The following is a 95,087-nucleotide window of genomic DNA, read 5'->3' on the forward strand; positions in this document are numbered from 1 at the left end:
CCCCACCCACGAGCTCCGCACACCCCCCCACCCCCCCCCCCCCCCCCCCCCCCCCCCCCCCCCCCCCCCCCCCCCCCCCCCCCCCCCCCCCCCCCCCGCCCAGCTCTCCAGCCAGGCGGGCAGCGAGCAGAAGCTGGAGGTCTTCGTCAACCTCGCGCGCCGGCTCCAGTCCCTCGTGCACCGGGAGATCTCGATCCTCGACGACCTCGAGAACGAGATCGAGGACCCCGACCTGCTCAAGGGCCTGTTCCACGTGGACCACCTGGCCACCCGCATCCGGCGCCACGCCGAGAACCTCGCCGTGCTCGGCGGCGCCGTCTCCCGGCGCCAGTGGAGCAACCCGGTCAGCATGACCGAGGTCCTGCGCTCCGCCATCGCCGAGGTCGAGCAGTACTCGCGGGTGAAGCTGGTGCCGCCGATCGACGGCGAACTGCGCGGCCACGCCGTCGCGGACGTCATCCATCTGCTCGCCGAACTCATCGAGAACGCCTCGGTGTTCTCCGCCCCCCACACCCAGGTGCTGCTGCGCGCCAACCTCGTCACCTCCGGGCTGGCCGTGGAGGTCGAGGACCGCGGGCTCGGCATGCCCGTCGGCGAGCAGAACCGGATGAATGCCCTGCTCGCCGACCCCGACCAGGTGAACGTCGCCAGCCTGCTGGCCGACGGCCGGATCGGCCTCTACGTCGTCTCCCAGCTCGCCCGGCGGCACGGCATCCATGTGCGGCTGCAGACCAACATCTACGGCGGTGTGCAGGCCGTACTCGTGGTCCCGCAGGCGTTGTTGGGCACGGAGCCCGGGGCGGGCGGCGTGGTCGCCGGCACGATCGCCGATGCCGCCACCGGGGCGGGCGTGCACCGGCCGCAGGATCCGGCGGACACCGGGGCGTCGCCGCAGGTACGGCTTCTGGGCCAGAGCGGTGGACAGGGTCAGGGGCAGGCCGGTGGGTTCGGCCGGCGGCAGGGGCACGGGCTGGGGCAGGAGCGGGGGCCCGCGCCGGCGCCCGCAGCTGTGCCTGCGCCTGTGCCGGGAGCGCGGTCCGGGGATGCCGGCCCCGCGCGCGGCGGTGCCGGGCCGGACGCCGAGCCCGCCGGTTCGAGGGCCGTGGCCGGGGCAGGCCCCGTAGCGGGTTCCCCGGGAGAGGGCGGCTCGCCGGGCGACCCGGCTCAGCTGACCGGCCGGCGGCGGCACGCCCAGCGCGGGAGCGGGCGGCGCGAGGCCGGGAGCGGGGACGTACGGCCCGGTGAGAGCGGTGACGGCCGGCGGAACGGAGGTGGCCTCGCGCCGCTTCCGGTGCGGGGCGCCCGGCAGGACCGACCCACCCCCGCCGAGGCCGTGCCCGGCATCGGCACCGGGGACCGGGCGGCGATCGAGGCGCACGCGGGCATCCTGCCCACCCCGCGCAGCGGCACCGTGCGCGGCACCATGAACAAGCCCAAACTGCCCCGGCGCCGCGCGCAGGAGCACATCGTCCCCCAGTTGCGCGGCGGCCCCGTACCCCGCCCGGAGGGCGACACCGTCCCGGGTCACGACCCGGGGCTGATGGCGGCCTTCCAGCGCGGGATCGGACTCGCCGAGGCGCAACAGCACATGGAGAGCCGGGAGCCCGCCCGTCCGGACGCCGACCAACTGGACTCCGCGCTCCTGGGCTCAGCCCACATGGAGTCCGCGCACATGGAGCCCGCCCACATGGAGCCCGCCCACATGGACTCGGCCCATACGGGCGCCAGCCATGCCGCCGCTCCCCTGATGGACCATCACCTCCAGCCCGCCGTACCAGAGTTCACCGAACCACCCCGTGTGCAGCCGGACCCCATGGGCTCAGACCATACGAGCTCGGACCACATGGGCCCCGACCACATGGACCCCACCCCCATATCGCAGGGGCGCACCCACGCGCCCGCATCCGACGGTGCCCGTGGCGCCGGCCGGCCCGACGGGAGCGCTCCGGCCGGCTGACGCCCGCACCGTACCCACCCCCCATCACCGACGACCATTCCCCCCAACCGCCAGCGCTCCCGAAGACCTTCGTACCCCAAGGAGTCGATCCACCATGGCGAGCGATGCGCCGACCGCCCACGCATCCGACCTCGACTGGCTGCTGAGCGGCCTCGTGCAGCGCGTACCGCACACCACCAGCGCGGTGCTCCTGTCCTGTGACGGGCTGGTGAAGTCCGTGCACGGCCTCGACAACGACAGTGCCGACCACATGGCGGCCCTGGCCTCCGGCCTGTACTCCCTCGGCCGCAGCGCGGGCGTCCGGTTCGGCGACGGCGGGGAGGTCCGCCAGGTCGTCGTCGAGCTGGACTCGACCCTGCTGTTCGTCACCACCGCCGGCTCCGGCACCTGTCTCGCCGTGCTCGCGGGCCGCGAGGTCGACGCCGCCGTGCTCGGCTACGAGATGGCGATGCTCGTCAAGAGCGTCCGCCCCTACCTGGTGACCGCCCCCCGGCAGCACGCCGTCGAACCCACGGCGACGAGGCCTTGAGCGTGGCCGCAGCCGGCGACGGGCCGTGGCTGGACGACGCGGCCGGACGGCTGGTGCGCCCGTTCACGGTCAGCAACGGACGCACCGAGCCCAGCATCGCCCTGGACCTGATGTCGCAGGTGATGGCCACCGGTGTCACCCCGCTCGGCTATCTCGGCCCCGAGCACGCCCAGGCGCTCGACCTGTGCCGGGCGCCCGTCTCGGTCGCCGAGGCCGCCGCGCATCTGAAACTGCCCGCGGTGGTCACCAAGGTGCTGCTCTCGGACCTCGTCGACTGCGGGGCGCTGACCACCAAGCCCCCCGCTTTCCACCACACACCCACTGACCGGTCTCTGCTGGAGGCAGTGCTCGATGGACTACGACGACAGCTCTGACCCGTTCCCGACCGCGCTGAAGATCCTGGTGGCGGGCGGGTTCGGGGTCGGCAAGACGACCTTCGTGGGCGCGGTCAGCGAGATCGCGCCGCTCAGCACGGAGGAGCTGCTCACCACGGTCAGCGTCGGCACGGACAGTCTCGACGGCGTCGAGAACAAGATGGAGACGACGGTCGCCATGGACTTCGGCCGGATCACCCTCGATCCGGACCATGTGCTGTACCTGTTCGGCACGCCGGGGCAGGAGCGGTTCTGGTTCATGTGGGACGAGCTGTCCGAGGGCGCGCTCGGCGCGGTGATCCTCGCCGACACCCGCCGGCTGCAGGACTGCTTCGCGGCCGTGGACTTCTTCGAGGAGCGCGGACTCGGCTTCATCGTCGCCATCAACGAGTTCGACGGCGGCTACCGCTACGACCCCGAGGAGGTGCGTGCCGCCATCGACCTGGACCCCGCGATCCCCGTCGTCAGGTGCGACGCCCGGATCTCCAGCTCCGGCGTGCAGACCCTCCTCACCCTCGTACGCCACCTCCTCGCCCACGCCCCCGCGACGGCGCCGAGCCATGGTGCCCACATGTGATCCCGCACTACCGTCCACGGAGTTCCCCCATGAGGTACGCCCACAGCGCCGGAGCCCGGCCATGACCTACGAGCCGCCCCGGCCGGTCCGGGGTCTGCTGCTCACCCCCGAGGACAAGGAGGCCCCGGCCCGCGTCCACCGACTGCGCCTGCTCGGCCTGGCGGACCGTCCCGACCCGGCGCTGGACGCCTTCGCGGACCATCTTGCCCGGCTCACCGGCGCGCCCTACGCCATGGTCAACTTCGTCGGCGAGGACCACCAGTTCTTCGCCGGCCTGTGCGTCCCCGCCGTCGCGCCGCCGGTCCGGGAGGACGGCAGCAGGCCGGAGTTCGGCCGGGTCCTGCCGCGCGAGCACGGGTTCTGCCCCCATGTGGTGGTCCGCCGTAAGGCGCTGGTGCTCGAGGACGTCCGCGACTATCCGCGGTTCGCCGGAAACCCCGTGGTGGACGAGTACGGCATCCGCTCCTATCTCGGCGCCCCGCTCATCGACAGCTCCGGCATGGCGCTCGGCACCGTGTGCGCGGCCGACACCGAGCCCCGCGTCTGGGGCCGGTCCGGCCTGGAGACCATCAAGGCGCTGGCCGCCGATCTCGTCGTACGCCTCGAACGGAGCGCCGAGGACGGGTTGCCCCTGTGACGGGCCGGGGCGGCCCTTTGGCCGCCGGTACCTGGGGCGTGAAGGAAAGCTGAGGCGGCGGTTAAGAAAAGCTCGATGGACCCGCGGCCCGCGCATACGGCAGATTGCAGGGTGATTCCACCCCTCTGACCCGGTGCGGGCGTCTTCGGCATGCCCGCGGGCCGGGATCTCACCCACAGGAGCCGCACGCGTGAAGGCGCTGGTCAAGGAGAAGGCGGAGCCGGGGCTCTGGCTGACGGACGTCCCGGAGCCCGAGATCGGCCCGGGTGACGTACTCATCAAGGTCATGCGGACCGGTATCTGCGGCACCGACCTGCACATCCGGGCCTGGGACGGCTGGGCGCAGCAGGCGATCAGGACCCCGCTCGTGCTCGGCCACGAGTTCGTCGGGCAGGTCGTCGAGACCGGCCGGGACGTGAGCGACATCCGCATCGGCGACCGGGTCAGCGGCGAGGGCCATCTGGTGTGCGGCAAGTGCCGCAACTGCCTGGCGGGCCGCCGCCATCTGTGCCGCGCCACCGTCGGCCTCGGTGTCGGCCGGGACGGTGCCTTCGCCGAGTATGTCGCCCTGCCCGCGAGCAATGTCTGGGTGCACCGGGTCCCCGTCGACCTCGACGTCGCCGCGATCTTCGACCCCTTCGGCAACGCCGTGCACACCGCGCTGTCGTTCCCGCTGGTCGGCGAGGACGTGCTGATCACGGGCGCCGGACCGATCGGCCTGATGGCCGCCGCCGTGGCCCGGCACGCGGGCGCCCGCAACGTCGTCATCACCGACGTCAGCGAGGAGCGCCTGGGGCTGGCCCGCAAGATCGGCGTGAGCCTCGCCCTGAACGTCGCGGAGACCTCCATCGCCGACGGACAGCGGGAGCTGGGTCTGCGCGAGGGCTTCGACATCGGCCTGGAGATGTCCGGCCGCCCCGAGGCCATGCGGGACATGATCGCCAACATGACGCACGGCGGCCGTATCGCCATGCTCGGCCTTCCGGCGCAGGAGTTCCCGGTCGACTGGGCCCGGATCGTCACCTCGATGATCACCATCAAGGGCATCTACGGCCGCGAGATGTTCGAGACCTGGTACGCGATGTCGGTGCTGCTGGAGGGCGGCCTGGACCTCGCCCCCGTGATCACCGGCCGTTACGGCTACCGCGACTTCGAGGCGGCCTTCGCCGACGCCGCGAGCGGCAAGGGCGGCAAGGTCATCCTCGACTGGACCGCGTAAGCGACGTCAATCCCCAGCCGCGCCAGCACTTTCAGGAGCTTCCCCATGTTCGACACCGTCCGCGACGACCTGCGCGCCACCCTCGACGAGATCCGCGCCGCCGGCCTGCACAAGCCCGAGCGGGTCATCGGCACCCCGCAGTCCGCGACCGTCAACGTCACCGCCGGCGGCCGCCCCGGCGAGGTCCTCAACTTCTGCGCCAACAACTACCTCGGCCTCGCCGACCACCCCGAGGTGATCGCCGCCGCCCACGAGGCGCTGGACCGCTGGGGCTACGGCATGGCCTCGGTCCGCTTCATCTGCGGCACCCAGGAGGTGCACAAGGAGCTGGAGGCCCGGCTCTCGGCGTTCCTCGGCCAGGAGGACACGATCCTGTACTCCTCCTGCTTCGACGCCAACGGCGGTGTCTTCGAGACCCTGCTCGGCGAGGAGGACGCGGTGATCTCCGACGCCCTCAACCACGCCTCCATCATCGACGGCATCCGCCTGTCCAAGGCCCGCCGCTTCCGCTACGCCAACCGCGACCTCGCCGACCTGGAGGCGAAGCTCAAGGAGGCGTCCGACGCGCGCCGCCGGCTGATCGTCACCGACGGCGTGTTCTCCATGGACGGCTATGTGGCCCCGCTCCGCGAGATCTGCGACCTCGCCGACCGCTACGACGCGATGGTCATGGTCGACGACTCGCACGCCGTCGGCTTTGTCGGCCCCACCGGCCGCGGCACCCCCGAGCTGCACGGCGTCATGGACCGCGTCGACGTCATCACCGGCACCCTCGGCAAGGCCCTCGGCGGCGCCTCCGGCGGCTATGTCGCCGCCCGCGCCGAGATCGTCGCCCTGCTGCGCCAGCGCTCCCGCCCGTACCTGTTCTCCAACACCCTGGCCCCGGTGATCGCCGCCGCCTCCCTGAAGGTCATCGACCTGCTGGAGTCCGCCGACGACCTGCGGGTCCGGCTGAACGAGAACACCGCCCTCTTCCGCCGCCGCATGACCGAGGAGGGCTTCGACATCCTCCCCGGCGAGCACGCCATCGCCCCCGTGATGATCGGCGACGCGGCGAAGGCGGGCCGCATGGCCGAGTTGCTGCTGGAGCGCGGTGTGTACGTGATCGGCTTCTCGTACCCGGTCGTCCCGCAGGGCCAGGCTCGCATCCGCGTCCAGCTGTCCGCCGCGCACTCCACGGACGACGTCAACCGCGCGGTGGACGCCTTCGTGGCCGCCCGCGCCGAACTGGAGGCCTGAGCAGGGCGGACGCCTTGCGATAATTGACGGCATGATCGAGGCACGGCGGCTCCACATCCTCCGTGCGGTGGCCGACCACCGCACGGTCACCGCGGCGGCCGCCGCGCTCTATCTCACCCCCTCGGCCGTCTCCCAGCAGCTCACGGCCCTGGAGCAGGAGACCGGTCACCGCCTGGTCGAGCGCAGCGCCAAGGGCGTACGGCTCACCCCGGCGGGCGAGATCCTGCTCAGCCACACCAACGCGGTCCTCGCCCAGCTGGAGCGGGCCGAGGCGGAGCTGGCCGCCTACGGCTCGGGTGAGGCGGGCACGGTCACCGTGGCCGCCTTCGCGACCGGCATCGCCCAGGTCGTGGCGCCGGCCGTGGCCCGGCTCGCGCACACCGCGCCCGGCATACGCATCCGTGTCCAGGACGCCGAGGGCGACGCGAGCCTGCCCATGGTCCTGGACCGGCAGGTCGACGTGGCGGTGGCCGTGGAGTACCGGGGCGCCCCGCCCGCCGACGACCCCCGGCTCACCCACGTCTCGCTCTACGCAGAGCCGTTCGACGCGGTCGTACCCGTCGGCCACCGCCTCGCGGACGCCGCCGAGGTGCCCCTCGCCGAGCTGGCCAAGGACCCCTGGATCGGCCCGTACCCCGGCAACCCCTGCCACGACGTGGTCGTCCTCGCCTGCGAGAGCGCCGGTTTCCAGCCACGCCTGGAGCACTCCTCCGACGACTTCCGCGCGGTCGTCGCCCTGGCCTCGGCCGACGCGGGCGTGGCCCTCGTACCGCGCTCCGCGCTGAACGGCATGGACCTCACCGGCGTCGTCGTACGCCCCGTCGACGGCGTGGCCCCGACCCGCCGCGTCTTCGCCGCCGTACGGCGCGGCGCCGAGGGGCATCCGCTGATCCGCCAGGTGCTGGACGCCCTGCGGGAGGCGGCCCGGGCGTAGGGAACCGGCATCGGCCGCACGCAGTCTGGGAGGTCATGCGTGTGACGATGAGCCTCCCGGCCCGTCCTTCTACACCCAGGCCGTGTTCGACGGCATGCGGGGATGGGCAGGCATCCTCTGGAGCTCGTCTCATATATGGCATAGCATCTCTGATATGAAACAGGACGATGTCGCAGCAGGCCCGGAGCCCGTCGACGCCCGGCTCGGCGCCCGCCTCGCCGAGCTGCGCGCCGACCACGGCTGGTCCCTGGGGGAGTTGGCCGAGCGCAGCGGGGTGAGCCGCTCGACCCTGTCACGCGCCGAACGCGCGGAGATCAGCCCCACCGCCGCCGTGCTGAATCGGCTCTGCCATGTCTACGGCCGCACGATGTCCCAGCTGCTCAGCGAGGTCGAGGCGGCACCCGCGCCGCTGGTCCGGGCCGCCGACCAGCCGATCTGGGAGGACCACGGCTCCGGATTCGTCCGGCGGTCCGTGTCCCCGCCGCACGCCGGGCTCCGCGGCGAACTGGTCGAGGGCCGGCTCGCACCGGGTGCCGACATCGCCTACGACCGCCCGCCCGTGACCGGTCTGGAACAGCATCTGTGGCTGCTCGACGGCGCCCTGGAGGTGTCCGACGGGGAGCAGGTCCACCACCTGGACCCCGGAGACTGCCTGCGGATGCGCGTCTTCGGCCCCACCCGGTTCCGGTGCGCCGGCCCCGTCGAGGCGCGGTACGCGCTGGCGGTGGTGCGGCCATGAGGGTGGAGCGCTGGAGCGCCGCACAACTATGCGAGCGGGCCGGGGAGTTGGCGGAACTGCTGACCGACACCGTGGCCGGTGGCGCCTCGGTCGGCTTCCTCGCGGCACTGACGCACGAGGAGGCCACCGCCTGGTGGCGGCGGCGGGCCGAAGCGACGGCGGCGGGCCGGCTCGCCGTCTGGGCGGCGCTCGACGGCACCGGCCGCCCGGCCGGAACCGTGAGCCTGGCCTACCCCGACAAGCCGAACAGCCGCCACCGCGCGGAACTGGTGAAGCTGATGGTGCACCGCAGCGTGCGCGGGCAGGGTCTCGGCCGCCGCCTCCTCGCCACTGCCGAGGACGCCGCCGCGGCCACGGGCATCACCCTGCTCCACCTCGACACCGAGACCGACAGCCCCGCCGAGCGCCTCTACCGCTCGGCCGGCTGGACCCGGGCCGGTGTCATCCCCGACTACGCGGAGAGCCCCGGCGGCGAACTGCGTCCGACGACCCTGTACTACAAGCGGCTGGAGCCGCCGGCCGGGTGACTGTCAGTGCCAGGAGCTACCGTGCGTTGCATGCCGGATGCCGAAGACGTACGCCGCATCGCCCTGTCCCTGCCGGACACCACGGAGAAGGTCGCGTGGAGCATGCCCACGTTCCGGGTGGCCGGGAAGATGTTCGCGACCCTGCCGGAGGACGAGACGTCCATCGCCGTGCGCTGCCCCAAGGAGGAGCGCGACGAACTGGTCCTGGCCGAGCCGGAGAAGTTCTGGATCGCCGACCACGAGGCCCAGTTCGCCTGGGTCAGAGCGAGACTCGCCGCGCTGGAGGACGAGGACGAGCTGCGCGACGTCCTCGCCGACTCCTGGCGGCAGGCCGCACCGCCCCGACTCCTCGACGAGCACCCCGAGTTGGGGCTGCCTTCCGGGGAGTGAAATCCCCCGTGCGCGGGCGCCGGGCGTGGCATCATCCCGCGCGGCGCAGCCGGGCGCGGCACCGCAGGGGACGGCGGGGAGGGAGCATCCGCGATGACAGGAACGGACTCACCGCCCTCGGCGCGGGCACGGTGGTCGGCGGCCTGCTCGCCCTGCGGCTGCGGCCCGCCGGATGCTCCGCGCCGGCGCGCTCTCCCTGTTCGCCTTCTTCGGCTTCCCGGCGGCCGTCGGCGCGGGCCTCGGTGTGCCGGCGATGGCGGCGGGGGCGGCCGTGGCGGGCGCCGGGATGTCGTTCTGGGGCGTGATGTGGGCGACCAGTGTGCAGACCCAGGTCCCCCCGGACGTCCTCAACCGCATCCACGCCTACGACGTGGCCGGCTCCCTCGCCATGATGCCGGTGGGCCAGGCCCTCGCCGGCCCGGCGGCCGATGCCCTCGGCGCCGGACACGTCCTGCTCATCTCCGCCGCGACCAGCCTGGCGGTGGCCATCGCGCTGCTCGCGGTCCCCGCGATACGCGACCTGGTCCGAGCGGACGCGCCGCGCGCTGAGCGCCCCGAAGGGTCGCGGGGAACTGCGCGATCAGCGCCTGCGCACCCGCAGTCGCGCACGGTGCTCAGCCGGTCCGGCGGGTGGGTGCCAGGAAGCGCCCGATCCGGTCGCGCAAGGACGCCGGGTCGAGCCCGTGCGCGGCCACATGCTCCTCGACCGTCCCGTAGCGGCGCAGCTCGCGGCGGCCCACGCCGAGGCCCAGCACCCGGTGCGGCACGTCCGTGAGCGCTTCGCTCACCGCAGTCGTCGAGGTGCCCGCGAGATACGGCTCGACCAGGACGACATCGGTGCCGGCCGACTCCGTGGCCCGGCGCAGGCCCGCCGCGTCGAAGGGCCGTACGGTCGTGGCGTACAGGACCGTCACGTCCAGGCCCTCCGTGGCGGCGAGGACCGAGTCCAGCACCGGGCCCACCGCGAGGACCACACCGCGACGGCCCTCGCGGACCGTGACGAAGTGCCGGCCGTCGATCCGCCGCCCCTGCCGGTTGGCCTGCACGGACAGCCGCACGTACACCTTGTCGTCGCCCGCGGCGACCGCGTGGTGCAGCAGTGTCTCGGCCTCGTCCGGATGCCCGGGCACGTGCACGGTCCAGCCGTCCAGCGTGTCGAGGAGCGCCACATCGCCCGGGGCCATGTGCGTGTAGCCGCCGGCCGGCCAGTCGAAGGAGGCGGCCGCGCTCACCAGCACCGCCCCGGTGTTCTGATGCCCGAGATCCAGCTTGACCTGCTCGAACGGCCGCTCCACAAGGAAGCTGGCGAAGGTGTGCACCACGGGCCGCAGCCCGGTGAGCGCCAGCCCTGCCGCCGCCCCGACCAGCAGCTGCTCGCGGATGCCGACGTTGATGACCCGGTCCGGATGTCGGGCCATGGCCTCGCGGAAGCCGTCCATGCCGATTTCGGCGAGGACCACCGCGACGCGCGGGTCCTCGTCCAGCAGCCGGGAGACGACGGGTGCGAAACGGTCACGCATGGTGTCCATCAGGGTCTGCCTTTCCAAGGGGTGGGAGTCAGGCGTTCTTCGGCTCGACGCGGGCCACGACCACGTGCGGCCGCCCGGGATGCGGCGCGGTGAACGCGGCGTACAGCGGCTCGTGATCGCGCCCGTCGACGGTCACCGCCGACCAGCCCGCCGCCTCGAACCGGGCGGCGATCCCGCCGGGCAGGGCGTGGCTGGCGGAGGAGTTGTCGACCACGATCGTGTGCAGCCGTTCCAGGCCGGCCGGCCCGGCGAAGGCGATCGCCTCGTGGTTGCTGCCCTCGTCCAGCTCCGCGTCCCCGATCAGCACCCAGACCGCCGGGTCGTGCAGCCCCTGCGCCCGCAGCCCCAGCGCGCTGCCCACCGCGATCGGCAGCCCGTGCCCGAGCGAGCCACTGCCGATCTCGGCGCCCGGCACCAGCACCCGGTCCGGGTGATGCCCGAGCGGGGAGTCGTACGCCCCGAACCCGGGCAGCCAGTCCACCGGCACGTAGCCCTTCGCGGCCAGCACCGCGTAGTACGCCATGGGTCCGTGCCCCTTGCTGAGCAGGAACCGGTCGCGGGCGGGATCGTCCCGCCGGTCCGGTGTCACCCGGAGCACCCGGTCGTAGAGCACCCACAGCACATCGAGGGTGGAGGTGGCCGCCGGTCCGTGCTTCTCGTCGCCGGTCATCAGACTCATCAGGCCGGGCAGGTCGTCGTAGCCGTACGCGTGGCTTTCGTCCGCTGTGATCGTCATGCCGACGATCGTGCAACCTCAACCAAACTTGAGGTCAACCGGGAAACCGGTGCGCGATCAGTGAGCCGAGTGCGGTATTGTTTCCCTGCGCGTTTCGACCGGGGAAACCCCAGGTCAAACGGCACCGGGACGTGGCGCAGCTTGGTAGCGCACTTGACTGGGGGTCAAGGGGTCGCAGGTTCAAATCCTGTCGTCCCGACCAGCTTTCCTGCCGGTCGGAGGCCGTTTCCTCAGGGATGGGGAGACGGCCTTTGTCGTGTCCGCCCGTCTCCGGCCGCCTTCTCGCCGTTCGCCTTCTCCTCGTCCGCGTGGGGGAGGGCGGGGCGGTGGTCGCCGGCGGCGATCCTGGCCGCCAGCGCGGCGAGCTGCCCGACGGCCCACGCGATCTCCCGCTGGTTCTGGTTGCGCTCGCTGACGACCGCCGCGAGCAGCAGCGCCGTCAGCGCGGCGGAACCGTTGAAGGCCTGCAGGGTGATCATCTTGGTGAGCAGGTCGTGCCCGGCGAACGGGCCCGATCTCTCGGCACCGGCGATGATGGCGAAGGTCGACACGGCCAGCGCGCAGGGCGCGGCCCCGGCCAGCTGGAAGCGGAAGGCCGCCCAGATCAGCAGCGGGAACCCGAGGAACAGCAGGGGCGTGTGACCGGTCACGAGGAATCCCACCACGCCCGTGGCCGCCACGAGCAGCAGCGCCTCCGCCCACCGGGACGTCTGTGCGTTCCTCGGCCGGTGTGCCGAGCGGAGGACGAGCAGGACCGGCGTGACCACCAGAACGCCCATCGCGTCGCCGGTCCACCAGACCGACCACGTCGGCCAGAAGTCGCCGGGGCGCAGCACCCCGGCGAGGGCCAGGGTCCCGCTGCCCGTCGTGGCGCTGACCAGCATCCCGGTGAACGCACCGAGGAAGATCAGCGCGAGCGCGTCCCGCAGACGGTCCAGCTCCGCACGGAAGCCCGTACGGCGGAGCAGCAGATAGGAGCAGACGGGCGCGAGGGTGTTCCCCGCCGCGATGGCGAGCACGGCCGGGAGCGACGGCCCGAGCGAGATGTTGACCAGGAAAGCGCCGAGTGCGATACCGGGCCAGACCCGTGGGCCGCGCAGGAGCAGGCTCGCCACCGCGATACCGCTCGGCGGCCACAGCGGGGTGACCTGGCCGCGCACCAGCTGCTGGAGCAGCCCCAGCCTGGCCGAGCCGTAGTACAGCGCGGCGATGACACATATCTCCAGGGCGGCCGGACCACTGGTCCGGAGCCCCGGATGCCGCGCGACAGCCATTGGGCGACCTCCGCTCCGACATCGCCCCGAACGCTCATCCGAACCCATCGTCCGTCGGATCCCCCGGATCCTCCACACGGGCCGACCGGCCCCGAGGCGGCGACGGGTGCGGTGACCCGCGAGGTCAGGCGGGCGGGGTGCGCAGGGCGAGGATGGCCATGTCGTCGTGACCGTCGCTGGGGTGGTGATCGGCCAGTGTCCGGACGAACTCCGGCAGGGGGAGGTCGGCATGAACCGAGGCGAGACCCGCCAGTTCGCTCAGACTCTCGTCGATGGAGTGGCCGGGATGCTCGATCAGCCCGTCGGTGTAGAAGACGACGGTGGCCTCCGGGGGCAGGAGGCGGGTGTGGTCCGGGCGGGGCTGCTCGGTGTCGACACCGAGGGGCAGTCCGGGCTCGGCGAGCAGACAGGTCACTCGGCGCTCACGGGTGACCACCAGCGGCGGAACGTGACCTGCGGTGCTCCAGTTCAGTCGCCAGCCGGATCCCTCCGGTTGGATGCGGGCCAGGGTGGTGGTCGTGACGGGGTTGTTCGTGATCATCTCCAGGGTCCGGTCGAGCTGGGCGAGGACCGCGCTGGGCGGACTGCTCTGCTCGAACACGAGAGCGCGCAGCATGTTCCGGGTGGCGGCCATGGCGGCCGCGGCCTGCAGATCGTGGCCGACCACGTCGCCGATCACGACCGCCACGACGTGGTCGGGCAGGGGGATGGCGTCGTACCAGTCCCCGCCGAGCTGACTGGGCTCGGCGGCGGGCCGGTAGATGGCGGCGGCGGCGAACGGCCGCAGGTCGGGCAGGGTCGGCAGCAGAAGCCGCTGGAACTGCTCGGCCCCGAGGCGAATCCGTTCGAACAGGCGGACGTTCTCGATTGCGATGCCTGCCGCACTGGCCAGGGCCACGACGACGCTCTCGTCGTGCATGTCGAAGGGCTGTCCGTCGGTTCGCTCGGAGAGGTAGAGGTCGCCGTAGATCTCGCCGCGCACGCTGATGGCGACGCCGAGGAGGGTGAGCATGTGCGGGTGGCCGGCCGGGAATCCGGCGGAGGAGGGATGGGCCTGGATGTCGTCGATCCGCAAGGGGTCGGGGTATCGGATCAGGTGCCCGAGGACGCCCAGACCACGAGGCAGTCCGGCCTCGGTCAGCGCCTCGCGTTGCCGCTCGGTCAGACCGGCCGAGATGAACTGCCCCAGGCGTTCTCCGGACTCGTCGAGCACGCCCAAGGCGCCGTAGCGGGCGCCGACCAGCTCCATCGCGGTCGTCACGATGCGATGCAGCACCGCGGGCAGCTCCACCTCACGGCTGATGGCCATCACCGCGTCCAGCAGGCCCTGCAGCCGGTCCATGGAGGACAGCAGGGCACGCAACTGCTCGTCGATCCGGCCCAGCTCGGACCGCAGACGCATGTGCAGGTCGGGGACATACGGCTCGCCGGTCCGTCTCCCTGCCTTCTCTCCCGCCATTCCGGCCTCCTGACACGACCCTGGTCCGTGCGGGACGGCGGCATCACCTTCGATTGTGGCATCGGCGCCCTGATCGCGGGGTGTGACGGCGGCCCGCACCGCAGGGGAAGGGCCTCGCCGGCGCTGCCGAGCGAGGCCCTTCACCGTGCCGGGCGGGTTCAGGCGTTCTGGACGTCCTGACGTGATACGGCGAGGTAGCCGACCAGCGCGAGAATGGCCACCGTCCAGGACAGCGTCACCGGGCCGAGTCCCCAGTCCAGGCCGCCGCGCTTGCCGGGCAGGGCCATCCAGTCGGCGATGGAGGCGCCGAGCGGGCGTGTGATGACGTACGCCGTCCAGAACGCGGTCACCGCGCCGAGCACGCGGGCGCGGTGGGCGAGGGCCGGGACGCAGATCGCCACGGCGAACAGTACGACCGAGCCCAGGTAGCCGAGGCCGATGGTCGCGGTGAGGTCGCCCGCCGCGGTGCCCAGCGCGAACGTCGCGAGGACGGCCGCCCAGTAGAAGGTCTCGCGGCGCCGGGTGCGGATGGAGTGGATGGACAGGGTGCGCTCGGACGCGTACCAGAGGGCGAAGACGGCGGCCAGGGCGATCATGAACAGCGGGGTGGACAGGGTGTACGGGACGCCGACGACGACGTGGAGCGCATCCGCGGCCATCGTGCCGAACACGCTGACCATGACGATCGCCGTCCAGTAGATCCAGGCCACGTACCGGCGGACGGCGAACTGGAGCACGAGCGAGGCGACGAACGCAAGGCCGCCGAGGCCGACCGCGGGGATGTTGCCCAGCGTGTGGGCCAGGAAGTCGGAGGCGGTCTCGCCCATGCCGGTGGTGAGGACCTTGATGATCCAGAAGTAGACGGTGACCTCCGGCACCTTGTTCGCGCTCTCACGTATGCGCGCGCGTACGTGCCCGCGGGGGCGGTCGTCCAGGACCTGCTCTGTGCTCATGGCCTGCACTTTCGCACGCCCAACTGACGTTGCCCCAGATGCCTTTGCCATTGTTTTGAGGCTTCTGGTGCTGCTGTTGCCACGCGCCGCCGCGAGCCTGAACGCAACCTGAACGCGTCGGGGAAGCCCCTGGCCGGCGGCCTGACCGCCTGATAGACAGGCAGGTCAGGCGGCCGTGGGCGTCACAAGGCCAGCCCCACGTGGGCGAGCGCCTGCTTCAGCAGCACCCCGTGCCCGCCCGGCATCTCGCTCTGCACCGCCGGGGAGACGGCCTCCTGCGGGCTGAACCAGACCAGGTCCAGCGCGTCCTGCCGGGGGCGGCAGTCGCCGCTGACCGGGACGATGTAGGCGAGGGACACCGCGTGCTGGCGTGGGTCGTGGTACGGCGTGATGCCCGCGGTCGGGAAGTACTCCGCGACCGTGAAGGGCTGCAGGGAGGCGGGGACCCGGGGCAGGGCCACCGGGCCCAGGTCCTTCTCCAGGTGGCGCAGCAGGGCGTCGCGGACCCGCTCGTGGTGCAGGACGCGGCCGGAGACCAGGGTCCGGCTGACCGTCCCGTCCGGGCCGATCCGCAGCAGCAGTCCGATGCTGGTCACTTCGCCGCTGTCGTCCACGCGCACGGGCACGGCCTCGACGTAGAGGATCGGCATCCGGGCCCTGGCCATTTCCAGCTCGTCCGTGGACAGCCAGCCGGGCGTCGTCTCGGTCATGTCAGACATTGCTTGATCATACTTTCCGGGTGGGGCGTCCGCTGGGATCGCGGGCCGGGTCGGATACGGGCGGTCCGTACAGGCGCAGGGCGTTGTCGCGGCCGGTCCAGGCCGCGATCCGCAGGGCGTCGGGCAGACTCAACTCGTCGGCGTCGACACGGGCTTGCAGCAGATCGGCGAGCCCCTGCCGGAAACACAGGGCGCCGAGGTGGTGGAATTCGGCCACCCCGTAGGCGTCGGAGCTGTACAGCAGTTTGCGGAACGGGGTGATCTCCAGGGCCTCCTCCAGGACCGCCCGGCAGCGGGCCGGGCCCGTGTGGTGCAGGGCGAGGCCCACGTCCAGGTACACCTGCTCGAACACCGCGGCCAGATAGGCGGCCTGGCGGTGGTACGGCCAGCAGTGCAGCAGCAGCACCGGGACCGTGCCGGACGTCAGCCGCAGCCAGTCGGTCAGCAGGGCCGGGTCGGCGTGGTGCAGCCGCAGGTCGGCGTCGCCGAAGCCGGTGTGCAGCTGCAGCGGCAGGCCGAGGTCGACGGCGGTCCACAGCAGATGCCGCACCAGGACCGGATCGGTGAGCCGGCCGCCGGTCTCGAGCCAGCGCCGGGCGGCCCCGGTCACCTCGGCGTCCGCCGGGCGCGCGGGGTCCAGGGCGAAGCCGGTGCGGTAGGCGGCCACCGACTTCACCGCCACCACGCCCGGCCGGCGTACGGCGTCCTCGGCGGCGGCACGGAAGCGGGCCGCGTACTCGCCCGGCTCGACGCCCCCCGCCGCCACCGCCTCCGCCACCTGCTCCAGGCGTACGACCTCGAACGCGGCGGCGCCGGACGCCTCCGCCAGCTCGGCCGGTGAGGTGAGCGGGTGCGGGGCGTAGCCGGTGTCCACGAGGAACACCCCGGCTCCCGCGGCGCGCAGGAAGCGGCGGTTGACCTCCTGCGGGCCCAGTTCCGCGCGGCGGGCCGCATAGTCGGCCGGCGGCGCGTGCCGGGGCAGGTCCAGCAGGGGCGCGCAGTGCCGGCGTACGGCCACGCCGGCCGGTGTGTCGAACGGCGAGACGCCGGGCCAGGCCGCGCCCTCGGTCAGCAGCGAGGCGAACTCCCCGGGCGCGAGGCCGGCCGTCACGGCGCCGTGGCAGTGGTGGTCCACCAGCTCCAGCTCGGCGAGGGCCTCGTGGACCGGTCCCTGCGTCGCCATGGTCAGTACACCCAGCGGTAGGCCGCCGCCACCCGGGCTTCGTCCAGGTCCTCGACGGCCGCCGCCTCCCCGAGCCGTACGGCGGTCACCGCGTCCGCGAGGACCGGGCCCAGCGCGGCCCGCAGCACCTGGTCGGCCCGGAACCGCTCGACGGCCTCCGGCAGCGACTGCGGCAGCCGCCGTACCCCGAGAGCCGCCGCCTCGTCCGGGCCGTAACGGGCCGGGTCGCCGGTGATCTCCTCCGGGAGGGCCAGGGACGAGTCGATCCCGTCCAGGCCGGCGGCGATGACACAGCCGAGGGCGAGATAGGGGTTGGCGGCCAGGTCGACCGGTTTCACCTCCAGGTTCGCCTCCTGCTCCCGGCGGCCCGCCGAGCCGGTGATCACCCGCAGCGCGGCCTCACGGGTCTCCCGGCCCCAGGCGGTGAACACGCCCGCCCACTGGGAGGGTCTGAGCCGCAGATAGCTGGCGGGACTCGGCGCGGTGACCGCCGTCAGCGCGGGCAGGCGGGCCAGGATCCCGGCCGCGAAGGACTCCGCCTCGGGCGTCATGCCGTGACGGCGCTCCCCGCCCGCGTGCAGGTTCACGCCCTCGCGCCAGCAGGAGACGTGGACATGGCCGCCGTTGCCGACGCCCTCGGAGGACACCGCGGGCGAGAACGACACCCTGAGGCCGTGCCGCTGCGCGACCGCCCGGATGGTCTGCCGGACCAGCACGCTGCGGTCGGCCGCCGCCACCGGGTCCAGCGCGCCCGACGAGACCTCGAACTGCCCGGCGGCGTACTCGGGATGCAGCTGGTCGACGGGCACGCCCTGGGCGTCGAACGCGGCCAGCAGATCGGCGGTGTAGTCGCTCAGCTCGACCTGCCGGATCGCGCCGTACGCCGGGCCGGACACCGCCGGCACGAACTCCCCGGGCGGTGCCGAGCCGAGCCCGACCGCCCACTCGACCTCGATCGCCGCCTTGAAGGCGAGGCCGTGCCGCTCGGCGGCGTCGGCGACGATCCGGCGCAGAAAGGTTCGGGCACAGCCGGGGTGCCGCTCTCCCTCCTGGGTGATCCGGTCCACCGGCGCCCACGCCCAGCCGGGCTGCCCGGCCAGCTCCACCAGCCGGTCCAGGTCCGGATACAGCCGCAGGTCACCGTCCGGGGAGCCGAGGACGTCGGTGGTGACGATCGAGTCGTCGGCCAGGAAGGTGTCGAACACCGGGGACATGCCGACACCCCAGGACACGGCCGATTCCAGCCGCGCCGTCGGGACCGTCTTCACCCGGCAGACGCCCGCGGTGTCCACATAGGCCAGCACGATCCCGCGTACGCCCCGCGCGGCGAGGTCGGCCGTGAGCCCCGCGACCCGGCGCAGATCCTCCGGGCGCCCGCCGGGCACGGGGTCGGCAAGCGTGGTCATACGTCCTCCTCGGCCATACGTGGTCCTCGGCCATACGTGGTCCTCGGCGTCGGTCCGTCCGTGCCGGCGCCGGTCCACCTGCCCGTGCCGGCGTCAGGGTTTCACGGCCACGGCGCCGAACTGCGGCACCGCGGCGGCGGATTCCGCCCCGGCGCGCCACTGCGAGCAGGGCACCAGACCCGGCTCGACCAGCTCCAGGCCGTCGAGGAAACCGGCGATCTCCTCGCGACTGCGGGCGGTGATCGGCGGGGTGGCGTTGGCGTTCCAGAACTCCATCGCGGCCCGGTTGCCCTCGCCGCCCACGTCGGCGTCGTACGTCGGGTGGGTGAGGACGAGGTGGCTGCCCGAGGGCAGCGCCGCCAGGAGCCGCCGCACGATGTCCCGCGCCTGGCCGGTGTCCAGGACGAAGTTCAGGATGCCCAGCATCATCAGCGCGACCGGCCGGGTCAGGTCCAGGGTCTCGGCGGCGCGCTGCAGGATGCCTTCCGGGTCGTGCACATCGGCGTCGATGTAGTCGGTGACGCCCTCGGGGGAGCTGGTGAGCAGCGAGCGGGCGTGCACGAGCACGATCGGGTCGTTGTCGACGTACACGATCCGGGACTCGGGGGCGATCCGCTGCGCGATCTCATGGGTGTTCTCGACGGTCGGCAGGCCGGTGCCGATGTCCAGGAACTGCCGCATCCCGCGCTCGGCGGTCACGAACCGCACCGCCCGGGCCAGGAACGCCCGGTCCGCGCGGGCCACCGCCCGGATCACCGGGAACATCCCGGCGACGTGCTCACCGACCCGCTGGTCGACCTCGTAGTTGTCCTTGCCGCCGATCCAGTAGTTCCACACCCGGGCGTTGTGCGCCACGGAGGTGTTCAGCCTCTCCGGTCCGGCCGTCGGGGAGTGGCCCTCGGTCACGTCGCCGCCCTTCTCCGGTTCTCGGTTCTCCGCCGTCATTGTGCCGCCCGGTGATCGCGCTGTCCCGGGAAACGCGCACCGTGGGCGGTTCGGGGCGGGTCCGGGACGTTTCGGCGCATCGGGGACCGGCTCCAGGACGTTTCGGCCCATGAGGAAGACTGGACCGGTACGCCGTCCCCGACCGGAAGCAGGACATGCCCGCCACGCCCACGCCCCTCCTGGACCACCCCGGCACGCCCGCCGGCCGCGCCGACATCCGGCTGATCGTCACCGACATGGACGGCACGCTGCTGGACGACGCCAAGCGGATCCCCGACGGGCTGTGGCCGATGCTCGCCGAGCTGCGCCGGCGCGGTGTGCTGTTCAGCCCGGCGAGCGGCCGCCAGTACGCCACGCTGGCCCGGCAGTTCGCATCGGTCGCCGAGGGGATGGTGTTCATCGCGGAGAACGGCACGTATGTGGTCCGCGACGGCGTGGAGCTGAGCTCCGACACGATGCGGAAGTCCGTCGCCGCCGGGGTGGCCCGTACGGTACGACGGCTGGTCGCGGACGGCGAGGACGTCGGGGCCGTGGTGTGCGGCAAGCGGTCGGCCTACGTCGAGCGGACCGACGAGGCGTTCCTGGCGGAGGTCCGCAAGTACTACGCCGTGCACCGGATCGTCGAGGACGTCACCGCCGTCGAGGACGACGTGATCAAGGTCGCGCTGTTCGACTTCGGATCCGCCGAGCACACCACCGCCCCGGCGCTCGCCGAGTTCGCCGCCGGCCACCAGGTCGTGGTCTCCGGCGAGCACTGGGTGGACGTCATGAACCGCACCGCGAACAAGGGCACCGCGCTGCGCGGCCTGCAGCGGGCGCTCGGCATCACACCGGCGCAGACCATGGTCTTCGGCGACTACCTCAACGACCTGGAGATGCTCGACGCCGCCGAGTGGTCCTTCGCCATGGCGGGCGCCCACCCCGAGGTCGTCCGCCGGGCCCGCCACCTCGCCCCGTCCAACAACGACAACGGCGTGCTGCGCACCATCGCCCACGTGCTCGGGATCACCGTGTAGCGGTGTGCGCGACCCGGGCGGTGCCGGTCAGCGGACGATGCCGACTCCGCCGTACAGGGAGACCGGGCCGGCGCCGTCCGGTGCTTGCGCGTGCCGCCAGCCGTCGACCGGGACGACACCCGGTTCCAGCAGGTCGAGTCCCTCGAAGAAGGCGGCCACCTCGTCCCGGGAACGCGCGACCAGGGTCACCCCGCCGGCGGCGTACGCGGCGATGCCCTTCCCGACGTTCTCCGGCTCGAAGTCGGCCGTCATCATCGACAGCACCAGGCAACTGCCCGGTGCCAGCTCCTCGACCAGCGTCGACACCACCTCGTGCGCGCCGTCCTCGTCGGCGACGAAGTGCAGCAGCGCGATCAGGGACAGGGCCACCGGACGGCCGAAGTCCAGGACGTGAGCGGCCTGTTCGAGGATGGCGCGCGGATCGCGGGCGTCGGCCTGCACATACTCCGTCACGCCCTCGGGCGTGCCGCGCAGCAGCGCGCCCGCGTGGGCCAGCACGATCGGGTCGTTGTCGACGTAGACCACGCGGGCGTCGGGCGCCACCGACTGGGCGATCTGGTGCAGGTTCGGCTCGGTCGGTATGCCGGTGCCGATGTCCAGGAACTGGCGGATGCCGGCCTCGGCGAGCGCGCGCGTGGCCCGCTGCATGAACGCGCGGTTGGCGCGCGCGGCCCGGGGTGCGCCGCCGCCGTCCACCGCAGCGATCTGCCGGCCGAGCCGCTCGTCGACGGGGTAGTTGTCCTTGCCGCCGAGGAACCAGTCGTACACCCGGGCCGGATGCGGCCGTGTGGCGTCGATGTGCTGTGCGGCCGCCGGCTCGGTCCCCGTCACGTGCTGCTCCTTCACGTCCGCCGAATGCACTTCGATCGAATGCACTCCCGATCGAATGCGAGCAGCAGTCTGACACGATCATGATGCGCGGCGCAGACAGTCTTCGGCCACCTCCTTGTCGAGTGCGGCCCGCACCAACGCGGCGGCCAGCACGGCCGGTTCGGTCTTCCCGGCGAACTCGGTGAGCTTGTCCGGATCCTTCGGCAGGCCGAGCCGCTGTGCCCCGGAGAGCGCCTTGTCGTCCAGATAGGGCGCCACTTCCGGCCATACGCGCTGGGCCTCGCGCAGGAAGATGTCGGCACCGGCCGGACCGACCCCCGGCTCCTCCTGGAGCAGCCGCTTGAGTTCCCCGGTGTCGCCGTGCGCCTCCGCGTGCAGCCGGCGCAGGTCGCCGGACCAGCGGTCCAGCAACAGCTCGGCGCCGTCGCCCAGTTGGGTGGCGGTGCGCTCGTCGTAGCGCCGGTAGCCGCCGCGGCCGAGCGCGTCCACTCGCTGCTGCCAGTCCGCGTCGGCCATGCGGCGCGGGCTGTCCAGGTGGTCCTCGTGCAGGGCCTGCGCGGCGGCCACCGCGACGGAGGCGCGGATCCGGGCGCTGAGCAGCAGGGCCAGCACCAGCAGCCGGTACAGCGGCTGCGGTGTGTCCTTCAGCTTGATGCCCGCTTCCTCGGCGTAGGTCCGCCCGTATTCCGACAGCAGTTCGTGCAGGACCCTCTCGTCGCGGTTCATGGCTACGGCTTGAGCGGATCGTGGCCCAGTGTCATCAGCTGGTGCCGGCGGCGGGTGTCCTCCGGCGCCCTTTCGGGCTCCGGCTCGTCCGCCATGTCCACCAGGTCTCCGACCGTGTCGACGACCTTGTGCATCACGCGGACGTCGTCGTCGGTGAGGTCGGTACGGCGCTTCTGGAGGATGGCGAGGACATGCTGTCCGGTCTCCGTGCCCGCCTCATCGGGCAGTGGCTCGGTCGCCTCGTCGGCGTCCCGGACCCGCAGCCAGGCCGCGAGCTCCGCCGAGGTCATGTTCACCACGCGGTGGAAGTCCTCCCACAGCGCTTCGATTTCGAGGGAGTCGGCCATGGGTCTCCCCTTCCGTCCGGAGGTGTCGGGCTAGCTGGAGGCGGGCTCGCGCGGATGGTTCTCGGCCTCGAACATCCAGCGCTGCTTCTCCAGGTCGGCGGTGACGGAGATCAGCAGGTCCTGGGTGACCGGGTCGGGCTCCGCCGTGGCGGCGATCCGCTCACGGAGCCGGCCGACGGCCGCTTCGAGCGCCGACACCATCAGCTCCACGACCTCGGTGTCGCGCAGCCGGCCGTCCTTGGTGCCGGGCAGTGCGACGGTCGCGGCGACGGTCTCGGGCCGGCCGTCCGGGGGCACGCCCAGTGCGGCGGCGCGCTCGGCGACCGTGTCGGAGTGGGCGCGGGCCGTCGCCACCACCTCGTCGAGCTGGAGGTGAATCGACCGGAACCGCGGGCCCACGATGTTCCAGTGCGCCTGCTTCCCGATCAGGGAGAGTCCGAGCAGGTCCACCAGGGTGTTCTGCAGGGCGGTCCCGGTGACGCCGAGCGCCTCCTCGGGCAGCGTGCTCTTCATCACCGCCATGGTGCGTCCGTCCCCTTTCGTCGCTTGCGTTCGGTCGTGTCCGAAACGGCGGGTGCCCAGCGCTCGGGTGAGCAAACAGGCCTGATCAGCGGGGCAGTGACCGGTCCAGGAAGCGGATCACCTCGGCGAAGACCGCCTTCTTGTCGGTCTCGTGGAACACCTCGTGCCGCGCCCCGGCGAAGACCCGCTCGGTCAGCCCGGAGCCGGCCAGCCGCTCCACGCCGATCCGGCTGCCGGGCAGCGGCACCAGCCGGTCGTCGTCCCCGTGCAGCCACAGCAGCGGCAGCGGGCCGATGTCACCGCCCCGGTCGACGGTCTCCAGGGTCCGCGCGAACGCCTCGAGCGTCGGCCGCTTCATGGGCCCGTGCCACACCAGCGGATCGGCCGCGTAGTCGGCGCCGACGGCCGGGTCCCGGGAGAGCGCGGCCGGGCTCACCGGGGTGTCCGGGATCTCCGGCAGGGCCAGCAGCCGCCCGGGCAGCTCCCAGGCGCCGATCACCGGCCCGGACAGGATCAGCGCGCTCAGTTCGGTGCCGTACCGCTGGGCGTAGCGGGCCGCGATCAGCCCGCCCATGGAGTGGCCGACCAGGACGAGCGGCAGGCCGGGGTGCGCGGCCCGGGCGAGGTCCGCCACCGCGTGCACATCGGTGACCACGTCCTCGAAGTCCTCGATCAGCACCCGCTCCCCGGCCGACCTGCCGTGGCCGACGTGATCGGGCCCGTACACGGCCGCCCCATGCCCGGTGAGCACGGCCGCGAGCTCGTCGTACCGGCCCGCGTGCTCGCCGTATCCGTGCACCACCAGGGCCAGGTACCGGGGTGCCGGGTGCGGCCACTCGCGTACGGCGACCGGGCCGTGGGCGCCGTCGAGGGTGTGTTCGCGGACGTGGTGCATGTCTCCTCCGGGTGTGTCGGTGAAGCTCCGGGGGGATCTTCCCAGCGGGCCGGTCGGAGGTCTATAGTCCAAAACTAGCAGTGCTAATTAAGTGTCCCGAGTGGTCCGCCGATCGACAGCGCCGCCGATCGGTCGTAGGTCAGGAGTCGAAGCCGTGCGTCCCGTTCACTTCGCGGCCGCCCGCCGCACCCCCATCGGCAAGCTGCGCGGAGCCCTGTCCTCCGTCCGGCCCGACGACCTGGCGGCGACCGTGATCCGCCACCTGGTGGCCGAGGTGCCCGCCCTCGACCCGGCCCGGATCGACGACGTCTACTGGGGCGCGGCCAACCAGGCCGGCGAGGACAACCGCAACGTCGCCCGCATGGCCGCCCTGCTCGCCGGACTGCCCGAGTCGGTGCCCGGCGCCACCGTCAACCGGCTGTGCGCCTCCGGCCTCGAAGCGGTCACCGCCGCCGCCCGCACCATCGCCGCCGGCGAGGCCGACATCGTGATCGCGGGCGGCTCCGAGTCCATGAGCCGCGCCCCCTTCGTGCTGCCCCGGCCCGACGAGGCGCTGCCGCAGCACATCGAGACCTACGACACCCGGCTCGGCTGGCGCCTGGTCAACCCCGCGATGAAGGACCTGCACGGCCTGCTGTCCATGGGCGAGACCGCCGAGGAGGTCGCCGAGCGGTACGGCGTCTCCCGCGCCCGCCAGGACGAGTTCGCCCTGCGCAGCCACCAACTCGCGGCCGCCGCCCGCAAGAACGGGCACTTCGACGACGAACTCCTGTCCGTGGAGCGGCCGGACGGCATCACGGTCGAGCAGGACGAGTGCGTCCGCGAGGACACCTCGCTGGAGAAGCTGTCCAGGCTGAAGCCGGTCTTCCGCCAGGGCGGCACGGTCACCGCGGGCAACGCCTCGCCGATGAACGACGGCGCGGCCGGGCTGCTCCTGGTCAGCGAGGAGGCACTGAACGAGCTGGGCCTGGAGTCCCTCGGCCGCTATGTCGCGGGCGCCTCCGCAGGCGTCCACCCCGACGTGATGGGCATCGGCCCGGTGCCTGCCACCCGCAAGGTCCTGGCCCGGGCCGGCTGGGACATCGCCGACCTCCAGGAGGCCGAGTTCAACGAGGCGTTCGCCGCCCAGGCGCTCGCCTGCGTCGACCAACTGGGCATCGACCCCGACCTGGTCAACCCCACCGGCGGAGCCATCGCCCTCGGCCATCCCCTCGGCTGCTCGGGCGCCCGCATCCTGACGACGCTCCTGCACCGCATGCGCCGCACCGGCGCCGCGCGGGGGCTCGCGACCATGTGCGTGGGCGTGGGGCAGGGGAGCGCGGTGCTGGTCGAGCGGCACTAGCGCCTTTCCTGCCGGGGGGCCGGTCAGTCGAGCCGCAGCAAGGAAACGGAGCAGCATTCCAGGCAACCCTGTCCGTCGCCGCCGTCCTCGCCGAGAACGCCCGGCGTCGCCCCGAGAAGACGGCGCTCGTCGAAGGCGAGCTGCGGCTGTCCTTCGCCCAGGTGTGGCACAGGTCCCCGGCCCGGGCAGGCGCGCTCACCGGGCTCGGGGGTGCGGCCGGGCGACCCGGTGGCGTCGATGGCCCAGAACACCGCCAAGTTCCCGGTCGCCTACTACGCGATCGCCGCGGCGGGCGGGGTGGTCGTCCCCGTGCACCTGCTGCTGTCGGCCGGCGAGGTCGAGCACGTGCTCCGGGACAGCGGGGCGACGCTGCTGCTCGTGCACCCGGCCCAGGCGGCGACCGGCCGGGCCGCCGCCGAGGCCACCGGCGTCGAAGTGGTCGTCCCGGGCGAGGAGTTCGACAAGCTCGCCGCCGACGCCGAGCCCCTGCCGCCGTACGTCACCCGTGCCACCCGGCGGTGACCTCCTACACGAGCGGGACGACCGAAGTGCCGAAGGGCGCCGTGCTCAGCCACTTCAACCTCGTGATGAACGCGACCTCCCCCAGCTCTCGGCTTCGCTCGAGCCGAGGGGACCCCCCATCGCCTTCGACGCCAGCGACATCCGTGCCGACGACATCTGAAGGTGCTCGAGCGGGAGCTGCGGGCGCAGTACGCGGAACGGTCATAGCGGGCGGCACGAACGGGTCATAGCGGCTGAAGCGGTCGCGGCAGGGGCCACCAGGCGAGACGGTCCTTACGCCGGAGGCTTGTCAGGACATAGCATCGGCCCCCGCATGAACACGATGACGCTCTGGCACATATCCGGCTGGGGGTTCGCGGCGCTCGCCTTCGCGGCCCTCCTCGTCGGCTTCTCCAAGACCGCGGTGAGCGGGGCCAACACGGTCAGCCTCGCCGTCTTCGCCGCGGTCCTGCCCGCCCGCGCCTCCACCGGCGTCCTGCTGCCCGTCCTGATCGCCGGTGACGTCCTCGCCGTGCTCACCTACCGGCGGCACGCCCACTGGCCCACCCTGTGGCGGCTGTTCCCGGCCGTCGCGGCCGGGGTGGTGGTCGGCACGCTGTTCCTGATGTGGGCCGACGACGGGATCGTACGGATCTCGATCGGCGCGATCCTGCTGCTGATGGCGGGGGTGACGGTGTGGCGGCGGCGCACGGCGGACGGCGGGGCGGCACCGGAGCAGGTCACCTCGCGCGCCGGCCGCGCGAAGGCCCGCTCGTACGGCGTACTCGGCGGGTTCACCACGATGGTCGCCAACGCGGGGGGCCCGGTGATGTCGATGTACCTGCTGTCCGCCGGGTTCCGGAAGCTGGGCTTCCTCGGTACCTCGGCGTTCTTCTTCCTCATCGTGAACGTCTCGAAGGTGCCGTTCAGCGCGGGCCTGGGCCTGATCGACGGCCGTTCGCTGCTCCTCGACGCGGCACTCGCCGTGTTCGTCGTCCCCGGTGCGCTGTTCGGCAAGTGGGCTGTGAGCAGGATCAACCAGCGACTCTTCGAACAGCTCGTGATCGCGGCGACAATCGTGGGCGGGGTGCAACTGCTACTGCGCTAGCCCCAGCAGAGCCGGGAGGTCCGCGAAGGAGTCCAGCACCCGGTCCGGTGTGCCGCTCGCCCCCTCCAGCGCCTCCTGCTGGAACTTCCCCGTGCGCACCAGCACCCCGGTGAGCCCCGCCCGTTGCGCCGCGAGCACGTCCGACTCCACGTCGTCGCCCACCATCAGCGCCTGCCCGGCGTCCACCCCCAGCCGGGCCAGCGCCGCCTCGAAGAACGCCCGGGACGGCTTGCCCGTCACTTCCGCCTCTGTGCGCGCGGCCTGCTCCAGCCCGAGCAGAAAGGCACCGGAGTCCAGCTGCAGCCCGGCGTCGGTCCGCCAGTACAGGTTCCGGTGCATGGCGATCAGCCGCGCACCCCGCTGGAGGAACCCGAACACCCGGTTGAGCGAGGCGTAGTCCAGCTCCGGCCCGGCACCGCCGAACACGACCACCTCGGGATCGTCGTCCACCAGGGTGACATCGCCCAGGTCCTCCGCGATGTCCCCGCTGTTGAGCAGCGCGCAGCGGGCGCCCGGGAAGTGCTCGGCGAGGTGTGCGGCGGTGACCGCGGGCGCGGTGAGGACGTCCTCGGCGCGCACCTCGAAACCGGCCCCGCTCAGCGTCTCGGCGATCGACGCCCGGGTCCGGGACGTCGTGTTGGTCACCAGCGCCACGCCGAGCCCCGCCGCGCGGATCGCGCGCAGCGCCTCCACCGCGCCCGGCAGCGGCTTCCAGGAGACGGTGAGAACACCGTCGATATCGATCAGCACGCCACGCACGGATTCCATGACCTCCATGCCCCAAGACCGTAGCGACCCGCCCCGCGGACCGTCCCGTACCACCTCGTACGCTCACCCCTATGCCCGCGCACGTCCTGATCCTCGGCGGCACCACCGAGGCCCGCCGCCTCGCCGCCGACCTCGCCGCACGGCCCGGGATCCGGGTGACGACGTCCCTGGCCGGCCGGGTCGCGCGGCCGGGAGCGGTGGCGGGCGAGGTACGGATCGGCGGCTTCGGCGGTGCGCAGGGCCTGGCCGACTGGCTGCGCACGCAGCACGTGGACGCCCTGGTCGACGCCACCCATCCCTTCGCCGAGGCGATCACGGCCAACGCGGCGCACGCGGCGGCGGCCACGGGAGTTCCCCTGGTCGTCCTGCGCCGCCCCGGCTGGCGACCGGGCCCCGGCGACCGCTGGTACGACGTCCCGTCCCTGGCCGGCGCCGCCGAGGCGCTGCCCGGCCTCGGCCGCCGGGTGTTCCTCAGCACCGGACGCCTGGGCCTCGCCGCGTTCGCCCACCTGACGGATCTGCACTTCGTCGTACGGTCGGTCGACCCGCCCGAGCCGCCCATGCCGCCGGACACCGAACTGGTCCTCGCCCGCGGCCCGTTCACCATCGCCGACGAGACGGAGCTGCTGCGCGCCCATCGCATCGAGGCGCTGGTGACCAAGGACAGCGGCGGCGAGGCCACGGCCGCGAAACTGACGGCGGCGCGTGAACTCGGCCTGCCCGTCGTCGTCGTACGGCGCCCCCCGCTCCCGCAGGGCGTGACGGCGGTGTCCGACGTGGCGGGCGTACGGGAGTGGCTCGGCCTCAGCCCTGAGTGAGCACCGACCTCCGGATCCGGTCGACGGTGCGCAGCACCTCGTCCCGGTTCTTGGCGGACGTGATCCACACCGGCAGCCGGGCGACCAGGGTCATCTTCTGCCCGGTGTCGTACCAAGGAGCGCGCTCGCGCAGATCGGCGGCGGCACAGCGGCGGATCAGGTCGAGGTGCCGCAGGTCGTACGCCCACAGCCGGCCGTGCCGGGTTTCCCGCTGGAGCCACAGACGGGTGCGGAAGTAGGGGTCCTCGGCGGGTCCCCCCGAGCCCGCCCACAGGCCGATGCCCCGGCCCGCCCACGTCCGGGACAGACCGCAGGAACGGCAGACCAGACGCCGGGGCGCGAACAGCGGCCGTGCTTCGGGGTGCGGTTGCCGCTCGACGCGGGCGACGCGGTCACAGCGCGGGCAGTGGACCAGGATCGAGTCCAGGAAGTCGTACTCCGTGCTGCGTGGATCGCGGAAACGGACGGGAGAGCCGGACATGGCCCGAGTATGACCAAGCCCGGTGCCCTGCTCACGCGGTTTTCGGCTTCATACGACCGTTGCCCGGCCCGGGGCCGGCGCCGCTACTGATCCCCGGGGTTTCTGCGCAGCAGATACGTGTCCATGATCCAGCCCTTGCGCTCGCGTGCCTCGGCCCGCACCCGCTCGATGCGCGGACCGGCCTCGGCGATCGGGCCGGAGACGAGGAGCTCGTCCGGGGTGCCGATGTAGGCCCCCCAGTAGATGTCGATGTCCTCCCCGGCGTACTCCCGGAAGGCCTGGTGCGCGTCCAGCATCACGACCACGTCGTCCACGCCCTCGGGGAAGCCCTCGGCCAGCCGCCGCCCGGTGGTGATCTGCACCGGCCGGGCCACCCGGTTCAGGCCCGTGCGATGCCGGGCGACCAGCGCGGAGACGCTGCTGATGCCGGGTATGACGTCGTACTCGAACGCGACCGCGCCGCGCTCCAGCACCTCCTGCAGAATCCCGAGCGTGCTGTCGTACAACGCCGGATCGCCCCACACCAGGAAGGCGCCGGTGCCGTCCTCGCCCAGCTCCTCGGCGATCAGGCGCGCGTAGATCCCGGCGCGGGCGCTGCGCCAGTCCTCCACCGCCGGCGAGTACGCCGACCCACCCGCCTTCCGGTCCCGCTCCGGGTCACGGGCCTCCACCACCCGGTAAGAGCCCGCGGGCAGATGCGCTTCCAGCATGTCCCGGCGGAGCTGGGTGAGATCGCTCTTCACCTCGCCCTTGTCGAGCACGAAGAACACGTCCGTGCTCCGCAGCGCCTTGACCGCCTGCAGGGTCAGCTGGTCGGGGTCGCCCGCGCCGATACCGATGACATGAATCTTTCGCACGCCCCGAGTCTGCCGCATGCCACTGACAGCGGGTGCACCGCGTCCACACACCCTGCGACGGCACCGGTTCCGTCAGGAACGGAGCCGGGGGGCCTCGCCCTCCGCGTCCACGGGTCCGCCCCCGCTCTCCACCCGCGCCGCCAGCTCGCGCGCCCACCGGGTGAGCCCGGCGAGATCGATCCCGTACGGCCGGTCCTCGCCCTGCTCCGTCTCCCAGTCCGCAAGCGCCCCCGCGCCCCTCCGCAGCAGCCGTGCCCCGCCGACGGCGTTCCCACGCGCCGCGTGCGTGAGGCCCACCGCCAGCTGGGCGAGCCCCCGCCACAGCGCGCGCTCCTCCTCGGGCCCCGACTTCCAGGCGTCCTCGAACACCTCGTGCGCATGGAACGGCTTCCCGGCGTCCAGCAGCGCCTGCGCCTCGGTGACCGTCTCCTGCGGCCGCCGCACGACACCCTCCGGCTGCCGAGGGACCCCCTCGGTGCCGTAGGGCAGCGGCCGGCCGAGCCCGTCCCGGGGCCGCGCGCTGCGTGCCCGCCCCTCCGGGTCCCGGTCCCTGGCATCCGATGCGCCCGCGTTCGTCATACGACCGATTGTCCCCGGCTCTCCCCGGGCCCTCTTCGGCCCACCCCCGAAGGTGGGGTAAAGTTCTGTTCGCGCGATCACGCGGGTCACCGCGAGTGAGCGCAACGGGACGTGGCGCAGCTTGGTAGCGCACTTGACTGGGGGTCAAGGGGTCGCAGGTTCAAATCCTGTCGTCCCGACTGTGAAGTCGGTTGGGCCGGTACTTGGGAGACCAGGTGCCGGCTCTTTCTGTTGCCGGGTCAGCTGGTGGTCGCATGGTGGTCGCCGGGCCACATCGGCCAGTCCGCGGTGGGGGAGCACCGGATCGGGGCGGACGCCGACCTCGGCGAGCACGTGGGCGGGCGCGTCGATGATCCACTCGCCTACCGCCGGCAGGGAGGTGGCCCCGGCCAGGGACCGCGCACGCGGCCAGGGCGAGGACGACGGCCAGCGGGTGGCGCACCCCGCGCGGATCACGCGGGTCCGGCACCTCGGCGAGACGTTCCAGCAGGCCCGGGGCCTCGCCGGGCAGCACCGGCGCTGCCCAGCGGAGCTGCTCAAGAGCGGGCGTTCTCGGCGATGATGCGCAGGCAGGCACGGTCTTCCACTCGGATCACGGGCGTAGAGAACTCCATGATCTGGGAGACCGCGCCTGTCACGCTTCCCGGCCCGCCCTGCCCGACAGACCGTCACGAACCGGACGCCGGCCGACTGTGCCGAAGCCCCGGGGCGTTGGGGGTGCGCGTGAATATCCACCACCGGGACGGTCGCCGGTGGAACGAGTCCGTCAATATTGCGTGACAAACGCCGCTCGGATCACCGACCGCCTTTACTTACAGAGACACAGCCGCTCGTTCCGAGACGATCGCCCTCTCAAAGCGCTCGAGAAGAACGCATGACCGCGGACACGGCCGACCCGCTCGCCAACATTGACAGTGATGACGCACACGGGTTCGCGTCCTACACGAGAAATGGAACAGTCAGTGACCACCAATCGCACCCTCGTCATTGTCGCCCACCCGAACCTCACGGAATCCCGTGCCAACGCCACCCGGCTCGCCGAGATCAAGGACCTGGACAACGTCACCGTCCACGACCTCTACGAGGCTTACCCCGATTTCAACATCGATGTCGCACGCGAGCAGCAGCTGCTGCGCGAGCACGACACCGTCGTTCTCCAGTTCCCGGTCTACTGGTACAACGTAACCTCGATGCTCAAGGCGTGGTTCGACGCGGTGCTGGTTTACGGTTTCGCCTTCACCTTCGACGGTTCCGCCTCCGCGCTGCACGGCAAGAAGGCTTGGCTGGCCGTCACGGTCGGCAGCACCCCGGAGACCTACGCCGCGGAAGGCCTCGCCCGACGGACCCTCGAGGAGTACCTCGCCCCGGTCGTTCAAACGCTGCAGTTCTGCCAGCTTGACTACCAGGGTTTTCACGCCGTCTACGGCATGATGTTCGACCCGTCGGACGAGAACCTCATCCTGGACGCCAAGGAATACCGCAGGCTCATCGCGACCAGTGAGACGCCGGTCGGCTGACCTCGATTATTCGTGAATTCTTCGAGCTTTCACGAGTGATCACGATGGTTGCTCCGGGGCCCAGCCCCAGGCCGCGCATTCCTTCACGCCACCGCCGCTTCCTTCGCTGAACTCGACGGGAGTTCAGTGAAGGAAGCTCGACTCAGGCTCGGTGAAGCAGACGCGGAGATCCTTCGCTTTCGCCACCAAGTCGCGCTGCTCGAGCGTCGCGTGACCGCGCGCCCGAAGCTGACATGGGCGGAACGGGCGTTGTTCGCCGCGTTCCTGGCTCTGATACCTCGAGCCCAGCACGGGGCCTGCGACTTCCCGTCAATCCCGCGACGATCCTCAAGTGGCACCGGAACCTGGTGAAACGACGCTGGACGGAGAGATCGCGGCGCAAGAACCCGGGGCGTCCGCGCCGCCATCCCTCGATCACGAGGCTCGTGCTGCGCATGGCCCGCCAGCACGACGGCTGGGGGTATCGGGGAGTGGGCAGGTCTCGGGATCACGGTGGCGCCCTCCACTGTCTGGGAGATCCTCACGAGGCACGGCATCGACCCGGCGCCACGACGTAACGGACCGAGTTGGGCTACGTTGCCGCGCTCCCAGGCTGATCCCTGGGAGCTGCCGGAAAGTTACTTCGGGATCTTGGTGCTCTCCGGGACGAGGGTGTGTCCGGCGATGGCGGTGAGTTGCTCGGCGGTGGTCACGGTGATGGCACCAGTGGGTACGGTGTGCCCGAGAGCCGCGAGGTCGCGGCCGACGTCGCGGACGGCGGGGCGCCGATCATGGCCTCGGAGACGCCGAGGAGGGACGCCGGCGGCGGCTGGGGCAGGGACCAGCGGGTCTTGAGGACGCAGACCAGGAGGCGGTCGGCGATGGAGAGGTAGTGACTGCCGGTGCTGGGGCCGGTCTTCTTGCCGGGGATCATGATCGGCGGGTGCTCGTCCAGGTAGTCGCGGTAGCGGCCGAGCAGAGTCTGCCAGGCGGCGGGCTCCATGCCGGTCAGGCTGGGATGGTGCCGCTATGCGGGGGCCTTGTCCTCCGCGGGGAAGCGGCCGAACTCCGGTGCCGGGCACGGGGGTTCGGGTCCGAGCGGTTCGGGTCGGATGCTGTAGTTCCAGGTGCCGTGCCACTCGTGCGGCTCCAGGGGGAGCCGGTCCATGACGTGGTCGGGCACGGCGGTGCCGGTCGGGTGGGCGCCGGGGTCGAGTTCGGCGCGGACGGTGGGCCCGGTGCGGGTCGTGGTCGCGCCGATGGTGTTAACGACCACTTCATGGCTGGTGAGCGGCCTGCCGCGCCAGTTGGTGCTGATCCGGGAGAACAGGCGGTGCTCGATCTTGTTCCACTTCGATGTCCCCGGAGGGAAGTGGCAGACCATGACCTCCAGGCCGGCCGCGCAGGTGAAGTCGGCGAGCTCCTTCTTCCAGGCCCGCACCCGGCAGCCGTTCGCCCCGCCGGCGTCCGCGGTGATCAGCAGCCGGGTCGCGTCCGGGTAGCGGGCCCGTCCCTCCGCCTCCCACCAGCGGCGCAGGGTGGCCACGGCGAACGCCGCCGTGTCCCCGTCGCAGCCCACCGAGACCCACCCGGCGTCGGCGGCCAGGTCGTAGATCCCGTAGGGCACCGCCTTCTGCGCGCCTTTCTCCGGGAAGTCGTACGCGCGGACCCGCGCGGGCTGACCGGCGCGGTGCCACTCACGACCGGCCACCGCGTAGTCGCCGGGCACCTCCTTCTTTTTGGTGTCCACGCTGAGCACCGGCTCGCCTGCCTGCGTGAACTCGCAGACCTTGTCGTTGATGTAGCGGAACTGGGCATCCCGGTCGGGATGCCGGGCACCCTCGGTGGTCCGCGAGGCCGCCCGCAGGCAGAAGCCCTCCTCCTTCAGCATGGCGGCCACGGTGTCCGCGCCGATGCGGTGCCCCTTTGCCGACAGCTCGGCGGCCAGTTTGCGGGTCGACTTGGTCGTCCACCGTAAGGGGGACTCCGGATCTCCGCGCTTCACGGGCTCCACCAGCGCCAAGAGCGCGGCTACCAGGCCGGGGTCGTGCTCGCGCAGCCGCTTGCGTCCCGCCCCGGGCCGACGCACGCGCACCGAGGGCGACATCCCTGCGTCCAGTTCAGCAGCCCCGCGCGAGACGGTGTCCTCCGAAACCCCTGCGGCACGCGCCACCACACGGATCCCGCCGCGTCCCAGCGCCCGCGCATCCGCGCCGAGCACCAGACGCCGGCGTCGCTCATCCAGATGCGGCAGCAACCGTGCGAACTTCTCCACCAGCGCCGCCTCGATCCCCTCCATCACACCGGGATCCTACGAGCCAACCACCGTACACAACACCGAAGTTACTAATCGTCAGCCCCCCGGGCAGACCGTCGTACCCCACGCAGAGCGAGAACATGTACACTCGCCTCCTAGATTGACCTAGTGGGTTCCGCCGACCGAGCCCTGGCGATGAGTCAGGACCCCGGCGCGTCCCTCTTGACCTATCGATTTGACCTGTCGATGTCCACCTCGTGGTGATGGTCATGGTGCGTAGTAGTTCATGAGCTGGTCGGGGGGCTGGTGTAGTGGCAGCGGCTGCATTGGAATGCCAGGTCGTGCAGGGTGGAGAGGTTCCCGGGCAGCCGCGCAGTGCGGGCCTGACGGCGCTCCTCCTCGAAGGTGTCATCCAGAACGTGGTGCCGGTACTCGGCGGACCAGTGCAGCTGTTGACGAGCCGCCAGGTCGCTGAGTCTCGCGTCCGAGGCCGGCAGGCTGGTGATACGGAACACGTATTCCTCAAACCACGATCGTGCGACTCCATGCCCGCGCGCCAAGTCCGGCAAAGCATGACCGATCACGAGAACTGGCTGACCATCACCATGGCACGGAGCTCGCCGGGGCCCTGGTGATGAAAAACGCCGTCGCCGACAGTCCTTGACGAGGTCATGCCACATGCTACCCGGGGGGAAACTGGTGCCGCAAACCGTGCTGAGCGTTCCTGGCCCTAGACGGCCAGTGGGCGATTTCTCTGAGCCAACGGTCCCCGCAGTCGATGAATTGGACCACTGTATTATTCATGCCCTGCGTATCGACGGTCGGGCGCCGTTCAGCCGGATCGCCGAGGTTCTGGGCGTCTCCACGCAAACAGTCGCCCGTCGCTACGGGCGCCTGAGCAGCGAGCTGTCGCTTCGTGTTGTCGGGGTGGCGAACCCGCGGCAAGCGTCAGGTGGGAAGTGGATTCTGAGGCTCACGGCCAGCCCGAACACCGCTCAGAGTGTCGCGCAGAGCCTGGCTCGGCGGGACGACACCACCTGGGTGCGGCTCGTGTCCGGGGGAACCGAGATCTGCTTCGTCATGAGCTCCGCGGCGCACCATACGCTGCTGTTCCGCGAGATCCCCCGTGTGGCCAACATCGCCGAGGTGTCGGCGCACCGCCTGCTGCATACCTATTTAGGCGGTCCCACCGCCTGGCAGGGGCACACTACCGCTCTCACCAACGAGCAGCAGGAACAACTGCGCCGAGCACTCGACTCGTCAGATGACGCTGACGAGCCCAAGTTCCGCTCATCCCTGACCCAGGCGGACTGGCACCTCCTGGCCGCGTTGCAGAATAACGGCCGCATCAGCTACACAGACCTCGCCGCCGAGACCGGCCAGTCTCCCTCGACCATTACGCGCCGACTCGCTGCCTTGCAGGCCGGCGGCATGCTCACCTTCGACGTCGAGATAAGTGCGGAGGTATACGGCATCACCACGCAAGCCCTGCTGTGGATGTCGGTCGCCCCCGCGCACCTGAACCAGGTAGCGAGCACCCTGATCCAACACAGGGAGCTAGCCTTCCTGGCCTCCACCACCGGCCCAACCAACCTGGTGGGCCTCGTCTTGTGCAAGAGTCCCAGTGAACTGCATGACTACCTGGCCGATAGGCTCAGCGCGCTGGACTCCATCCGCATGCTCGAAACAAGTCCCGTCCAGAGGACCCTGAAGACCTGCAGTCCGTTCCTGCAGAGCAGCCCCAGACGCAGCAATTCAGCCTGACGCGGGTTCCGAGCCTCCACGTGGCCTGGCGCCTGCGTGAAGTGCGCCGAACCACCGCACCCATCGGATGCGGCGCTCGCCGCGCCCCAAGCCGAGCTTCCCTGGCTGAACTCCCGTCGGGTTCAGCTGGGGAAGCGGCGGTGACGTACAGGAACGCGCGGCCTGGGGCGCGGCCCCAGAATGATCAAGGCGAGTGGCCGGCCTCTCGGCAGCCTATGGTTATCAGTGGTTGTAGCCGAGGTGGGCGATGCGTTCGGCGAGCATGATCGTGGTGAGGTTGGTGACGCTGGAGGGCACGTACGGGATGATCGAGGCGTCCACGACACGCAGGGCGGCGAGTCCGTGCACGGCTCCGCGGGAGTCGACGACGGCCTGAGGCGAGTCGGCGGCACCCATAGGGGCGGTGGAGGTGGGGTGACCGTAGATGGAGAGGCTGGATTCGATCACCCGCGTCAGTTCCTCGGCGTCGTCGGGCAGTTCGCGCGGCATCAGAAGCCCGGCGAGCGACGGCGCGAGTGCCGGGTCGCGGGCCAGATCACAGGCGATTCGTACGCCTTCGAGCATGCGTCGGCGGTCGCGCTCGGTGCCGAGGTAGTTGTGGTCGATCAAGGGCTGGGCAAGCGGATCTCGGCTGGCGAGGCGCACCGTGCCCTGCGCGTCGGGGAGCACGAGAGCCGTGGACAGGGCGATGACGCCGCCGGCGGGCATGAACGGAGCCCCGTTGGGATGCACGGCGACGACGTTCAGGTCGAGTTCACCGTCCGCGGCCTCGCTGGAGGCGGTCCACAGCAGCGCGCCGAGGGCCGGAGCCATCTCCCCTCGTCCGGGGGCGAGTGCATAGACCGCGGGGCAGAAAGGGTGGTCTTGCAGGTGCTGGCCGACGGGTAGGTCGGCGAGGGGCTCGATGCCGAGAGACGCCAGTTCGCCGGCGGGGCCGATGCCGGAGCGCAGCAGGATCGCCGCGCTTCCGTAGGTCCCGGCAGAGAGGATCACCTCGTAGGCATTGTGCACGGTCCCGTCGGCGGTGACCACTCCGGTCGCAGTGCCACCGCGGAACAGGACCCGGTCGACGGTGACGGCGCCGTGCACGGTGAGATTCGGGCGAGCGCGCACCTCAGCGGTGAGGTAGACCAGTGCGGTGTTCTGTCGGATCCCATCGAGGACGTTGACCGCGAAGGCTCCGACGCCGTCCTGCTCGGCACCGTTGAAGTCGGTGATCCGCTTGTGGCCAAGGGCGACTGCGGCGTCGATGAAGCCACGGTGCGCGGGGGTCAGCTCGGACTCGGTCAGTTGGCGCACGGGCATCGGCCCGCTTCGCCCGTGAAACTCGTCCTCGCCGGTGGGGGTGTTTTCCAGGGCGCGGAAGTACGGCAGGACGTCAGCGAAGCTCCAGTCGTCGAGCCCGTTCTCGGCCCAGCGGGCGAAGTCGCGGGCGCGGGCGCGGAGGGCGGCGCCGGCGTTGACGGCGGAACTCCCGCCCATCACCTTGCCGCGCAGAGCGACCATCGAGGGGCTCAGTCGCCCGCCCCGTGAGGTGTATCCCCAGTCGTGATCGAGATCGGCGATGCGGTTGGCGTCGAGCAGCGCGTCGGGGAATTGGGTGGGGCCGTAGTCCGGCCCGGCCTCGAGCAGCACGACGCGCCGGGCGGGGTTCTCGCTCAGGCGCGCGGCGAGCACTGCGCCGGCCGACCCGCCGCCGACGATCAGGACGTCGGCCGGTTCGACGGAGTGGGACAAGGTATGACCCTTTCGATCTCGTTGGAGTGGGAGGGAGCGTCCCGGTGGCGAGCCGCCGCGGGCGACATCGGAACCACGCTCACGGTGCGAACGTGAGCGTTGCCGGAACCACTTTCAGTGGCGGCTGGCAGGCACGGGGAGTCCGTTCCGGATGACGCCCTTGTTCCGCATGAGGAAGTCGGCCAGGTAGCCATCGTGCGGTACCGAGGGATCCATCCAGTAGGTGTGCTGGCTTCCCAGATACAGGTTGCTGATGGTCGGCTCGTCGAGCAGGCGGTCGATGAGCTGGGTGTCGTGGGTCATCGCGTTGAGCACGAGCGTGTTCTTCAGCGGCTCCGTACCGGCCTCGGGTGTCCACGGCGCGATCCACACGCAAGGGAACGGCAGTTCCACGCCTGCCTGCGGAGCGGCTGGATCGTCGAGTTGGTGGACGGCCGGCATCAGCGCGGCGCCCCCGTCCCCGAGTTCGCCCACGATGCCGTCGCCGCCGAGCCAGGGCCGGGTGCCCGCAGCCTTCTTGAGCAGGTGCGTTTCGATCGCCTTGGCGACCGCGACCGGCTGTACGGGGAGTACGGCCTTGTCGTCCTCGGGCGGCAGACAGGGCATCGCGGACAACCGCGCCGCGACGGCCTCGGCGAGCGGAGTCGGGTCGCCCTCCACGAAGATGGCCGTCGTGTTCACGCATCCGGTCCCGCCGTGGCCGCTCACGGACGCGACGATCACGTCCAGGTGGTCGCGCCAGTCCACATCGGCCGTGATGAGGATCTTCGACCGACCCGGCCCCTGCGGCAGCACCGTCGCGGCCCCGCCGTACTTGCGGGTCACCTCCTCGCCGCCGTACACCATCCCCAGGTCGGCGCCGCGCAGAATGGCGTCGGCACCGGCGTGGTCGGTGGGCAGGAGTACCACCTGGTCGTCGGCGAATCCCGCGCTCCGCAGTGCCGTCACAAGCCGGTGCGGCGTGAAGGGATCGCGGCTGGACGGGCGGACCGCGACGCGGTAGCCCAGCGCCAGTGCCTCCGGCCAGATGCTGTGGGTGCCGGGATGGTTGCCCGCGGCGTGCACGGCGAACACGTCTCCGCGCCGTGCCCACACCGAACGCCCGGTCCGCGTCAGCGGATCGCGCCAGTTGTCGACCGCTCCCTGTGGGCGCGCGTACTGGACGCTCGAATGAGCCTTCGCCACCCGCTCGGCGACCGTCGTGGTCGCCCCGACGACGGAGGAGATCGGGACACCACCGACCCTACTGACAGCGTATTGGTACTCCTCGACGGTCAGGCCGTCGATCGTCGCGGTCGCGAAGAGCATGGCCGCACGGATCATCGCGTCGGCCCGTTCGTCGGCCGGCATGGCGCTGCCCCGGCGCAGCGCCGCCATGGTGCGGTTGACGTACAACGGCGGCACGAGACTCAGTTCCGCGAAGGCAGTGCCTGCCACATCGGTGACCGTCTGCCTGTTGCTGGCGCGGAAGGCGCCCGTTGCACCGAGCGCGGGCAGGTCGATCATCAGTAAACCCCCTCGATGACGTCCTCGTCCTCGAACACCGCGACCGTGGAGATGTCGGCGACCGAGTCCCCGACCAAGTCGTTCACCTGCGGAATGCGAGTGGCAAGGTCACGTTCCAGGTTGCTGGGCAGCAGGAAGGACTTGCTGACGTGGTTGACCAGCACCCGGCCCCGCTCTCCGTAGGGCACCGGCTCAAGGCTCTTCGAATCGACGACCGTGAAGGTCACGTAGGGGGAGAACGAGTCGAAGACGCACGGATCGTCGAGGGAGATCCCGGCACGCTCGCCCGCAACCCCGATGATCATCGTGCTTCCGTACTCGCCGCACAGCGCGACCTCGGGGAACACCTCGGTCTTGAAGATGCGCCGGGAGTCGGCGTCCATCTGAGTGCCTCCCCACCTGATGCACTTCACCCGCTCGTTCACCAGGGCGACCAGCTTCTCGTCCCTGGCCAGCCGTTCCAGCAGCGGGGGCGTGATGGTGAGCACGCCGACGTCCTGCGTCCGCAGGACGTCGGCGGCCTGGTCGATGAGGTGCTGGGCGTAGGCGTCGACCTGCCCGAACTGACCGTCGGCGATGAGCCGCTTCACCCAGCGCGGATCGAGGTCGATCGTGAAGCCATGGCGGCCGTGCGTGACGGCGTGCTGCCGGAACAGGGTGCCCACGACGTGCGGCCCGGTCGGGATGACTCCCAGCCAGTTCCCTCCGCGCGGCACACCGTGGCGGTCGAGGTTCGCGTTGCTCCAGCTCACCATGCGGTCCAGCCAGTCCCGCATCAGCACGACCCGCTTCGGGGCGCCGGTGGTGCCGCCGCTTTCGAAGAACCCGACCACGTCGGGCTGGTTTCCGTATCCCCTGGGAACCAGGTCCTCGCCACGGACGTCGCGAAGCTCCGCGGCCACGTTCGGGAAGAGCCGGAGGTCCTCGTGCGTCTTGACATCGGCTCGCGGATCGAAGCCGAGAGTAGCGGCTCGGTCCAGCCAGAACTTGCAGCCGGTCTCGGGATTGAAGTGCCACTCCATGGCGGCACGGATGAACTCGTCCGGATCGGGCTGGACATCGAACGGAAGATCCAGGATCTGTTCCGCGGTAAAAGGCATGGTCTCTTCCTCATGGAAAGGGTCGGGCGTATCCGGGCACGACGACGATGCCGCCGAAGCGGTGAAAGGCGGTGAGCGCAAGAGGGTTTGTCGAAAGAGCGGGGACTACGGTTGCAGCCGGCTCGTACGCCACTCGAGCGAGTCGCGGTCATAGCGCAACCTGCGGTGCAGCCGGTCCGAGCTGGCGGACCAGAATTCGACGACGTCGGGCTGCAGCCGGTAGCCGACGAAGAACTCCGGCCGGGGCTGGGGCGACCCGGTCAGTTCCACGCTGCGTGCCCTGGCGCGCAGGGCCTCGACGTCCTCCAGGTCCGCCAGCGGCTCACTCTGCCGGGTGACCGTCGACATGGCGTGCAACGGAATCGGCCGGGCGGACCACAGGGCGTCCGACTCGGCCTCGGGCAGGAGCACGACGGGACCGGAGAGAATGATCTGCTGACCGGTCTCTCTCCAGTACAGCAAACCCGACGCCCACCCCGTAGCAGCGAGTTCGCGTCCCTTCTGGCTGCAGCTGTGGCTGGTGAACACCAGACCGAGGTCAGTGACATCGGTGATGGCGACTATCCGGTTGGAGGCGCGACCGCGGGAGTCCGCGGTGGCCAGCGCCAGCGCGCTGGGCTCGCGGACTCCGCTTTCCCGTGCCTCGGAAAGCCAGCTGCGCACCAGCTGGAGAGGCTCCGACGGCGGCTGGTCGTACTCGGGGAAGGAGAGGTCGACCTTCCCGCTGAGGGACTCGTATCCACTTGCGTCCATGAAAGGTCCCCCGCTAGACGTTGATTGTTCCCTCGGCAACCATGACGGCGTGCCCGCCGACGTGGACCGAGCTGACTGACTCGCCGACCCCGTCGGCGGTCGCCCTCATGACCGACGGGCGTCCCATTTCCACGCCCTGGGTAATTTTGATCTCCTGCCCGTATTCGGCGAACCCGTGTCTGGCCAGGTGAATCGCGAGAGGCCCGGCAGCGGAACCGGTCGCCGCGTCCTCGACCACACCGTAGGCGGGGGAGAACATCCGCGTCCGCCAACCCCCGTCTGCCTTGGCGAAGCAGTTGGCGGCCATATCGGGGAAGCGCGAGAGGGCGCGATGATCCGGGTGGAGAGCGGAAAGCGCTTCGACGTCGCTCAACCCCACGAACACGTGACGCGGCCCGTTGCGGTAAATCTCGACCGGGGCCGTCGATGACCCGACCCCGAGTGCGGCCAGGAGCTCCGTGGCGAGATCGTAGGGCTTCGAACTGGGAACCGGCTGCTCCATCTGGACCCACGCGGCGCCGTCGCGGGTGCCCAGCTCGAACGGGATGACACCCATCGCGGTCTCCAGCCGCAGCCTGTCGCGTCCCCACGCCCGACCGAGCGCGAAGGCTGTGCCGAGCATCGGGTGCCCGGCGAACGGCAGTTCGTTCACCGGGGTGAAGATCCTGATCCGTGCGTCGCCGCCTTGCTCGGCCGGCAGCACGAAGGTGACCTCGGAGAGGTTCATTTCCTTCGCGATGCGTTGCATCGTCTCACCGGTCAGGTCCTCGCTGTCGAAGAAGACGGCGACCGGGTTGCCCAGCAGCGGCTCGCTGGCAAAGGCGTCTACGACCATGTATCGGTGCATTATCGGCGCTCCACGGCTTGTGCCGGTATCGAGGGCCCGGCGGAGAAGGCGAGTCCGAGAGAGTCGAGTCCCTCGGCCACCGCTGCGACGTCGAAGCTGGCGCGGTGGTCGGGTGCGTACCCGATCAGCTCGGCCGCACGGTTGGGGGGCAGCTGCTGATCTGCCGGAACGTCCGGATCCCACCACATGACCGCGCCCCAACGGCCGCGTTCACGGTCGGCGATCCACAGCTTCAGGCGCAGTCCCTTGACCTCGTGCCACGGCTCGACGGAGCCGTCACGAAGGTCCTTCTCCAGGGATTCGACGGTCTGGTGGGACCCGGCCAGGTCCCACCAGACGACATCCACTCTCATCGGCCGAGCACCCCCTGTATCGCCTCTCTGATGATGCGCGGGCCGTCGACGGTGAGCACCGACTCGGCGTGGAACTGCATCGAGACGAAGCCCGGCCCGCGTAGCGCGTTCACCTCGCCGGTCTCCTGGTCTCGGCTCACCTCGACCACGCCGATCCCTTCGACGGTTCGCTCGCTCACCGCGCTGTGCGCGGCGAACGTGTTGTAGAAGCCCACTCGTTCGGGCACGCCGAACAGTTCGATCTCACGCTGTACGCCCTGGTTGGGTACCTCGCGGCGGTGCAGCTCGAAGCCGAGCTTCGTGCTGAGCACCTGATGGCTCAGGCACACGGCCAGCATCGGCCGGCGACTCGCCAGCGCGGTGTCGATCGACTGCCGCAGCTTGGCGATCTTGGGGTGGGAGGTCATCCGCGGATCTCCCGGACCGGGACCGAAGACCGTCAGGTCGTAGGCCGCCACGTCGTAAGGCTCGTCGAAGCGCCGGACCTCCACGGACAACCCCAGTGACCGCAACTGCTGGTCGAGCATCGCGGTGAAGGTGTCCTCCGCATCCACGACCAGTGCCGTCATGCCGTCCAGCAAGGCCCCGGCCGACGGGCGGTCATCCTTGTCCCGGAGCCAGAAGTCCGCGATCCCCTCGTTGCGGCGCTCCAGGGCGGCGCGGACCTCCGGGTTGGCCGCGTAGCCGGATGAACGGTCGGACTTGAGCGCGTTGAGCAGGGTCGCCAGCTTGATGTGGGTCTCGGCGGCCTCAGCCATCGGGTCGGAGTGTCGCACCAGTGTGGCCCCCACGGAAATGTTCATCCGGCCGCCGGGATCGATGTCGGCCGTCCGGATCAAGATCGCCGAGTCAAGTGTCTGCTGTCCGGCCGCGTCCCGTCCGATCAGCGCGGCGACCCCGCTGTAGTAGCCGCGTCCTTTCGGCTCGTAGCGCGAGATGACCTTGGCGGCGCTCTCCAGCGGGCTTCCGGTGACGGTCGGGGCGAACATCGTCTCGTGCAGGACCTCGCGCACATCGCGGTTGGTCCTGCCCTCGATCAGGTATTCGGTGTGCGCCAGCCGCGCCATTTCCTTCAGGTACGGCCCGTGGACGCGCCCGCCGTCATCGCACAGCCGGGCCATCATCTTCAGTTCCTCGTCGAGGACCATGTAGAGCTCGTCGGTCTCCTTGGTGTCGGCGAGGAACTCCATGACCCCCTGCAGGCTGGGGCCGCCGGACGGATACCGGTACGTGCCGCTGATCGGGTTCATGACGGCCGTGCCGCCGACGAGCGAGACGTGGCGCTCCGGTGTCGCACCGACGAGAGTGTTGCGGCCGGTGTGGATGATGAAGGTCCAGTAGGCCTTCTCCTCGCGCTCCAACAGCCGCCGGAAGAACGACAGGGCGCTGGTCAGCGAGTAGTCGCCGATGTCCGCGACGAACGAGCGCTTCATCACGAAGTTGGCACCCTCGCCGGTGCCGATCTCCTCGGTGACGATCTGACGCACCATCTGCGCATAGGCGTCGTCGTCCACGTCGAAGTGTCCGTCGGTCAATTCCGTCGGGACCTGCGGGAAGCCGGCGAGCGCTTCGGCAACCGGCACCGTGTCGCGAGCGGTGAGGCTCATCCCGAGCAGGGGCGTGGCGTCGTCCCGCGCGGCGAAGCCGCGATCGGCCAGCTGCCGGTAGGGGACGAGCACCAGCGTGTCGAGCGCGGGACCCGGCCCGGAGTCGTCGGCCAACGGGATGTCGTTCAGCGACTTGTACTCGGTCACCTGGCCGGTCAGGACGTCCAGCGTGCCGGCGGAGCCGCTTTCGGGACGGTGGATGATCGCGAAGGCGGGCAGTTCCAGCGCGAGAACCTGCTCAAGCAGGGCGCTCATGCGAGCACGTCCTCGGTTCGGACCACCATGGCGCAGCACCGTGCCGCGTATTCGAGGGTCATTTTGTGGCGGTCTTCGGAGAAGTCGCCGAGGGCGTCGGCGACCAGGAAGGGCTGGATGTCGTTGGAGAACGCTTCCAAAGCGGTCGACAGCACACCGATGTGCGCGTAGACGCCGCAAATGATCAACTGGTCACGCTGTAGCGCGCGCATGCGCTGCAGCAGCTCCGACCCGAAGAACGCACTGTAGCGCCATTTCGTGCTCATCCAGTCGTCCGCGTCGGGTTCGAGTTCGGGCACGACCGCGCGGTCGGCCTCGGCAGTGCGCATGCCGGGGCCCCAGAAGTCCTTCAGGAGCCCACGTTGCCGGTCCGTCATTCCGCCGGGCTGGGCGGTGTAGGCCACCGGCACCCCCAGCGCTCCGCAGCGCTTCTTGAGGTCGGCGATGTTACTCACCAATTCGCTGCGCATGCCGTCCTCAAAGGGCTTGAGGAAATAGCTCTGCATGTCATGGATGAGGAGCACCGCCCGGTCCGGGTCGACGGTCCAGCGCACGGTGTTATCCGGCAGCGCATCCCTCGGCGGCAGTCTGTAAGGCGCGATCGGCGGTATTCCCGTCATCAACGGCTCCCTCTCTAGGAATCTCAGTACTCGGACCACGCCGAGACCACCTTGATGGCCTGACGGGTGTTGAGTCGCGGATCACACAGGCTGGTGACGGGACCCGACCCCAGTTCGGCCGTGTCCAGCACGCACTCGGTCACGTCGTCGGGGGTCGCCTCGAGGTGAAGCCCCCCGGCCGCAACCCCCGACAGGTCCAGGACCCGCCGGAAGCCGCGGACTTCCCGGGCGACGGTTTCCACGAGCCGGTATTTGGTGCCGTCAGCCGCGCATTCGGTGTTCCCGTGCATCGGGTCGCTGAGCCAGACCACCGGGTGCCCGGCCGACTTCACGGCCTCGACGAGCCGGGGCAGCCTGTCAGCGACGAGGTCGGCGCCCATGCGCACGATGAGTGAGAGCCGGCCCGGCTCCCGCTCCGGGTCCAACCGGTCGCACAGCTCGACGATCTCGCTGGCGGTCATTGACGGGCCGACCTTGCAGGCAACCGGGTTGACCACCTGGGCGAGCAGTGCGACGTGCGGGCCGTCGATCTGCCGGGTCCGCTCGCCGATCCACGGCCAGTGGGTGGAGCCGAGCAAGGGCCGACCGCCGTCGAGCTCTCGGAGCATCGACATCTCATAGTCCAGAAGCAGCGCTTCATGGCTGGTCCAGACAGCAGATCCGTCAAGCCGAGGTGCTGACCCGACCCACCCGAGCTGCGTCATGATCTCCCGCGCCGCCATGTAGCCCGTGAGCATGCGCAGTGGATCGGGGCGCCTGCTCTCGTGGGTAGGCTCCGGCCCGTTGATCATGTGCCCGAAGAAGGACGGCAGTTCGTCATCGCCGATTTTTTCGACCTGGCTGGAGCGGGGCTTGGAGAACTGCCCTGCGATCCGCCCGACCCGCAGGCTCTGCTTGCCGGTGGCGGTCTCCAGGCTCTGGGCGAGCAGGTCGATGAGTTCGGTCTTGGCTTGAATGTGCCCAGCGGTGCACTCGGCTGGGTCCTCCGCACAATCCCCGGCCTGCAGCACCTGCGTCTCGCCGGCGGCGACGCGGGCCAGGTGGGAGCGGAGGTTCTCTACCTGCGCCGCGGTCACCAGCGGTGTGACGGATGACAGCATCGCTCGTACGAGCTCGACCTGTGAGGGATTGTCCCATTCGGGCTGGTGGCGCGCCTGGGACCTCTCGATTTCGGCAAGGATGTTTCCCACAACGACCTTCTCCATTGGTTGACAAGAAGACGCCCGGCGAACGGCGTTCAGGTCGGTATGTCGGCCCGCTTGACCTGAGGGACGGCGATGCCCAGCGCCCTGAACTGCTGGCAGGGGTTCATGAACTCGCGCTGGCGCTTGATCTTCCCGTTCTCGAACAGGAAGGAGTGCAGGAAGTGATTGCGGTAGTGGCCGTCGGGATAGTCGGGGAAGCGGATCGTTCCCTCGCCGTCGCATTCGACCCAGAACTGGTTGGGGTCCTGCGTGTCGAAGATCTCGATGTTCGTCCAGGCCCAGTCGGGGAAGCACTTGAGCGACCATTGGGCGTGGTCACCCAGTCGATCCCTGCCCGTGATGACGATCGGCTCTCCGGTTTCGGTCGTCCAGAGACCACCGGTGCCGTCTTCGGTGAACAGAAGGTGCCGGCGCAGGCGATCCTGCCCGCGGGTATTCATGTACTGCTCCACGATCGCACGGTTGCTCGCTCGCAGCTTCGCGTCGCCGCGGGAGCTCGACAACGTATCGGTGGTTTCAGCGGTGCCGGTGATGTCGACCATTGGCTCTTCCTGTAGTGCCGAAGTAAAGCGGGACCACCGCGCGCACAAGGGCAGACGAAACCAGTCATGACGACGCCGAAAGAGCACAATCATGCATTGGTTCATGAGATTTCTGTTGAACCCCCCTCCCGTGCACGACGGGTAGGCGAAATCTTGTTCATACCCCGGCTGGTTCGGGAAGCCGCTCACCGCTGTCTGGCCGAAAAATTCCAGCCGGTATCACCGTCTGATGGATCTGCTCCATGGCAGGCGTGAATCTGCCTGAGCACTCGTAACACGATCTTGTGGCTGTGGGCTGGTGTGCCGTGTCCGGTGTGACGATTCGTCCGTTGTGGTGGTGTGAGTGCACCGTGGATGGTCGATGACGAGCTGTGGGCGCTGATCGAGCCGGTCCTGCCGCCGTGGCCGGAGCGCTCCCCGGGACCGCGGCCGGTGCACGACCGGCTGTGCCTGCAGGGGATCCTGTTCGTGCTGTTCACGGGCATCACGTGGCAGCAGTTGCCGCCTGAACTGGGCTTCGGCTCGGGGCAGACCCGCTGGCGCCGGCTGTGCCGGTGGACGGAAGCGGGAGTGTTCGACCAGGTCCACCGGACACTGCTCGCGGAGCTGAACGCGGCCCGGCGGACCGACTGGACGCGCGCCTGCGTGGACTCCTCCCACGTGCGGGCGAAAAGGGGGGTGCCGGGGCTGGCCCGTCGCCGGTCGATCGCGGCAAGTCGGGCAGCGAACACCACCTGATCCGCGACGGCAGCGGCACGCCGCTGAAAGTGATCACGACCGGCGGCAACGTCCCCGACATCACCCAGGCACTCGCCCCGGTCGACGGCGTCCCGTCCGCGGCCGGGTCGCCCTGGTCGACGGCGTCCCGTCCGCGGCCGGCCGACCGGGTCGGCCACGCAAGCGGCCCGAGTCCCTTGCCGGTGACAAGGGTTGCGACGGTCGGCACGTCCGACGCGAGCTGACCCGGCGGCGGATCCTGCCTGTCATCTCCCGTCGAGGCGAGCCCGACATCCGCGGCCTCGGCAAGCTCCGCCATGTCATCGAGCGGACCTTCGCCCTGCTCCATCAGTTCAAGCGGCTCGCCACCCGCTGGGAACGACGCCTCGACCTCCACGACTCACTCGCATGCGCCCTCATCTGCTGACGAAGGATCAACAAGCCGACAGCGTGATCGCGTTACGAGCTCCGAGCCCCGATCCACCGATGGGGGCTCAGAGCGACGGCCAGTCGACCGTCCGGGAGTCGGCCCGCCCGCCGGCCGGCCTGCACTCCTGTCCCTTGTGCGAGGGACGCCCGCGACTACTTCGGCAGCCCGGAGCTCCGGCCCGGTACCGGCGCCCGGACACGTGCCGCCAGCCTGGTCGCCGACGCGCTGGAGCCTCGCGTCCGACGTGAATTTCGGCCAAGCGAGCCGCGCTCGATGGAACGAACAAGCCAATACTGCGCCACGTGCGGTGGCCAAACCTATGGGGCACCTACATTCGCGGTGCACACCGAACAACTCGACGATTTCCATATCGAAGGATTCGGGAAACTGTCGCCCGAGTATTGGCCGCGATCACCCATATATGGGTATGGCATACCCCACACAAGACACTTGCCCAACCAGAAGGAACTCCAGTGAAGCGTATCGGTGAACATGCGGTGGTGCTGGGCGCGAGTATCTCGGGTCTGCTTGCCGCCCGGGTGCTCTCCGAGGCATTCGACCGGGTAACGGTGGTAGAGCGTGACCAGTTGCCGGAGGGGCAGCGGACTCAGCGGCGAGGTGTGCCGCAGGGCCGCCACGCTCATGGCCTGCTCTCCAAGGGTGCGAAGATCTTCGAGGAGCTGTTCCCCGGGATACTCGACGACTTCGTTGCCGGTGGCGCGCCCGTCATCGACGGACCTGCCGAGCTGCGGATGAGCTTGGGCGGGCACTTGTTGTGCATGGACGGCGAGTACGCCGATCTGTCCCGCACCTACCAGCCGAGCCGGCCGCATTTGGAGAGTCGGCTCCGCGCCCGGATCGGGGATCTTGCGAAGATCAAGCTCATCGACGAGTGCCAGGTCACCGGCCTCGAGACCACCTCGGACAACGGCGCTGTCACCGGTGTGCGGGTCAGGTACGTGAGCAGCGGCTCCGAGGATGTGATCCCCGCCGATCTGGTGGTGGACGCGACCGGCCGGTCCGGCCGGACCACCAAGTGGCTGGTCGAGATGGGATACGAGCCGCCGCTCGAGGAGCGTATCGACGTCGACATCATGTACACCAGCCGGTATCTGCGGCCGGCCCCTGGTTCGATGGGCCGTGAGAAGGTCGTGATCATCGGGCACGCACCGGGGAGCCCCAAGGGCGCGGAATTCCTGGAAGAGGAGGACGGCCGCTGGGTCCTGACGCTGATCGGTTACCGCGACCACCATCCGCCGACCGACCCGGCCGAGTGGGTGGAGTTCGCCAGGCCGTTGGTTCCCGAACACGTCTTCGCGGCGATCCGCGACGCCGAGCCGCTCAGCGAGATTTCCGCGCACCGGTTCCCGGCGAGCGTGCGCCGTCGCTATGAGAAGCTGACCCGGTTCCCGCGCAGGCTGCTGGTGGTGGGCGATGCGATATCCAGCTTCAACCCCATCTACGCCCAGGGGATGACGGTGGCCTCGCTCCAGGCGATGGCGCTGCGTGACTCGCTGAGCGGTGACCTGGATCAGGTCGCGCAACGATTCTTCCGCAAGGCCGCCAAACCCATCGGCGTCGCCTGGAAGATGGCCACCGGCAGTGACCTGGCCCTGCCTCAGATCGAAGGCCCGAGGCCACTTCCCGTGCGGCTCATCAACTCCTACATGGACAAGGTGCTCGCCGCAGCCGAAACGGACATGGTCGTGACCGAGAAATTCCTGAAAGTCCAGTACTTGCTTGAACCGCCGACAACATTGTGCACTCCGGGCATCATGTGGCGCGTTTTGGCGGGAAATCGCCGGCGGCGCTTCCCGGCACACACCAGTTAATGGAGGTAACCAAATGCCCGTCTCCATCGCCGACAAAATCCTTCGGCTCTCCCTGACCACGTTCCCGTTCATAGATGCGTCACAGTTCTTTCCGGCGCTCTCCACGTACAAGGTGGACAGGGCCTTCGATCTCACCGAGTTCGAGGAGGCCATGACGCACTTCTTCCGGGGGAATCCGCTCTTCTCCAAGTGCCATCTGGTGGAGCTGACCTTCGACACTCCTGAGGATTTCCCCCTCTCGTCCTTCCAGGGGCTCCTCGCGGAAAAGTACGAAAGCTACTACGACAGCTTTCTGCTCGCCTCCGTCACCTATCGCTCCGACCCGCACCTGCAGGGAATCTTTACCTGCATTCCGTTTCCGCTGCAAGACGGATACAAGGTCTTCCGATTCCACCAGGCGCTCATGAAGACCCTGAAGACTCGGCAGGACGGCTTCCGGATCGCCCAAGGCCTCGCAGAGCTGGGGATCCGGGCTGATGAGCTGGCAGAATTCTTGCCGCCCGCTGAGACTTCGCCCTCCGGTGCGAGCAAAGAACTCCCCGTCACGTTCGCCGAAGGCTCTGCCTCGCCGGTCAAGATCGGCCCCTTCTTGGAAAAAATGAGGGCGGATTTCCTTGACCGCGACAGCGCAAACATGTTCGTCCTCAAGAACAGTCTTTACTCGCCGAAGCTGCCCCTTGGCAACACGCTTCGGTTTCTGACGGTGCCGCGAAGCGTAGTCGCGCAAAGCACGGGAATCCAGATCCGTGACTACTATCGAGCCGAGGAGCAACGGCAGATAGACGCACTGTCTCGCGTCGAGCGGCGAGAAGACTTCATTGAAGCCGGCCAGGCCCGAATCGGGAAGATGATTGCCACGCCCGACGTCTTTGCCGTCAACAACTACGGCAATGTATCGGCGCACGACGGCTCGGACGCCCATGCGGACCGAGGCACGCTCGTGAAGTACGAGTGGCATATGCCGCTCATCGTGTTGGGACTTACCGTGGGCGAGAGGTCCGGACTCTCGTGGACGATCACCATTCGCGACAAGGCGTTCAACTTTGCGACGGTCCGTCGAACTTCCCCGCAGGATGACATCGCCAAGGCGGCTATCGGAGACAATCCGGCAGCCTCCGTCGCATGAACCGCCGGTGTGCCGCTAGCATCTGCATGCTGCTTCAGGAGGATTGGGCGCGGCCGTGAATGCATCGGGCGCGGCGCTCGCCGTACCTCACGGCGAGCTTCCTTGGCTGAACTCCCGTCGAGTTCAGCCAAGGAAGCGGCGGTGACGTGCAGGAACGAGGGGTCTGGGGCTCGACCTCAGAGTCGACAACTTGATTATTTGTGAAAAACTCGAAGAGTTCACGAACAATCAAGGCCCGCTCGTCTTCTACCAGTCGGGGGGGGGGGGGGGGGGGGGGACGGGGGGGGGGGGGGGGGGGTCCCCCCCCCCCCCCCCCCCCCCCCCCCCCCGACCGCGTCTTCCACCCGACCGCGTCCCTGCCTCCGCCGCAAATATGGAAACTTGCCCGATGGACGCGCCGAGCGATCCGCAACGATGCCGCGAACAGACCCGAGAGGCCTTCCGATGAGTGTCCCCGCCCTGCAGACGCTAACCCTCGCCGACGACCTGAGCATCACTCGGATGGGATACGGCGCGATGCAGCTGACCGGTCCCGGTGTCTTCGGACCGCCCAAGGATCGCACTCAGGCGATCGCCGTGCTGCGCGCAGCGGTCGAGCTCGGCATCACCCACATCGACACCAGCGACTTCTACGGGCCGACTGTCGTCAATGAACTGATCAAGGAGGCACTGCACCCCTACCCGGCCGGTCTGCACATCGTCACCAAGGTCGGCGTCCGCCGCAGCGCCACCGGCGGCTGGATCACCTCCCTGGACCCCGCCGACCTCAAGGCCCAGGTCCACGAGAATCTCCGGCACCTCGGCCTGGAGACCCTGGACGTGGTCAACCTGCGCACGGCCGCGTTCGACGGTGACGGGTCCTCCATCGCCGAGCCGTTCGGCACCTTGGCCGGCCTGCGTGAGCAGGGCCTGATCCGTCACCTCGGCCTCAGCGGGATCACCGACGCCCAGCTCACCCAGGCCCAGGCCATCGCCCCCGTGGTCACCGTGCAGAACCGGTACAACCTGGTCGACCGCGCCGACGACGACCTCGTCGATCGCTGCGCCGAGGAGAACATCGCCTACGCCGCGTTTTTCCCCCTTGGCGGCGGATTCCACCCACTGCGGTCACGGACCCTGCGCGACGTCGCCCGCCGCCTCGGCGCCTCCGAGCAGCAGGTGGCGCTCGCCTGGCTGCTGCAGCGCTCGCCGTCGACGGTGCTGATCCCCGGAACCTCCTCCGTCGCTCACCTGCGGGAGAACATCGCCGCGGCTGACCTGCAACTGCCCGACGAGGCGATCGCCGAACTCAACACCATCGGGCGGTGACCCTGTGGGCCCTTACCGATCGCTTTCAGCAGGTCCTCCGGGACGGACGGTTCTACTGGAGGGACAGCCGGATTTGCTACGAGTGCTCGGACGAGGGCTTTGCGGGTAGACGGCCTCCGCCAGACCTACGGTGGGACGGTCGCCGAGACCGCTGGAATGCTGCGTGACCGGGCCGCGTCGGACGCGCGAGGAGCCCGACGCTCGTCCACGGTGACCCGCACGCCCGCGACATCCTGCGCGCCGACCGCGAGCCGTGGCTCGCGGTCGACCCCAAGGGATCCGCGGGCGACCCGGCGTACGACGCGGGCACGCCGCTGAAGACCTACGCGGTGCACCGGGCCACGGCCGGTGACCTGTCGAAGGACGTGCGGCGGGCTCTGGACGTGTTCGCCGAGGCCGCCGCGCTCGATGGCGAGCGCGTCCGGCGCTGGGCCCAACTGCACGCCGTTCAGGCCGCGTTCCACGGCCGTCGGCATGGATTCCGCAGGCCCGCCAGGGGGTGCGGCTCGATCGGCTCATCGCCTCGCCGACCACCTGGCGGTCCTGCTCACGGAAGCGGACTCCCGGTGAGGGTCACCGCGGTTCCCGTACGACGGCGACCTCGCCCGGCGGGACCGTCACCGAGTCGTGCAGCTCCTTGCCGGTGAGGAGTTCCGTCGCCCCCGGTGCGATCGGCACCTCCGCGCCCTGCCCGGCGTGGTCGATGACGAACAGGTAGTCCGCCTCCGGGCCGCGCCGGCGGACCACCTCCACACCGGGCGGGGCCGTACGCACCGGCTCCACGCCCGCTTCGCCCCGGACGCGGTCCAGCAGCGCGGTCAGGGTGGCCGGGTCCGGAAGCGTGGCCAGGTACCAGGCGGCGCCGGTGCCGTGCGGGCGGCGGGTCACCGCGGGGACGCCGGACAGGGGGCCGTCGGCGTACGACGCGACCGCCTCGGCGCCCTCCAGCCGCAGCCGCTCCGACCACAGCGTGCCCGCCGCACCGTCCGGCACCGCACCGGAGAGCGCGACCTGCTCGCCGGGCAGCAGCGGGAACGGTTCGTCCGAGCGGACGCCGAGTACCTCGCGGAACGCGCCCGGGTAACCGCCCAGCCGAACATGGGAGTTGCCGTCCACGGCCCCGCTGTGGAAGCCCACGGCGAGGGTGCCGCCGCGCTCGGCGAACGCCGAGAGGTTCGCCGCGCCTTCGTCGTCCACCAGGTACAGGCTGGGCGCCAGGACCAGGCGGTAGGCGGACAGGTCCGCCTGCGGCCGTACGAAGTCCACCGCCACGCCCGACCGCCACAGCGGCTCGTACCAGGCCCGGACCAGGTCGGCGTAGCGCAGCTCGGCGCTGGGCTGCGAGGGCAGTTCCAGGGCCCAGCGGGCGTCCCAGTCCCAGACGATCGCCACCTCGGCCGGACTCGTGCTGTCCCGCACCTCCGCCAACGCCCGCAGGTCCGCGCCCAGTCGGACCACGTCCCGCCAGATCCGGCTGTCGGTGCCCGCGTGCGGCACCATCGCCGAGTGCCACTGCTCCGCACCCGCCTTCGACTGCCGCCACTGGAAGTACGCGATGCCGTCCGCGCCGCGCGCCACGTGCGCGAGCGCGTTGCGGCGCAACTCGCCCGGTCGCTTGGCACGGTTGACGGACTGCCAGTTCACCGCGCCGGTGGAGTGCTCCATGAGCAGCCAGGGGCCGCCCGCGAGGGAGCGGGTCAGGTCGCCGCTGAGCGCGATGTCGATCTCCGACGCCGGATCGGTGGACATCAGGTAGTGGTCGTTGGAGACGATGTCCAGCTCCGGTGCCCAGCGCCAGTAGTCGAGCGCGTCGAAGTTGAACATCACCATGAAGTTGGTGGTGGCCGGAATCGACGGTGCCGCCGCCCGCAGCACGTCCCGTTCCGCCGTGCACAGCGACAGCAGCTCGTCGGAGCAGAACCGGCGCCAGTCCAGCTGGTGGGTCGGGTTGGGTACGGCGCCGGTGGCGCGCGGCGGCAGGATCTCCTCCCAGTCGTAGTACCACTGGCTCCAGAACCGTGTCCCCCAGGCGTCGTTGAGCGTCGCCAGGTCGTCGCCGTAGCGGGCCCGGAGCCAGCGGCGGAACGCGGCCGCGCTGGTGTCGCAGTAGCAGGCCGCGTTGTGGCAGCCGTACTCGTTGTGCACGTGCCACATGCGCACGGCCGGGTGGTCCGCGTACCGCTCGGCGAGCGCGCCCGCGATGCGCAGCGCGGCCTCGCGGTAGGCGGGGGAGGACGGGCAGAAGGTCTGCCGGCTGCCGTAGGAGAGGGTGCGGCCGTCGCGGTCGACCGGCAGCGCCTTTGGGTGGGCGCGGAAGAACCACGCCGGAGGCGCCGCCGTGGGCGTGGCCAGATCGGCCGCGATGCCGTTCTCGTGCAGCAGGCCGAGGACCTTGTCCAGGCGTGAGAAGTCGTACACGCCCTCGGCCGGCTCCAGCAGCGCCCAGGAGAAGATGCCGACGCTGACCAGGTTCACCCCGGCCTCGCGCATCAGGCGCATGTCCTCGGCCCACACCTCCTCGGGCCACTGCTCGGGGTTGTAGTCGCCGCCGTAGGCGAGGCCGGGGACGGACAGGGTGCGCTTCACGTCGTTCTCTTTCACGTGCGGGTGTCTCAGCCCTTGTTGGAGCCCAGGGTCAGGCCGCTGACGAATTGACGCTGGAGCGCGAAGTACACGACCAGGGTCGGGATCGCGGTCAGCAGCGAGCCCGCGGCGACCAGGTTGGGGTCGGTGAAGTACTGGCCGGAGAGGTTGTTCAGGGCCGAGGTGATCGGCATGTTCTGGCCGGTCGAGATCAGCACCAGCGCCCAGAAGAAGTCGTTGTAGATCCAGATCGACAGCAGGGTCGCCAGGGCCGCCATCGCCGGCTTGCACAGCGGCAGCGTGATCTGCCAGTACAGCCGCCACACCGAGGCGCCGTCGACCAGCGCGGCCTCCGTCAGCTCGTGCGGCAGCGAGCGCATGTAGTTGCTCAGCACGAACGCGCAGAACCCGGACTGGAACGCCACGTGGATGAGGACCAGGCCGAGCGCGGAGTCGTACAGCTTGCCGCTCTGGGTGATGCCCGGCAGGTTCGTCAGCAGGTACAGCCGGTACAGCGGGGTGATGATGACCTGCTGCGGCAGCAGGTTGCCGGCCGTGAAGACCAGCAGCAGGGCGAGGTTCAGACGGAAGTCGAACCGGGCGACGTAGAACGCCACACAGGAGGACAGGAACAGCGTCAGCAGCACGGCCGGGATCGCGATGACCAGCGTGTTGCCGAAGTAGTGCAGCATGTCCGACTGTTTGAACGCGTTCGTGAAGTTCTCGAACGTCAGCTTGCTCGGCCAGGAGACGTAGCCCTTGGCGCTGGTCTCGCTGTACGGCCGCATGGCCGAGAAGATCGCCCACAGCAGCGGCGCCAGCCACGCCAGCGCCGTGCCGGCGAGGAAGACGTGCAGCAGGACACGGGCCGGGCGGATCGGGGCGCGCCGCTTCAGCGGCAGAGTGGTGCTGCTCATGCGCGCCGCTCCTTCCGGAAGGTGGCGATCAGATACGGGATGATCACCGCGAGGGAGATCACCAGCAGGACGACGGCGATGGCGGAGCCGTAACCGATGCGGCTGGACTCGCCGATGATGTTGTTGGTGACCAGGATCGACAGCAACTCCGTGCCCTGGGCGCCCTTGTTGAAGACGAAGACCAGGTCGAAGGCGCGCAGTGCCTCGATGATCGTGACGACCAGCACGACGGTGTTGGTCGGGCGCAGGGTCGGGAAGATGACGCTCTTGAACGTCTGCCACTCGTTGGCGCCATCCAGCGCCGAGGCCTCCCTGAGGGAGGGGTCGACGCTCTTCAGGCCGGCCAGGTACAGGATCATCATGTAGCCGGTGTGCCGCCAGGACGCGGCGATGAGGACCGCCCACAGATTGAGGTGCGGGTCGCCGATCCAGTCGATGTAGTGGCCCGGCTTGTTGGCGCCGATGATGCTGTTGATCAGGCCCGTGTCCGGGTTGTAGATCAGCTGCCAGACGAAGCCGATGCAGGCCATCGAGATGACGACCGGCAGGAAGAAGGCGGTCTGGTAGATCCGGCTGAAGCGGATCCGCTTGTCCAGCTGCACGGCCAGGAAGAGGCCGAACGGCGTCGGGATCAGGATCAGTACGACGAACCAGATGATGTTGTGCTGGACGGCGGGCCAGAACTGCGGGTTGTCGTTGAAGAGTTGTTTGAAGTTGTCCAGGCCCACCCACTTGATCGAGTCGAACCCGATGCCGTCCCAGGTGGTGAAGGCGAGGAAGATCGAGGCGATGGCCGTGACCCACACCAGGAGCACGTGCAGGATCGTCGGCACGCCCGCCATCAGGGCGAGCGTGAACCGGTCACGGCGGGTCAGCAGGCGGCGATGGCCGTGTGTGGCCCGCGTGCGCGCGGGCGAGGCGCCCGGAGGCGGCACGGCGGCCGCCTCCGGGGACTTCGTGGTCGTATCGGTCGTCATCGGGCCGCTCACTGGGACGCGAAGATGGTCTTCTTCTGGCGCTCGATGGACGACAGCAGGCTGTCCACGCCCTTCGGGTTCTGCAGGAACTTCTGCAGTCCTGGCTGCATCACCGTGGAGGTGAAGTCGGGCCGGGAGTCGCGGTCCATGAACTGGGTGAGGTTCTTGGCGTTGCCGATCATGTCGAACGCCTTCTTCTGCAGCGCCGAGTACGCGGAGGTGCTGGCCTTGTTCGATGCGGCGACCACGCTCGGGTCCGTCTTGAGGTACATCTCCTCGGCAGCCGGACTGCCCAGGTACTCCAGCAGCTTCACGACACCGTCGTGGTTCTTCGGGGACTTGCTCACCATGAAGCCGTCGGTGGGCGCCTCGACCGTCTCCTGGCCGTACGCGGAGTTGATCTCCGGGAAGGGGAAGAAGTCGAGGTCGTCCAGGTCGGCCTTGTTGGTGAACTGCTGGGCCACGAAGGAACCGAGGAGGTACATGCCGGCCTTCTTGGACACCAGCGTCTGCGCGGCGTCCTCCCAGGTGCGGCCCATGAAGCCGTCCTGGTGGTAGGGGAGGAGCTCGCTCCAGTGGTCGAAGACGGCCTTCACCTTGGGGTCGGTCCAGGCCGCCTTGCCCGCCATCAGCTGGACGTGGAAGTCGTAGCCGTTGAGGCGGAAGTTGATCTGGTCGAAGGTGCCCATCGCCGGCCAGGCGTCCTTGTCGCCGAAGGCGATCGGGACCAGGCCGTCCTTCTTCATCTGCTTGCACAGGGCGACCAACTGGTCCCAGGTGGTGGGCACCTGGTAGCCGTGCTGCTGGAAGACGCTCTTGCGGTAGAAGATCGCCCAGGGGTACGTCGTCAGCGGCACGAAGTAGTACTTGCCGTCCTGGCCCTTGCTGAGCTTCTTCATCGCGTCCGGGAAGTTGTCCCCGATCTTCGCCCACACGTCGTCGATCGGCGAGGCCAGACCCTTCGCCGCGAAGAACTGCATGCGGTAGCCCGCGAACCAGTTGAAGACATCGTCCGGCGTGCCCTGCAGATACGAGTTGATCTGCTCCTGGAAGGTGTTGTGGTCCTTGGTGTTCACATCGACCGTGATGCCGGACTGCTTCTTGAAGTCGGCGTACACGGCCGCGAAGGCCTTCTTCGGCACGGCGTCCGAGGCGTTGGAGCCGAGGGTGACGGTCTTCGGGTCCGAGGCGGAACCGCTGCCTCCGCAGGCGGACAGCAGGGGTATGCCGGCACCGGCGAGCAGCGCGGCACTGCCTGCTCCGCGCAGAACGGAACGACGGCTGGGACCCGGGACGGAGAGACCGGAGGGGGAGAGGCGCATGGCGGCTCCTGAGGAATGCAGGGCTCAGTCAAGGGGATGAGTCGATCACCGAAAGGTCGTCGAAACCGATCAGAAACCAACTCGACCGAACATCGTGGGCGTAATAACAGCCCCATGTCCGCTCATGAGTCAATAGGTCGGCCCGTCCTGGGCTGTCTCTTGCCCGAAACGTAATCGTCACTGTTACCTGCGTGTTCACCGGGGCGCAGAGCCGACAGCCCCCACGGCACGGGCGGCCGTGGGGGCTGTGTGAACACGGGTGATTCCGTTTCGGGTGCTGACCAGCGGTTCGGGTCCGGGCCGGCGGTTCAGGTACGGACCAGTAGCTGGAAGTCGAAGGCGTACCGCGACGCCCGGTACACATGGCTGCCGTACTCCACGGGGCGGCCCGTGACGTCGTACGCGGTGCGCCGCATGGTGAGCAGGGCCGCACCTTCCTTCTCGTCCAGCAGGGCGCCCTCCTCGGCCGTCGCGCCGCGGGCGCCGACGGACTGACGGGCGCTGTGCAGGACGATTCCGGCCGACCGCATCATGCGGTACAGGCCCGTCGACTCCAGCTGCTGTGTGGGGAGTTCGAGCAGCGAGGCGGGCAGGTAGTTGCACAGGAACGCCACCGGCTGGCCGTGGGTGCGGCGCAGCCGCTCCAGGACGGTGACCTCGGTGCCCTCCGCGAGCCCGAGCGCGGCCGCCACCTCCGCGCTCGCCGGGACCCGTTCGTTGCGCAGCACCCGGGTGGTCGGGCCCTGGCCGGCCGACTCCAGGTCGTCGTAGAGGCTGCTGAGCTCCAGCGGCCGTCTGACCTTGCTGTGCACGACCTGCGTGCCCACGCCGCGGCGGCGTACCAGCAGTCCCTTGTCGACCAGGGACTGGATCGCCTGGCGCACGGTGGGGCGGGACAGGCCGAGGCGTACGGAGAGGTCGACCTCGTTGCCCAGGAGGTTGCCCGGGGCCAGCGTGCCGTGTTCGATCGCCGCCTCCAACTGCTGGGCGAGCTGGTAGTACAGCGGCACCGGGCTGGTGCGGTCCAGGGTAAAGCTGAGGGAGTCGACCGCGCGATCACCCGGTGCCGTTCGCTGCGGGGTGCGGTGTACTGGGCTCATGTCTCTCAGGTGTAGGTCCCGGAAGCCGAGAGTGTCAATGGTTTGTACTTACATTCGAACCTGCTTCTGAAATGATGTCTTAACAAAGTATTGACATCAGGCGCCCCAGGGACTTGGATCGCGTCCCAACGCAACAGCGTCCCTTCCCCCGTCGCACGCACAGTGAGGTGCAGGAAAGATGGACCGCTCTTCCCCCTCCCGCTCCCGGAGACTCGTCCCGGTCGTGGCGGTAGCCGCCGCGGCGGCCCTGACCCTCGCCGGCTGCGCCAGCAGCCACGGCGGCAAGAAGGCCGAGGAGGCGGCCCAGAACGCCTCGGCGGGCAAGGCCAACACCCCGCGCATGACCGTCGCCCTGGTCACGCACCAGGCGCCCGGTGACACCTTCTGGGACACCGTCCGCAAGGGCGCCGAGGCCGCCGCCGCCAAGGACAACGTCAAGCTCGTCTACTCCGCCGACCCCAACGCCGGCAACCAGGCGAACCTGGTGCAGAACGCGATCGACCAGAAGGTCGACGGCATCGCGGTCACCCTGGCCAAGCCGGACGCGATGAAGAGCGTCATCGGCAAGGCGGAGCAGTCCGGCATACCCGTCGTGGGCCTGAACTCGGGTCTGAGCGACTGGAAGAGGCTCGGGCTGCTGGAGTTCTTCGGGCAGGACGAGAGCGTGGCGGGCGAGGCGTTCGGCGACAAGCTGAACACCACCGGCGCCAAGAAGGTCGTCTGTGTCATCCAGGAGCAGGGCAACGTGGGCCTCACCCAGCGCTGCGACGGGGTGAAGAAGACGTTCAAGGGCACCACTGAGACGCTGTATGTGAACGGCACCGACATGCCGTCCGTGAAGTCGACCATCACGGCCAAGCTGAAGCAGGACAGCTCCATCGACACGGTCGTCACCCTCGGCGCGCCCTTCGCCCTCACAGCGGTGCAGTCGGTGGGCGACGCGGGCAGCAAGGCCAAGGTGGCCACCTTCGACTTGAACAAAGACCTGGTGAAGGCCGTCCACAACGGCTCGATCGAGTTCGCCGTCGACCAGCAGCCCTACCTGCAGGGTTACCTGGCCGTCGACGCGCTGTGGCTCTACAAGAACAACGGCAACTACAGCGGCGGCGGGGTCCAGCCGGTGCTGACCGGCCCGGCCTTCGTCGACAAGTCCAACGTCGACAAGGTCGCCGAGTTCGCCGCGAAGGGCACCCGGTGATGAGCATGGCCCAGCAGGCTGAACCGGCCCTCGGCAGGCCGCCGGCGTCCGGCCCCCAGCGGACCGACGGCCGCACCGCACGCCGCCCGCTGGCGCTGCGGCTGCTGGCCCGCCCCGAGGTGGGCGTCTTCCTCGGCGCCGCCGCCGTACTGGTCTTCTTCCTGATCGTCGCGCCCTCGGTCCGCCAGGGCAGCTCGATGGCGACGATCCTGTACCAGTCCTCGACCATCGGCATCATGGCCCTGCCGGTCGCCCTGCTGATGATCGGCGGGGAGTTCGACCTCTCCGCGGGCGTCGCCGTGATCACTTCCGCGCTGACCGCGGCCATGCTCAGCTACCAGCTGACCCTGAACGTGTGGACCGGCGTGATCGTCGCCCTGGTCGTCTCACTCGCGATCGGGTTCTTCAACGGCTGGATGGTGGTCAGGACCGGCCTGCCCAGCTTCCTGATCACCCTGGGCACCTTCCTGATCCTGCAGGGCGTGAACCTGGCGGTGACCAAGCTGGTCACCGGCAATGTGGCCACCGACGACATCAGCGACATGGACGGCTTCGACCAGGCGAGAAAGGTCTTCGCCTCGTCCTTCGACGTCGGCGGGGTGCAGGTGAAGATCACCGTGGTGTGGTGGCTGGTGTACGCCGCGATCGCGACCTGGGTGCTGCTGCGCACCAAGTACGGCAACTGGGTCTTCGCCGTCGGTGGCAACAAGGAGTCGGCGCGGGCGGTCGGCGTCCCGGTGGCCTTCACCAAGATCTCGCTGTTCATGCTGGTCGGGTTCGGCGCCTGGTTCATCGGCATGCACCAGCTGTTCTCCTTCAACACCGTGCAGTCCGGTGAGGGGGTCGGCCAGGAGCTGATCTACATCGCCGCGGCCGTCATCGGCGGGTGTCTGCTGACCGGTGGCGCCGGCTCCGCGATCGGCCCGGTCTTCGGGGCGTTCATGTTCGGCATGGTCAACCAGGGCATCGTCTACGCCGGCTGGAACCCGGACTGGTTCAAGGCCTTCCTGGGCGTGATGCTGCTCGGCGCCGTCCTGATCAATCTGTGGGTCCAGCGCACGGCGACCCGGAGGTAACCGATGAACGACAACAAGACCCACGGCACCGTCGTCCAGGACGCGCCGCCCGCCGCGGAGGGGCTGCTGGTCGAGCTGCGCAGGGCGGGCAAATCGTACGGCAACATCCGCGCCCTGCACGGCGTCGACCTGAAGGTGCACGCCGGTCAGGTCACCTGCGTCCTGGGCGACAACGGCGCCGGCAAGTCCACCCTCATCAAGATCATCTCCGGGCTGCACCAGCACACCGAGGGCGAGTTCCTCGTCGACGGGCGACCGGTGCGCTTCGCCACCCCGCGCGAGGCCCTGGACCGCGGCATCGCGGCGGTCTACCAGGACCTGGCCACCGTGCCGCTGATGCCGGTGTGGCGCAACTTCTTCCTCGGCTCCGAGATGACGCGCGGTCCCTGGCCGCTCCGGCGCCTGGACATCGCGAAGATGAAGAAGACCGCGGACGAGGAACTGCGCAACATGGGCATCGTCCTGGACGACCTGGAACAGCCCATCGGCACCCTCTCCGGCGGCCAGCGCCAGTGCGTGGCCATCGCCCGCGCCGTCTACTTCGGCGCCCGCGTCCTCATCCTGGACGAGCCCACCGCCGCCCTCGGCGTCAAGCAGTCCGGCGTGGTGCTGAAGTACATCGCCGCCGCCCGCGACCGCGGCCTCGGCGTCATCTTCATCACCCACAACCCCCACCACGCCTACATGGTCGGCGACCACTTCAGCGTCCTGCGCCTGGGCACCCTGGAGCTGTCCGCCTCCCGCGCCGAGGTCAGCCTGGAGGAACTGACCAACCACATGGCCGGCGGCGCCGAACTCGCCGCACTCAAGCACGAACTGGCCCAGGTACGCGGCGTCGACACCGAGGAACTCCCCGAGGAGAGCGACCTCACCGCACCCGTCGCGCCCTCCGCGGAAGGAACCCCCTGACCATGGCCACCCCCACCCCGCTGGACCGTATCCGGGTCGGCTCGGCCCCCGACTCCTGGGGCGTCTGGTTCCCCGACGACCCACGGCAGGTGCCCTGGGAACGCTTCCTGGACGAGGTGTCCCAGGCCGGCTACGAATGGATCGAACTCGGCCCCTACGGCTACCTCCCCACGGACCCCGCCCGGCTCAGGGACGAGGTGGCCCGGCGGAACCTGAAGGTCTCGGCGGGCACGGTCTTCACCGGGATGCACCGCGGCCCGTCCGTCTGGGCGGAGACCTGGGCGCACGTCAGCCAGGTCGCCGCGCTCACCCGGGCGATGGGCGCGCGGCACCTGGTGGTCATCCCGTCATTCTGGCGGGACGACAAGACCGCGGAGATCCTGGAGCCGCCCGAGCTGACCGCCGAGCAGTGGGCGCACCTGACCAAGGGCATGGAGCGGCTCGGCCACGAGGTCAAGGAGACGTACGGCCTGGACATCGTGGTCCACCCGCACGCCGACACCCACATCGACACCGAGGACCACGTCGAGCGCTTCCTGGACTCCACCGACACCGAGCTGGTCAACCTGTGCCTGGACACCGGGCACTACGCCTACTGCGGCGGGGACAGCGTCAAACTCATCGAGACCTACGGCGAGCGCATCGGCTATCTGCACCTCAAGCAGGTCGACCCGGACGTTCTCGCCGAGGTGATCGCCGGCGAGGTGCCGTTCGGACCGGCGGTGCAGCGCGGGGTGATGTGCGAACCGCCGTCCGGTGTGCCCGAGTTGGGGCCGGTACTGGCGGCCGCGCAGCGGCTCGGCGTGGAGCTGTTCGCGATCGTCGAGCAGGACATGTATCCGTGCGAGCCGGACAAGCCTCTGCCGATCGCGGTGCGGACGCGGCGGTTCCTGCGGTCCTGCGGGGCCTGAGCCGAAACCCTGGACACCGGGCTCCCGTCAGAGGGCCCGGTTCCTGCGTAACGGCAACGGATTCGGCCGGAAACCGGCCGGGAACAACCGGGGGCACGCGGACGTTGTCGGGACGACGGGGGATGCCCGCGGAGACGGGAGGACGAGATGACCAAGGCCAGTGAACCCCGGGAGATCGCGCAGGACACCATCGACGCGGCGGTGCTCCGCCGCACCCGCTTCGGCTCACTGCCGGAGCGGATACGCCCGGAGGACACGGTCGAGACCAAGCCGGCCACGGCGCCGGACCCGGCGCGGGACACGTACAACCCGGACGAGTGGCTGATCCGCTACTGCGGCTGAGACACGGATACGGCGCCGGGCGCACGCCCGGCGCCGTCCGGTTGCCTCAGACCCGTCGCACCTCGGCGATGGTCACCGGCCGGTGCTCGTGCAGCGACAGGGTGCAGGCCTCCGCGATCCAGCCCGCCTCCAGCGCGTCCTCGACGGTGCAGGGGGAGGGGCGGGTGCCGGCCACGACCTCGGTGAACGCGCTGAGTTCGGCGCGGTAGGCGGCCGTGAACCGGTCCATGAAGAAGTCGTGCGGGGTGCCGGACGGGAAGGTCACACCGGGCTCGACCGAGCGCAGCGGGAGCTTGTCGTCCAGGCCGACGGCGATGGAGTCGGCGAAGCCGTGGAGCTCCATGCGGACGTCGTAACCCCGGGCATTGTGGCGGGAGTTGGAGACCACCGCGATGGTGCCGTCGTCCAGGGTGAGGATCGCGCCGGTGGTGTCGGCGTCGCCCGCCGCCTCGATGTAGTCGGCGCCCCGGTTGCCGCCGACCGCGTACACCTCGGTGACCTCGCGGCCCGTCACCCAGCGGATGATGTCGAAGTCGTGCACCGAACAGTCCCGGAAGATGCCACCGGAGGCGGCGATGTACGCGGCCGGCGGCGGCGCCGGATCCAGGGTCGTGGAGCGGACCGTGTGCAGCTTGCCCAGCTCACCCGCCTGAACGGCGGCGCGCGCGGCGGTGAAGCCCGCGTCGAAGCGGCGGTTGTAGCCGATCTGGATCGGCACCTCGCTGTCGCGCACGGCCTTCAGCACCTCGACGCCCTCGCTCATCGTCTTGGCGACGGGCTTTTCGCAGAAGACCGGGACTCCGGCCTCGACGCCGGCCAGGATCAGGGCGGGGTGGGCGTCGGTCGCGGCCGCCACCACGATGCCGTCCACGCCGGCGGCCAGCAGCGCCTCCGGCGAGTCCACGACTTCGGCGCCGAACCGCTCGGCGGCGGCCTTGGCGGCGTCCGCGAACGGGTCGGTGACGACGAGCGACTCGACGGCGTCCAGTCCGGAGAGGGTCTCGGCGTGGAAGGCGCCGATGCGGCCGAGGCCGAGGATTCCGATGCGCATGGTGCTCCTTGTGTACGAATGTTCCGTCAGGGAAGTCAGTCGAGTCCGCCGAGAACGTTCTGGTCCCAGTCGATCACCGACCCCGTGACCACCCCCGACCGGTCGGACAGCAGGAAGACCACGAAGTCGGCGATCTCCTCCGGTTGGCCCAGCTTGCCCATCGGCAGCTTCGCCGCGGCCTGCTCGCGCCAGTCGTCGCCGGCCCCGTGGAAGGCGCGCTGGGTGGCGTCCTCGCCCTCCGTCGCGGTCCAGCCGATGTTCAGGCCGTTGATCCGGATCCGGTCCCAGCGATGGGCGTGCGCGGCGTTGCGGGTCAGGCCCACGAGGCCGGCCTTGGCGGCGACGTACGGCGCCAGGAACGGCTGGCCCCCGTGCGCCGACGAGGTGATGATGTTGACGATCGTGCCGGGCGCCTTGCGGGCCACCATGTCGGCGACCGCCGCCTGCATCGCGAAGAACGGCCCCTTGAGGTTGATCGCGATGTGCGCGTCGAACAGCTCCGGGGTCGTGTCCAGCAGCGTGCCCCGGGAGGTCAGACCGGCGGAGTTCACCAGGCAGTCGATGCGGCCGTAGGCGTCCACCACCTCGGCGACCGCCGCCCTGGCCTGCTCGGCGTCCGCCAGATCGGCGCGCACGAACATGGCCTTGCCCCCGGCCGAGGCCAGTTCGGCGACCAGCGCCTCACCCGGCTGGGTACGGCGGCCGGTGACCGCCACCACGGCGCCCTCCCGGACGGCCGCTCGCGCGATCGCGGCACCCACCCCCTGGCTGCCTCCGTTGACCAGGACGATCTTCTCCCGGAGGAGTCCGTCGAGAAGTCCCATGACCTGCCCCGCCCTTCCTCAGCTCTCTCGTCGTTCGGCAGCGGCCCGCAGCTCCGCACGGAGCCGCTCCGGGGCCCACCCCTCGCGCACCGCCCGCCGCAGCAGGTCCGCCTGCGCCGGCGGGGCCAGACCGCCGACGACCGGCGGGTCGCTGTCCAGGTTGGTCGGGAAGGGATAGCCCTCGGCGCTCGCCGCGATCACGTTCTCCAGCCACTCCTCGCCGGCACCTTCGGCCGCCCGCCGCAGCAGCACCGGGAACACCGCGTTCGCCACCGCCTCCCGGTCCACCGTCTCCATCGCGCGCCCGAAGGCCGAGGACACCTGGAGCAGATTGGCCGTGCGCCGCACGTCCGCCGTGCGGTTGGTGCCGGCGGCGTGGAAGAGCGCCGGATTGAAGTAGGCCGCGTCGCCCTTGGCGAGCGGGAGTTGCACGTGGTGCCCCTCGAAGTACGCCTGGAACTCCGGGAGCCGCCAGGCCAGATAGCCCGGCTCGTACCGCTGCGAGTACGGCAGATAGCGCGTCGGGCCCGATTCCACCGGCATGTTGCAGTGGGCGACCGCGCCCTGGAGGGTGAGCACCGGGGAGAGCCGGTGCACATGCGCCGGATAGGCGGCAGCGGCCGCGTTGCTGAGGAAGCCGAGGTGGTAGTCCCGGTGCGCGGTCTGCCCCACGCCACCCGGGTTGACCACGTTGACCTGCGAGGTCACCTGGTAGCAGGGACCCAGCCAGGCCGCGGAGACCAGGGCCAGCACATCGTTCGCGTAGTAGTCGGCGAACGCCTCCGCGTCGTACAGGGCCGTCTTCTCCAGTGCGTTCCACACCCGGTCGTTGGCGCCCGGCTGCGCGAAGTGGTCGCCGGCGGTGGCCCCGGAGGCCCGCTGCTCGGCGATCAGCGCCTCGAACACGGCCGTGACCCGGTCGACGACCGCCGGCTCCGGGTAGGCACCCTGGACGACGACGATGCCGGGACCGTCGGCGAACGCCCGCACCAGCTCGGCCCGCAGGGCGTCCCGGTCCTCGGTGGCGCGCAGCCGCTCACCCTCGTAGACCAGAACGTTCTCCGTCACCGAGGCGGCGTGCGGGTAGTCCGCGAGGGGGGTCGTCCGGTCGATCAGGGCGCGGAAGGCGTCCAGGTCGCAGTCCTGCTCGGACAGCCAGGCACGTCCTGGCACGGAGACGACGGACATCGGTGTCCCTTCGATCACGGCTTTCGGCCACGGCGACGACGCGGCCCTGTCATTCTTGTCATGACAAACCCCTCGAACAACCAGCAGCCAGCCATCAAAAACCCCTCAAGGAGCAGGCCCATGGGCCACCCGTTCCCGATCCGGGAGATCGCACGTCAGGCGGGTCTCAGCGAGGCCACGGTGGACCGTGTGCTGAACCGCAGGGGAGGGGTGCGCGAGAGCACCGCGCAGGAGGTGCACCGGGCCATCGCCGACCTCGACCGGCAGCGCACCCAGGTGCGGCTGGTCGGCCGTACCTTCATGGTCGACATCGTGGTGCAGGCGCCGGAGCGGTTCAGCAGCGCCGTACGCGCCGCCCTGGAGGCCGAACTGCCGTCCCTGCACCCGGCCGTGGTGCGCTCACGCTTCCACTTCCGGGAGACCGGTCCGGCCGCCGAGCAGGTCAGGACGCTGGAGCGGATCGCCCGGCGCGGCTCCCAGGGCGTGATTCTCAAGGCGCCGGACGTCCCCGAGGTGACCGCCGCCGTGGGGCGGCTCACCGCGGCCGGCATCCCGGTCGTCACCCTGGTCACCGATCTACCCGCCAGCGGCCGGATCGGCTACGTCGGCAGCGACAACCGGGCCGCCGGCGCCACCGCCGCCTATCTGATGGGACAGTGGCTCGGCGACCGGCCCGGCCTTGTCCTCACCAGCCTGAGCAGCGGCTTCTTCCGCAACGAGGAGGAGCGCGAGATGGGGTTCCGCAGCGTGATGCGGGCCCGGCATCCCGAGCGCACCCTGGTGGAGATCGCCGAGGGGCAGGGCCTGGACGCCACCCAGTACGACCTGGTCCGCGCCGCCCTGCAACGGAACCCGGAGATCCGGGCCGTGTACTCCATCGGCGGCGGCAACAACGCCACCCTGCGCGCCTTCGCCGACCTCGGCCGTGCCTGCGCGGTGTTCATCGCCCACGACCTCGACCACGACAACACGCGACTGCTGCGCGAGCACCGGCTGTCCGCCGTGCTCCACCACGACCTGCGCCAGGACATGCGGGAGGCCTGCCACCTCGTGATGCGGGCGCACGGCGCGCTGCCTCCGGCCGGCCCGGCGCTGCCGTCCGCCATCCAGGTCGTCACGCCGTACAACATGCCTGCGCCGGCAGCCGAGTGAAGGGGGGCGATGCGGTGACCCGCACCGAGCACGTGGAGATCGAGGGCACACCGATGGTGGCGACCCTCGTACCGGGCGGCGAGATCGGGCTGCTGGCCCTGCACGGCAGCAACGAAGGGGGTACGGCCGAACTCGCGGACCTCGTGGCCCGCCGCTGCGGCGCCACCAGCCTCGTCTTCAGCCAGCCGGGGGTACGGCAGCCCGTGCACATCCCGTCCGCGCGCATGGCGGCCGACCACTGCGTGTTGCTGCGGGAGTTCCTGGAGCGGGTCTCCGTCACGGTCTCCCTGCACGGTCACATGCGGCCCGAGGCACCGCACACCGTCTTCCTCGGCGGCGGCAACCGGGCCGCGGCCCGCGTCCTCGCCGAGGCACTGGCCGCCGAGGCCCCGCAGTTCCCGGCCGTCACCGACCTGGCGGCCGTCCCGGCCGACCTGCGCGGCGTGCATCCCAGGAACCCGGTCAACCTGAGCCGCCTGGGCGGGGTCCAGGTGGAACTGCCGCTCCTGGCCCGCACGAGCGGGGGAGCGGACATTCCGCCGGGGGCGGTGGCCGAGGCGCTGACCGCTGGAGTCAGGAGGCTGAGCGGGCAGGCGCCCTGAGCGGTCGCGCCGCACAGGGGCGCGGGGAACTGCGCGACCGGCCACGACGGCGCGGCAGACGCATGGCGGCACACCGCGGCACCCGCGACCGCGGCTCACAGATTGATCGCGTAGGCCTTGCGCAGCGTCTCGTGCACGGTCCACGTCGTACGGTCGCCCGCGCGCAGCACCGCCATGTCGCCCGGCCCCACCGTCAGCGTCGGCCCGTCCTGGACCTCGATCGTCGCCGCACCGCTGATCACGACGAACAGTTCGTCGGCCTCCGTGTCGGTGACCACGCCCGGCGTGATCTGCCAGATCCCACGGATCTGCCGGCCGTCCGGGGACTCCCAGAGCACCTTCCCGGTGACCTCCGGGTCGCCGGAGACGATCTGCTGCGGGTCGAGGGGCTCGGGTTCGAGGTCGGCGTCGGGGATGTGGAGGGCGAAGCTGTGCGTCATGCGGCGAGCCTAGCCATCGCCGACCCGTGCCGAAGTCGACAGAGTGTGGGGCATTGGAGCTGGTGGGAGGACACTTCGTCGTCCGTGCGGACTGGCGGGGTGGCGCGGCACGGGTGATCGTGGGGGACATGGCTGACTCCACGGCGGTCGGCGCGGCACAGCCCCGGCGGCCCGACACACGCGAGGCCGTCCTGTTCGGGGGTGTGTACGGCGCCGTGCTCGCCAGCTCGCTGGTGGCGGCGCTCACCCAGTACGGGCACACGTCGGCGAAGGTCCGTGGCTATGACGCCGCCTGGGTGCTGGTGACCGCGCTCGCCTCCGCCCTCGCCCACGGCTACGCCCACTACATCGCCGAGCGCACCCCGCACCGCCGCTGGGACGTGCTGCGCTCCATGTCGGGGGAGTGGCCGCTGGTCGTGGCCGTGCTGCCCACGGTCTTCCTGCTGGTGGGCGCCTACTGGCACTGGTGGCCGGCGAAGGGCGTCGAATACGTGGCGTTCGTGCTCAACACCCTGATCCTGTTCGCGCTCGGCCTCCTCACCGCCCGCTGGTCGGGGCGGAGTTGGCCGATGGCGGTCCTGATGGGACTCGGGGACGCGCTGCTCGGCCTGATCGTGGTGGTGGCGAACGCGCTGATCAAATAGGGCACGTCTCAGGCGTGCGGCGACCGGACCTTCCCAGGTGCACGGCGGACCGCGCGACCAGCCCCCGCGGCGCCGCGTCCGCGGTGCAGCCCGCGGTTCATCGGCCATCCCCGCGGCCGGCGGTCCGCACCCCGTCCAGCGCGATGGCGAGCACCCGGTCGCGCTGGGCGTCGTCGTCGAAGGCGGTGGCCGTGATCCCGGCGACCATCCGCAGCAGATCGACGAAGTCCATGTCCGCCCGGGCCACGCCCGCCCGCTGGGCGCGCTCCAGCAGCGGCCCTCCGGCGGCGTACATCGAGTCGCGGCAGCTCTGGAAGATCTCCGACTCGTCGTTCAGTGCCTCGCGCACCGCGCGCTTGGTGACCATGTAGCCGGCGAACCGGTCCAGCCACGCCGTCAGGGCCTCCCACGGCTCCAGGTCCGCGACCTCCACGGCCGCCTGGCACAGGACGTTGACCTCGTCGGCGTAGACGCTCTCGAACAGGTCGCGGCGGGTGGGGAAGTTCCGGTACAGCGTGCCGATGCCGACGCCCGCGCGGCGGGCGATGTCCTCCAGGGAGGCGTCCGAGCCGTGCTCGGCGAACGCCTCGCGGGCGGCGGCGAGCAGGGCGTCGTAGTTGCGGGCGGCGTCCTTTCGGTGCGGCCGGCGGGCCGCCACGATCTCGCCGACGGGGAACGGCGTGGCCGTCACTGCTGCCTCCCAGGGGCATCGATGAACCGGAGGATTGCATCCGGTTCAGCTTGAACCGGAGGTATGCCTCCGCTAGAGTGGAGGAGTACCTCCACTTTAGCAGTGCGGGGGCGACTCCGCCCTGGGCAGACGTGCCCGGCAGCACATGCCCCCTTCTCCCGTCCACAGCGCTCCCCCTCGGAGAGGCTCGCTCATGCTCCGCAAGTCCACTCGCCTCACCTTCGCGGTCCTCGCGACCGGTGCGGGCGTGTTCTCCATGCTCCAGTCGCTGATCGCGCCGGCCCTGCCGACCGTCCAGCACGCCCTGCACGCCTCCCAGTCGACCGCGACCTGGGTGATGACGGCCTATCTGCTGTCCGCCTCCGTCTTCACCCCGATCCTCGGCCGGGTCGGCGACCTCGTCGGCAAGAAGCGCACGCTCGTCGGCGTCCTGCTCGCCGTCCTCGCCGGCTGTCTCGTCGCCGCGCTCGCCCCGAACATCGGGGTCCTCATCGTCGCCCGGGTCGTCCAGGGCATCGGCGGCGCCCTGTTCCCGCTGGCCTTCGGCATCATCCGCGACGAGTTCGCGCCCGCCGCGGTGAGCGGCAGCATCAGCAACCTCTCCGCGGTCATCGCCGCCGGCGGCGGAGTCGGCATGGTGGCCGCCGGACCGATCGTCTCCGCGCTCGACTACCGCTGGCTCTTCTGGATCCCCGTGGCGATCGTCGCCGCGACGGTCCTCATCGCCGTGGCGTACGTCCCCGAGTCGCCCAAGCGCGCCCAGGGCAAGGTCAGCTGGTACGGCGCCACGCTGCTCTCCGCGTGGCTGGTGGCCCTGCTGCTGCCGCTGAGCCAGGCCGGGCAGTGGGGCTGGGGTTCGCCGAAGGTGCTCGGCCTGTTCGCCGCCGCCGTCGTGCTGTTCGCCCTGTGGCTCACGGCCGAGGCCCGCTCCCGCACCCCGCTGATCGACCTGCGCGTGATGCGGCTGCCCGCGGTGTGGACCACCAACGCGACCGCCCTGCTCTTCGGCGCGGGCATGTACGCGATCTGGTCCTTCCTGCCGGGCTTCGTCCAGACGCCGTCCGCGGCCGGTTACGGCTTCGGAGCGAGCGTCACCGCCTCCGGCCTGCTCATGTTGCCCATGCTGCTGGCGATGTTCCTCTCCGGCGTCCTCTCGGGCCGCCTGGAGCCCCGCGTCGGCGCCAAGGCGCTCCTCACCACGGGTGCCGCCCTCGGCGCACTGGCCTGCGGCTTCCTCACCCTCTGGCATGACGCCCAGTGGCAGATCGCCGTCGTGGCCGGGCTGTTCGGCCTCGGCATCGGACTGGCCTTCGCCTCCATGGCCAACCTCGTCGTCGGCAGCGTCCCGCCCGAGCAGACCGGCGCCGCGACCGGCATGAACGCCAACATCCGCACCATCGGCGGCTCCATCGGCGCCGCGCTCACCAGCGTCCTGGTCACCGGCCGCCTCCAGCCCTCCGGCCTGCCCTACGCCTCCGGCTACACCCACGGCTGGGCCCTGCTCGCCCTCCTCTGCCTGGCCGCGGCCGGCGCAGCCCTCCTCGTCCCGGCCCGCCGCCAGGGCCGTACGAGCGTCCCCGCCACGGCGGGCACGACACGAGCACCCGCCCAGGTGCGGTAGGGTTGACCTGCGTGATCACACGGGACACCCCGGGTGAGACCGCAACGGGACGTGGCGCAGCTTGGTAGCGCACTTGACTGGGGGTCAAGGGGTCGCAGGTTCAAATCCTGTCGTCCCGACTGTGTGAAGTCGTAGGTCAAGGGCCGTTTCAGAGGCGATCTGAAACGGCCCTTCGATCGTTCTCGGGGGCCGGTCGGCCGGTGAGCGGGCGTATGGGCAACGCCCCTTGGGACTGGTGCCCGGTGTCAGTGGCCGGCGCTCTGGCCGCCGTCGACGTGGAGGATCTCCCCGGTGACGAAGGGGGCGTTCTCGAGGTAGACGACCGCGTCGACGATGTCGCTGATCTCGCCCATCCGGCCGACCGGGTGCAGCGCGGCGAGGGTGTCGTGGTAGTCCTCGTGGTGCATGGGGGTCTTGATGACGCCGAGTGCGACGGCGTTGCTGCGGACGCCGCGGGCGGCGTATTCGATGGCCAGTGCCTTGGTGGCGGACTGCAGACCGCCCTTGGTCAGGGAGGCCAGCACCGAGGGGACCGCGGAATTGGCGTGGTCGACCAGGCTGGTGGTGATCTGGACGACGTGCCCGCCTCCCTGGCGGACCATCTGCTCGACGGCGAGCTGGGTGATGCGGAAGAACCCGGTCAGGTTGACGCCGGTGACCGCGTCGTAGTCCTGCTGCGTGTACTCGGTGAACGGCTTGGCGACGAAGATGCCGGCGTTGTTGACCAGGGTGTCGATACGGCCGAAGCGCTCGAGCCCGGCGGCGATGACATGTCCGGCGGTGGCAGGGTCGGCGATATCGCCCTGAACGGTGAGGAGGTCCGGATCCTGCGAGGCGGCGATGCCACGGGAGGTGGCCACGACGGCGTGTCCGAGCTTGCGGTAGGCGTCCACCAGGCCGGCGCCTATGCCCTGCGACGCGCCAGTGATGACGGCGACCTTCTGGTCGGGAGTGTTCATGGTGGTTCTTTCCAATAAAGGTGGGGAGGGGGGAGGGGACCGGTTTTTAGAGACCGGCCGTCAGTGAGCCGAGTCGACCGGTCGACTATTCGGGGGCGCGAGTTTGGACACCTGATAGTGAGCGATGTGCCACTGGTCGGCTGCACGTCTGAGGACCACGCCGAGAGTGACCCTGAGCGTCGGCCGGTCGGTGAATGAGAAGTCGACGCCCAGCCAGCCGAGCAGGACTTCCTCGGCCAACTGCCGTGTCTCCAGCACCCGGTAGTCCGCCGTCAAGCCGAGAGGCTGGGAGTCGTAGTACTCGGCGGCTCCCGGACGGCCCACGGTGTAGGGATGAAGTCCCTGGAAGATGGCGTTTTCGGTGAAACATGAGGCCACCTCCTGCGGTTCATGCGCGTCGACCGCGGACTTCCACCGGTCCATGACGCCACGCAGGATCGATTCCTGTGCTGCCGTGTTGTTCATGAGGGTCCTCGTTCTCTCGCCCATCAGGCGGTCCAGCCGTTTGTGCCAGGGTCGTTGGGGTGCGGCTGTACGGCGGTGACCACCGCGGTCATCCAGGGCCACAGGGGCAGGGTGCCAAGGACCCTCTCCCGCAGATCCGCTTCGTCGTCGGCACGCCACACACCGATGCTGCGGAGTTCGCCCAGCGGGCGCCACAGCCGGACCAGGCGTCCCGCGGCTGCAAGCTCCTTCGCCCGGACGGCCTCGGCGGCGCGGCGCCGGCTGACCTCGGTGGTGCCGGTGCCCTCGGGCACGCTCGTGGTGAGTTCGACCAGGAACTCTTTCATGATCCTTTTCCTTTCGGTTCCGTGCGGCATCCGGCCGGTCGATAGCTATAGTAGACCGGTCGTCTAGTTGGACGGACCCGCGATCAGGAGCCGGCTCGCGGCGCGGCGACATCCCCAGTGACTCGGGGCCGGGCCAAGTCAGGAGTCGACGGCCGCCACGTCCGGACGGCGTGCGGAGAGCAGCGACAAGCAGTTCTCCCACAGGGCGTCCAGGTGCTGGGTGTTGTTGTAGAGCTTGGCGAACAGCACCTGGCCCTCGAGCTGGGCGACCACCGACCGGGCGGCCTCCCGGGTGTCCCCGACGGTGACCTCCCCGCGCTCCACGGCTTCGGCGACGACCTTCTCGACCATCTCCACCTGGGCCTCGAAGATCTGCTGCAGGCGTTCGCGGATGGGCTCGGTCTGGTTGCTCAGCTCCAGGGTGAGGTTGCCGAACATGCAGCCGGAGACGGTCCCGCAGCTCTGCTGGCCTGCGCGCAGCTCTGCCTCCGTCTCCTGGAACAGCCGGCGCAGCCGTGAGAGCGGCTCCGCATCGTTGTGCAGGGCCCGGGCCCAGTCGTTGCGCTGGGCCTGCCAGTGCTCGTCCAGCACGGCCAGGGCAAGGGCTTCCTTGGACTCGAAGAAGTAGTAGAAGCTGCCCTTGGGCACGCCGGCGGCCTTGCAGATCTCAGCCACGCCCAGCGCGGAGTAGCCGCGCAGCTCGATGAGCGACTGCGCGGCGGTGAGGATCTTCTCCTTCGCATCACTGGTACGTCCCATGTCCCGGAGTATACGACCGATCGCCTGGCATTAATGGACCGGTCGGCTATCTCGGCGAAGGCCGTGCCGGAGTGATCCGGCACGGCCGCTTGGTGATTCCCGTCAGTGTCCCGTGTGGACGGAGACTCAGCCGGACGTCCCCGCCGGGGTCGTCGTCGTGGTGAAGCCTTCCTTCTTGTTGGCCGCGACGGCGAAGTCATTGGTGAACGTCGTACCGAGGTTCACCTTCGAGGTCGCGTGGCCCACCAGCTCCTCCGTGGTCAGGACGTTCTTGGGGCCGCCGGCCGGCATGATCCCGTCCGGGAGGAACTGGCCCTTGTCCTGGGTCAGGGCCGAGATGTAGTCGGCCTTGGTGACCAGCTGGTTCTGCACGAACGACTGCGGCAGTTTGTCGGCGATGTCGGACGCGCTGTGCTTGTCGATCCAGTGCAGGGTGGCCACGAGCGCGTCGACGACCTTCTGCACCGCGTCCTTGTGCGAGTTCACCCAGTCGGTACGGGCGATGACACCCGCGGCCGGCCAGGCGCCGCCCGTCGCGGTCGTCGCACCCGAGGTGGTGGCCACGTCGACCGCCGAGTAGCCGATGCCCTTCTTCTGGATCGCGGCGACCGTGGGCTGCGTCGTCATGACACAGGCCACCTTGCCGTTCTGCAGCGCGGCGATGGCGGTGGAGCCCGCGCCGACCCCGATGCGGTGGAAGTCGGCGGTCTTGAGCCCCTTCTTGGCGGCCAGGAACTGGGTGAGCGTGTCGGTGCCCGAGCCGAGGTCGGTGACGCCCAGGGTCTTTCCCTTGAAGTCCGCGGCCGAGTGCACCCCGCTCTTGGTGCCGCACATCTCCCGCTCGCCCGGCGCGCCGGACAGCTGGACGACGTCCTCCACCGCCTTGCCCTTCACCTGGAAGTCGATCGTGTGGTTGTACCAGGCGCCCGCCATGTCCACCTGCCCCGAGGCCATGGCGTCCTCGGCGCCGGTGCCGCCGTCCTGCTCGGTGCTGAGCACGACGTTGACGCCGTACTTCTTGTAGAAGCCGAGGTTCTGGGCGAGCTGGTACGGCAGGTAGATCTGCTTGTCGATGCCGCCGACCATGATCTTGACGGTCGGGGTACCGCCGGAGCCGCCCGAGCCGGAGCCGGAGGAGCTGCTGGAGCACGCGGAGGCCGCGCCGAGGGCGAGGACGGTGACGAGGGACGCGGTGAGGGTTCTCTTGAACATGGCGGCTCTTTCGTTGTCGGTCTTTCGGGAGCGGAAGGTGCGAAGGGCTGGGAAATCAGAGGTTGTTGGCCGCGGAGGGGGCCGGGGGGCGCCAGGAGAGGAGCCGGTGCTCGAGCTTGCCGATCAGCCACTCCGCGCCGAGCACGATCACCGCGATGACGAGCATCGTGGCGAACACGCCGTTCGGGTCGAAGTTGTTCTGCGCGGTCTTGATGACGAGTCCGAGGCCGCTCTGCGCGCCGAGCACCTCGCCGACCAGCGCGCCGACGATGGCGAAGCCGAAGGCGCTGTGCAGGCTGGCGATGATCCAGGTCAGCGCGGACGGCACGATGACATGCCGGATGATCTGCAGCTGGGAGGCGCCGAGCACCCGGGCGTTGGCGAGGATGTTGCGGTCGACCTCGCGGACGCCCTGGAAGGCGTTGAAGAAGACGATGAAGAACACCAGCACGGCGGCGAGCAGGATCTTCGGGGTCACGCCGATGCCGAAGGCGACGATGAAGATCGAGCCGAGGACGATACGCGGGATGGCGTTGACCATCTTGATGTAGGGACCGAGCACGTCGGACAGATAGGGGCTCTGGCCCAGGACGACGCCGAAGACGACTCCGGTGCCGGCACCGAGGGCGAAGCCGATCAGCGCCTCCTGGATGGTGGTCCAGATGTTCGCGTAGAAGGACCCGAACTCGGTGCCGTTCTGGAAGAGGTCGATCAGCCGCTGCCAGATCCCGGACGGCTGCCCGAAGAAGAACGGGTCGACGATGCCCCAGGTGGTGAAGGCCTGCCAGCCGCCGATGACGAACGCGGCGAGGCCCAGCCGGCCCGCCCACACCAGTACGACCCGACGTCGTGCGGCCCGTTTGGCGGCGGACGCGGCCGAGGCGGGCCCGCCGTCGGCGACCGGGACGGTGGAAGCGGTGGACGTCGTACTCATGCCTTTCCTCCTGAGGTGCGTGCGTAGGCGCGCTCCACCTCTTCGCGCAGCGTGTCCCAGATCTGGTGCTGGAGTTCGATGAAGCGGGGCTGGTAGCGGATCTCCTGGACCGAGCCGCGCGGCCGCGGCAGGTCGATGTCGAAGACGGCCTTGACCGACCCGGGGCTGGACGTCATGACGACGACCCGGTCGGCGAGCGCCACGGCCTCGTCGAGGTCGTGGGTGATGAAGATGACGGAGGGTCGGATCTGCTCCCACAGGTCCAGCAGCTCGGTCGACATGATCGCCTTGGTCTGCACGTCCAGGGCGCCGAACGGCTCGTCCATGATCAGGATCTTGGGTTCGTTGATCAGCGCTGCGGCCATCGCCACGCGCTTGCGCATACCGCCGGAGAGCTGGTGCGGATAGCGGTCCTCGAAGCCGGAGAGGCCGACGCGGCGCAGCCAGTCCCGGGCCGAGGCCTGGGCCTGCTGCTTGGGCACGCCGCGGAAGACCGGGCCCATCAGCACATTGCCGAGGACCGTCTTCCAGGGCAGCAGCGCGTCCGCCTGGAACATGAAGCTGACGCCGTCGGTGATGCCGTCCACCTCACGGCCGCCGACCTTGACCGAGCCCTCGCTGGGCCGGTCGAGGCCGGACACCATGCTGAGCGTGGTCGACTTGCCGCAGCCGGTGGGACCGACCACCGCACAGAACTGACCCGGCTCCACGGTGAACGAAACGCCTTGCAGCGCCGTGAACACCTCACCGGCAGGGGTCAGGAATCGCTTGGTGAGCCCGGAGATCTCGATGCGCGCGTCCTCGCGCACTGCTGCATCGGCGATCGGGCTCCTCGCGACATCGTTTCGCGAAGCCATGTGAGGCCGTCTCCTTCCACACCTCGTGGGGTCGAGGAAGGCAGACGCTAGAGGCCACCCAGTGTTACGTCGCTGTTTCCCAGGTATCTCGCGAAAGCCGCGTTAACCGGGGTTCTGCTCATTCTGCTCAGTGATACGGGGCTGGGCAGGATTTCGGCCATCGGGCACAATCACGCCACCACGGGTGCGGCGCAGGGCCGGCCCGGCACCCGGCGGGACAGAGGCGAAGAGGCACCTGTGACACCCATCCGTATGCGGATCGGGCGCGGTGGGAGGGGGAGACTCTCCGCGCGGATCCTCACCAGCCAGCTCGTCATCCTGGCGCTCACCGGCGCCATCGGCTTCGTCCTGTTCGCCTTCGCGCAGCGCTCCGCACTCGACCGCACCTACGAGGAGCGGGCCGTGGCCATCGCGAAGACCGCGGCCGCGGACCCGCAGATCCGGCGGGCCATGGAGTACGGCGACGGCGGTGCCGTCGTGCAGACCGCCGCCGAGCGGATCCGCAAGGCGTCGGGGGCGTCGTACGTGGTGGTGATCGACCTGCACGGGATCCGCCACTCGCACCCCATGCCGGAGCTGGTCGGCTCGCCGGTGACCGAGCCGATCGTGGTGCTGGACGGCCGGACGCACGTCGGCACCGACCAGGGCGCCACCGGGCGGTCCGCCAACGGCAAGGCCCCGCTGAAAGGGCCGACGGGCAAGCTGGTCGGCGAGGTGTCGGTGGGCATCCCGGAACGACATGTGCTCAGCGAGCTGTGGCGCGAGCTGCCCACCTTCGGCCTGTACGCCGCGATCGCCACCGCGCTCGGTGCCGCGGCCGCGTACCTGCTGGCCAGACGGCTGAAACGGACCACGTTCGGGCTGGAGCTGGAGGAGATCGCCGGACTGCTGCAGGACCGCGAGGCGATGCTGCACGGCATCCGCGAGGGCGTGGTCGCCTTCGACCCCGACGGCCGGATCACCGTCGTGAACGACGAGGCCCGCCGGCTGCTCGGCCTCGGCACCGCACTCGGCAGCACCGTCGAGCAGGTCCTGCCCCACGGCCGGCTGCGCCGCGCCCTGGACGGCACCCTGACCGGCACCGACGTCAGCGTCCTGACCGACGAGCACTGCCTCGTGGTCAACCGCATGCCGGTCACCCTGCACGGCCGTGAACTCGGCGCCGTGGTCACCGTACGGGACCGCACCGAGCTGGTCGGACTGCTGCGCGAACTGGACTCCGTGCGCGGCCTGACCGACGCGCTCCGGGCCCAGCAGCACGAGTTCACCAACCGCATGCACACCCTGGCCGGCCTGCTCGACATCGGCGAGTACGACGACGCCTACGAGTTCGCCGTCGGCGCGGTCGGCGCCGGCCAGGCGCTCACCGAGTCCGTGCGCAAGCGGATCGGGAACTCGCTCATGGTCGGTCTGATCGTGGCCAAGACCACCGTCGCCACCGAACGCGGCGTACGGATCGTGCTGACCGACGACTCGGCACTCGGCCAGGACCCGCCGCACCTGCACCGGCTGCTGACCATCGCCGGCAATCTGCTGGACAACGCGGTCGACGCGGCGGGCGAGGGCCCGCGCCCGGCGGGCGGCCGCGAGGTACGGCTCACCCTGACCGAGAGCTCCCACGAGGTGCGGGTCCGGGTCGCGGACACCGGTCCGGGGATCCCGCCGGAGTCGGTCGAGTCGATCTTCGAGGACGGCTGGTCGACCCGGCCGGAACGGGGCACCGCCCGGCGCGGCCTCGGACTGGCCCTGGTGCACCGACTGGTGCAACGGCACGGCGGCACCATCACGGTCAGCGAGGGACCCGGCGCGGTCTTCACGGTCGTACTGCCCCTGCCCGAGACGGCCTCGGCGCCGCGGGGCGCACTGTTCACCACGGCGTTGCCGGTGGGAGGCGAGCGCTGATGATCCGGACCCTGGTCGTGGACGACGACTTCCGGGTGAGCCACATCCACAGTGAGTACGTGAGCCGCGTCCCGGGATTCGGCGTGGTCGGCGAGGCGGCGAGCGTCGCCGAGGCACTGGAGGCGGTCCGCACCCTGCGCCCCGACCTGCTGCTGCTCGACATCTTCCTGCCCGACGGCAGCGGACTCGACGTGCTGCGCCGGCTCACCGGGGACGAGGGCGGAGCCCGGCCCGACGCCCTGATGATCACCGCGGACCGGGACATCGAGTCGGTGCGCACCGCCATGAAGCTCGGTGCCGTGGGCTACCTGGTCAAGCCGTTCGGCTCACCCGACCTGGGCGAGCGGCTCACCGCCTACCGGGAGCTGCAGCACCGCGTGGAGGTGCTCGGCCCGGCCGCCGAGACGGACCAGGCCGATGTGGACGCCCTGTTCAGCGCGGCCCGGCCGCCCGCCGTGCCGCGGGTACCGGCCAAGGGCCACTCCGCGCCCACCCTGACCCTGGTCCACCAGGCGCTGCGCGCCGCGAGCGGTCCGGTGTCGGCGGCAGAGGCGGCCGAACTCACCGGCGTCTCCCGCGCCACGGCCCAGCGCTATCTGTCCTACCTGGTCAAGGAGGGCATGGTCCGCCTGGAGCTCCGGTACGGCGCGGCCGGGCGTCCGGAGCACCTCTATCGCATCGTCATCTGAAGCGGCGGACCCGTCCTCCCGACGACCGGCTTGTTCACCGGGCGCGGGATGCGGCGTCGGCCGGCTCCACCGGCCTCCGCTGCCGCCGCGCCGCCATCACCGCGTAGACCAGGATGCCGACGAACAGGAACAGCACGCCCTGGTACACGGCCGCATAGCCGGCGCCCGCCATCAGCCAGACGGAGAAGGCGGCCGCGATCGCGGTGATCACCGAGTCCCGCACCAGCCGCGGCCGGTCCACCGACCTGCCGGAGACGAGATGGAAGAGCTGCGCCGCCGTCGCCAGCAGGTACGGCACGGTCGCGGTGAACGTGGTGACGAGGACCAGGACGTCGAAGACCTTCGCCGAACCCGACAGGTAGTTGTACGCCGTGAGCAGCGAGGACAGGACGACCGTGACGCCGACGCCCACCGTCGGCACGCCCCGGCGGCGGCGCGCGAAGGCGGCCGGGAACAGGCCGTCCTGGGCTGCGGCGTAGGGAGTCTGCGCGCTCAGCAGCGTCCAGCCGTTGAGGCAGCCCGTCATCGACACCAGTGCCGCGAGCGCCACCGCCGTACCGCCCCAGCTGCCGCCGAACATCGTGTTCACGGCGTCGGAGAAGGGGGCCGTGGAGGCCACCAGCCGGTTGTGCGCGACCGTGCCGAAGACGGACAGCGTGCCCAGCAGATAGACCAGCGCGGCGCCCGCGGTGCCGATCACGGTGGCGCGCCCCACGTTGCGGCGGGCGTCCCTGACCTCACCGGCGCTCACGGCGGCGGACTCCACCCCGAGGTAGGAGAAGAGCAGCAGGGCGGCGGAGGCGGAGACGGCTCCGATCGAGCTGTGCCCGCTCGTGTTGAACGGCCCGAGCCGGGACGGGTCGAAGAAGAACAGGCCGCCGACCGCGACGAGCAGCAGCGGTACGAACTTCAGCACCGTAGACACCAGCTGGACCGCGCCCACGTACCGGGTGCCGGCGAAGTTGGCGAGAGCGGGCAGCCACTGCAGGGCCAGGGCGGCCAGGCACGCGGTCCACTTGTGGTCGTTCACCGGGATCAGCACGTCCAGGTAGCCGACGGCGGCGACGGCGAGCGCCGCGTTCGACACCCAGGTGGTGATCCAGTACGCCCAGGCGGCGAGGAACCCGGCGAAGTCGCCGAAGGCCTCGCGGGTGTAGACATAGGGGCCGCCGGTACGGGGGTCGCGCGCGGCGAGCCGGCCGAAGACCAGCGCGAGCGCGATGGCCCCCACGGTCAGCACACCGAAGGCGATCAGACTGACCCAGCCGTACGGGGCGATGGAGGCGGGGAGCAGGAAGATCCCGCCGCCGATGATGTTGCCCATGACCAGCGCGGTCGCGACCGGCAGGCCGAAGCGGCGGGCGTGCTTGCCGGTGGTGCCGTGGGCCTCGGCGACGCTGGTGGTGTCGCGAAGGTCCCCGACGACGGCCGTGAGGTCCTCGGAAGGAGCCGGAGCCGGCTGCGGGGCGGTTCCGGTGACGTGCATGGGTGGTGCGCCTCTCATCGAACAGATGTCCCAGGGTCGCCGGGACGCTGCAATGGTCCGGTATGCCCTTGCCCACCGCAAAATCGCCGCTTCTTGTGCCGTCCGGCCCCGCTGACGGTGGAAAATGTGCACGAGGACGGCGCTTGCACCGCGAGATGTTCGGCGCCCGAGGGGTGGATGCGCGCTCCCTCGCCCGACAGCCCGCGCGCCCCCGCGCTCGGACCGGCGGCCTCGGCTAACCGCGGTCCGCGCCCTCGGCCCACAGACTGCGCACATGCCCCAGATGCCGGGTCATGATCGTGTGTACGGCCTTCTCGTCCCGTTCCAGCAGGGCGTCGAGGAGTTCCAGGTGCTCCTCGGCCGAGGCGAGCAGCCGGCCGGCCTCCACCAGTGCCGTCAGACCGTAGAGGCGGGAGCGTTTGCGCAGGTCGGCGACCACCTCGACCAGATGGGCGTTGCCCGCGAGTGCGAGCAGGCCCAGGTGGAAGCGGGTGTCGGCCTCGACATAGGCGATCAGGTCGCCCGCCACCGCCGCCGTGACGATCTCGCGGGCCGCCGGACGCAGCGCCTCCAGCGAGACGCGGTCGGCGGTGCGGGCCAGTTCGACCACGGTCGGGATCTCGATCAGGGCGCGGATGTGCGTGTACTCGTCCAACTGCTTGTCGGAGACGACGGTGACCCGGAAGCCCTTGTTGGGCACGGTGTCGACGAGGCCCTCCTTGGCCAGGTCCAGCATCGCCTCCCGCACCGGCGTCGCCGAGACGCCGAAGCGGGCGGCGAGCGAGGGCGCGGAGTAGACCTCGCCCGGCCGCAGCTCGCCGGCGATCAGCGCGGCGCGCAGCGCGTCGGCGACCCGCTCGCGGTAGCTGCTGCGCCGGCCGCCCAGCCGGGGGAGTGCGGGCATCTGCGTGCCGCGCGTGTTCGGTGCCATGTCACGCATCACCGGGGGAGTCTAGAGGACGGGCTAGAGGACGAAGCCCTCCGGGAAGGGGTCGGTGGGGTCCAGGAGGTACTGGGCGGTGCCGGTGATCCAGGCACGGCCGGTGAAACTGGGCAGGACCGCCGGGCGGCCCGCGACCTCTGTCGTGCCCAGCAGCCGTCCGGTGAACCGGGTGCCGATGAAGGACTCGTTCACGAACTCGGTGTGCAGCGGCAGTTCGCCCCGCGCGTGCAACTGCGCCATGCGCGCGCTCGTGCCCGTGCCGCAGGGGGAGCGGTCGAACCAGCCGGGGTGGATGGCCATCGCGTGGCGGGAGTGGCGTGCCGTCGCGCCGGGCGCGTAGAGGTGGACGTGGTGGCAGCCGCGGATGGAGGGATCCTCCGGATGCACCGGTTCGGCCTCGGAGTTGATGGCGTCCATCAGCGTCAGGCCGGCCGCGAGGATGTCGTCCTTGCGGGCGCGGTCGAAGGGCAGCCCGAAGGCGTCGAGCGGGAGGATGGCGTAGAAGTTGCCGCCGTACGCGAGGTCGTAGGTGACCGTGCGCCCGTCGGGCAGGGTGATCTTGCGGTCCAGGGCCACGGCGAACGACGGCACGTTCTTCAGGGTCACGTTCCGCGCGGCCCCGTTCTCCACCGCCACCTCGGCGACCACCAGCCCCGCCGGGGTGTCGAGCCGGATGGTGGTCACCGGCTCCACCACCTCCACCATGCCGGTCTCGACCAGCACGGTCGCCACCCCGATGGTGCCGTGCCCGCACATCGGCAGATAGCCGGAGACCTCGATGTAGATGACGCCCCAGTCGCAGTCGGGGCGGGTCGGCGGCTGCAGGATCGCGCCGCTCATCGCGGAGTGGCCCCGCGGTTCGTTCATCAGCAACCGCTTGATGGGGTCCCGGTGTTCCCGGAAGTACAGCCGCCGCTCGTTCATCGTCGCACCCGGTACGGTGCCGATCCCGCCGGTGATCACCCGGGTCGGCATACCCTCGGTGTGCGAGTCGACGGCGTGCAGGACGAGTTTGCTGCGCATGGTCGGACTCCCTTTCCCGGCTTATGCGAGGCCCGCTGCGACGGCCTTCTCGGTGGCCGCGCGGACCGCCGCCTCCTGCTCGGGAAGCAGCGGCACGCGCGGCGGGCGCACCGGGCCGCCGTACCGGCCGACGACGTCCATGGACAGTTTGATCGCCTGCACGAACTCCACTCGTGAGTCCCAGCGCAGCAGCGGGTGCAGCTGCCGGTACAGGGGGAGGGCGGTGGTCAGGTCCCCGGCCGTCGCGGCACGGTACAGCTCCGCCGAGCCCCGGGGGAGTGCGTTCGGGTAGCCGGCCACCCAGCCCTTGGCGCCCGCCACGGCCAGCTCCAGCAGGACGTCGTCGGCGCCGATCAACAGGTCCAGTTCCGGGGCGAGTTCGGCGATGCGATAGGCGCGGCGGACGTCTCCGGAGAACTCCTTGACGCCGTGGATGTGGCCCTCGCCGTGCAGCCGGGCGAGGAGTTCGGGCACCAGGTCGACCTTGGTGTCGATCGGGTTGTTGTACGCCACCACCGGCAGCCCCGCGCGGGCGACCTCGGCGTAGTGGGCGAGGACGGAACGCTCGTCGGCGCGGTAGGCGTTGGGCGGCAGCAGCATCACCGAAGCGCAGCCCGCCTCGCCCGCCTGCTCGGCCCAGCGCCGGGCCTCGGCGGAGCCGTACGCGGCGACGCCCGGCATCACCCGCTCGCCGCCGATCGCCGCCACGGCCGTCTCCACCACGCGGGCGCGCTCCTCGGAGGTGAGCACCTGGTACTCGCCGAGCGAGCCGTTCGGTACGACACCGTCACAGCCGCCCGCCACCAGCCAGGCGCAGTGCTCGGCATAGCGGTCGTAGTCGATCGAGAGGTCGTCGCGCAGCGGGAGGGCGGTGGCGACGAGCACGCCGCGCCAGGGGCGGATCGGTGACTGGGCCATGCGGGGATCCCCCATTCAATGAGGTGTGACATATTACTGAGTGCCGTGACCTGTGGACAGGTCTTGGTCCGGCTCGGTCCGGGTGATTCGGTTCCGGGTGATTCGGTCGGGTGATTCGGTCCGGGTGTTCAGTCCTCCGGCAGCGCGGCCAGGACGCCGAGCGGTACAGGCCGGGCGAAGGGCCGGCGGCCCGGAGTGAGCGGGCATCCGGTCAGGCCGGCCACCGCGGGCGCGCACATCCGGCCCTGGCACCAGCCCATCCCGGCCCGGGTGAGCAGTTTCGCGGTGCGCAGATCACCCGCGCCGAGCCCATCGGCGGCCGTACGGACCTGACCGGCGGTGACCTCCTCACACCGGCACACCACCGTGTCGTCCGTGATCCGGTCCGCCCAGCCCGGCGGCGGCGCGTACACCGCCTCCAGGGCCGCGAAGAACGCCCGCTGTCGGGTCCTGGCCCGGGCGGCCGCCGCCCAGGACCGCGGGTCGGGGGAGGTGCCGCGCAGGCGGGCGGCGATCGAGCGGCCCGCGATGTGTCCCTCGGCGAGCGCGAGGGCCGCGCCGCCGATCCCGGTGGTCTCGCCCGCGGCCCAGACCCCGGGCACGTCGGTGCGCTGCTCGTCGTCGACCCGTACGTCCGTGCCGGTCAGGGTGCAGCCGAGGGTCTCGGCGAGGTCGGTGTGCGGCAGCATGCCGTGTCCGACGGCGAGGGTGTCACAGGCGATGCGGCGAGCGCTGCCGGCCCTGATCCGCCCCTCCCTGTCCAGCACCGCGACGGTGACCGCCTCCAGGCGGTCGGTGCCATGCGCCTCCAGCACGGTGTGCCGGGCCAGCACTCGCACCTTGTGCCGCAGCAACTGCCCCGCGTACCAGGCGGCTTCGGCGAGCTTGCCGGGCTCCGCCGCCAGGGCCGGTGTACGGCGCAGTACGGCCCCGGGGTCGGCGGACTCGACCAGCGCGGCCACCCGCGCCCCGGCCGCGGCGAGCCCCGTGGCCACCGGCAGCAGCAGCGGTCCGGTGCCGCCGACCACGACCCTGCGGCCGGGCAGCACCAGGCCGCCCTTGAGCATGGCCTGCGCGCCGCCCGCCGTGACGACACCGGGAAGCGTCCAGCCGGGGAAGGGCAGCACGCGCTCGTACCCGCCGGTGGCGAGCAGGACGGCGTCGGCGTGGACGGCGACTCCCTCCTCCTGGTCGGGGCCGCGCAGGGCGTGCACCGTGAAGGTGCCCGACTCGCGTACCACGCACCACACATGGTGGCCCGTCAGGTACGTGATGTGTCCGGCGGCGATGTGCCGGTCGATGCCGTCCCGCAGCCGCTCCCAGGTCTTCCACTGATGGTGCAGGGCCTCGGGGCGGCGAGCACCGAGGGCCCGGGCGGGCTGCCTGTAGAACTGGCCGCCCGCCCGCTCGGCCGCGTCGACGAGGGTGACCCGTACGCCCCGTGCGGTCGCCGCCAGTGCCCCGGCGAGCCCCGCCGGGCCCGCCCCGAGGACGGCGAGATGCGCTCGCTCAGTCATCGTCCCGTCCCGTTCCCTCCTGGGTGCGGATCACATCGCCCGGCCGCACCGGCACCAGGCAAGCCCGTTGGTTCACGCGTCCGTTGACGGTCACCAGGCAGTCGAAGCACACCCCGATCCCACAGAACACCCCGCGCGGCCGGCCGGCCCCGCGGGTGCTGCGCCAGGCGGTCACCCCCGCCGCCCACAGCGCAGCCGCGACCGTCTGCCCGGGCAGGGCCGCGAGGGGCCGCCCGTCGAAGGTGACGGTGAAGGCCTCGCCGGGGCCGGCCCGGGCCAACTCCAGGGGATTCACGGTGCGTCGCCTCCGTCGGTGTCGTATCCTTCGAACCGCTCCGGCCGGAACGGCGTGAGATCCAGCTCCGGTGTCTTCCCGGTGAGCGCCTGCGCGATCAACTGCCCGGTCCCGGCGGCCAGTCCGATGCCGGCGCCCTCGTGTCCGCAGGCGTGGAACAGCCCCGGCGCACGGGGGTCGGGGCCGATCGCCGGGAGGTGGTCGGGCAGATACGGCCGGAAGCCCGCGTACGTCCGCAGCGCGCGCACCCGCTCCAGGAACGGGAACAGCCCTATCGCCCCGGCCGCGAGCGCCCGTACCGCCGGAAGCGACAGCGAGCGGTCGAAGCCGACCCGCTCCCGGCTCGCGCCGATCAGGACAGGACCGGCGGCCGTGCCCTCCACCACCGGCGAGGTGCGCAGGGCCGCCGAGTCGCTCGCGACGTCGGCCACATAGTCCGCGGCGTACACCTTGTGCCGCACCATCCGGGGCAGCGGCTCGGTGACCAGGACGAAGCCGCGCCGGGGGAGCACCGGCAGCCGGACGCCGGCCAGCGCCGCGAGGTCGCCGCCCCAGGTGCCTGCCGCGTTCACCACCGCCGATGCGTGCAGCTCGCCCTGGTCGGTGCGGACGCCGGCCACCGTGCCGGCGGCCGTGCGCAGCAGCCCGGTCACGGTCCACCCCGTGTGCAGGCGGGCGCCGGAGGCGCGGAGCAGATGGGCGGCGGCGAGGGCGGGCATCACCTGGGCGTCCTGCGGATAGTGCACCCCGCCTGCGAGGCCGGGGGCCAAGTGGGGTTCGAGGGAGGGGAGCCGGTCTGCGGTCACCGGGTCGGCCCTGACTCCCGCAGATCGCTGGCCGTCCGCGAACGCGTGCAGTGCGGCGAGGGTCTCGGGGGAGGAGGCGACCACGAGGCCGCCCTTGGGCTCGTACTCGACCGCCGCTCCCAGCTCGTCGCCCAGCTGTGTCCACAACCGGGCGGACAGCAGGGCGAGATCGAGCTCGGGGCCCGGTTCCTTGTCGGAGACGAGCAGGTTGCCCTCGCCCGCGCCGGTGGTGCCGCCGGCCACCGGGCCCCGGTCCACCACCCGCACATCGAGCCCGGCCCGTGCGGCGTACAGGGCGCAGGCCGCGCCGACCATGCCGGCTCCGACCACCACGACATCGCAGGTCAGTCCCTTTGCCACGGCAGTACTATGTCACATGGTGCCGATTCTGAGGAGACCTCGCACACTCTCGGCCGGTCGCGCACATGTCCCAGGCGTGGACGCCCCCTTGACGTCGCCTGATGCCGGATCGACACTCCAGGGTGGGAACCCTAGTGAACGGGTAGGGAATGATGACGCGCCTCGGAACGGTCACCGGCCTAGCGGGCCGTACGCCGTTGCGCGCGCCCCTGCTCACCTCCCGCCGGCACATCGACCTGCTGCGCGTCTGCAGCGCGATCAGCGCCCACCGCTGAGCCGAGGCGCTGCGCGCCCATCGGCCGACGCCGCACGTCCGCACGCCCACCACCGGGGAGACGCATGTCCATCACTCCGCTCGCCACCCTTCCGTCCGCCCACCGCACCGCCCCCGTCTTCCGGGGCCGGATCGGGCGGGACGCACGCAGCGGCGGCCACTACGCCGTGCCGCACCGCTACCGGCTCCATCTGTCGACCGCCTGCCCCGACGGGCTGCGTCTCGCCGTCGGACACAGCCTCCTCGGTCTGGACGGCAGTTGTCCGGTCACGGTCCTGCCCGCCGTACCGGACTGTCCCGGCGGCGGCCACTCCGCGCTCCGCCCGCTGTACGAGGCGAGCGCCCACCGCTACACCGGCCCGGCCCTCGCGCCCGTGCTCAGCGACGACTGGTCCGGACGCATCGTCAGCACCCAGGCCCGGGACATCCTGCGCGACCTCGACCGCTTCCCGCACGAGGGCCGCGCCGCCCTGTACCCGTGCGGCCTGGAGTCGGTGATCGAGGCCGTCGAGCGGATGTGCGCCGAGGGGATCGAACAGGCCGCGCAGCGTGCCGGGCAGGCCGACGCCGACCCCGCGGGGCGGGCCGCCGCCCTGGACGTGCTCCTGGACACCTTGGGCCGGCTGGAGAACCGGCTGGCCGGAGAGGAGCACCTGGTCGACGACCGGCTCACCGCCGCCGACGTCGAACTATGGGTCAGCCTGGTGCAGTTGGACACCGTCCACCGCTGTCACCTCGACGCCTCCGCCGTCCAGCGTATCGCCGGCCACCGCGCCCTGTGGGCCTACGCCCGCCGTCTGGCCGCCCATCCCGCTTTCGGCCGCCATCTCGACCTCGACGGCATCTCCCGCCGCCACCACGGCCGTTGCCGGGGCCTGGAGGCCGCCGGGGCCGCCGTCCAGATCCTGGACTGGGCGGGCCACGCCGCGGACGCCGAGGACACTTCCCGCAGGTGAGAAACGGTCGGGAGGCGTCCACTCCGCGGACGGTTGTTGACATTCGAACGGACAACTGCCTTACTTACGGCTCAGAACGGTCATGAGCGTCAGCGCCAAGCCCTGGCTCGCTGACCGGCAACCCTCGCATCGCGGTGGGGTGCCCCAGGTGACGACCGGACCGGAATGACGTTTTCGGTAAGCGCGAGGGCCCCGCGGGGCCGGAACAGTGACAGGTGACGCCATGTACGCAGCTCTCAGGACGGCCGCGAGCCGCACCCAGGGCTGTGTACGGTCGTACGCCGGGCTCCTCGTCGCCGACCGCGCCGTCGATCTGCTCCGCGTCAACAGCGCACTGTGTACCGCACCGGGCTCTGCCCGCTGCCGGGGCTGACGACCCTTTCCAGCCCTGCATTCTCCAGCCGCCGTGTTCCTGACGCACGCCGCTGCGCCGGTGTGCCGTTGCCAGCCCTGCCCACGGTTCCCGTCCGCCGCCGTGCGCCGCCTCGTGCCGTAGTGCCGTCGCGGCGCCCGCGCCCGCGCGCCGCGACCGGGGTGTCCGACTCCGCCGGAGCCCGCCATGAGTGAACCCCCAGGCGCCGCCGTCTCCCTCGCCGAGGCGCCACCAGCCGACATACAGTCAAAATCTCTAAACCCACAGCGAGTTCAGCCGTTGCGTCGTCCCGGCCGATGGATCGCCGGCGCCGTCGTCCTCGTGCTCGTCGCGCAGTTCCTGCACGGACTGGCCACGAACCCGTTCTACCAGTGGGACCGCTTCCGCTACTGGTTCCTGCGCCCCACCGTCCTGGACGGACTCCTCGTCACCCTCGAAGTCGCCGCGCTCAGCGCCGTCTTCGGCCTCCTCGGCGGCATCCTGCTGGCCCTCGGCCGGCAGTCCGGCAGCCCCGTGCTGCGCGCCGTGAGCTGGACCTACACCTGGCTGCTGCGTTCGGTGCCGCTGATCGTCGTCCTGATCTTCCTCTACAACTTCTCGGCCCTGTACAAGACGGTGAGCCTCGGCATCCCCTTCGGCCCCGCCTTCGTCACCTTCGACGAGTCCAGACTCGCCACCGACATGACGGTCGCCGTGGTCGGGCTCAGCCTCAACGAGGCGGCGTACGCGGCGGAGGTCGTCCGCGGTGGCATCCTCTCCGTCGACCAGGGCCAGCACGAGGCGGCGGCCGCGCTCGGCCTGCCCAGGGGCTACCAGTTCACCCGGATCGTCTTCCCGCAGGCCCTCAGGTCCATCACGCCGAACTACGTCAACCAGCTCATCGGCCTGATCAAGAGCACCTCGCTGGTGTTCTACGTGTCGCTGCTCGACCTCTTCGGCTCCGTGCAGACCATGGGCAGCACCTACCCCGGCGACATCGTGCCGCTGCTGCTGGTCGCCACCGTCTGGTACCTGATCCTCACCAGCGCCGTGTCCGTCGTCCAGTACTACGTCGAGCGGTACTTCGCGCGGGGCGCCACCCGCGCCCTGCCGCCGACCCCGCTTCAGAAGGCGCGCGCGGGCCTCGCCGAGTTCCGGGCCCGGCTGCGCAGGGAGGCCGCCGTATGACCGCCACCGCCACCCTGGAGACCACCCCGGCCGCGCTGGAGGTCCACGACGTCCACAAGTGGTACGGCACCCATCGCGTCCTGGACGGCATCGACCTGACCGTGCGGCCCGGCGAGGTCACCGTCGTCATCGGGCCCTCCGGGTCCGGCAAGTCCACGCTGCTGCGGGTCATCAACCACCTGGAGAAACCCGAGGTCGGCCATGTCAGCGTCGGCGGCGAGCTGATCGGCGTCAAACGCGGCAACGGCGGCCGGCTCAAGGAGCTCAGTGAGCGCGCCATTCTGGCCCAGCGCGGCCGGATCGGCTTCGTCTTCCAGAACTTCAACCTCTTCCCGAATCTGACCGTCCTCGACAACGTCGCCGCCGCGCCCGTCGCCACCGGCCGGCTCGCGCGGTCCGAGGCCCGCGAACTCGCCCGGGAACTGCTCAGCCGGGTCGGCCTCGGCGACCGTACCGGCGCCTACCCGCGCCAACTCTCCGGCGGACAGCAGCAGCGCGTCGCCATCGCCCGCGCCCTCGCGCTGCGCCCCGGCATCATCCTCTTCGACGAGCCGACCTCCGCGCTCGACCCCGAGACGGTCGGCGAGGTGCTCTCCGTCATCAAGGACCTGGCCACCAGCGGCACCACCCTGGTCATCGTCACCCACGAGATCGGCTTCGCCCGCGAGGTGGCCGACCGGATCGTCTTCATCGACGGCGGCCGGATCGTCGAACAAGGCCCGCCGGAAGAGGTGCTGGACCGGCCCCGCCACGAACGGACCCGCGACTTCCTCGCCAAGGTCCTCTGACCTCCCCGTGACCCCCGTAGCTTCCGAACGACAAGGACAGCCATGCGCAGCCACCTCTCCCGAAGCAGCCTGACACGCGGTATCACCGCCGCGACCGCCGCCGCCACCCTCGCCACCGGGCTCGCCGCCTGCGGTGGCAACAGCGACGCGGCCACCACCACCGACAGCGCCAGGTCCGGCGAGGTCGTCGTCGGTCAGGTCTCCAACGGCGCCGCCAGGCAGACCGCCATCAAGGTGTCCGAAGTGAAGTCCATCAGCGCCGAACTGCCCGCCTCCATCCGCAAGAGCGGCAGACTCGTCATCGGCGAGGGCGCCCTGCCGGCCGGGTTCCCGCCGCTGGCGTACGTGGGCAGCGACCAGAAGACCCTCACCGGCTCCGAACCCGACCTCGGCCGCCTGGTCGCCGCGGTTCTCGGCCTCAAGCCGGAGCTGAGGAACTTCACCTGGGAGAACCTCTTCGTCGGCATCGACAGCGGCAAGGTCGACGTCGCCTTCTCCAACGTCACCGACACCGAGGAGCGCAAGAAGAAATACGAGTTCGCCTCCTACCGGCAGGACAACCTCGCCTGGGAGGTGCCGAAGAAGAGCACCTGGAACTTCGACGGCAACTACGAGAACCTCGCGGGCAAGACCGTCTCCGTCGGTTCCGGAACCAACCAGGAGAGGATCCTCCTGGAGTGGAAGGCCAAGCTGGCCAAGGAGGGCAAGAAGCTCGACGTCAAGTACTACCAGGACCACAACAGCACCTACCTGGCCCTCGCCAGCGGCAAGATCGATGCCTACTTCGGCCCCAATCCCGGTATCGCGTACCACATCACCCAGGTCGCGAACACGCCCAACGCCACCCGCAACGCGGGCAAGTTCTCCGGCGCGGGCGAGACCCTCCAGGGCCTGATCGCGGCGACCGCGAAGAAGAACAGCGGTCTCGCCAAGCCGCTCGCCGACGCCATCAACTACCTGATCAGGAACGGTCAGTACGCCGAGTGGCTCAAGGCCTACAACCTCTCCAACGAGGTCGTCGCCAAGTCCGAGGTGAACCCGCCGGGGCTGCCGCTGGACAACTCCTGACCCACACAGCCCCGTTCGAGTCAAGTGGAGAGGACTCCGCCTCCGTGCCCCAGCAGACCGACCTCCGCGGAGGCGGAGCCCCGTCCGGCACCCATGTGCTCGACAACGCAGTCTGGGCCGCGCTGTCCGGTCCGCACGCCCACCTGGCCGAACGCCTCGGCCGTGCGGCACGCTACCGGGACGGCCTCTACGCCTTCGCCGCGCTCGCCGACCCGGCGGACCCGGCTGCCTGGGACGACCTGCGTGCCCTCGTCGGCCCCGGAAGCGCTGTACGGATCAAGCCCGTCGACCGGGTGCCCGACGGCTGGCGGGTCGAAGTCAGCGCGGAGGGCGTGCAGTTGGTCGACACCGCGCTGCGCGCCGAACCCGCCCCGGACGCGGTACGGCTCGGGCCCGCCCACGTCCCCGAGATCCTCGGCCTCGTCGCCCGGACCCGGCCCGGCCCGTTCCTGCGGCGGACCGTCGAGATGGGCACCTACCTCGGCATACGGCACGAGGGGCGGCTGATCGCGATGGCGGGGGAGCGGCTGCGGCTGCCCGGCTGGACCGAGATCAGCGCCGTGTGCACCGACCCGGACCACCGCGGACGGGGGCTGGCCACCCGGCTGGTGCGGGCGGTCGCGTGGGGGATCCGGGAGCGCGGGGACAGCCCGTTCCTGCATGCCGCCGCGGACAACACACCGGCGGTCCGGCTGTACGAGTCGATCGGGTTCACCCTGCGCCGCCGCTCGCGGATCGTGCGGGTCCGCAGCGAGGAGACACGCGAGCGGGTTCGCGGCGTGGGAGCAATCGCGGACGGCCGGGTGGGAACAACCGCGGTCGGCCGCGCGTTGTGACTCATGACGAGATCCGCGAGGCGGTCGCCCAACCGGCCCGCCCCGCCGACGGACGGAGGTGACGGGCGTGACACGTGTACTCCTGCTGCGCGCTCCGCGCCCGTACCGCTCCGTCCGTCTGATATCCCGGCCGCACATAGACCTCCAGCGCGTGTCCGCCGCGCTCTGTCGCCACTGACCTTCTCCCCGGCCTGACGAGCCCCAAGGCCCGGGTCCGCCCCTGCCGCGCTCGCCCTCGCCGACGCCTGTCCTCGCGAGCCGGTGTTCTCGCCACGGACATCCGTCATGGACATCAAGGAAGGCACCGACGTGTCCTCAACTCCCGCTTCCCCTCTGCATCTTGCCGTCGCCCTGGACGGCACCGGCTGGCACCCCGCCTCCTGGCGTGAGCCGGTCGCCCGCCCCCGGGACCTGTTCACCGCCGGCTACTGGGCCGATCTGATCGCCGAGGCCGAACGCGGCCTCCTCGACTTCGTCACCATCGAGGACGGCCTCGGGCCGCAGTCCGCGCACTTCCTCGACCCCGACGAGCGCATCGACCAGGTGCGCGGCCGACTGGACGCGGTCCTCGTCGCCTCCCGGGTGGCCCCGCTCACCCGGCACATAGGTCTGGTCCCGACCGTGGTGGCCACGCACACCGAGCCGTTCCACATCTCCAAGGCGATCGCCACCCTCGACTACGTCAGCACCGGCCGCGCGGGGCTGCGGGTGCAGATCAGTGCCCGGCCGAACGAGGCCGCCCACTTCGGCCGCCGTACCATCGGCCGGATCGAGGCCTACGACAGCCCCGCCGCACAGGACATCGTCACCGAGCTGTTCGACGAGGCCGCCGACCATGTGGAGGTGGTGCGCCGGCTCTGGGACAGCTGGGAGGACGACGCCGAGATCCGGGACGCGGCGACGGGCCGCTTCATCGACCGGGACAAGCTGCACTACATCGACTTCGAGGGCCGCCACTTCAGCGTCAAGGGCCCCTCGATCACCCCCCGCCCGCCCCAGGGCCAGCCGCTGGTCACCGCCCTCGCCCACTGGACCGTCCCGTACCGCCTCGTCGCCCGCCAGGCCGACGTCGGCTATGTCACCCCCCACGACGCCGAGCAGGCCCGGGCGATCGTCGCCGAGATCCGCGCCGAGCAGCGGGCGGCGGGCCGTGCCGGGGACACCCTGCACATCTTCGGCGACCTCGTCGTCTTCCTCGACGACAGCCGGTCCGAGGCCGAGGCCAGGCGGGAGCGGCTGGACGCGCTCGCGGGGGAGCCGTACACCGGCGACGCCCGGATCTTCACCGGTACGGCCAGCCAACTCGCGGAGCTGATGGAGGAGTTGGCGGCGAGCGGTCTGACCGGGTTCCGGCTGCGGCCCGCCGTCGCCGGGCACGATCTGCCCCGGATCAGCCGTGACCTCGTGCCCGAACTGCAGCGCCGGGGCCGCTTCCGGGAGGCCTACGAGGCCGACACCCTGCGCGGCCTGCTCGGCCTCGCCCGCCCCGCCAACCGCTATGCCGCAGCAGCCATCGCCTGAGCAGCCGGAGAGGACGACCGCACCATGAGCAAGCCGCTGAAGCAGATCCATCTGGCCGCCCACTTCCCCGGTGTCAACAACACCACCGTGTGGAGTGACCCGGCCGCCGGCAGCCACATCGAGTTCAGCTCATTCGCGCACTTCGCGCGGACCGCCGAACGCGCCAAATTCGACTTCCTGTTCCTCGCCGAGGGACTCAGGCTGCGCGAACAGGGCGGCAAGATCTACGACCTGGACGTCGTCGGCCGCCCCGACACCTTCACCGTGCTGGCCGCACTGGCCGCCGTCACCGACCGGCTCGGCCTGACCGGCACCATCAACTCCACCTTCAACGAGCCCTACGAGGTGGCCCGCCAGTTCGCCAGCCTCGACCACCTCTCCGGCGGCCGTTCCGCCTGGAACGTGGTCACCTCCTGGGACGCCTTCACCGGCGAGAACTTCCGCCGCGGCGGCTTCCTGCCGCAGGAGGAGCGCTACTCCCGCGCCAAGGAGTTCCTCGCCACCGCGCACGAACTCTTCGACTCCTGGCGTGGCGACGAGATCGTCGCCGACCAGGCCACCGGTACCTTCCTGCGGGACGCCAAGGCCGGCGCCTTCGTCCACCAGGGGCAGCACTTCGACATCCACGGCCGGTTCAACGTCCCGCGTTCCCCGCAGGGGCGCCCGGTGATCTTCCAGGCCGGCGACTCCGACGAGGGCCGCGAGTTCGCGGCGTCCGACGCGGACGCGATCTTCAGCCGCTACTCCACGCTGAAGGAGGGCCAGGCCTTCTACACCGACGTCAAGTCCCGCCTCGTCAGGTACGGCCGCCGCCCCGACCAGCTGCTCATCCTGCCCGCCGCCACCTTCGTCCTCGGCGACACCGACCAGGAGGCCGCCGAACTCGCCCGAGAGGTGCGCCGGCAGCAGGTCAGCGGTGCGACCGCCCTCAAGCACCTGGAGTTCGTCTGGAACCGGGACCTGTCGGCCTACGACCCGGAGGGCCCGCTGCCCGACGTCGACCCGGTGGTGAGCGAGGAGCACATCTCCCGTGGCCGCGCCCAGGTGCGGATGTACCGGGATCCGATCGCCATCGCCCGTGAGTGGCGGCAGCTCGCCGAGGCCAACAAGTGGTCCATCCGCGAGCTGGTCATCAACACCGGCAACCGGCAGACCTTCGTCGGCTCCCCGGCGACCGTCGCCCGGACCATCAACGACTTCGTGCAGGCGGACGCCTCCGACGGCTTCATCCTCGTCCCGCACATCACCCCCGGCGGCCTCGACCCCTTCGCCGACAAGGTCGTACCCCTGCTCCAGGAACAGGGTGTGTTCCGCGCCGACTACGAGGGCACGACCCTGCGCGACCACCTCGGCCTCGCCCACCCGGACGCGGACTTTGGCGCCTCGCGCCCACGGGCCGCATCCTGAGGTTCCTCGCGGTCACCGCGCACAGCGTGGTCGGGGGGGGGGGGGGGGGGGGGGGGGGGGGGAGGGGGGGGGGGGAGAGGGGGGGGGGGGGGGGGGGGGGGGGGCGGGGGGGAGGAGGGGGGGGGA

Annotated in this window: 97 protein-coding genes, 3 tRNA genes, 4 pseudogenes and 1 riboswitch; of the genes and pseudogenes, 49 read left to right on the forward strand and 55 right to left on the reverse strand. The window is 70.6% G+C overall.

Translation table 11 applies throughout. The features are described from left to right. Positions 1–175: 175 nt before the first annotated feature. The 12 genes and pseudogenes from ACZ5NH_RS06600 to ACZ5NH_RS06655 all read left to right on the forward strand — a co-directional run. Positions 176–1,957: a sensor histidine kinase gene (locus tag ACZ5NH_RS06600; RefSeq protein WP_468773261.1), complete on the forward strand. Its 1,782-nt coding sequence runs from the start codon at positions 176–178 to the stop codon at positions 1,955–1,957. A 94-nt stretch (positions 1,958–2,051) separates the two neighbouring features. After that, positions 2,052–2,486, forward strand: a complete 435-nt coding sequence (locus ACZ5NH_RS06605) for a roadblock/LC7 domain-containing protein (protein WP_468773262.1) — start codon at positions 2,052–2,054, stop codon at positions 2,484–2,486. A gap of 2 nt (positions 2,487–2,488) precedes the next feature. After that, complete coding sequence (locus tag ACZ5NH_RS06610; RefSeq protein WP_388626884.1) at positions 2,489–2,860, forward strand: DUF742 domain-containing protein; 372 nt, start codon at positions 2,489–2,491, stop codon at positions 2,858–2,860. After that, on the forward strand, positions 2,838–3,437 hold the full coding sequence (locus tag ACZ5NH_RS06615) for a GTP-binding protein (RefSeq protein WP_388626882.1): 600 nt from the start codon (positions 2,838–2,840) through the stop codon (positions 3,435–3,437). The genes ACZ5NH_RS06610 and ACZ5NH_RS06615 overlap by 23 nt, the downstream gene beginning before the upstream one ends. Before the next feature lie 61 nt (positions 3,438–3,498). Further along, positions 3,499–4,074 carry a GAF domain-containing protein gene (locus ACZ5NH_RS06620; protein WP_388626881.1) on the forward strand — a complete coding sequence of 192 codons (576 nt, stop codon included), beginning with the start codon at positions 3,499–3,501 and terminating at the stop codon, positions 4,072–4,074. A gap of 190 nt (positions 4,075–4,264) precedes the next feature. After that, positions 4,265–5,293, forward strand: a complete 1,029-nt coding sequence (gene tdh, locus ACZ5NH_RS06625) for an L-threonine 3-dehydrogenase (RefSeq protein WP_468773263.1) — start codon at positions 4,265–4,267, stop codon at positions 5,291–5,293. Positions 5,294–5,338: 45 nt separating this feature from the next. Then, entirely contained in the window at positions 5,339–6,532 is a 1,194-nt protein-coding gene (locus ACZ5NH_RS06630) for a glycine C-acetyltransferase (protein ID WP_468773264.1), read from the forward strand. Between the two features lie 31 nt (positions 6,533–6,563). After that, entirely contained in the window at positions 6,564–7,466 is a 903-nt protein-coding gene (locus ACZ5NH_RS06635) for a LysR family transcriptional regulator (protein WP_388626876.1), read from the forward strand. Between the two features lie 154 nt (positions 7,467–7,620). Next, positions 7,621–8,205 carry a helix-turn-helix domain-containing protein gene (locus ACZ5NH_RS06640; RefSeq protein ID WP_468773265.1) on the forward strand — a complete coding sequence of 195 codons (585 nt, stop codon included), beginning with the start codon at positions 7,621–7,623 and terminating at the stop codon, positions 8,203–8,205. Beyond that, a complete protein-coding gene (locus tag ACZ5NH_RS06645; protein ID WP_468773266.1) occupies positions 8,202–8,732 on the forward strand; it encodes a GNAT family N-acetyltransferase in 531 nt (176 codons plus the stop codon). The genes ACZ5NH_RS06640 and ACZ5NH_RS06645 overlap by 4 nt, the downstream gene beginning before the upstream one ends. A gap of 30 nt (positions 8,733–8,762) precedes the next feature. Beyond that, a complete protein-coding gene (locus ACZ5NH_RS06650; protein WP_388626872.1) occupies positions 8,763–9,122 on the forward strand; it encodes an MmcQ/YjbR family DNA-binding protein in 360 nt (119 codons plus the stop codon). 110 nt (positions 9,123–9,232) lie between these two features. Continuing rightward, positions 9,233–9,708: pseudogene (locus ACZ5NH_RS06655) on the forward strand (MFS transporter); the annotation flags it as partial. 28 nt (positions 9,709–9,736) lie between these two features. Here ACZ5NH_RS06655 and ACZ5NH_RS06660 read toward each other — a convergent pair. Together ACZ5NH_RS06660 and ACZ5NH_RS06665 are read right to left on the reverse strand one after the other, a co-directional pair. After that, positions 9,737–10,651 carry a transketolase family protein gene (locus ACZ5NH_RS06660; RefSeq protein ID WP_468773267.1) on the reverse strand — a complete coding sequence of 305 codons (915 nt, stop codon included), beginning with the start codon at positions 10,649–10,651 and terminating at the stop codon, positions 9,737–9,739. Positions 10,652–10,679: 28 nt separating this feature from the next. After that, positions 10,680–11,387, reverse strand: a complete 708-nt coding sequence (locus ACZ5NH_RS06665; RefSeq protein WP_468773268.1) for a transketolase — start codon at positions 11,385–11,387, stop codon at positions 10,680–10,682. Positions 11,388–11,512: 125 nt separating this feature from the next. Here ACZ5NH_RS06665 and ACZ5NH_RS06670 point away from each other — a divergent pair. Beyond that, positions 11,513–11,589, forward strand: a tRNA-Pro gene (locus ACZ5NH_RS06670). A gap of 28 nt (positions 11,590–11,617) precedes the next feature. On the opposite strand, the gene ACZ5NH_RS06675 is transcribed toward ACZ5NH_RS06670, so the two are convergent. From ACZ5NH_RS06675 to ACZ5NH_RS06705, 7 genes are all read right to left on the reverse strand, one after another. After that, the gene (locus tag ACZ5NH_RS06675) at positions 11,618–12,661 is read right to left on the reverse strand and encodes an MASE1 domain-containing protein (RefSeq protein WP_468773269.1); all 1,044 of its coding nucleotides are present in this window, start codon (positions 12,659–12,661) and stop codon (positions 11,618–11,620) included. 124 nt (positions 12,662–12,785) lie between these two features. Then, positions 12,786–14,063, reverse strand: coding sequence for a PP2C family protein-serine/threonine phosphatase (locus ACZ5NH_RS06680; RefSeq protein ID WP_468773514.1), 1,278 nt, complete (start codon positions 14,061–14,063; stop codon positions 12,786–12,788). Positions 14,064–14,278: 215 nt separating this feature from the next. Beyond that, positions 14,279–15,073 (reverse strand): COG4705 family protein, encoded by a 795-nt coding sequence (locus ACZ5NH_RS06685; RefSeq protein WP_468773270.1) that lies wholly within the window; start codon positions 15,071–15,073, stop codon positions 14,279–14,281. A gap of 182 nt (positions 15,074–15,255) precedes the next feature. Then, the gene (locus ACZ5NH_RS06690; protein WP_388627198.1) at positions 15,256–15,783 is read right to left on the reverse strand and encodes an NUDIX hydrolase family protein; all 528 of its coding nucleotides are present in this window, start codon (positions 15,781–15,783) and stop codon (positions 15,256–15,258) included. 16 nt (positions 15,784–15,799) lie between these two features. Beyond that, positions 15,800–16,975, reverse strand: coding sequence for an amidohydrolase family protein (locus tag ACZ5NH_RS06695; RefSeq protein ID WP_468773271.1), 1,176 nt, complete (start codon positions 16,973–16,975; stop codon positions 15,800–15,802). Positions 16,976–16,977: 2 nt separating this feature from the next. Next, positions 16,978–18,381, reverse strand: a complete 1,404-nt coding sequence (locus tag ACZ5NH_RS06700) for a glutamine synthetase family protein (protein WP_468773272.1) — start codon at positions 18,379–18,381, stop codon at positions 16,978–16,980. 93 nt (positions 18,382–18,474) lie between these two features. Further along, positions 18,475–19,287: an SAM-dependent methyltransferase gene (locus ACZ5NH_RS06705; protein ID WP_388627196.1), complete on the reverse strand. Its 813-nt coding sequence runs from the start codon at positions 19,285–19,287 to the stop codon at positions 18,475–18,477. 194 nt (positions 19,288–19,481) lie between these two features. Between ACZ5NH_RS06705 and ACZ5NH_RS06710 the strand changes: the two genes are divergently transcribed. Then, positions 19,482–20,342, forward strand: coding sequence for a Cof-type HAD-IIB family hydrolase (locus tag ACZ5NH_RS06710; RefSeq protein ID WP_468773273.1), 861 nt, complete (start codon positions 19,482–19,484; stop codon positions 20,340–20,342). Between the two features lie 27 nt (positions 20,343–20,369). On the opposite strand, the gene ACZ5NH_RS06715 is transcribed toward ACZ5NH_RS06710, so the two are convergent. The 5 genes from ACZ5NH_RS06715 to ACZ5NH_RS06735 all read right to left on the reverse strand — a co-directional run bounded on the left by ACZ5NH_RS06715 (position 20,370) and on the right by ACZ5NH_RS06735 (position 23,663). Then, positions 20,370–21,173: an SAM-dependent methyltransferase gene (locus tag ACZ5NH_RS06715; RefSeq protein WP_468773274.1), complete on the reverse strand. Its 804-nt coding sequence runs from the start codon at positions 21,171–21,173 to the stop codon at positions 20,370–20,372. Between the two features lie 78 nt (positions 21,174–21,251). Further along, the gene (locus tag ACZ5NH_RS06720) at positions 21,252–21,899 is read right to left on the reverse strand and encodes an endonuclease (protein WP_468773275.1); all 648 of its coding nucleotides are present in this window, start codon (positions 21,897–21,899) and stop codon (positions 21,252–21,254) included. A gap of 2 nt (positions 21,900–21,901) precedes the next feature. Then, entirely contained in the window at positions 21,902–22,246 is a 345-nt protein-coding gene (locus ACZ5NH_RS06725; RefSeq protein ID WP_388626856.1) for a DUF3140 domain-containing protein, read from the reverse strand. Positions 22,247–22,276: 30 nt separating this feature from the next. Then, positions 22,277–22,768 carry a Dps family protein gene (locus ACZ5NH_RS06730; RefSeq protein WP_468773276.1) on the reverse strand — a complete coding sequence of 164 codons (492 nt, stop codon included), beginning with the start codon at positions 22,766–22,768 and terminating at the stop codon, positions 22,277–22,279. Between the two features lie 85 nt (positions 22,769–22,853). Continuing rightward, on the reverse strand, positions 22,854–23,663 hold the full coding sequence (locus ACZ5NH_RS06735) for an alpha/beta hydrolase (RefSeq protein WP_468773277.1): 810 nt from the start codon (positions 23,661–23,663) through the stop codon (positions 22,854–22,856). A gap of 154 nt (positions 23,664–23,817) precedes the next feature. On the opposite strand from ACZ5NH_RS06735, the gene ACZ5NH_RS06740 reads away from it, so the two are divergent. The 3 genes and pseudogenes from ACZ5NH_RS06740 to ACZ5NH_RS06750 all read left to right on the forward strand — a co-directional run bounded on the left by ACZ5NH_RS06740 (position 23,818) and on the right by ACZ5NH_RS06750 (position 26,614). Next, positions 23,818–25,005 carry a thiolase family protein gene (locus ACZ5NH_RS06740; protein ID WP_468773278.1) on the forward strand — a complete coding sequence of 396 codons (1,188 nt, stop codon included), beginning with the start codon at positions 23,818–23,820 and terminating at the stop codon, positions 25,003–25,005. Between the two features lie 8 nt (positions 25,006–25,013). Then, positions 25,014–25,684: pseudogene (locus tag ACZ5NH_RS06745) on the forward strand (AMP-binding protein); the annotation flags it as partial. A gap of 156 nt (positions 25,685–25,840) precedes the next feature. Beyond that, positions 25,841–26,614 (forward strand): sulfite exporter TauE/SafE family protein, encoded by a 774-nt coding sequence (locus ACZ5NH_RS06750; RefSeq protein ID WP_388626850.1) that lies wholly within the window; start codon positions 25,841–25,843, stop codon positions 26,612–26,614. Here the strand turns inward: ACZ5NH_RS06750 and ACZ5NH_RS06755 are convergent. Further along, positions 26,603–27,382, reverse strand: coding sequence for an HAD-IIA family hydrolase (locus ACZ5NH_RS06755; protein WP_468773279.1), 780 nt, complete (start codon positions 27,380–27,382; stop codon positions 26,603–26,605). The two genes, ACZ5NH_RS06750 and ACZ5NH_RS06755, sit on opposite strands and share 12 nt — an antisense overlap. Before the next feature lie 71 nt (positions 27,383–27,453). On the opposite strand from ACZ5NH_RS06755, the gene ACZ5NH_RS06760 reads away from it, so the two are divergent. Beyond that, a complete protein-coding gene (locus ACZ5NH_RS06760) occupies positions 27,454–28,200 on the forward strand; it encodes a cobalt-precorrin-6A reductase (protein WP_468773280.1) in 747 nt (248 codons plus the stop codon). Here the strand turns inward: ACZ5NH_RS06760 and ACZ5NH_RS06765 are convergent. The 3 genes from ACZ5NH_RS06765 to ACZ5NH_RS06775 form a co-directional block, all read right to left on the reverse strand. Then, positions 28,187–28,681 carry a hypothetical protein gene (locus ACZ5NH_RS06765; RefSeq protein WP_468773281.1) on the reverse strand — a complete coding sequence of 165 codons (495 nt, stop codon included), beginning with the start codon at positions 28,679–28,681 and terminating at the stop codon, positions 28,187–28,189. The genes ACZ5NH_RS06760 and ACZ5NH_RS06765 overlap by 14 nt on opposite strands. Positions 28,682–28,764: 83 nt before the next feature. Further along, a complete protein-coding gene (gene cobF, locus ACZ5NH_RS06770; protein WP_388626845.1) occupies positions 28,765–29,538 on the reverse strand; it encodes a precorrin-6A synthase (deacetylating) in 774 nt (257 codons plus the stop codon). Positions 29,539–29,610: 72 nt separating this feature from the next. After that, positions 29,611–30,117 (reverse strand): DUF309 domain-containing protein, encoded by a 507-nt coding sequence (locus ACZ5NH_RS06775; protein WP_468773282.1) that lies wholly within the window; start codon positions 30,115–30,117, stop codon positions 29,611–29,613. 105 nt (positions 30,118–30,222) lie between these two features. Between ACZ5NH_RS06775 and ACZ5NH_RS06780 the strand changes: the two genes are divergently transcribed. Beyond that, a tRNA-Pro gene (locus tag ACZ5NH_RS06780) sits at positions 30,223–30,296 on the forward strand. Here the strand turns inward: ACZ5NH_RS06780 and ACZ5NH_RS06785 are convergent. Then, positions 30,278–30,559, reverse strand: coding sequence for a hypothetical protein (locus ACZ5NH_RS06785; protein ID WP_468773517.1), 282 nt, complete (start codon positions 30,557–30,559; stop codon positions 30,278–30,280). The genes ACZ5NH_RS06780 and ACZ5NH_RS06785 overlap by 19 nt on opposite strands. Here ACZ5NH_RS06785 and ACZ5NH_RS06790 point away from each other — a divergent pair. Next, positions 30,467–30,679 (forward strand): hypothetical protein, encoded by a 213-nt coding sequence (locus ACZ5NH_RS06790; RefSeq protein ID WP_468773532.1) that lies wholly within the window; start codon positions 30,467–30,469, stop codon positions 30,677–30,679. The two genes, ACZ5NH_RS06785 and ACZ5NH_RS06790, sit on opposite strands and share 93 nt — an antisense overlap. Positions 30,680–31,079: 400 nt before the next feature. Further along, the gene (locus tag ACZ5NH_RS06795; RefSeq protein ID WP_388626840.1) at positions 31,080–31,634 is read left to right on the forward strand and encodes an NAD(P)H-dependent oxidoreductase; all 555 of its coding nucleotides are present in this window, start codon (positions 31,080–31,082) and stop codon (positions 31,632–31,634) included. Between the two features lie 617 nt (positions 31,635–32,251). Here ACZ5NH_RS06795 and ACZ5NH_RS06800 read toward each other — a convergent pair. Together ACZ5NH_RS06800 and ACZ5NH_RS06805 are read right to left on the reverse strand one after the other, a co-directional pair. Further along, positions 32,252–33,912: pseudogene (locus ACZ5NH_RS06800) on the reverse strand (ISAzo13 family transposase). 242 nt (positions 33,913–34,154) lie between these two features. Further along, positions 34,155–34,385, reverse strand: a complete 231-nt coding sequence (locus tag ACZ5NH_RS06805) for a hypothetical protein (protein ID WP_468773283.1) — start codon at positions 34,383–34,385, stop codon at positions 34,155–34,157. A 268-nt stretch (positions 34,386–34,653) separates the two neighbouring features. Between ACZ5NH_RS06805 and ACZ5NH_RS06810 the strand changes: the two genes are divergently transcribed. Further along, on the forward strand, positions 34,654–35,634 hold the full coding sequence (locus ACZ5NH_RS06810) for an Lrp/AsnC family transcriptional regulator (RefSeq protein ID WP_468773284.1): 981 nt from the start codon (positions 34,654–34,656) through the stop codon (positions 35,632–35,634). Between the two features lie 222 nt (positions 35,635–35,856). Here the strand turns inward: ACZ5NH_RS06810 and ACZ5NH_RS06815 are convergent, their stop codons facing one another. The 10 genes from ACZ5NH_RS06815 to ACZ5NH_RS06860 form a co-directional block, all read right to left on the reverse strand. Beyond that, positions 35,857–37,371: a GMC family oxidoreductase gene (locus ACZ5NH_RS06815; RefSeq protein WP_468773285.1), complete on the reverse strand. Its 1,515-nt coding sequence runs from the start codon at positions 37,369–37,371 to the stop codon at positions 35,857–35,859. A 114-nt stretch (positions 37,372–37,485) separates the two neighbouring features. Continuing rightward, positions 37,486–38,877 (reverse strand): aldehyde dehydrogenase family protein, encoded by a 1,392-nt coding sequence (locus ACZ5NH_RS06820; RefSeq protein WP_468773286.1) that lies wholly within the window; start codon positions 38,875–38,877, stop codon positions 37,486–37,488. Next, entirely contained in the window at positions 38,877–39,977 is a 1,101-nt protein-coding gene (locus tag ACZ5NH_RS06825; protein WP_468773287.1) for a phenylacetate--CoA ligase family protein, read from the reverse strand. The genes ACZ5NH_RS06820 and ACZ5NH_RS06825 overlap by 1 nt, the downstream gene beginning before the upstream one ends. 105 nt (positions 39,978–40,082) lie before the next feature. Then, the gene (gene phzG, locus ACZ5NH_RS06830; RefSeq protein WP_468773288.1) at positions 40,083–40,730 is read right to left on the reverse strand and encodes a phenazine biosynthesis FMN-dependent oxidase PhzG; all 648 of its coding nucleotides are present in this window, start codon (positions 40,728–40,730) and stop codon (positions 40,083–40,085) included. A gap of 13 nt (positions 40,731–40,743) precedes the next feature. Next, positions 40,744–41,565, reverse strand: coding sequence for a PhzF family phenazine biosynthesis protein (locus ACZ5NH_RS06835; protein WP_468773289.1), 822 nt, complete (start codon positions 41,563–41,565; stop codon positions 40,744–40,746). 11 nt (positions 41,566–41,576) lie between these two features. Next, positions 41,577–41,930, reverse strand: a complete 354-nt coding sequence (locus tag ACZ5NH_RS06840; protein WP_468773290.1) for a hypothetical protein — start codon at positions 41,928–41,930, stop codon at positions 41,577–41,579. Then, the gene (locus ACZ5NH_RS06845) at positions 41,927–43,792 is read right to left on the reverse strand and encodes an anthranilate synthase family protein (RefSeq protein WP_468773291.1); all 1,866 of its coding nucleotides are present in this window, start codon (positions 43,790–43,792) and stop codon (positions 41,927–41,929) included. The genes ACZ5NH_RS06840 and ACZ5NH_RS06845 overlap by 4 nt, the downstream gene beginning before the upstream one ends. Then, entirely contained in the window at positions 43,789–44,412 is a 624-nt protein-coding gene (locus ACZ5NH_RS06850) for an isochorismatase family protein (protein WP_468773292.1), read from the reverse strand. Before ACZ5NH_RS06850 ends, ACZ5NH_RS06845 begins: the two co-directional genes overlap by 4 nt. A gap of 23 nt (positions 44,413–44,435) precedes the next feature. Continuing rightward, positions 44,436–45,617, reverse strand: a complete 1,182-nt coding sequence (locus tag ACZ5NH_RS06855) for a 3-deoxy-7-phosphoheptulonate synthase (protein WP_468773293.1) — start codon at positions 45,615–45,617, stop codon at positions 44,436–44,438. A 32-nt stretch (positions 45,618–45,649) separates the two neighbouring features. Beyond that, positions 45,650–46,159 (reverse strand): PhzA/PhzB family protein, encoded by a 510-nt coding sequence (locus ACZ5NH_RS06860; RefSeq protein ID WP_468773294.1) that lies wholly within the window; start codon positions 46,157–46,159, stop codon positions 45,650–45,652. Positions 46,160–46,513: 354 nt separating this feature from the next. On the opposite strand from ACZ5NH_RS06860, the pseudogene ACZ5NH_RS06865 reads away from it, so the two are divergent. The 5 genes and pseudogenes from ACZ5NH_RS06865 (at position 46,514) to ACZ5NH_RS06885 (ending at position 52,219) form a co-directional block, all read left to right on the forward strand. Then, a pseudogene (locus tag ACZ5NH_RS06865) lies at positions 46,514–47,303 on the forward strand (IS5 family transposase). Between the two features lie 476 nt (positions 47,304–47,779). Then, on the forward strand, positions 47,780–49,138 hold the full coding sequence (locus ACZ5NH_RS06870) for an FAD-dependent oxidoreductase (protein ID WP_451556812.1): 1,359 nt from the start codon (positions 47,780–47,782) through the stop codon (positions 49,136–49,138). A gap of 13 nt (positions 49,139–49,151) precedes the next feature. After that, complete coding sequence (locus ACZ5NH_RS06875) at positions 49,152–50,264, forward strand: hypothetical protein (protein ID WP_468773295.1); 1,113 nt, start codon at positions 49,152–49,154, stop codon at positions 50,262–50,264. Positions 50,265–50,708: 444 nt separating this feature from the next. Further along, the gene (locus ACZ5NH_RS06880) at positions 50,709–51,572 is read left to right on the forward strand and encodes an oxidoreductase (RefSeq protein ID WP_468773296.1); all 864 of its coding nucleotides are present in this window, start codon (positions 50,709–50,711) and stop codon (positions 51,570–51,572) included. A 233-nt stretch (positions 51,573–51,805) separates the two neighbouring features. Continuing rightward, on the forward strand, positions 51,806–52,219 hold the full coding sequence (locus ACZ5NH_RS06885; protein ID WP_468773518.1) for an aminoglycoside phosphotransferase family protein: 414 nt from the start codon (positions 51,806–51,808) through the stop codon (positions 52,217–52,219). Here the strand turns inward: ACZ5NH_RS06885 and ACZ5NH_RS06890 are convergent. The 5 genes from ACZ5NH_RS06890 to ACZ5NH_RS06910 all read right to left on the reverse strand — a co-directional run bounded on the left by ACZ5NH_RS06890 (position 52,146) and on the right by ACZ5NH_RS06910 (position 58,471). After that, positions 52,146–54,158 carry a beta-galactosidase gene (locus tag ACZ5NH_RS06890; protein ID WP_468773297.1) on the reverse strand — a complete coding sequence of 671 codons (2,013 nt, stop codon included), beginning with the start codon at positions 54,156–54,158 and terminating at the stop codon, positions 52,146–52,148. The genes ACZ5NH_RS06885 and ACZ5NH_RS06890 overlap by 74 nt on opposite strands. Before the next feature lie 26 nt (positions 54,159–54,184). Beyond that, positions 54,185–55,072, reverse strand: a complete 888-nt coding sequence (locus ACZ5NH_RS06895; protein ID WP_388626814.1) for a carbohydrate ABC transporter permease — start codon at positions 55,070–55,072, stop codon at positions 54,185–54,187. Then, positions 55,069–56,049: a carbohydrate ABC transporter permease gene (locus ACZ5NH_RS06900; RefSeq protein ID WP_388626812.1), complete on the reverse strand. Its 981-nt coding sequence runs from the start codon at positions 56,047–56,049 to the stop codon at positions 55,069–55,071. Before ACZ5NH_RS06900 ends, ACZ5NH_RS06895 begins: the two co-directional genes overlap by 4 nt. An 8-nt stretch (positions 56,050–56,057) precedes the next feature. Beyond that, positions 56,058–57,371, reverse strand: coding sequence for an ABC transporter substrate-binding protein (locus tag ACZ5NH_RS06905; RefSeq protein WP_388626811.1), 1,314 nt, complete (start codon positions 57,369–57,371; stop codon positions 56,058–56,060). A gap of 308 nt (positions 57,372–57,679) precedes the next feature. Then, complete coding sequence (locus tag ACZ5NH_RS06910; RefSeq protein ID WP_468773298.1) at positions 57,680–58,471, reverse strand: GntR family transcriptional regulator; 792 nt, start codon at positions 58,469–58,471, stop codon at positions 57,680–57,682. A 178-nt stretch (positions 58,472–58,649) separates the two neighbouring features. Between ACZ5NH_RS06910 and ACZ5NH_RS06915 the strand changes: the two genes are divergently transcribed. From ACZ5NH_RS06915 to ACZ5NH_RS06935, 5 genes are all read left to right on the forward strand, one after another. Then, positions 58,650–59,669, forward strand: coding sequence for a sugar ABC transporter substrate-binding protein (locus ACZ5NH_RS06915; RefSeq protein WP_451555287.1), 1,020 nt, complete (start codon positions 58,650–58,652; stop codon positions 59,667–59,669). Next, entirely contained in the window at positions 59,669–60,745 is a 1,077-nt protein-coding gene (locus ACZ5NH_RS06920) for an ABC transporter permease (RefSeq protein ID WP_451555286.1), read from the forward strand. Before ACZ5NH_RS06915 ends, ACZ5NH_RS06920 begins: the two co-directional genes overlap by 1 nt. A 3-nt stretch (positions 60,746–60,748) precedes the next feature. Further along, complete coding sequence (locus ACZ5NH_RS06925; protein WP_468773299.1) at positions 60,749–61,654, forward strand: ATP-binding cassette domain-containing protein; 906 nt, start codon at positions 60,749–60,751, stop codon at positions 61,652–61,654. 2 nt (positions 61,655–61,656) lie between these two features. Then, positions 61,657–62,565: a sugar phosphate isomerase/epimerase family protein gene (locus ACZ5NH_RS06930; protein ID WP_468773300.1), complete on the forward strand. Its 909-nt coding sequence runs from the start codon at positions 61,657–61,659 to the stop codon at positions 62,563–62,565. 147 nt (positions 62,566–62,712) lie between these two features. After that, a complete protein-coding gene (locus tag ACZ5NH_RS06935; protein WP_468773301.1) occupies positions 62,713–62,907 on the forward strand; it encodes a hypothetical protein in 195 nt (64 codons plus the stop codon). A 46-nt stretch (positions 62,908–62,953) separates the two neighbouring features. Here the strand turns inward: ACZ5NH_RS06935 and ACZ5NH_RS06940 are convergent, their stop codons facing one another. From ACZ5NH_RS06940 to ACZ5NH_RS06950, 3 genes are read right to left on the reverse strand one after another with little or no spacing between them, the layout of a single operon-like run. Continuing rightward, positions 62,954–63,958: a Gfo/Idh/MocA family protein gene (locus ACZ5NH_RS06940; protein ID WP_468773302.1), complete on the reverse strand. Its 1,005-nt coding sequence runs from the start codon at positions 63,956–63,958 to the stop codon at positions 62,954–62,956. Between the two features lie 35 nt (positions 63,959–63,993). Further along, a complete protein-coding gene (locus ACZ5NH_RS06945) occupies positions 63,994–64,782 on the reverse strand; it encodes an SDR family oxidoreductase (protein ID WP_450986129.1) in 789 nt (262 codons plus the stop codon). A gap of 18 nt (positions 64,783–64,800) precedes the next feature. Beyond that, a complete protein-coding gene (locus ACZ5NH_RS06950) occupies positions 64,801–65,970 on the reverse strand; it encodes a phytanoyl-CoA dioxygenase family protein (protein WP_468773303.1) in 1,170 nt (389 codons plus the stop codon). 120 nt (positions 65,971–66,090) lie between these two features. On the opposite strand from ACZ5NH_RS06950, the gene ACZ5NH_RS06955 reads away from it, so the two are divergent. After that, entirely contained in the window at positions 66,091–67,122 is a 1,032-nt protein-coding gene (locus ACZ5NH_RS06955; RefSeq protein ID WP_468773304.1) for a LacI family DNA-binding transcriptional regulator, read from the forward strand. A gap of 14 nt (positions 67,123–67,136) precedes the next feature. Beyond that, on the forward strand, positions 67,137–67,724 hold the full coding sequence (locus ACZ5NH_RS06960; RefSeq protein ID WP_468773305.1) for a poly-gamma-glutamate hydrolase family protein: 588 nt from the start codon (positions 67,137–67,139) through the stop codon (positions 67,722–67,724). Positions 67,725–67,819: 95 nt separating this feature from the next. On the opposite strand, the gene ACZ5NH_RS06965 is transcribed toward ACZ5NH_RS06960, so the two are convergent. Next, positions 67,820–68,164, reverse strand: coding sequence for a cupin domain-containing protein (locus tag ACZ5NH_RS06965; protein ID WP_468773306.1), 345 nt, complete (start codon positions 68,162–68,164; stop codon positions 67,820–67,822). 128 nt (positions 68,165–68,292) lie between these two features. Here ACZ5NH_RS06965 and ACZ5NH_RS06970 point away from each other — a divergent pair, with 128 nt between their 5' ends. Then, positions 68,293–68,808 (forward strand): hypothetical protein, encoded by a 516-nt coding sequence (locus ACZ5NH_RS06970; protein WP_388626791.1) that lies wholly within the window; start codon positions 68,293–68,295, stop codon positions 68,806–68,808. A gap of 97 nt (positions 68,809–68,905) precedes the next feature. On the opposite strand, the gene ACZ5NH_RS06975 is transcribed toward ACZ5NH_RS06970, so the two are convergent. Then, complete coding sequence (locus tag ACZ5NH_RS06975) at positions 68,906–69,499, reverse strand: TetR/AcrR family transcriptional regulator (RefSeq protein ID WP_468773307.1); 594 nt, start codon at positions 69,497–69,499, stop codon at positions 68,906–68,908. A gap of 193 nt (positions 69,500–69,692) precedes the next feature. Here ACZ5NH_RS06975 and ACZ5NH_RS06980 point away from each other — a divergent pair, with 193 nt between their 5' ends. Both ACZ5NH_RS06980 and ACZ5NH_RS06985 read left to right on the forward strand, forming a co-directional pair. Continuing rightward, positions 69,693–71,120, forward strand: a complete 1,428-nt coding sequence (locus ACZ5NH_RS06980) for an MFS transporter (RefSeq protein WP_468773308.1) — start codon at positions 69,693–69,695, stop codon at positions 71,118–71,120. A 45-nt stretch (positions 71,121–71,165) separates the two neighbouring features. Continuing rightward, positions 71,166–71,239, forward strand: a tRNA-Pro gene (locus tag ACZ5NH_RS06985). Positions 71,240–71,365: 126 nt separating this feature from the next. On the opposite strand, the gene ACZ5NH_RS06990 is transcribed toward ACZ5NH_RS06985, so the two are convergent. From ACZ5NH_RS06990 to ACZ5NH_RS07020, 7 genes are all read right to left on the reverse strand, one after another. Continuing rightward, positions 71,366–72,079 carry an SDR family NAD(P)-dependent oxidoreductase gene (locus tag ACZ5NH_RS06990; RefSeq protein WP_468773309.1) on the reverse strand — a complete coding sequence of 238 codons (714 nt, stop codon included), beginning with the start codon at positions 72,077–72,079 and terminating at the stop codon, positions 71,366–71,368. 60 nt (positions 72,080–72,139) lie between these two features. Continuing rightward, entirely contained in the window at positions 72,140–72,544 is a 405-nt protein-coding gene (locus ACZ5NH_RS06995; RefSeq protein ID WP_468773310.1) for a nuclear transport factor 2 family protein, read from the reverse strand. 23 nt (positions 72,545–72,567) lie between these two features. Further along, complete coding sequence (locus ACZ5NH_RS07000; RefSeq protein WP_468773311.1) at positions 72,568–72,870, reverse strand: muconolactone Delta-isomerase family protein; 303 nt, start codon at positions 72,868–72,870, stop codon at positions 72,568–72,570. Between the two features lie 138 nt (positions 72,871–73,008). Beyond that, positions 73,009–73,629: a TetR/AcrR family transcriptional regulator gene (locus ACZ5NH_RS07005; RefSeq protein ID WP_468773312.1), complete on the reverse strand. Its 621-nt coding sequence runs from the start codon at positions 73,627–73,629 to the stop codon at positions 73,009–73,011. 126 nt (positions 73,630–73,755) lie between these two features. Beyond that, positions 73,756–74,841: an ABC transporter substrate-binding protein gene (locus ACZ5NH_RS07010; RefSeq protein ID WP_468773313.1), complete on the reverse strand. Its 1,086-nt coding sequence runs from the start codon at positions 74,839–74,841 to the stop codon at positions 73,756–73,758. Between the two features lie 55 nt (positions 74,842–74,896). Beyond that, positions 74,897–75,775 carry an ABC transporter permease gene (locus tag ACZ5NH_RS07015; RefSeq protein WP_468773314.1) on the reverse strand — a complete coding sequence of 293 codons (879 nt, stop codon included), beginning with the start codon at positions 75,773–75,775 and terminating at the stop codon, positions 74,897–74,899. Then, positions 75,772–76,632: an ABC transporter ATP-binding protein gene (locus tag ACZ5NH_RS07020; protein WP_388626776.1), complete on the reverse strand. Its 861-nt coding sequence runs from the start codon at positions 76,630–76,632 to the stop codon at positions 75,772–75,774. Before ACZ5NH_RS07020 ends, ACZ5NH_RS07015 begins: the two co-directional genes overlap by 4 nt. 237 nt (positions 76,633–76,869) lie before the next feature. Between ACZ5NH_RS07020 and ACZ5NH_RS07025 the strand changes: the two genes are divergently transcribed. Further along, positions 76,870–78,534 (forward strand): sensor histidine kinase, encoded by a 1,665-nt coding sequence (locus tag ACZ5NH_RS07025; protein ID WP_468773315.1) that lies wholly within the window; start codon positions 76,870–76,872, stop codon positions 78,532–78,534. Next, a complete protein-coding gene (locus tag ACZ5NH_RS07030) occupies positions 78,534–79,223 on the forward strand; it encodes a response regulator (protein ID WP_388626773.1) in 690 nt (229 codons plus the stop codon). Before ACZ5NH_RS07025 ends, ACZ5NH_RS07030 begins: the two co-directional genes overlap by 1 nt. A 34-nt stretch (positions 79,224–79,257) precedes the next feature. On the opposite strand, the gene ACZ5NH_RS07035 is transcribed toward ACZ5NH_RS07030, so the two are convergent. The 7 genes from ACZ5NH_RS07035 to ACZ5NH_RS07065 form a co-directional block, all read right to left on the reverse strand. Then, positions 79,258–80,709: an amino acid permease gene (locus ACZ5NH_RS07035; RefSeq protein ID WP_468773316.1), complete on the reverse strand. Its 1,452-nt coding sequence runs from the start codon at positions 80,707–80,709 to the stop codon at positions 79,258–79,260. Positions 80,710–80,944: 235 nt separating this feature from the next. Continuing rightward, positions 80,945–81,640: a GntR family transcriptional regulator gene (locus ACZ5NH_RS07040; protein WP_388626771.1), complete on the reverse strand. Its 696-nt coding sequence runs from the start codon at positions 81,638–81,640 to the stop codon at positions 80,945–80,947. Positions 81,641–81,673: 33 nt separating this feature from the next. After that, positions 81,674–82,675, reverse strand: coding sequence for a proline racemase family protein (locus ACZ5NH_RS07045; RefSeq protein WP_468773317.1), 1,002 nt, complete (start codon positions 82,673–82,675; stop codon positions 81,674–81,676). Positions 82,676–82,696: 21 nt separating this feature from the next. Beyond that, positions 82,697–83,593, reverse strand: a complete 897-nt coding sequence (locus ACZ5NH_RS07050) for a dihydrodipicolinate synthase family protein (RefSeq protein WP_468773318.1) — start codon at positions 83,591–83,593, stop codon at positions 82,697–82,699. 128 nt (positions 83,594–83,721) lie between these two features. After that, positions 83,722–85,110 (reverse strand): FAD-dependent oxidoreductase, encoded by a 1,389-nt coding sequence (locus ACZ5NH_RS07055; RefSeq protein ID WP_468773319.1) that lies wholly within the window; start codon positions 85,108–85,110, stop codon positions 83,722–83,724. Then, entirely contained in the window at positions 85,103–85,405 is a 303-nt protein-coding gene (locus ACZ5NH_RS07060; protein WP_468773320.1) for a (2Fe-2S)-binding protein, read from the reverse strand. The genes ACZ5NH_RS07055 and ACZ5NH_RS07060 overlap by 8 nt, the downstream gene beginning before the upstream one ends. Beyond that, on the reverse strand, positions 85,402–86,571 hold the full coding sequence (locus tag ACZ5NH_RS07065; protein ID WP_468773321.1) for an NAD(P)/FAD-dependent oxidoreductase: 1,170 nt from the start codon (positions 86,569–86,571) through the stop codon (positions 85,402–85,404). The genes ACZ5NH_RS07060 and ACZ5NH_RS07065 overlap by 4 nt, the downstream gene beginning before the upstream one ends. 152 nt (positions 86,572–86,723) lie before the next feature. Between ACZ5NH_RS07065 and ACZ5NH_RS07070 the strand changes: the two genes are divergently transcribed. The 10 genes from ACZ5NH_RS07070 (at position 86,724) to ACZ5NH_RS07115 (ending at position 94,961) form a co-directional block, all read left to right on the forward strand. Further along, the gene (locus ACZ5NH_RS07070; RefSeq protein ID WP_388626761.1) at positions 86,724–86,846 is read left to right on the forward strand and encodes a putative leader peptide; all 123 of its coding nucleotides are present in this window, start codon (positions 86,724–86,726) and stop codon (positions 86,844–86,846) included. 64 nt (positions 86,847–86,910) lie between these two features. Beyond that, positions 86,911–87,801 (forward strand): glutathione S-transferase C-terminal domain-containing protein, encoded by an 891-nt coding sequence (locus ACZ5NH_RS07075; RefSeq protein WP_468773322.1) that lies wholly within the window; start codon positions 86,911–86,913, stop codon positions 87,799–87,801. Between the two features lie 78 nt (positions 87,802–87,879). Continuing rightward, positions 87,880–87,991, forward strand: a riboswitch (SAM riboswitch). 33 nt (positions 87,992–88,024) lie between these two features. After that, complete coding sequence (locus ACZ5NH_RS07080; RefSeq protein WP_468773323.1) at positions 88,025–88,174, forward strand: hypothetical protein; 150 nt, start codon at positions 88,025–88,027, stop codon at positions 88,172–88,174. Positions 88,175–88,360: 186 nt separating this feature from the next. Beyond that, entirely contained in the window at positions 88,361–89,341 is a 981-nt protein-coding gene (locus tag ACZ5NH_RS07085) for an amino acid ABC transporter permease (protein WP_468773324.1), read from the forward strand. Further along, positions 89,338–90,129: an amino acid ABC transporter ATP-binding protein gene (locus ACZ5NH_RS07090; RefSeq protein WP_468773325.1), complete on the forward strand. Its 792-nt coding sequence runs from the start codon at positions 89,338–89,340 to the stop codon at positions 90,127–90,129. The genes ACZ5NH_RS07085 and ACZ5NH_RS07090 overlap by 4 nt, the downstream gene beginning before the upstream one ends. A gap of 42 nt (positions 90,130–90,171) precedes the next feature. Then, a complete protein-coding gene (locus ACZ5NH_RS07095; RefSeq protein ID WP_468773326.1) occupies positions 90,172–91,197 on the forward strand; it encodes an ABC transporter substrate-binding protein in 1,026 nt (341 codons plus the stop codon). A gap of 44 nt (positions 91,198–91,241) precedes the next feature. After that, on the forward strand, positions 91,242–92,033 hold the full coding sequence (locus tag ACZ5NH_RS07100) for a GNAT family N-acetyltransferase (protein WP_468773327.1): 792 nt from the start codon (positions 91,242–91,244) through the stop codon (positions 92,031–92,033). Positions 92,034–92,100: 67 nt separating this feature from the next. Beyond that, positions 92,101–92,211, forward strand: a complete 111-nt coding sequence (locus tag ACZ5NH_RS07105; RefSeq protein WP_468773328.1) for a putative leader peptide — start codon at positions 92,101–92,103, stop codon at positions 92,209–92,211. Between the two features lie 107 nt (positions 92,212–92,318). After that, positions 92,319–93,554 (forward strand): LLM class flavin-dependent oxidoreductase, encoded by a 1,236-nt coding sequence (locus tag ACZ5NH_RS07110; protein WP_468773329.1) that lies wholly within the window; start codon positions 92,319–92,321, stop codon positions 93,552–93,554. A 24-nt stretch (positions 93,555–93,578) separates the two neighbouring features. Next, positions 93,579–94,961, forward strand: a complete 1,383-nt coding sequence (locus tag ACZ5NH_RS07115; protein ID WP_468773330.1) for an NtaA/DmoA family FMN-dependent monooxygenase — start codon at positions 93,579–93,581, stop codon at positions 94,959–94,961. The last annotated feature ends 126 nt before the right edge of the window (positions 94,962–95,087 follow it).

This window comes from Streptomyces sp. NPDC031426 (assembly GCF_055581585.1).

Bases quoted from the DNA above. Each gene is read 5' to 3' on its own strand.
- ACZ5NH_RS06605 (WP_468773262.1), top strand. From the start codon at position 2,052: ATGGCGAGCGATGCGCCGACCGCCCACGCATCCGACCTCGACTGGCTG.
- ACZ5NH_RS06615 (WP_388626882.1), top strand. From the start codon at position 2,838: ATGGACTACGACGACAGCTCTGACCCGTTCCCGACCGCGCTGAAGATC.
- ACZ5NH_RS06620 (WP_388626881.1), top strand. From the start codon at position 3,499: ATGACCTACGAGCCGCCCCGGCCGGTCCGGGGTCTGCTGCTCACCCCC.
- ACZ5NH_RS06630 (WP_468773264.1), top strand. From the start codon at position 5,339: ATGTTCGACACCGTCCGCGACGACCTGCGCGCCACCCTCGACGAGATC.
- ACZ5NH_RS06635 (WP_388626876.1), top strand. From the start codon at position 6,564: ATGATCGAGGCACGGCGGCTCCACATCCTCCGTGCGGTGGCCGACCAC.
- ACZ5NH_RS06640 (WP_468773265.1), top strand. From the start codon at position 7,621: ATGAAACAGGACGATGTCGCAGCAGGCCCGGAGCCCGTCGACGCCCGG.
- ACZ5NH_RS06645 (WP_468773266.1), top strand. From the start codon at position 8,202: ATGAGGGTGGAGCGCTGGAGCGCCGCACAACTATGCGAGCGGGCCGGG.
- ACZ5NH_RS06650 (WP_388626872.1), top strand. From the start codon at position 8,763: ATGCCGGATGCCGAAGACGTACGCCGCATCGCCCTGTCCCTGCCGGAC.
- ACZ5NH_RS06660 (WP_468773267.1), bottom strand. From the start codon at position 10,651: ATGGACACCATGCGTGACCGTTTCGCACCCGTCGTCTCCCGGCTGCTG.
- ACZ5NH_RS06665 (WP_468773268.1), bottom strand. From the start codon at position 11,387: ATGACGATCACAGCGGACGAAAGCCACGCGTACGGCTACGACGACCTG.
- ACZ5NH_RS06675 (WP_468773269.1), bottom strand. From the start codon at position 12,661: ATGGCTGTCGCGCGGCATCCGGGGCTCCGGACCAGTGGTCCGGCCGCC.
- ACZ5NH_RS06680 (WP_468773514.1), bottom strand. From the start codon at position 14,063: ATGCGTCTGCGGTCCGAGCTGGGCCGGATCGACGAGCAGTTGCGTGCC.
- ACZ5NH_RS06685 (WP_468773270.1), bottom strand. From the start codon at position 15,073: ATGAGCACAGAGCAGGTCCTGGACGACCGCCCCCGCGGGCACGTACGC.
- ACZ5NH_RS06690 (WP_388627198.1), bottom strand. From the start codon at position 15,783: ATGACCGAGACGACGCCCGGCTGGCTGTCCACGGACGAGCTGGAAATG.
- ACZ5NH_RS06695 (WP_468773271.1), bottom strand. From the start codon at position 16,975: ATGGCGACGCAGGGACCGGTCCACGAGGCCCTCGCCGAGCTGGAGCTG.
- ACZ5NH_RS06700 (WP_468773272.1), bottom strand. From the start codon at position 18,381: ATGACCACGCTTGCCGACCCCGTGCCCGGCGGGCGCCCGGAGGATCTG.
- ACZ5NH_RS06710 (WP_468773273.1), top strand. From the start codon at position 19,482: ATGCCCGCCACGCCCACGCCCCTCCTGGACCACCCCGGCACGCCCGCC.
- ACZ5NH_RS06720 (WP_468773275.1), bottom strand. From the start codon at position 21,899: ATGAACCGCGACGAGAGGGTCCTGCACGAACTGCTGTCGGAATACGGG.
- ACZ5NH_RS06725 (WP_388626856.1), bottom strand. From the start codon at position 22,246: ATGGCCGACTCCCTCGAAATCGAAGCGCTGTGGGAGGACTTCCACCGC.
- ACZ5NH_RS06730 (WP_468773276.1), bottom strand. From the start codon at position 22,768: ATGGCGGTGATGAAGAGCACGCTGCCCGAGGAGGCGCTCGGCGTCACC.
- ACZ5NH_RS06735 (WP_468773277.1), bottom strand. From the start codon at position 23,663: ATGCACCACGTCCGCGAACACACCCTCGACGGCGCCCACGGCCCGGTC.
- ACZ5NH_RS06750 (WP_388626850.1), top strand. From the start codon at position 25,841: ATGAACACGATGACGCTCTGGCACATATCCGGCTGGGGGTTCGCGGCG.
- ACZ5NH_RS06755 (WP_468773279.1), bottom strand. From the start codon at position 27,382: ATGGAATCCGTGCGTGGCGTGCTGATCGATATCGACGGTGTTCTCACC.
- ACZ5NH_RS06760 (WP_468773280.1), top strand. From the start codon at position 27,454: ATGCCCGCGCACGTCCTGATCCTCGGCGGCACCACCGAGGCCCGCCGC.
- ACZ5NH_RS06765 (WP_468773281.1), bottom strand. From the start codon at position 28,681: ATGTCCGGCTCTCCCGTCCGTTTCCGCGATCCACGCAGCACGGAGTAC.
- ACZ5NH_RS06775 (WP_468773282.1), bottom strand. From the start codon at position 30,117: ATGACGAACGCGGGCGCATCGGATGCCAGGGACCGGGACCCGGAGGGG.
- ACZ5NH_RS06790 (WP_468773532.1), top strand. From the start codon at position 30,467: ATGATCCACTCGCCTACCGCCGGCAGGGAGGTGGCCCCGGCCAGGGAC.
- ACZ5NH_RS06820 (WP_468773286.1), bottom strand. From the start codon at position 38,877: ATGATCGACCTGCCCGCGCTCGGTGCAACGGGCGCCTTCCGCGCCAGC.
- ACZ5NH_RS06825 (WP_468773287.1), bottom strand. From the start codon at position 39,977: ATGCCTTTTACCGCGGAACAGATCCTGGATCTTCCGTTCGATGTCCAG.
- phzG (WP_468773288.1), bottom strand. From the start codon at position 40,730: ATGGACGCAAGTGGATACGAGTCCCTCAGCGGGAAGGTCGACCTCTCC.
- ACZ5NH_RS06835 (WP_468773289.1), bottom strand. From the start codon at position 41,565: ATGGTCGTAGACGCCTTTGCCAGCGAGCCGCTGCTGGGCAACCCGGTC.
- ACZ5NH_RS06840 (WP_468773290.1), bottom strand. From the start codon at position 41,930: ATGAGAGTGGATGTCGTCTGGTGGGACCTGGCCGGGTCCCACCAGACC.
- ACZ5NH_RS06845 (WP_468773291.1), bottom strand. From the start codon at position 43,792: ATGAGCGCCCTGCTTGAGCAGGTTCTCGCGCTGGAACTGCCCGCCTTC.
- ACZ5NH_RS06850 (WP_468773292.1), bottom strand. From the start codon at position 44,412: ATGACGGGAATACCGCCGATCGCGCCTTACAGACTGCCGCCGAGGGAT.
- ACZ5NH_RS06855 (WP_468773293.1), bottom strand. From the start codon at position 45,617: ATGGAGAAGGTCGTTGTGGGAAACATCCTTGCCGAAATCGAGAGGTCC.
- ACZ5NH_RS06860 (WP_468773294.1), bottom strand. From the start codon at position 46,159: ATGGTCGACATCACCGGCACCGCTGAAACCACCGATACGTTGTCGAGC.
- ACZ5NH_RS06875 (WP_468773295.1), top strand. From the start codon at position 49,152: ATGCCCGTCTCCATCGCCGACAAAATCCTTCGGCTCTCCCTGACCACG.
- ACZ5NH_RS06880 (WP_468773296.1), top strand. From the start codon at position 50,709: ATGAGTGTCCCCGCCCTGCAGACGCTAACCCTCGCCGACGACCTGAGC.
- ACZ5NH_RS06895 (WP_388626814.1), bottom strand. From the start codon at position 55,072: ATGAGCAGCACCACTCTGCCGCTGAAGCGGCGCGCCCCGATCCGCCCG.
- ACZ5NH_RS06900 (WP_388626812.1), bottom strand. From the start codon at position 56,049: ATGACGACCGATACGACCACGAAGTCCCCGGAGGCGGCCGCCGTGCCG.
- ACZ5NH_RS06905 (WP_388626811.1), bottom strand. From the start codon at position 57,371: ATGCGCCTCTCCCCCTCCGGTCTCTCCGTCCCGGGTCCCAGCCGTCGT.
- ACZ5NH_RS06910 (WP_468773298.1), bottom strand. From the start codon at position 58,471: ATGAGCCCAGTACACCGCACCCCGCAGCGAACGGCACCGGGTGATCGC.
- ACZ5NH_RS06915 (WP_451555287.1), top strand. From the start codon at position 58,650: ATGGACCGCTCTTCCCCCTCCCGCTCCCGGAGACTCGTCCCGGTCGTG.
- ACZ5NH_RS06920 (WP_451555286.1), top strand. From the start codon at position 59,669: ATGAGCATGGCCCAGCAGGCTGAACCGGCCCTCGGCAGGCCGCCGGCG.
- ACZ5NH_RS06925 (WP_468773299.1), top strand. From the start codon at position 60,749: ATGAACGACAACAAGACCCACGGCACCGTCGTCCAGGACGCGCCGCCC.
- ACZ5NH_RS06930 (WP_468773300.1), top strand. From the start codon at position 61,657: ATGGCCACCCCCACCCCGCTGGACCGTATCCGGGTCGGCTCGGCCCCC.
- ACZ5NH_RS06935 (WP_468773301.1), top strand. From the start codon at position 62,713: ATGACCAAGGCCAGTGAACCCCGGGAGATCGCGCAGGACACCATCGAC.
- ACZ5NH_RS06940 (WP_468773302.1), bottom strand. From the start codon at position 63,958: ATGCGCATCGGAATCCTCGGCCTCGGCCGCATCGGCGCCTTCCACGCC.
- ACZ5NH_RS06945 (WP_450986129.1), bottom strand. From the start codon at position 64,782: ATGGGACTTCTCGACGGACTCCTCCGGGAGAAGATCGTCCTGGTCAAC.
- ACZ5NH_RS06950 (WP_468773303.1), bottom strand. From the start codon at position 65,970: ATGTCCGTCGTCTCCGTGCCAGGACGTGCCTGGCTGTCCGAGCAGGAC.
- ACZ5NH_RS06955 (WP_468773304.1), top strand. From the start codon at position 66,091: ATGGGCCACCCGTTCCCGATCCGGGAGATCGCACGTCAGGCGGGTCTC.
- ACZ5NH_RS06965 (WP_468773306.1), bottom strand. From the start codon at position 68,164: ATGACGCACAGCTTCGCCCTCCACATCCCCGACGCCGACCTCGAACCC.
- ACZ5NH_RS06970 (WP_388626791.1), top strand. From the start codon at position 68,293: ATGGCTGACTCCACGGCGGTCGGCGCGGCACAGCCCCGGCGGCCCGAC.
- ACZ5NH_RS06980 (WP_468773308.1), top strand. From the start codon at position 69,693: ATGCTCCGCAAGTCCACTCGCCTCACCTTCGCGGTCCTCGCGACCGGT.
- ACZ5NH_RS06990 (WP_468773309.1), bottom strand. From the start codon at position 72,079: ATGAACACTCCCGACCAGAAGGTCGCCGTCATCACTGGCGCGTCGCAG.
- ACZ5NH_RS06995 (WP_468773310.1), bottom strand. From the start codon at position 72,544: ATGAACAACACGGCAGCACAGGAATCGATCCTGCGTGGCGTCATGGAC.
- ACZ5NH_RS07000 (WP_468773311.1), bottom strand. From the start codon at position 72,870: ATGAAAGAGTTCCTGGTCGAACTCACCACGAGCGTGCCCGAGGGCACC.
- ACZ5NH_RS07005 (WP_468773312.1), bottom strand. From the start codon at position 73,629: ATGGGACGTACCAGTGATGCGAAGGAGAAGATCCTCACCGCCGCGCAG.
- ACZ5NH_RS07010 (WP_468773313.1), bottom strand. From the start codon at position 74,841: ATGTTCAAGAGAACCCTCACCGCGTCCCTCGTCACCGTCCTCGCCCTC.
- ACZ5NH_RS07015 (WP_468773314.1), bottom strand. From the start codon at position 75,775: ATGAGTACGACGTCCACCGCTTCCACCGTCCCGGTCGCCGACGGCGGG.
- ACZ5NH_RS07020 (WP_388626776.1), bottom strand. From the start codon at position 76,632: ATGGCTTCGCGAAACGATGTCGCGAGGAGCCCGATCGCCGATGCAGCA.
- ACZ5NH_RS07030 (WP_388626773.1), top strand. From the start codon at position 78,534: ATGATCCGGACCCTGGTCGTGGACGACGACTTCCGGGTGAGCCACATC.
- ACZ5NH_RS07035 (WP_468773316.1), bottom strand. From the start codon at position 80,709: ATGCACGTCACCGGAACCGCCCCGCAGCCGGCTCCGGCTCCTTCCGAG.
- ACZ5NH_RS07040 (WP_388626771.1), bottom strand. From the start codon at position 81,640: ATGGCACCGAACACGCGCGGCACGCAGATGCCCGCACTCCCCCGGCTG.
- ACZ5NH_RS07045 (WP_468773317.1), bottom strand. From the start codon at position 82,675: ATGCGCAGCAAACTCGTCCTGCACGCCGTCGACTCGCACACCGAGGGT.
- ACZ5NH_RS07050 (WP_468773318.1), bottom strand. From the start codon at position 83,593: ATGGCCCAGTCACCGATCCGCCCCTGGCGCGGCGTGCTCGTCGCCACC.
- ACZ5NH_RS07055 (WP_468773319.1), bottom strand. From the start codon at position 85,110: ATGACTGAGCGAGCGCATCTCGCCGTCCTCGGGGCGGGCCCGGCGGGG.
- ACZ5NH_RS07070 (WP_388626761.1), top strand. From the start codon at position 86,724: ATGACGCGCCTCGGAACGGTCACCGGCCTAGCGGGCCGTACGCCGTTG.
- ACZ5NH_RS07075 (WP_468773322.1), top strand. From the start codon at position 86,911: ATGTCCATCACTCCGCTCGCCACCCTTCCGTCCGCCCACCGCACCGCC.
- ACZ5NH_RS07080 (WP_468773323.1), top strand. From the start codon at position 88,025: ATGTACGCAGCTCTCAGGACGGCCGCGAGCCGCACCCAGGGCTGTGTA.
- ACZ5NH_RS07085 (WP_468773324.1), top strand. From the start codon at position 88,361: ATGAGTGAACCCCCAGGCGCCGCCGTCTCCCTCGCCGAGGCGCCACCA.
- ACZ5NH_RS07090 (WP_468773325.1), top strand. From the start codon at position 89,338: ATGACCGCCACCGCCACCCTGGAGACCACCCCGGCCGCGCTGGAGGTC.
- ACZ5NH_RS07095 (WP_468773326.1), top strand. From the start codon at position 90,172: ATGCGCAGCCACCTCTCCCGAAGCAGCCTGACACGCGGTATCACCGCC.
- ACZ5NH_RS07110 (WP_468773329.1), top strand. From the start codon at position 92,319: ATGGACATCAAGGAAGGCACCGACGTGTCCTCAACTCCCGCTTCCCCT.
- ACZ5NH_RS07115 (WP_468773330.1), top strand. From the start codon at position 93,579: ATGAGCAAGCCGCTGAAGCAGATCCATCTGGCCGCCCACTTCCCCGGT.